This window comes from Streptomyces sp. DF42, assembly GCF_058267695.1.
In genome coordinates this window covers 1879747-1995089 of the sequence record NZ_CM177859.1, presented here as the reverse complement: position 1 = coordinate 1995089, position 115343 = coordinate 1879747, and the positions used below count along the sequence as shown (strand labels likewise).

The 115343-nt window shown below is 70.6% G+C and carries 93 protein-coding genes and 1 tRNA gene (2 of these 94 only partly in view); 66 read left to right on the top strand and 28 right to left on the bottom strand.

What is annotated here, in order from left to right; all coding sequences use genetic code 11:
• Positions 1-598: the 3' portion of a FadR/GntR family transcriptional regulator gene (locus tag ACYUED_RS09030; protein WP_266511354.1), read on the top strand. The gene continues 104 nt to the left of window position 1, outside the view; only the last 598 of its 702 coding nucleotides appear in the window; the start codon falls outside the window, past its left edge; the stop codon is at positions 596-598.
• On the opposite strand, the gene ACYUED_RS09025 is transcribed toward ACYUED_RS09030, so the two are convergent.
• Positions 595-1035: a YchJ family protein gene (locus ACYUED_RS09025; RefSeq protein WP_491291752.1), complete on the bottom strand. Its 441-nt coding sequence runs from the start codon at positions 1033-1035 to the stop codon at positions 595-597. The two genes, ACYUED_RS09030 and ACYUED_RS09025, sit on opposite strands and share 4 nt — an antisense overlap.
• Positions 1036-1408: 373 nt before the next feature.
• Between ACYUED_RS09025 and ACYUED_RS09020 the strand changes: the two genes are divergently transcribed.
• Genes ACYUED_RS09020 through ACYUED_RS08925 form a run of 20 tightly spaced genes read left to right on the top strand, consistent with a single transcriptional unit; the run spans position 1409 to position 31017 of the window.
• A complete protein-coding gene (locus tag ACYUED_RS09020) occupies positions 1409-3274 on the top strand; it encodes a phage tail sheath subtilisin-like domain-containing protein (RefSeq protein WP_491291751.1) in 1866 nt (621 codons plus the stop codon).
• A 34-nt stretch (positions 3275-3308) separates the two neighbouring features.
• On the top strand, positions 3309-3833 hold the full coding sequence (locus tag ACYUED_RS09015) for a phage tail protein (protein ID WP_004003113.1): 525 nt from the start codon (positions 3309-3311) through the stop codon (positions 3831-3833).
• A gap of 32 nt (positions 3834-3865) precedes the next feature.
• Positions 3866-4594, top strand: a complete 729-nt coding sequence (locus ACYUED_RS09010; protein WP_491291750.1) for a T4 family baseplate hub assembly chaperone — start codon at positions 3866-3868, stop codon at positions 4592-4594.
• Positions 4587-5324: a hypothetical protein gene (locus ACYUED_RS09005; protein ID WP_491291749.1), complete on the top strand. Its 738-nt coding sequence runs from the start codon at positions 4587-4589 to the stop codon at positions 5322-5324. The genes ACYUED_RS09010 and ACYUED_RS09005 overlap by 8 nt, the downstream gene beginning before the upstream one ends.
• A 46-nt stretch (positions 5325-5370) precedes the next feature.
• Positions 5371-6273: a Pvc16 family protein gene (locus tag ACYUED_RS09000; protein ID WP_491291748.1), complete on the top strand. Its 903-nt coding sequence runs from the start codon at positions 5371-5373 to the stop codon at positions 6271-6273.
• A 6-nt stretch (positions 6274-6279) separates the two neighbouring features.
• Positions 6280-8259, top strand: a complete 1980-nt coding sequence (locus tag ACYUED_RS08995; protein ID WP_491291747.1) for an ATP-binding protein — start codon at positions 6280-6282, stop codon at positions 8257-8259.
• Positions 8250-8546 (top strand): hypothetical protein, encoded by a 297-nt coding sequence (locus tag ACYUED_RS08990; protein ID WP_491291746.1) that lies wholly within the window; start codon positions 8250-8252, stop codon positions 8544-8546. The genes ACYUED_RS08995 and ACYUED_RS08990 overlap by 10 nt, the downstream gene beginning before the upstream one ends.
• A complete protein-coding gene (locus ACYUED_RS08985) occupies positions 8543-14992 on the top strand; it encodes an eCIS core domain-containing protein (protein WP_491291745.1) in 6450 nt (2149 codons plus the stop codon). Before ACYUED_RS08990 ends, ACYUED_RS08985 begins: the two co-directional genes overlap by 4 nt.
• A 22-nt stretch (positions 14993-15014) precedes the next feature.
• Positions 15015-15797, top strand: coding sequence for a hypothetical protein (locus ACYUED_RS08980; protein WP_491291744.1), 783 nt, complete (start codon positions 15015-15017; stop codon positions 15795-15797).
• On the top strand, positions 15794-16480 hold the full coding sequence (locus tag ACYUED_RS08975; protein WP_491291743.1) for a hypothetical protein: 687 nt from the start codon (positions 15794-15796) through the stop codon (positions 16478-16480). Before ACYUED_RS08980 ends, ACYUED_RS08975 begins: the two co-directional genes overlap by 4 nt.
• Before the next feature lie 10 nt (positions 16481-16490).
• On the top strand, positions 16491-16844 hold the full coding sequence (locus ACYUED_RS08970; protein ID WP_491291742.1) for a hypothetical protein: 354 nt from the start codon (positions 16491-16493) through the stop codon (positions 16842-16844).
• Entirely contained in the window at positions 16837-17976 is a 1140-nt protein-coding gene (locus tag ACYUED_RS08965; RefSeq protein ID WP_491291741.1) for a hypothetical protein, read from the top strand. Before ACYUED_RS08970 ends, ACYUED_RS08965 begins: the two co-directional genes overlap by 8 nt.
• Positions 17977-18025: 49 nt before the next feature.
• The gene (locus ACYUED_RS08960) at positions 18026-18562 is read left to right on the top strand and encodes a phage baseplate assembly protein V (protein ID WP_491291740.1); all 537 of its coding nucleotides are present in this window, start codon (positions 18026-18028) and stop codon (positions 18560-18562) included.
• A gap of 20 nt (positions 18563-18582) precedes the next feature.
• The gene (locus ACYUED_RS08955; protein ID WP_491291739.1) at positions 18583-18918 is read left to right on the top strand and encodes a hypothetical protein; all 336 of its coding nucleotides are present in this window, start codon (positions 18583-18585) and stop codon (positions 18916-18918) included.
• Entirely contained in the window at positions 18915-19304 is a 390-nt protein-coding gene (locus tag ACYUED_RS08950; RefSeq protein ID WP_491291738.1) for a GPW/gp25 family protein, read from the top strand. Before ACYUED_RS08955 ends, ACYUED_RS08950 begins: the two co-directional genes overlap by 4 nt.
• Complete coding sequence (locus ACYUED_RS08945) at positions 19301-22414, top strand: putative baseplate assembly protein (protein WP_491291737.1); 3114 nt, start codon at positions 19301-19303, stop codon at positions 22412-22414. Before ACYUED_RS08950 ends, ACYUED_RS08945 begins: the two co-directional genes overlap by 4 nt.
• Complete coding sequence (locus tag ACYUED_RS08940) at positions 22411-26337, top strand: putative baseplate assembly protein (RefSeq protein ID WP_491291736.1); 3927 nt, start codon at positions 22411-22413, stop codon at positions 26335-26337. The genes ACYUED_RS08945 and ACYUED_RS08940 overlap by 4 nt, the downstream gene beginning before the upstream one ends.
• Positions 26337-28499, top strand: a complete 2163-nt coding sequence (locus ACYUED_RS08935) for a hypothetical protein (RefSeq protein ID WP_491291735.1) — start codon at positions 26337-26339, stop codon at positions 28497-28499. The genes ACYUED_RS08940 and ACYUED_RS08935 overlap by 1 nt, the downstream gene beginning before the upstream one ends.
• A 56-nt stretch (positions 28500-28555) precedes the next feature.
• Entirely contained in the window at positions 28556-30124 is a 1569-nt protein-coding gene (locus tag ACYUED_RS08930) for a DUF6519 domain-containing protein (protein WP_491291734.1), read from the top strand.
• A complete protein-coding gene (locus ACYUED_RS08925) occupies positions 30124-31017 on the top strand; it encodes a peptidoglycan-binding protein (RefSeq protein WP_491291733.1) in 894 nt (297 codons plus the stop codon). The genes ACYUED_RS08930 and ACYUED_RS08925 overlap by 1 nt, the downstream gene beginning before the upstream one ends.
• Positions 31018-31038: 21 nt before the next feature.
• Here ACYUED_RS08925 and ACYUED_RS08920 read toward each other — a convergent pair whose 3' ends face one another.
• The 3 genes from ACYUED_RS08920 to ACYUED_RS08910 form a co-directional block, all read right to left on the bottom strand.
• Complete coding sequence (locus ACYUED_RS08920) at positions 31039-32409, bottom strand: M1 family metallopeptidase (RefSeq protein ID WP_491291732.1); 1371 nt, start codon at positions 32407-32409, stop codon at positions 31039-31041.
• Between the two features lie 77 nt (positions 32410-32486).
• Positions 32487-36353, bottom strand: a complete 3867-nt coding sequence (locus ACYUED_RS08915; protein ID WP_491291731.1) for a Pls/PosA family non-ribosomal peptide synthetase — start codon at positions 36351-36353, stop codon at positions 32487-32489.
• Positions 36354-36671: 318 nt separating this feature from the next.
• Positions 36672-36759, bottom strand: a tRNA-Leu gene (locus ACYUED_RS08910).
• Positions 36760-36944: 185 nt separating this feature from the next.
• On the opposite strand from ACYUED_RS08910, the gene ACYUED_RS08905 reads away from it, so the two are divergent.
• The 3 genes from ACYUED_RS08905 (at position 36945) to ACYUED_RS08895 (ending at position 39627) form a co-directional block, all read left to right on the top strand.
• A complete protein-coding gene (locus tag ACYUED_RS08905; RefSeq protein WP_491291730.1) occupies positions 36945-38270 on the top strand; it encodes a M20/M25/M40 family metallo-hydrolase in 1326 nt (441 codons plus the stop codon).
• 174 nt (positions 38271-38444) lie between these two features.
• Positions 38445-38678 carry a chaplin ChpH gene (chpH, locus tag ACYUED_RS08900; protein WP_061921333.1) on the top strand — a complete coding sequence of 78 codons (234 nt, stop codon included), beginning with the start codon at positions 38445-38447 and terminating at the stop codon, positions 38676-38678.
• 142 nt (positions 38679-38820) lie between these two features.
• The gene (locus ACYUED_RS08895; protein WP_491291729.1) at positions 38821-39627 is read left to right on the top strand and encodes a chaplin; all 807 of its coding nucleotides are present in this window, start codon (positions 38821-38823) and stop codon (positions 39625-39627) included.
• 110 nt (positions 39628-39737) lie between these two features.
• Here the strand turns inward: ACYUED_RS08895 and ACYUED_RS08890 are convergent, their stop codons facing one another.
• Positions 39738-39926, bottom strand: coding sequence for a DUF5703 family protein (locus ACYUED_RS08890; RefSeq protein ID WP_007380901.1), 189 nt, complete (start codon positions 39924-39926; stop codon positions 39738-39740).
• Between the two features lie 47 nt (positions 39927-39973).
• On the opposite strand from ACYUED_RS08890, the gene ACYUED_RS08885 reads away from it, so the two are divergent.
• On the top strand, positions 39974-40675 hold the full coding sequence (locus ACYUED_RS08885) for a hypothetical protein (RefSeq protein WP_491291728.1): 702 nt from the start codon (positions 39974-39976) through the stop codon (positions 40673-40675).
• A 109-nt stretch (positions 40676-40784) separates the two neighbouring features.
• Here the strand turns inward: ACYUED_RS08885 and ACYUED_RS08880 are convergent, their stop codons facing one another.
• Positions 40785-42983: a helix-hairpin-helix domain-containing protein gene (locus ACYUED_RS08880; protein WP_491291727.1), complete on the bottom strand. Its 2199-nt coding sequence runs from the start codon at positions 42981-42983 to the stop codon at positions 40785-40787.
• On the bottom strand, positions 42980-43966 hold the full coding sequence (locus ACYUED_RS08875) for an aldo/keto reductase (protein ID WP_491291726.1): 987 nt from the start codon (positions 43964-43966) through the stop codon (positions 42980-42982). Before ACYUED_RS08875 ends, ACYUED_RS08880 begins: the two co-directional genes overlap by 4 nt.
• Positions 43967-44077: 111 nt before the next feature.
• Here ACYUED_RS08875 and ACYUED_RS08870 point away from each other — a divergent pair, with 111 nt between their 5' ends.
• Together ACYUED_RS08870 and ACYUED_RS08865 are read left to right on the top strand one after the other, a co-directional pair.
• Positions 44078-45133 (top strand): LLM class F420-dependent oxidoreductase, encoded by a 1056-nt coding sequence (locus ACYUED_RS08870; RefSeq protein ID WP_491291725.1) that lies wholly within the window; start codon positions 44078-44080, stop codon positions 45131-45133.
• A 255-nt stretch (positions 45134-45388) separates the two neighbouring features.
• A complete protein-coding gene (locus tag ACYUED_RS08865) occupies positions 45389-46177 on the top strand; it encodes a ferritin-like domain-containing protein (protein ID WP_491291724.1) in 789 nt (262 codons plus the stop codon).
• Between the two features lies 1 nt (position 46178).
• Here the strand turns inward: ACYUED_RS08865 and corA are convergent, their stop codons facing one another.
• Positions 46179-47177, bottom strand: a complete 999-nt coding sequence (gene corA / locus ACYUED_RS08860) for a magnesium/cobalt transporter CorA (RefSeq protein WP_491291723.1) — start codon at positions 47175-47177, stop codon at positions 46179-46181.
• A gap of 62 nt (positions 47178-47239) precedes the next feature.
• Between corA and ACYUED_RS08855 the strand changes: the two genes are divergently transcribed.
• The 4 genes from ACYUED_RS08855 to mshC all read left to right on the top strand — a co-directional run bounded on the left by ACYUED_RS08855 (position 47240) and on the right by mshC (position 50724).
• Positions 47240-47926 (top strand): histidine phosphatase family protein, encoded by a 687-nt coding sequence (locus ACYUED_RS08855; RefSeq protein WP_491291722.1) that lies wholly within the window; start codon positions 47240-47242, stop codon positions 47924-47926.
• A 69-nt stretch (positions 47927-47995) separates the two neighbouring features.
• On the top strand, positions 47996-48586 hold the full coding sequence (locus ACYUED_RS08850; protein ID WP_491291721.1) for a DUF3090 domain-containing protein: 591 nt from the start codon (positions 47996-47998) through the stop codon (positions 48584-48586).
• The gene (locus ACYUED_RS08845; protein WP_491291720.1) at positions 48550-49377 is read left to right on the top strand and encodes an SCO1664 family protein; all 828 of its coding nucleotides are present in this window, start codon (positions 48550-48552) and stop codon (positions 49375-49377) included. The genes ACYUED_RS08850 and ACYUED_RS08845 overlap by 37 nt, the downstream gene beginning before the upstream one ends.
• Before the next feature lie 117 nt (positions 49378-49494).
• Positions 49495-50724, top strand: a complete 1230-nt coding sequence (gene mshC / locus ACYUED_RS08840; protein ID WP_491291719.1) for a cysteine--1-D-myo-inosityl 2-amino-2-deoxy-alpha-D-glucopyranoside ligase — start codon at positions 49495-49497, stop codon at positions 50722-50724.
• Positions 50725-50809: 85 nt separating this feature from the next.
• Here the strand turns inward: mshC and ACYUED_RS08835 are convergent, their stop codons facing one another.
• The 8 genes from ACYUED_RS08835 to ACYUED_RS08800 all read right to left on the bottom strand — a co-directional run bounded on the left by ACYUED_RS08835 (position 50810) and on the right by ACYUED_RS08800 (position 60747).
• Positions 50810-51385 carry a hypothetical protein gene (locus ACYUED_RS08835; protein WP_491291718.1) on the bottom strand — a complete coding sequence of 192 codons (576 nt, stop codon included), beginning with the start codon at positions 51383-51385 and terminating at the stop codon, positions 50810-50812.
• A gap of 34 nt (positions 51386-51419) precedes the next feature.
• Positions 51420-53144, bottom strand: a complete 1725-nt coding sequence (locus ACYUED_RS08830) for a S8 family peptidase (RefSeq protein WP_491291717.1) — start codon at positions 53142-53144, stop codon at positions 51420-51422.
• 272 nt (positions 53145-53416) lie between these two features.
• Positions 53417-54397, bottom strand: a complete 981-nt coding sequence (locus ACYUED_RS08825; RefSeq protein WP_266678319.1) for a PAC2 family protein — start codon at positions 54395-54397, stop codon at positions 53417-53419.
• A 162-nt stretch (positions 54398-54559) separates the two neighbouring features.
• Positions 54560-55231, bottom strand: a complete 672-nt coding sequence (locus tag ACYUED_RS08820; protein WP_491291716.1) for a FadR/GntR family transcriptional regulator — start codon at positions 55229-55231, stop codon at positions 54560-54562.
• A 302-nt stretch (positions 55232-55533) separates the two neighbouring features.
• Positions 55534-57150, bottom strand: coding sequence for a glycerol-3-phosphate dehydrogenase/oxidase (locus tag ACYUED_RS08815; protein WP_491291715.1), 1617 nt, complete (start codon positions 57148-57150; stop codon positions 55534-55536).
• Positions 57151-57201: 51 nt separating this feature from the next.
• Positions 57202-58743, bottom strand: a complete 1542-nt coding sequence (gene glpK / locus ACYUED_RS08810; protein WP_491291714.1) for a glycerol kinase GlpK — start codon at positions 58741-58743, stop codon at positions 57202-57204.
• Between the two features lie 79 nt (positions 58744-58822).
• Positions 58823-59617 (bottom strand): MIP/aquaporin family protein, encoded by a 795-nt coding sequence (locus tag ACYUED_RS08805; RefSeq protein WP_491291713.1) that lies wholly within the window; start codon positions 59615-59617, stop codon positions 58823-58825.
• Between the two features lie 365 nt (positions 59618-59982).
• On the bottom strand, positions 59983-60747 hold the full coding sequence (locus ACYUED_RS08800; protein WP_491291712.1) for an IclR family transcriptional regulator: 765 nt from the start codon (positions 60745-60747) through the stop codon (positions 59983-59985).
• 294 nt (positions 60748-61041) lie between these two features.
• Between ACYUED_RS08800 and metH the strand changes: the two genes are divergently transcribed.
• The 4 genes from metH to ACYUED_RS08780 all read left to right on the top strand — a co-directional run bounded on the left by metH (position 61042) and on the right by ACYUED_RS08780 (position 69155).
• Positions 61042-64557 (top strand): methionine synthase, encoded by a 3516-nt coding sequence (gene metH, locus ACYUED_RS08795; RefSeq protein ID WP_491291711.1) that lies wholly within the window; start codon positions 61042-61044, stop codon positions 64555-64557.
• A 209-nt stretch (positions 64558-64766) separates the two neighbouring features.
• A complete protein-coding gene (locus tag ACYUED_RS08790) occupies positions 64767-65462 on the top strand; it encodes an HAD family hydrolase (protein WP_491291710.1) in 696 nt (231 codons plus the stop codon).
• Positions 65463-65901: 439 nt separating this feature from the next.
• Positions 65902-67506 carry an ABC transporter substrate-binding protein gene (locus ACYUED_RS08785; RefSeq protein ID WP_491291709.1) on the top strand — a complete coding sequence of 535 codons (1605 nt, stop codon included), beginning with the start codon at positions 65902-65904 and terminating at the stop codon, positions 67504-67506.
• A 68-nt stretch (positions 67507-67574) separates the two neighbouring features.
• Entirely contained in the window at positions 67575-69155 is a 1581-nt protein-coding gene (locus tag ACYUED_RS08780; RefSeq protein ID WP_491291708.1) for an ABC transporter substrate-binding protein, read from the top strand.
• 83 nt (positions 69156-69238) lie between these two features.
• On the opposite strand, the gene ACYUED_RS08775 is transcribed toward ACYUED_RS08780, so the two are convergent.
• Both ACYUED_RS08775 and ACYUED_RS08770 read right to left on the bottom strand, forming a co-directional pair.
• Complete coding sequence (locus ACYUED_RS08775) at positions 69239-69910, bottom strand: response regulator (RefSeq protein ID WP_266511184.1); 672 nt, start codon at positions 69908-69910, stop codon at positions 69239-69241.
• A 14-nt stretch (positions 69911-69924) separates the two neighbouring features.
• Positions 69925-71028 carry a RecB family exonuclease gene (locus tag ACYUED_RS08770; RefSeq protein ID WP_491291707.1) on the bottom strand — a complete coding sequence of 368 codons (1104 nt, stop codon included), beginning with the start codon at positions 71026-71028 and terminating at the stop codon, positions 69925-69927.
• A 174-nt stretch (positions 71029-71202) separates the two neighbouring features.
• On the opposite strand from ACYUED_RS08770, the gene ACYUED_RS08765 reads away from it, so the two are divergent.
• The 3 genes from ACYUED_RS08765 (at position 71203) to ACYUED_RS08755 (ending at position 74499) form a co-directional block, all read left to right on the top strand.
• Positions 71203-72765, top strand: a complete 1563-nt coding sequence (locus ACYUED_RS08765; RefSeq protein WP_491291706.1) for a site-2 protease family protein — start codon at positions 71203-71205, stop codon at positions 72763-72765.
• Positions 72766-72803: 38 nt separating this feature from the next.
• Positions 72804-73703, top strand: a complete 900-nt coding sequence (locus ACYUED_RS08760; protein WP_491291705.1) for a tRNA (adenine-N1)-methyltransferase — start codon at positions 72804-72806, stop codon at positions 73701-73703.
• Positions 73704-73923: 220 nt separating this feature from the next.
• Positions 73924-74499 carry a hypothetical protein gene (locus ACYUED_RS08755; protein ID WP_491291704.1) on the top strand — a complete coding sequence of 192 codons (576 nt, stop codon included), beginning with the start codon at positions 73924-73926 and terminating at the stop codon, positions 74497-74499.
• Positions 74500-74557: 58 nt separating this feature from the next.
• On the opposite strand, the gene ACYUED_RS08750 is transcribed toward ACYUED_RS08755, so the two are convergent.
• Complete coding sequence (locus ACYUED_RS08750; RefSeq protein WP_491291703.1) at positions 74558-74863, bottom strand: ferredoxin; 306 nt, start codon at positions 74861-74863, stop codon at positions 74558-74560.
• A 245-nt stretch (positions 74864-75108) separates the two neighbouring features.
• Between ACYUED_RS08750 and arc the strand changes: the two genes are divergently transcribed.
• The 6 genes from arc to prcA all read left to right on the top strand — a co-directional run bounded on the left by arc (position 75109) and on the right by prcA (position 81249).
• Positions 75109-76875 carry a proteasome ATPase gene (gene arc, locus ACYUED_RS08745; protein ID WP_491291702.1) on the top strand — a complete coding sequence of 589 codons (1767 nt, stop codon included), beginning with the start codon at positions 75109-75111 and terminating at the stop codon, positions 76873-76875.
• Positions 76876-77109: 234 nt separating this feature from the next.
• Entirely contained in the window at positions 77110-78621 is a 1512-nt protein-coding gene (gene dop, locus ACYUED_RS08740; RefSeq protein ID WP_491291701.1) for a depupylase/deamidase Dop, read from the top strand.
• A gap of 154 nt (positions 78622-78775) precedes the next feature.
• Positions 78776-78994: a ubiquitin-like protein Pup gene (locus ACYUED_RS08735; protein ID WP_127181041.1), complete on the top strand. Its 219-nt coding sequence runs from the start codon at positions 78776-78778 to the stop codon at positions 78992-78994.
• Between the two features lie 32 nt (positions 78995-79026).
• Positions 79027-79629, top strand: coding sequence for an endonuclease VII domain-containing protein (locus ACYUED_RS08730; protein WP_491291700.1), 603 nt, complete (start codon positions 79027-79029; stop codon positions 79627-79629).
• Positions 79581-80426: a proteasome subunit beta gene (gene prcB / locus ACYUED_RS08725; protein WP_491291699.1), complete on the top strand. Its 846-nt coding sequence runs from the start codon at positions 79581-79583 to the stop codon at positions 80424-80426. Before ACYUED_RS08730 ends, prcB begins: the two co-directional genes overlap by 49 nt.
• Before the next feature lie 73 nt (positions 80427-80499).
• Positions 80500-81249 carry a proteasome subunit alpha gene (gene prcA, locus ACYUED_RS08720; RefSeq protein ID WP_491291698.1) on the top strand — a complete coding sequence of 250 codons (750 nt, stop codon included), beginning with the start codon at positions 80500-80502 and terminating at the stop codon, positions 81247-81249.
• Between the two features lie 60 nt (positions 81250-81309).
• Here prcA and ACYUED_RS08715 read toward each other — a convergent pair whose 3' ends face one another.
• Positions 81310-82326 (bottom strand): LacI family DNA-binding transcriptional regulator, encoded by a 1017-nt coding sequence (locus tag ACYUED_RS08715; RefSeq protein ID WP_491291697.1) that lies wholly within the window; start codon positions 82324-82326, stop codon positions 81310-81312.
• A gap of 117 nt (positions 82327-82443) precedes the next feature.
• Here ACYUED_RS08715 and ACYUED_RS08710 point away from each other — a divergent pair, with 117 nt between their 5' ends.
• The 11 genes from ACYUED_RS08710 (at position 82444) to ACYUED_RS08660 (ending at position 93867) form a co-directional block, all read left to right on the top strand.
• Positions 82444-83703, top strand: coding sequence for an MFS transporter (locus ACYUED_RS08710; protein ID WP_491291696.1), 1260 nt, complete (start codon positions 82444-82446; stop codon positions 83701-83703).
• A 9-nt stretch (positions 83704-83712) separates the two neighbouring features.
• Complete coding sequence (gene pafA, locus ACYUED_RS08705) at positions 83713-85074, top strand: Pup--protein ligase (protein WP_093909061.1); 1362 nt, start codon at positions 83713-83715, stop codon at positions 85072-85074.
• A 135-nt stretch (positions 85075-85209) separates the two neighbouring features.
• Complete coding sequence (locus ACYUED_RS08700) at positions 85210-86217, top strand: FKBP-type peptidyl-prolyl cis-trans isomerase (protein WP_491291695.1); 1008 nt, start codon at positions 85210-85212, stop codon at positions 86215-86217.
• Positions 86218-86277: 60 nt separating this feature from the next.
• Positions 86278-86649, top strand: a complete 372-nt coding sequence (locus ACYUED_RS08695) for an FKBP-type peptidyl-prolyl cis-trans isomerase (RefSeq protein WP_124002700.1) — start codon at positions 86278-86280, stop codon at positions 86647-86649.
• Positions 86650-86778: 129 nt separating this feature from the next.
• A complete protein-coding gene (locus tag ACYUED_RS08690) occupies positions 86779-87732 on the top strand; it encodes a helix-turn-helix transcriptional regulator (RefSeq protein WP_491291694.1) in 954 nt (317 codons plus the stop codon).
• Between the two features lie 19 nt (positions 87733-87751).
• Positions 87752-88795: a helix-turn-helix transcriptional regulator gene (locus ACYUED_RS08685; protein ID WP_491291693.1), complete on the top strand. Its 1044-nt coding sequence runs from the start codon at positions 87752-87754 to the stop codon at positions 88793-88795.
• On the top strand, positions 88792-89085 hold the full coding sequence (locus tag ACYUED_RS08680; protein ID WP_491291692.1) for a hypothetical protein: 294 nt from the start codon (positions 88792-88794) through the stop codon (positions 89083-89085). Before ACYUED_RS08685 ends, ACYUED_RS08680 begins: the two co-directional genes overlap by 4 nt.
• 95 nt (positions 89086-89180) lie before the next feature.
• Positions 89181-89375: a hypothetical protein gene (locus ACYUED_RS08675; RefSeq protein WP_491291691.1), complete on the top strand. Its 195-nt coding sequence runs from the start codon at positions 89181-89183 to the stop codon at positions 89373-89375.
• Positions 89376-89635: 260 nt separating this feature from the next.
• A complete protein-coding gene (gene tatA / locus ACYUED_RS08670) occupies positions 89636-89923 on the top strand; it encodes a Sec-independent protein translocase subunit TatA (protein WP_266511118.1) in 288 nt (95 codons plus the stop codon).
• 47 nt (positions 89924-89970) lie between these two features.
• Positions 89971-90918: a twin-arginine translocase subunit TatC gene (gene tatC, locus ACYUED_RS08665; protein WP_491291690.1), complete on the top strand. Its 948-nt coding sequence runs from the start codon at positions 89971-89973 to the stop codon at positions 90916-90918.
• An 87-nt stretch (positions 90919-91005) separates the two neighbouring features.
• Complete coding sequence (locus ACYUED_RS08660) at positions 91006-93867, top strand: DEAD/DEAH box helicase (RefSeq protein ID WP_491291689.1); 2862 nt, start codon at positions 91006-91008, stop codon at positions 93865-93867.
• On the opposite strand, the gene atzF is transcribed toward ACYUED_RS08660, so the two are convergent.
• From atzF to ACYUED_RS08640, 4 genes are read right to left on the bottom strand one after another with little or no spacing between them, the layout of a single operon-like run.
• Entirely contained in the window at positions 93849-95546 is a 1698-nt protein-coding gene (atzF, locus tag ACYUED_RS08655; protein WP_491291688.1) for an allophanate hydrolase, read from the bottom strand. The genes ACYUED_RS08660 and atzF overlap by 19 nt on opposite strands.
• Before the next feature lie 20 nt (positions 95547-95566).
• Positions 95567-99079, bottom strand: a complete 3513-nt coding sequence (uca, locus tag ACYUED_RS08650; protein WP_491291687.1) for an urea carboxylase — start codon at positions 99077-99079, stop codon at positions 95567-95569.
• A complete protein-coding gene (locus ACYUED_RS08645; protein WP_491291686.1) occupies positions 99076-99714 on the bottom strand; it encodes an urea amidolyase associated protein UAAP2 in 639 nt (212 codons plus the stop codon). Before ACYUED_RS08645 ends, uca begins: the two co-directional genes overlap by 4 nt.
• Positions 99711-100535, bottom strand: coding sequence for an urea amidolyase associated protein UAAP1 (locus ACYUED_RS08640; RefSeq protein WP_491291685.1), 825 nt, complete (start codon positions 100533-100535; stop codon positions 99711-99713). Before ACYUED_RS08640 ends, ACYUED_RS08645 begins: the two co-directional genes overlap by 4 nt.
• A gap of 229 nt (positions 100536-100764) precedes the next feature.
• Here ACYUED_RS08640 and ACYUED_RS08635 point away from each other — a divergent pair, with 229 nt between their 5' ends.
• The 6 genes from ACYUED_RS08635 (at position 100765) to ACYUED_RS08610 (ending at position 106339) form a co-directional block, all read left to right on the top strand.
• Positions 100765-101400 (top strand): TetR/AcrR family transcriptional regulator, encoded by a 636-nt coding sequence (locus tag ACYUED_RS08635; RefSeq protein ID WP_491291684.1) that lies wholly within the window; start codon positions 100765-100767, stop codon positions 101398-101400.
• Between the two features lie 328 nt (positions 101401-101728).
• The gene (locus tag ACYUED_RS08630) at positions 101729-103327 is read left to right on the top strand and encodes a sensor histidine kinase (protein WP_491291683.1); all 1599 of its coding nucleotides are present in this window, start codon (positions 101729-101731) and stop codon (positions 103325-103327) included.
• The gene (locus ACYUED_RS08625) at positions 103324-103731 is read left to right on the top strand and encodes a roadblock/LC7 domain-containing protein (RefSeq protein WP_016434374.1); all 408 of its coding nucleotides are present in this window, start codon (positions 103324-103326) and stop codon (positions 103729-103731) included. The genes ACYUED_RS08630 and ACYUED_RS08625 overlap by 4 nt, the downstream gene beginning before the upstream one ends.
• Positions 103728-104123, top strand: coding sequence for a DUF742 domain-containing protein (locus ACYUED_RS08620; protein WP_491291682.1), 396 nt, complete (start codon positions 103728-103730; stop codon positions 104121-104123). The genes ACYUED_RS08625 and ACYUED_RS08620 overlap by 4 nt, the downstream gene beginning before the upstream one ends.
• Positions 104104-104724: a GTP-binding protein gene (locus ACYUED_RS08615; protein WP_266511086.1), complete on the top strand. Its 621-nt coding sequence runs from the start codon at positions 104104-104106 to the stop codon at positions 104722-104724. The genes ACYUED_RS08620 and ACYUED_RS08615 overlap by 20 nt, the downstream gene beginning before the upstream one ends.
• 130 nt (positions 104725-104854) lie before the next feature.
• A complete protein-coding gene (locus tag ACYUED_RS08610) occupies positions 104855-106339 on the top strand; it encodes a cytochrome P450 (protein WP_491291681.1) in 1485 nt (494 codons plus the stop codon).
• Here the strand turns inward: ACYUED_RS08610 and ACYUED_RS08605 are convergent.
• A complete protein-coding gene (locus tag ACYUED_RS08605; protein ID WP_491291680.1) occupies positions 106333-107283 on the bottom strand; it encodes an RluA family pseudouridine synthase in 951 nt (316 codons plus the stop codon). The genes ACYUED_RS08610 and ACYUED_RS08605 overlap by 7 nt on opposite strands.
• Before the next feature lie 68 nt (positions 107284-107351).
• Between ACYUED_RS08605 and ACYUED_RS08600 the strand changes: the two genes are divergently transcribed.
• Positions 107352-107954, top strand: coding sequence for a GNAT family N-acetyltransferase (locus tag ACYUED_RS08600; RefSeq protein WP_491291679.1), 603 nt, complete (start codon positions 107352-107354; stop codon positions 107952-107954).
• Here ACYUED_RS08600 and ACYUED_RS08595 read toward each other — a convergent pair.
• Positions 107935-109494 (bottom strand): amino acid permease, encoded by a 1560-nt coding sequence (locus ACYUED_RS08595; protein ID WP_491291678.1) that lies wholly within the window; start codon positions 109492-109494, stop codon positions 107935-107937. The two genes, ACYUED_RS08600 and ACYUED_RS08595, sit on opposite strands and share 20 nt — an antisense overlap.
• Positions 109495-109727: 233 nt before the next feature.
• On the opposite strand from ACYUED_RS08595, the gene ACYUED_RS08590 reads away from it, so the two are divergent.
• The 3 genes from ACYUED_RS08590 to ACYUED_RS08580 all read left to right on the top strand — a co-directional run bounded on the left by ACYUED_RS08590 (position 109728) and on the right by ACYUED_RS08580 (position 112312).
• Entirely contained in the window at positions 109728-110348 is a 621-nt protein-coding gene (locus ACYUED_RS08590) for a PadR family transcriptional regulator (protein WP_491291677.1), read from the top strand.
• A gap of 171 nt (positions 110349-110519) precedes the next feature.
• Positions 110520-111539: an ATP-binding cassette domain-containing protein gene (locus ACYUED_RS08585; RefSeq protein ID WP_491291676.1), complete on the top strand. Its 1020-nt coding sequence runs from the start codon at positions 110520-110522 to the stop codon at positions 111537-111539.
• Positions 111536-112312 carry an ABC transporter permease gene (locus ACYUED_RS08580; RefSeq protein WP_491291675.1) on the top strand — a complete coding sequence of 259 codons (777 nt, stop codon included), beginning with the start codon at positions 111536-111538 and terminating at the stop codon, positions 112310-112312. Before ACYUED_RS08585 ends, ACYUED_RS08580 begins: the two co-directional genes overlap by 4 nt.
• Positions 112313-112375: 63 nt before the next feature.
• Here the strand turns inward: ACYUED_RS08580 and ACYUED_RS08575 are convergent, their stop codons facing one another.
• Together ACYUED_RS08575 and ACYUED_RS08570 are read right to left on the bottom strand one after the other, a co-directional pair.
• Positions 112376-113224 (bottom strand): siderophore-interacting protein, encoded by an 849-nt coding sequence (locus tag ACYUED_RS08575; RefSeq protein WP_491291674.1) that lies wholly within the window; start codon positions 113222-113224, stop codon positions 112376-112378.
• Positions 113225-113342: 118 nt separating this feature from the next.
• Positions 113343-114272, bottom strand: coding sequence for a 5'-3' exonuclease (locus ACYUED_RS08570; RefSeq protein ID WP_491294187.1), 930 nt, complete (start codon positions 114270-114272; stop codon positions 113343-113345).
• Positions 114273-114467: 195 nt separating this feature from the next.
• Here ACYUED_RS08570 and ACYUED_RS08565 point away from each other — a divergent pair, with 195 nt between their 5' ends.
• Positions 114468-115343, top strand: partial view of a quaternary amine ABC transporter ATP-binding protein gene (locus ACYUED_RS08565; protein WP_491291673.1) — the 5' portion only. 177 nt of this gene lie beyond the right edge of the window; only the first 876 of its 1053 coding nucleotides appear in the window; the start codon lies at positions 114468-114470; its stop codon lies beyond the right edge, outside the window.

Below are 115343 nucleotides of genomic sequence, written 5' to 3'. Positions count from 1 at the left end.
GCTGGCCCAGCGCTTCGACGTGTCACGCTCGGTGATGCGCGAGGCGGTACGCGTGCTCGAATCCATGCACCTGGTCGAGTCACGCCGACGGGTGGGCGTGACCGTGCGCCCGAAGTCCGAGTGGAACGTCTACGACCCGCAGGTCATCCGCTGGCGCCTGGCCGGCGCGGACCGCCCCCACCAGCTGCGCTCACTGACCGTCCTGCGCTCGGCCGTCGAGCCGGTCGCCGCGGGCCTGGCCGCCCGGCACGCGTCCGCCGAGCAGTGCGCCGAACTCACCGCGTGCACGCTCGGCATGGTCGCCAACTCCCGCGGCCACCGGCTGGAGGAGTACCTCGTCCACGACATGGCCTTCCACCGGGTCGTCCTCGTCGCGTCCGGGAACGAGATGTTCGCGCGGCTCGGTGACGTCGTCGCCGAGGTCCTCGCGGGCCGTACCCACCACGAGGTCATGTTCGAGGACCCCGACCCGGCCGCCGTCACCCTGCACGTCCAGGTCGCCGAGGCGATCCGGGAGGGCGACGCGGCGCGTGCGGAGCAGCTGACCCGGGAGATCACGGTCGGGGCCCTTCAGGAGCTCGACATCCTCGCTCCCTAGCGTCGGGACACTGGCTGGTCGAGGAACTCCCCGTCGACATACACCCAGGCGCCGTCGACCCGTTCGAACCGGCTGCGCTCGTGCAGCGCGCCGCCCCGGTACGAGGCGCGGAAGGTCACCGTGCCGGTGCTGTGGAACGCCGAGCCGTCGCCGGTGCCGAGGATCTCCAGGCCGCTCCACCGCATCCCCGGATCGAACTCGACCTGCCCCGGCCGTGTACGCGGATGCCAAGTCCTCAGCAGGTACTGCTCGTTGAGTTTCACGAATGCGCTGTAGCGCGATCGCATCAGCGTCTCGGCGGTCGGTGCCGCGGCCTCACCCCGGTGGAATCGGCCACAGCACTTTTCGTACGTCTCCGCAAGACCGCAAGGGCAGGAGGGGTTGTCAACAGGGGCGGAGCCGTGCTTCCGCCCAGGATGCGAGGTACGTCGGGACATGCGCCCCATTCTCCTGCACCACTCGCTGTGTGAGATCCGTGAAGCACCTGATCCGACACGCGCACATCGTGTGCGGGTCATGCACCACACCCTTCATCGAACCTCCCTTCGAACTGGCGCGAACGCGCCTTGCTCCTGCACCTGCCAACTCACAGGGTGGGCAGTGCACTTGAGCATCAGGAGTCACAAGCGTGCGTGCTTGACCCGGGCGGCCGTCCGTCCGGGCACTGACGGGGGAAAACTGATACGGGGTGTGCGGACCGGCGCGACAGGGCGTGTCGGAAGACTTCCGCGCGCCGCCGTGCCGAAACCTCTCCCTCTGCCGCCTCTTGGTGCCTTTCACCGGTGCCTGAGATCAGGGATAGGAGGGGGAATGCCGACGAATGCCGTGAGCGCCGCGAGGCCGACGTATCCGGGCGTCTATGTCGAAGAGCTTCCCAGCAGCACCCGCGCCATCTCCGCCGTGACCACTTCGGTGACCGCGTTCGTGGGACACACCCGGCGCGGTCCGCTGAACGAGCCGGTGCGCGTCACCGGCTTCGCCGACTTCGAGCGCCGCTTCGGCGGGCTGAGCGCGCAGAGCCCGCTCGCGTACGCGGTGCACCAGTTCTTCGGCAACGGCGGCTCCGTCGCCGTGATCGTCCGGGTCGCCAAGGCGGGCAGCGGCAAGGCCGCGTGTGTCGTCCTGGAGTCCACCGAGGGCCACAGCGAGAGCCGCGTCCTGGAGGTCCACGCCAAGGAACCCGGCGTCTGGGGCAACGGTCTGCGCGTCGCCGTCGACTACGACACCCCGGACTGCGAAGAGACCTTCAACCTGCGGGTCTACGACGCCAAGGGCGACGCCCGCGAGAGCTTCGCCGGCCTGTCCATGGACGCCGGCAGCGGGCGGCACGCGCCGACCGTGATCAACGCCGGCTCCCGGCTGATCCGGGTCGAGGCCGTCGGCGAGGGGCGCCCCGACCCGTCCGGCACCGTCTCCAAGCCGTTCGGGCACGAACTGCCCGACCTGGCCGTCGACCTGACGGTGAAGATCGGTGACGTGGAGCGCGAGTTCAAGCTCTACGACCCCGACTGCGACGGCGAAGCCCCGTCCTCCGTGGCCGAGTTGGCGCTGCTCCTGGAACGCAAGCTGCGGGCACTGCCCGACGCGCCCGGCAAGCACGCCTTCGCCGGCGTCGAGGTCACCGCCTTCGGCCGCCGTGTTCAGGTGGTCGCCGGTTCCACCGACCCCGGCGACGTCGTCCGCTTCCTCGGCGAGTGCGCCAACGACCTGGGCCTGGAGGCCTCGGTCAACCCGCCGGTGTTCCCGCTGGAGGGCGGCGAGGACGGCGAGGCCCCCGGCCCGCGCGACCTCATCGGCTCCGAGGCCGCCAAGACCGGCATCCAGGCACTGCGCCAGGTGGCCGACGTCAACCTGCTGTCGCTCCCGGAGCTGGCCTCGTACGAGAAGACCGAGGACGCGCTCACCGTCGTGTCCGCCGCCCAGCGGCTGTGCGAGGAGCGGCGGATCTTCCTGCTCGTCGACGCGCCCAGCACCTGGGTGAGCGTGGACTCGGCACGGGCCGGCCTGTCGGCCTTCGACCCGGTGCGCGGCAACCACGCCGGCCTGTACTTCCCGCACATCCAGCTCACCGACCCGCTCACCGGCCGGCTGCGCGCCTTCCCGCCGTCCGGCGCGGTCGCCGGCGTCATCGCGCGCACCGACTCCGAGCGCGGTGTCTGGAAGGCACCGGCCGGCACGGAGGCGCAGCTCGTCGGAGTGCACTCGCTCACCGTCGACCTGACGGACCGTGAGACCGGGCTGCTCAACCCGCTCGGCGTCAACTGCCTGCGCACGTTCCCGCTCACCGGCCCGCTGGTGTGGGGCGCGCGCACGCTGGAGGGCTCCGACGCCCTCGACAGCGCATGGAAGTACGTGCCCGTGCGGCGGCTCGCGCTGCATGTGGAGGAAAGTCTCCAACGCGGCCTGCAGTGGGTCGTGTTCGAGCCCAACGACGAGAGCCTGTGGCAGCAGATCCGCCTCGGCGCCTCCTCGTACCTGCACACGCTCTTCCGCCAGGGCGCCTTCAAGGGCAGCACCCCGCGCGAGGCGTACTTCGTCAAGTGCGACAGCGAGACCACGACGGACGAGGACGTGGCCAACGGCATCGTCAACGTGCTCGTCGGCATCGCGCCGGTGAGGCCGGCCGAGTTCGTGGTCGTCAAGTTCCAGCAGACCTCCGGTCAGTTCGCGCTCTAGCGGCCCCGGAATCTTGGAGAGCTGAAGGAATCGGATGGCTGAGTTCACGGTCAACGCGCATCGCTTCGACCCCTACAAGAACTTCAAGTTCCTTGTGCTGTGGGACGGTCGGACGGTCGCCGGCATCAGCAAGATCAGTCCGCTGAAGCGGACCACGGAGGTCGTCAAGCACCGTCACGGCGGCGACCCCTCCTCCCCGCGCAAGTCGCCGGGCCGCTCCGAGTTCGAGGGCATCACCCTCGAACGCGGGGTGACCCACGACCCCGAGTTCGACCGCTGGGCCAACAAGGTCTGGCAGGTCGGGGCGGGCCTCGGCTCCGAGGTGTCCCTCGCGGACTTCCGCAAGGACATCGTGATCCAGGTCCTCAACGAGGCCGGTCAGGTGGCCGTCTCGCACAAGCTCTACCGGACCTGGCCCAGCGAGTACCAGGTCCTCGGCGAGCTGGACGCCAACGCCAACGCGGTGGCCATCCAGTCGCTGAAGCTCGAGTGCGAGGGCTGGGAGCGGGACTACGAGGTGCCCGAGCCGGAGGAACCCTCGTTCCTCAACCCGGCCTGAGCGAACGGTAGTTCAGGGAAACGGGGAGGGACATGGCGATCACCGGGGCGGCCGAACTGCTGGCCGCCTGGGAGGCCGGGCTCGGCGAGCCGCCCGTCGGGCGGGCGCTGCTGCTGCACCGGGCGGCGCGTCCCGACGTCGACACCGGGAGGCTGCCGCAGCTGCCGGTCGGCGAGCGCGAGGCTGACCTGTTCGCCCTGCGCCGGGCGCTGTTCGGCGAGCGGATGCAGGTACGCCTCGGGTGCGCCGCGTGCGGTCAGGACATGGAGTTCGACCTGGACGCCGGTGAGCTCGCGGGGTCGCTCGGCGGACGCGGCGACACGGTCGTACGGGTCCGACAGGACGGCTGGGACGTCGAGTTCAGGCTGCCCGGCGTCGCCGACCTGACGGCGGCGGCCCGGGCGGCCGACCCGCGTACGGCGCTCCTCGACCGGTGCCTCGTCTCGGCGGTGCACGAGGGGACCGCCGTGGCCGGCCCGGCGCTGCCCGCCGGCGTGCAGCGCCGGATCGCCGAGGCGGTCGAGGCCGCCGACCCGGGCGCCGACCTGGCGCTCAACGTCGCCTGCCCCGAGTGCGGTACGGCCACCCGGGCCGAACTGGACATCGCCTCCTACCTGTGGACCGAACTGGACGCCTGGGCACGGGACGTACTGCTCGACGTCCATCTGCTCGCGACCGCCTACGGCTGGAGCGAGCCCGACATCCTGGCGCTCAGCCCGACGCGGCGCCGCTACTACCTGGAGCTGTGTGCGGATGTCTGACACCCCGCCCGGCGGCAGCTCGGAGCCGGACTTCCTGGACCGGCTGATCGCCCGGCACACCGCCCCGCGACCGGCCACGTCACGGGTACGGCCCCGGCTGCCCGGCCCGTTCGAACGGGTCGAGGCGGTACGGGCCGCCGCGCCCGCGCCGGACGAGGACGTACTGCTGTGGCCCACGGCCACACCCTCGCCCGTTCCCCCGGCCGAGAAGCCGGGCCCCGCGGCCGCGCAGGCGCGCACGCACACGGAACGCGAGTGGACCGTCGTACGCACCGAACGCGACCCCTTCGACCCGGCCCCGCCTCCCTCGGCGCCGCTGCGCGCCGAGGCGCCATCGCTGCGTCCCGCCGCGCCGGTCGCCCCCGGGCGGCCGCGCTCGCTGCCCGATGCGGGGCGGCGGACGGGGGGACGGGGGCGTGCGGAGCCGGGCCGGGCGCAGACCTCGGCCTTCGTGCCCATCCCCCCGGGCCCGGAGGCTGCTCCCCGAGCCGTGTCGGCGGCGCTGCGACCCGGCGCCGCCGACACGGCGGCAGCACGTGACGCCGTGCGGCAGGCCGCGGCCCGACGGCCGGCGCGGGCCGCCGAGCAGGTGGTGCAGGTACAGATCGGGCGGCTCGAAGTGACCGCCGGCGGGGCGCAGTCCGGCGGCGGGCGGCAGCGCACGCCCGCCAAGGAGCGGACCGGGGCGGCCCTGAGCCTCGCGGACTACCTGGAACGGGGGCGCGAGTGAACGGCACGCACCCGGCGGGACGAGAGAGGAACGAGGAACCGGCGTCATGAGCAACGCACTGGCCATCGCCCATGTCACCCAGGCTCTCGCCCTGCTGATCGAGAACAACGTGGGTCCGGAGTTCGGCGAGGCCGTCAAGGTCGAGCCGCGCAAGCCGCCCGCCGATCCGCAGCTGGAGCAGCCCACCATCTCCGTGTTCCTCTACCAGGTCACGCCCAACACCTCGCAGCGGAACAACGACCTGCCGACCCGCGCGGCCGACGGCACCCTGGTCAAGCGGCCGGCCGCGGCTCTCGACCTGCACTATCTGATCAGTGCGTACGGCGACGAGAGGGAACTGGTCGGCCAGCGGCTGATCGGCTCCGTCGTCCGCACGCTGCACGAGATCCCGGTCCTGCCGAAGGACGTCATCGACCAGGCGGGCGAACGGCCCTACCTGGTGGGCAGCGACCTCGCCGAGGCGGCCCAGCGGGTGCGGTTCACGCCCACGGTGATGGACGTCGACGAGACGTCCAAGCTCTGGGGAATGCTCTACCAGACGCCCTACACCCTGTCGGTGGCCTACCAGGCGACGCTCGTCCTCATCGACGGACGGCAGACGCCGGTGCCCGGGAAACCGGTGGAGCGGCCCACGGTCCGAGTCCTGCCGTTCGGAGCGCCGGGCGCGCCGGTCCCTCCGGGCCCGCCGGTCCCTCCGGGCGCGGAGCCGAAGGGCGACGCCCCGTCGACTGAGGCCGCAGGTACGGATGTTGCGCAGGACGGACCCGAGCAGGCCGGCCCGGCGAACGCCAGAAAGGCCGCGAAAACGCCCGCGAAGGCCGTGGCGAAGACCGCCGCGAAAGCTCCCGCCCGGGCTCGCAGGTCCACGCCCCGCACGGGCGGCTCGACGCAGCCGGAACCCCGTAGGAACGCTCCCCGCAGGTCGGGCGACGACGGCACCGAGGACTGAGGCGGCATGGAGACGACGGGGGCAGGTGAGGGCATGGAGACGCACGAGCACGAAGCACGGGCGACCGGGACGACGCTGACCGCCGAGATCCGGCGCGTCCTGGCCCGCGTCGACGCACACGCGGCACGCGGCCCGGAGAGGGGCGGCACCGCACCAGGGGCCGAACTCGCTCCCGTCCCCGGCCCCGGCACCGCCCCCCTCGACGCCCTCGTCTCCTGCTTCAGCTTCACGCCCTTCGAGCGGGACGTCCTGCTCCTCGCCGCCGCCCACGAGTTGGAGCCCACGGCCGCCGCCCGGTGTGCCGCCGCCTGCGGTGACCCCGAGCGGGCGTACCCCACCTTCTCGCTCGCGCTGGCCGCGCTCGCCGAGCCGCACTGGAGTGCGCTGACGCCCGTGGCACCGCTGAGGCGCTGGCGGATCGTCGAGCTGGACGACGAGTCACGGCTGACGGCCTCCCGGCTGCGGCTCGACGAGCGCATCCTGCACTTCCTGCTGGGCTCGCCCTATCTGGACGCGCGACTGCACGGCCAGTTGCGCCGCACCCCGGTGCCCGGGGCACTCACGCCGTCGTACGACCTGGCGGCGACCCGGCTCGCCGAGGGCTGGACGACGGGAGGGGCCTGCGACGCCCCGCTCGTCGAGGTGACCGGCGGGGATCTGCGCAGCAGGGCCGACATCTCCGCCGCGGCGGCCGCCCGCTCCGGGCTCGGGCTCTACTCGATGAGCGCCGAGGACGTTCCGTCCGACCCCGTCGAACGCGACCGGCTCGCCCGGCTGTGGCAGCGCGAGGCGATCCTGCTGCCCTCGGCGCTGCTCGTCGAGGTGGCCGAACTGGACCGCGACCAGCGGGCGGCGACCGAGTCGTTCCTCGCCGGGGCCGCCGTACCCGTGGTGGTGTCGAGCGAGGACCCGCTGCGCTCGGAACAGTCCTACCGGGCGCGGGTGAGTGTGCCGCGCCTGGACGACGAGGAGCAGTTCGGGCTCTGGGGCGAGTCGTTCCGGGACGTCGTCGAACTCGACGACGGCGAACTGCGGTCGCTGGTCGCCCAGTTCCAGCTGCCGCCGCACGTGGTGCGCTCCGCGGCCGCCGCCGTACGCCGCAGGCTGCCGCACGAGGACGAGCTGGACGCCGTCGAACTCGCCTGGCGGGCCGGACTCGACGAGGCGCGGATCGGCATGGACGAGCTGGGGCGGCGGATCGCGCCGCAGGCCGGCTGGGGCGACCTGGTGCTGCACGAACGGCAGACGAGCGTGCTGCGGGAGATCGTGGCGCATGTACGGCAGCGGGCAACCGTCCACCAGGAATGGGGATTCGGTGCCACCCTGCGCCGAGGACTGGGCGTCACCGCGATGTTCGCGGGCGGCTCCGGCACCGGAAAGACGCTGGCCGCCGAGGTCATGGCGAAGGAACTCGGCCTCGACCTGTTCGTCATCGACCTCTCGCAGGTCGTCAGCAAGTACATCGGCGAGACGGAGAAGAACCTCCGCCGGGTCTTCGACGCCGCCGAACGCGGCGGCGCGCTGCTCCTGTTCGACGAGGCCGACGCCCTGTTCGGCAAGCGCAGCGAGGTCAAGGACAGCCACGACCGGTACGCCAACCTCGAGGTGAGCTACCTGCTGATGCGGATGGAGGCCTACCGGGGCCTCGCGATCCTCACCACCAACATGAAGAACGCCCTCGACACGGCCTTCCTGCGCCGCATCCGCTTCGTCGTCGACTTCCCCTTCCCGGCCGAGCACGAGCGCGCCGAGATCTGGCGGCGCGTGCTGCCGCCGCAGGCGCCGGTGAAGGACATCGACCCCGCGCTGCTCGCCCGGCTCACCGTCGCCGGCGGCTCGATCCGCAACATCGCCCTGTCCGGGGCCTTCCTCGCCGCCGAGGAGGGCGACCGGCTGCAGATGCGGCACATGCTCGCCGCCGCCCGCACCGAGTACCTGAAGCTGGAGCGCTCACTGACGCCCACGGAGGTCCGCGGATGGGTGTGAACCCCGGGCCCGGGAAGGAGCCTTCGGCGATCCGCGTCGAGATCGGAGAGCTGGTCCTCGACGGCTTCCGGGCCGACCCGGAGCGCGTCTCGGCTGCCTTCGAGCATGAACTGACCCGTCTGGTACGGCTGCACGGTGTGCCGCTGGCCGCGGACGGGCCGCTGGCCGTCGACGCGCTGTCCGGGCTGCCGACGCTGCCCGCCGGGCTGTCCGCGCGGCGGCTCGGACAGGAGCTGGCGCGTGCCGTGCACGAGGGACTGAGCGGACACGGGGAGGCGGACCGGTGAGCTCTCAGACCCAGGACTCCCGCGCGGAGCAGGCCGCCGAACAGCGCCGCAAGAAGCGCAAGGAGAAGGCCGCGGGGTCCCGCACTCCCGAGCCGAAGAACATCGTCAGCGGCGCCGGACAGCCCCTCGACCCAGGCCTCAGACGGGAGCTGGAGGAGCAGCTCGGCCACGACCTCGGGCGGGTACGGCTGCACACCGGCCGCGACGCCGGGCAGCTGACCGAACTGCTCGGTGCCGACGCCGTCGCCGTCGGCCAGGACGTCTTCTTCCGCGAGGGCGCCTTCCGGCCCGGCACGGACGAGGGCCGCCGGCTGCTCACCCACGAACTGCAGCACACGGTGCAGAACCCGCACGGCCTCGGCGCACTGCGGGCCGGCCGCGAGCTCGGCGCGGTGAGCCTGCCGCAGCAGGCCATCGAACGGGAGGCGGAAGAGGCCGCGCAGGCGGTCGTACGGCCGGGTTCCCTTCAGCCGTCGGAGGCTGCCCCGCAGGTCGAGGAGGGGCAGGACACCCCCGGCTGGCTGCGCTACGCCACCGTCGACGCCGACCGGATGCGTGCCGAGGCCGTCGACCCGGCGACCCTCGTGGACCGGCTCGCGGGCAATGTGCAGCGCTCCCTGCGCGGCGACCCGACCGACGCCTCCGGGCGCGTACGCCTCCAACTGGCCCGGATGTCCGAGGAGTTGGAGGACGCGGTCGTCGAGCGGCTGGAGAACCGGCTGCTCACACCCGAGTACGACCGGCTTCTGGAGATCGCCGACCAGGCCCGCCCCGGACCCGTCGAACTCCAGCCGGCCGAAACGCCGTTGCCCGAGATCGACCTCTTCGAAGAGCTCGGTGTCGAGCGCACCCAGTGGCAGAAGAAGCAGGAGTCCGGCCGCCGGTCCGCCGACCGGCGTGCCGCCGACTCCCGCGAGGAACAGCAGGACGCCAGGTCTCGCGACCAGAAGAGCAGCAGTGACCGCAGCCGGGCCACCGCGGATGCCGCCACCGAGGAGCAGGACTCCGCTCGGCGCACCGAGCAGGAGGACGAGCGCAACGCCTCCCGGCAGCAGGCCAAGGAGGAGGAACAGCAGGGCGAGGAGCAGGCGGCCGGCGACCGTGAGCGCACCGACCAGGCCGCCGACCAGCGCACTCAGGGGCAGCAGAAGGGCACCGAGCAGGCCAAGGAGGAGCGCAAGGAGCAGCGCGAGCGCGAGGAGGCCGACCCGCAGCAGGCGAGCGCGCCGGGCGCCGACAAGCGCAAGCAGCGCGACGACCAGACGCAGCCGGGCGCCGGTTCCAAGCGCGAGGAACCCGACCCGAAGCAGAAGGCCCAGCCCGGTCCCGTACGCCCCGAGAAGGTCGACGAGCGCGCCGAGCAGCCCGACTCCGCGCTGTCCGAGCACGGTCTGAACGAGAAGGACGAGGACGGGGGCCCCGAGGCCGAACCGCGCGAGGAGGAGCGGCCGCTCGGCCTCGAAGCGGGCGCCGACCAGGACGTCGCCGGCGGCGAGGACGAGGGCGGCGGGGCAACGGGTGAGCAGGACGAACCCTCGCTCAAGCCAGAGGACTACCTGCCGGACGCCGACCTCGACCTGTCCGCCGTACCGACCGCGGACAAGCTCGGCCCGGGCGCCGCCGAACCGTCGCTGCCCTCCTTCCCCACTCCGCCGCCGACGAAGGCGGAGAAGACCGAGCAGGAGCGGGAGAAGCGGGAAGGCGAACAGGACGAGGACGACGCCGGGCCCGAGCAGAAGGCCCCCGGCCAGGACGAGGGTCCCGTCGAGGGCGAGGCCCCGCAGCCCGAGAACGGGCCCGCCGCACAGGCCCAGGACCGCGGCACCAGGGACCTCCAGGAGACCGAGAAGCCGCTCGACCAGGAGGTCGGCCAGGACCCGGCGACCCAGGACAAGGAACAGCCCGAGGCCGAGGCCGAGAAGCCCGACCCGGAGCAGCAGCAGGAGAAGGAGCAGAACAAGGACCCGGAGTCCGCCGACGGTGACCGGGCGGACGACGACGAGAAGCCGGACGCCGAGGACGCGGAGGCGGAGAAGAGCGAGCAGCGGGATCGTACGGCTGCGGAGTCCCGTACGGGTGCCGGGTCCCCGTCGGTCGCAGGCGGCCCCGGGGCAGCGCCCGCTGTCGCGACTCCCGTGGCGGCCGCCGTGGCCAGGCCCGCCGGTGCACAGACCCCCAGGACGCCGGTCGAGGACCGCGATCCCTCGCCCGCCACCCGGCGCGGTGCCGAACCGCCCCGCTCCGAGCGCGAGGCACCGCAGGCCAAGAGCCAGGTGCCCAAGGAGACCGGGCCCGGTGCCATGCCGCGCGGACCGGTGGGTGCCGCCGAGAAGACCGGGCCGACGACCGCTGCCGGACCCGGTGCGGCGCCGTCCGTCGCCCAGGCGGCGGTGAGCCCGGCCGCCGAGCAGACCGACGGGCCTGGACAGACCGCGCAGACGGACGCGCCCCGGCCCGAGGCTTCCCTGGAGAAGGACGGCGGCGGCTGCGCGCCACCCGCGCCCGCGCCCGAGAAGGACGAGGGCGGGCAGGGCAGTTGCGGAGGGGGCGGCGGCGAGGCCGCGCCCGAGGAGAAGCAGCAGGACCCGCCGGACGTCTCGGGGCAGGACCCCAAGGCCGCCGTACAGACCGTGAGCAAGCTGGCGCCCGACCAGGCCGCCGCCGCGATGCCCGGGGTCGACAAGGCCGCGGACAAGAAGATCGGCGAGGAGCAGAAGCGGCTCGACGCGGCCCCGCCGTCGCGGGAACGTCCTTCGGGGGCGCCGCAGACGCGTTCGGCGCCCCCCGAGGCCGCGCCCGAGGCCGCGCAGGTCACCGGCAAGGTGGAGCGGATCGGCCCGGAGGACCAGGGCGACAAGCAGAAGGCCAAGGGCGGCGACAAGGCCGAGGGCAAGGAGGCCACCGCCGACGTGCCGCCGCCGGCGGCTCCCGCCGTGCCCGACAAGGGGCTCAGCGAGGCCGAGGCGAAGAACGTCGAGGCGGCGGCCGACGCGGTCCCGACGACCGACCCGGAGCTGGAGAACAAGACGGTGGGCCCGGCGCCCAAGATCCGTCTCGAAGGCGCCAGCGACCCCACCCGCACCGACGATCAGGCCAAGGCGCTCAAGGACAAGCAGTCCGATCTGCAGACGACGGGCCGCGACGACGCGGCCAAGCCCCTCGGCGAGGACCAGATCTTCCCGAACGCTCCCCGCGAAGAGCTCAGGGGCAAGGCCTCCGGCGGTGCGGGCGGCAAGGCGGGCGCGCTGGAGGCAACTCCCGCGCCGAAGGCCGGCGTCGGCGCGGTCGCCAAGCAGGAGAAGGGCACCGAGATCACCGCCGGCGCGGGCAAGGCGCAGGGCGACCTCGATGCCAAGGACAAGGAACGCCAGCAGAGCGAGCAGCAGGCCAAGCAGGACAAGCAGACCGAGATCGACAGCGAGGTCGAGCGCAACACCGCGCAGCAGACGGCCGAGCGGGGCCGGGTCGCCCAGGAGACGCAGAAGCAGCGCGAGGACTGGCGGGGCGAGCAGGACAAGAAGATCGAGGACGCGGACAAACAGTCCGACGACGAACACGGCAAGAAGAACAAGGAGATCGTCAAGGCCCGCGACGACAAGGACAAGGAGGTCGGCGAGCGCAAGGACAAGGACAACGCCTCGATCGACACCGAGCGCGAGAACGCCGAGAAGGAGGCCCAGAAGAAGAAGGAGGAGAAGAAGCCTTCCGGAGGCCTGTTCGGCTGGATCGCGGACAAGGTCGCCGACTTCTTCAAGGGCCTGCTCGCGGCGGTCACGGCGGTCTTCGACGCCGCCCGCAAGGCCGTCAACGGCATCATCGACCAGTTCAAGGAGTGGGCCAACCAGGCGATCGACTTCGTACGGGACCTGGCGGTCAAGGCGATCAACGCGCTGGCCGATGTCCTGATCGCCATCGGGGACACGCTCCTGGCGGCCTTCCCGGAGTTGAGGGACAAGTTCCGCAAGGCGATCGAGGGCTTGCGGGACGCGGCGATAGCGACGGTCAACAAGCTGGCGGACGGCCTGAAGAAGGCGGTCAACACGCTGCTGGACGCGCTGGCGGCGGGCCTGAACAAACTCCTGGACGTGCTCGAAGCCGGCGTAAAGGCGGTGATCAAGGCCTACCAGGCGATCATCGAGGGCGCGATCAAGTTCGCGCAGGCGGCGATCGAGGCGCTGGGCAAGTTCGCGGCGCTGGTGGCGGACATCGCGCCGGACCCGGGCGGCTGGATCTCCAAGGCGGGCAGCGCGGCCAAGACCGGCATCACGGACCACCTGTGGGGCGCCATCAAGGTGGCGGTCAAGGGCTGGTTCGACACGAAGGTCGAGGGCATCCTCGGCCTCGGCAAGGCGGTCATCGACGTCCTGGTGAAGGGCTGCGTGTCGATCAAACAGATCGGCAAGATGGCCTGGGACGCGATCATCGCGTCGCTGCCGATGATGATCGCAACTTTGGTCATCGAAAAGGTCGTCTCGATGATCGTCCCGGCGGCGGGCGCGATCCTCACGATCATCCAGGGCCTGATGGCGGCGTGGTCGACGGTGAGCTCGATCCTGTCGGCGTTCGGGAAGTTCTGGGCCTACCTGAAGGCGGTCAAGGCGGGCCCGGCGGCGTGCCTGTTCGCGGAGGCGGTCGCCGCGGGTGTCGTGGCCCTGCTCGACTTCATCACCAACTTCCTCCTCCAGAAGCTGTCTTCGGCGACCAAGGGCGTCGGCAAGCGCCTCAAGGGCATGGCCCAGAAGATCATGGACGGCCTGAAGAAGGTCGGGGGCGGGGCGAAGAAGGCGGCGGGTTCGGCGGTCAACTCGGCGCGGGGGGCGATGCGGAAGGCCAGGCAGGCCCTGTCCAGGGACGGCGCCGAGCCTAGGCCGAAGGGCCGGCCCTCACCGGAAGAGAAGTCCCCGGTGAAGCCGAAGGACCACGCTACGCCGAAGGGGCCGGCGAAGAAGCCGGACCCGGCGGAGGCTGGGCCGAAGGACAAGAAGCCGGAGACAGAGCGGCCGAACAGAGACGGGACCACCGACCGGACTCAGAGCGCCAGGAAGGACGCCGCTCCGGAGAAACCGACCAAGAACAAAGAGGTCGAGGGTCCCAAGCCAGCAAAGCCGAAAAAGCCCAAGTCCCCTGTAGGCAAGGCCCTTTCGAAGGCCAAGGGCGCTGTCAAGTCTGCCCTGAAGAAGGTTGGCAACGCAGCCAAGACCCTCGGCCGGAAGCTGAAGAAGTCGAAGCTGGGCAAGGCTCTCAAGAGTGGTGCGTCGAAGCTGCGAAACGCGTACAAGAACAAGCGCGACCGCTTGCGGGAGAACAAGAGGAGGCAGGCAGAGCACAAGAGGCAGAGCCGCAAGGACCACAAGAATAAGAAGAATTCGAGAGAGTCCAAGGACGCCCGCCTCAGGCAGATCGTGGCCCGCATCCGACGTACGCTCACTCCGCTGCTCAAACGAGGGATCCAGGGCCCCGTGTACTACGCCCTGCTCCAAGGGCTGAAGACCTGGTATCGCCTGACCGGGCTCAGCTCGGCGGGACGTCCCAATTTCCGCATTCTCGCCACACTCAATCCGAGCGAGCCGGTCCTGCCGGGAGAGTGGGAGGAGGAGACCGCCTACTTCGACACCTTCGACGTGGACGACCGGCATCGGAAGTCCAACAAGAAGGACAAGGAAAAGAAGGAGGACGATCCGAACGTTGCGGCATTCCGCGCGGCGGTGCGGACACACCTCGGCGGCCTGAAAGAGAACGCCTCAATCGAAGACGTGATGGAACTCTGTAGTGAGGTCGCTGACCGTACGAAGGGGATCAACCGCGGGCAGCTGGACTGGAAGCAGATGCCCTCGTATTGGCTACTTTCACTACACCATCAAGGCGCCGCCATAAAACCCGTCGGAATGTTCCGCGAGCCGAACATGTACCAAATGGTCGCCATGGGCAAGGCGCAGCCGATTTACAAGGACGTCAACGACAAGGAACTTGTTCGCGACGCGAAAAACCAGTACGTCCCTCGCTTTGTCACCAGGAACATAGCGGCCGAGGACAAGGTGACTCACAAGCGAGGTCAGGGGATCATCCCTCGGGGGTACAGGGACGACAAACTCAAACCGAAACCGGACAAACAGCGGGCGGACAACGAGGCCTGGGAGCATGTGACAGGCACGGAGGCATCGCAGTTCATTTCGACCACCAAGCTGGAGAGTCAAAAAATTGTCGATCCTCAGGGCCTTCCGTGGAGCACGGCCAAGGGGCAGAAATTCCACGGCATGGCTCGAATCGACCTCTCCTATGTCAACCCGAAGAACATCTTCGACCTCACAACCACTGTCGGGCAGCGCGAATGGAAGCTGGACTCACCGGGCACCGCCGTCTTGCAGCAGGCCCTGCGAGACGTCATACGAACGCAGGAAGTGCTGATCAGGGGAGTCATCCCGCAAGGTGCCATCAAGATGCTCTAGCAGGCATGGAAGGAGGACCGCGATGAGCCGGTTCGGAACGTATCACTGGCAAGGGGTGACGCTCGGTGACCCCTCTCTCGACGCCGCGCGGTCCGAGCTCGCGAACCCATCCGATGAGGATGCAGCCCTGCGGGCCTTCGTCGACCTTCTGCGGAGCGGGGACACGGCAGCCGTGGGGATCGCTCTCGATCACTATCACTACGCGATCTCCATGGAGCGGCACGGCTTTGGCAGTGTGCTCAAGTCCTACGGCGACGAGGTATTGCAGAGCGCGCGACAGATCCTTCGTGGGGCGCCTTCTCGTAGTTCGGAAACGGGTGCGTCGATGGATGGCGCGGATTACGCGAGCGCACTCCTTATCATGATCAACAGGGCGGAGGAGGGAGACGCGGATCTGATCGCCGGTGCACTGGGCGCACCGCCCAACTACGACGCCGAGTCGGCGGCGTTCAGGTCGGCGGGCAGAATTCTCCAGTTGTCGACCGGTGCGGACGAAAGGCTGGTGACGGCGTTGGCGCGAGTGGTTTTCGATGACGGCAGGGACGTCGACGACCGCCTTGAAGCACTTCAAGCGCTCTCCAAGAGTTCGGTCCCGCAGGCTCTCGCCAATTTCAAGAGGGCCATGGGGCTGGATGATCTCGAACTGCAGGCAGCTGCGGCACGTGCACTCGCCCGGCATGACCTCGCGACCCACCGGACCCTCATCGAGACAAAGGCCGCCACGTGGCCCGAGGACGCTCCGTATCCGGCCTCCGACGTGAGAGATCTCCTGGCCGAAAGCGACGATTCCGCGGAGGACGAGTGACCCGCTACGCAGACATCCCCAAACCCATCCGCTCCGGCATAGTCGTCGTGGACCCCGACCGCGGCACTCCCCAGCGCGTCATCGTGCTGCAGTTCAACCCGGACACCCTGGAACGCAGCATCGCGCCCCAGTCAGCCGGAGACAGCGGAGACGGCGGCGGAGGAGGCAGTGGCGGCGGGGACAGAAACGAGGCGCTCCGGCTCAAGGGCCCCGCCCAGGAGACCTGGAAGTTCACCGCCGAGATCGACGCGACCGACCAGTTGGAGATCGCGGCTCCCGACGGGATCCACCCCCAACTCGCCACCCTCGAAATGCTCGTGCAGCCCACCACCGCGCAACTCCGCGCCGCCAGTCGGCTCGCGCAGAACGGGACCATCGAGATCAGTCCCATCGAGATGCCGTTGACCCTCTTCACCTGGGGCAGCAAGCGGGTCATGCCCGTTCGGCTGACGGAGCTTTCCGTCAACGAGTCCGCCTTTGACGTGAATCTCAATCCGATACGGGCCTCGCTGAGCATCGGCATGAAGATCCTCACCGTCAGCGATCTGCCTGCCGGGCACCGCGGTGCCGATCTCTACATGGCCCACCTCGCGCAGAAGGAGCGGCTCGCCGCTGCCGCGCGCGGCGGGAGTCTCGGGGCCCTCGGGCTGCCGGGTGCCGACGTACTGAGTGGAAGGGGTTGAGCCCGAACTCATGGCTGACATCGAGTCCTACGAGAGTGCCCTCAGCGCGATACCCGGGGCCCATCCCTATCCGCGCAGCAGTCGGTATCACGACGTCGAGATCGGTATTCACCGGCTGCCTGACGGGACCGAAGTGCGGTACGCCAAGCGCCGGTTGCTGCCCCCTCTGGACGTCCAGGAGACCCAGGAGCATGTCGTGGGGGCAGGGGAGCGGCCCGACCTGCTCGCCCAGCGCTTCTTCGGCGACCCCGGTCAGTGGTGGCGGATCGCCGACGCCAACCCCGTACTCGATCCACGGGAGTTGACGGACGAGGCCGGACGTGTCATCGACGTTCCCGAGCCCGGGGGACATCGGCGTGTCTGAACAGCCCGTCGGGCAGGGGCCCGTTCATATAACGCTCCTCATGGGGCCCAAGCTCGCCCGCCCCGTGCCGGCCGAGGTCACCGAGGCACTGCTGTCCGCCCAGATCACCGCCACCGCCGGTGAACGCAGCGGGTTCCAGCTCGCCTTCGACCTCACCAAGACCGGGGTCATCAACAGGCAGCTGCTGCCCGAAGGGTTCTTCGATCCCAAGACGCGGCTCATCGTCACCGTCAGCGTCCGGGGCACGCCGGATGTCCTCTTCGACGGGCTGATCGTCCGGCAGGAAGTGGGTGCCAGCAACCAGCCCGGGCACTCCACCCTCACCGTCACCGGCGAGGATCTGACCCTGCTCATGGACCTGGAGGAGCGGACCGCCCGTTACCCCAATCTCCCCCCTTCCGAGCGGGTGTTGAACATCCTTCGGCGGTACTCCGACTACGGCATCCGGCCCGACGTCTACGCCGAGAAGATCGCGCAGCCCCCGCACCAGGACCTCCGCGTCCACTACCAGACAGGCACCGACCTCCAGTACGTCACCGACCTCGCCCGCGCAAACGGCTACACCTTCTACCTCGACCCCGGTCCCAACCCCGGCCAGTCCTCCGCCCGTTGGGGCCCCGAGGTCCGCCTCGGCATCCGTCAGCACGCCCTCAACGTCAACATGGACGCCAACACGACCGTGGACCAACTCACCTTCGCCTACGACGGGACTGCGCGCGAAGAGCCGCAGGCCCGGTGGCAGGATCCGGGAACCCGCGTGTCCACCCTCCTGCCCCAGCCGCCCATCAGTCCGCTGCGACCGCCCCTCGGCCTGCGCCCCACCCCCGCCCTCAAGCGCAAGACCCTCTCCGGTACCGCCAAGCAGCAGCGCGAGCAGGCCGAGGCCGAACTCCTCGCCCGGGCCGCCGTGTCCGCCGATGTCGTGTCCGGGTCCGGGTCGCTCGACGTCAACCGGCACGGATACATCCTGCAGCCCCGTCAGCTGGTCGGCGTGCGCGGCTCGGGACGGGCGTACGACGGCGACTACTACGTCAAGTCCGTCACGCACAACCTGCGGCCGGGCTCCTTCCAGCAGAACTTCACCCTCTCCAGGGAGGGCCTGGAGGCGCGCAGCGACTACGTCCGGCCGTAACGCCATCACGCGGTGACCCCAACCGCCCACCCACCAGGAGCAGTTCAGCATGGCGGCACCCAACAATCGCTACCTCGGCAAGTTCCGCGGCCGCGTCGTGAACAACAACGACCCGCTGCGTATCGGCCGTATCACCGTCGAGGTACCCGACGTCCTCGGTGACGAGCCGTCCACCTGGGCGCTGCCCTGCCTGCCGTTCACCGGGCCCGAGGCGGGACAGTTCGTGGTGCCGCCGCCGGGCGCCGGCGTGTGGGTGGAGTTCGAACAGGGGGACCCCAGTTTCCCCGTGTGGACCGGGTGTTGGTACGGGGCCGCCGAGGAGCTGCCGCCCGACGCGCGCCGCGCGCTGCAGGCGGACTCGCCGAGCAAGCCGGTCGTGGTGCAGACGCCGGGCGCCCACAAGATCGTCATGAACGACACCGCCGGTGCCGAGCAGGGGATTCTGCTCCAGGCGCAGGGCGGCGCGTACATCCGCATCACCAAGGAGGCCGTGGTCATCGCGACCGGCGCAGGCGCCGAGATCGTGCTCCGCGGCAGAGAAGTAACCATCAACGAGGGCCAGTTGACCGTGCTCTCGAAGCGATAGAAGACGGGGGACGCACCAAGTTGTCCGGGAGTCTGCTCGACGCCGGCGCCGTGATCGGCTGCCCGCACGGCGGCCGGGTCACCGCCGCCACCACACCCTCCGGTGGCGTACGCATCGGGGGAGCCGCCGTCGTGACGGCCTCGCACGCGTACGTCGTCACCGGCTGCCCGCACACCGTCGGCGGTGTGCCCACGCCCTGCGTCTCGGTCCGCTGGACCGCCGACGGCAGCGGCGTCACGGTCGACGGCGCCCCCGTGCTGCTCGACACCTCCGCGGCCCAGTGCCTGACCGCGGCCTTCGTGCCGCAGGGGCCACCCGTCGTCCAGGCCGCACCGCGAAAGGTGACCGTCCGATGAGCCCACGCACCCACCCCCCGCGCAGCGACATCGCGTTCCCCTTCCGCGCCGACCGCCGGGGGCGCTCCGCCCACGCGGCCCACGCCGCGCACGTCCACGACCTGATCGAGCAACTGCTGTTCACCAGCCCCGGGGAGCGCGTGATGCGCCCCGACTTCGGCTGCGGACTTCTCGATCTCGTCTTCGCCCCGAACAGCCCAGAGCTGGTCAGCACGCTCGAACTCTCCGTGCAGGCCTCGCTGCAGCGCTGGCTCGGCGACCTCATCGACGTGATCGCCCTCGACGTGGTGAGCGACGAGAACGCCGTACGTGTCTATCTGTCGTACGTCCTGAGGGCCACCGGGACCCGGGCCGACGACGTCTTCGAGGGGAGGGCCGCCGCATGACCGCCGGCACCACCATGTCCCGCCGCGCCAAGGTAAGAGCCGCTCAACTCAACGGAGTCGACGCGGTCGAGGTCGGGGACGACGGGCTGCTGCTCACCGTCACCTTCCTCGGCAAGGCCCCGCACGGCCTCGGCCCCGAGAACGTCCGCATCGACGGCGGCCGCCGCGTCACCGGCATCACCGCCGTCGACGTCAGCGTCGAGCGCGAGGACGACCCGGAGCTCGACGACCGGCTCTACGTGACCCTCGACCGGGCCGGCGACACCTCGCGGTACGTGTTCGCCCTCGTCGAGACCGACCCGTACGGCCGGCCCGGCACCGAGCCCTTCCGCGGCTTCGACCAGCGCTACCACCGCGCCTCCTTCTCCTTCCGGCCCGACTGCCCGACCCCCTTCGACTGCAAGGAGGAAGAGCAGTACGAGCCGGACTTCCCGGCCGCGCCCGTCGTCGACTACACCGCACGCGACTACGACACCATCCGCAAGCTGCTCCTGGACCGGCTCGCCCTCACCACCCCCGACTGGGTCGAACGCAACCCCGCCGACCTGGGCGTCACTCTCGTCGAACTGCTCGCGTACACCGGTGACCAGATCAGCTACCAGCAGGACGCGGTGGCCACCGAGGCCTACCTCGACACGGCGCGCCGCCGGGTCTCCGTGCGGCGGCACGTCCGGCTCATCGACTACGCGATGCACGACGGCTGCACGGCGCGCGCCTACGTCACCGTCCGGACCGCGGGCGACACCACGCTCGCCCCGGGCACCTTCCGCTTCGCCTCCGTCGACGTCCGCGCCCTCGACCCGCACGACCGGCCCGAACCGGGCACGGTCATCGACGAGAACGACCTCGGCGACCTGGACGAGCGCGGCTCGGTGGAGGTCTTCGAACCGGTCGTCGCCGCCGACCCGTTGGAGCTGAAGGCCGCGCACAACGCGATCCGCCTGTGGACCTGGGGCGGCGAGGTGTGCACCCTGCCCAAGGGCGCCACGTCCGCCACCCTGCGCGACGAGTGGGACGACCCGGAGACCTGCCAGGACCGTCAACTGGCCCTCCGCCCCGGCGACCTGCTGGTCCTGGAGGAGGTGAAGGGCCCGCGCACCGGCACCCCCGGAGACCAGGACCCGAGCCACCGCCAGGCCGTACGCCTCACCTCCGTCACCCCGGCCGTCGACCGCATCGAGGACCAGCCGGTCCTGGAGGTCACCTGGGCCGCCGAGGACGCGCTGCGCTTCCCGCTCGGCCTCACCACGCGCGGCGGCCGCGACTGCCTGCCCGTCGAGGACGTGACCGTGGCCCGCGGCAACGTCGTCCTCGTCGACCACGGCCGCACCCTCACCGGGCTTCCCGAAACGGCCACCGTGCCGCCCGAGCCGGCCGTCGCCGCCTCCTGCGACCCTCCCGCCTTCGGCTGCTACGACCGCCGGGAGGGCAACGCACCCGCCCGGCTCATCAACTCCCTCACGGACAGGGCGGAGAGCGGCGACGCACTCGTACCCGACGACGTCCGTGAGCTGTTCGGCGTCGTCGGTGAGGCGGCGACCGTACGCGCCGGACTCGGCCTGGAGCGCGCCGGGCAGCGGCATGAGCGCGTCGTGCCCGGCACGGCGTACGCCCAGGCGGCCGCCCTGCGCACCCTGCTCGCACAGTCCGTCTACCCGGGCATCGCACCCCGCTTCCGACCGGTCCTCGGCCGATCCCCGGTCGTCCGGGCGGTGCCCTTCCCGGACGCGCAGGTCGTGGCCGCCGGGCAGGCCGAGCGGATCGCCGCGATTCCCGGCCGGGTGCGGCAGCGGCTCGTCGAGCTGTGGCGCAGCGCCCGCGACCGCGACGGCCTCGCCGACGAGGAGATCGGCGAACTCACCGTGATCTACGGCCTGAAGGTCGTCGAGCGCCTCGAACTCCGTACGCATCCCGTCCGTGCACTGCGCGAACTCCTGTACAGAAACGACGAGTTGCTCGACACCAAGCTGTGCCGGGTGGACATCCTCGTGTCCAGGGCCCGCGCCGGAGCGGTCCTCGACGGGCACATCGCCTGGGAGATCGCGCACAGTTGGGGTCCGGCGTACGCGGCCGGGCTGCACCCGGAGGAGCCGCTGCTGCGGGGTTCGGCGACCGCCGCACTCGGCCAGGACCCGCGCTGCGCGCTGCCCGCCGTACGCGTCGAGGACGGCGACCTGACCTGGCTGCCCCGCCTCGACCTGCTGCGCAGCGGCCCCCGCGACCGGCACTTCGTCGGTGAGCTGGAGGACGACGGCCGGCTCGCCCTGCGCTTCGGCGACGGCCGGCACGGCGCCCGGCCGGCGCCGGGCCACCGGCCGGCCCTGCACTACCGGCTCGGCGGCGGCATCGCGGGCAACGTCGGTGCGGAGGCCATCAACCACCTCGTCATCCAGAGCGACTGCGAGCGGCCACCGGTCGCAGTGGTTCGCAACCCGCTGCCCGCCACCGGCGGCGTCGAGCCCGAACCCGTCGAGCAGGCACGCCAGTTGGCCCCCCTCGACCTGCGCCGCACCCGACTGCGCGCGGTCACCGCCGAGGACTACGCCGCCCTCGCCGCGCAACTGCCCGGCGTACAGCGTGCCGCCGCGGAGATCCGCTGGACCGGCAGCGTCCAGGAGGCCCACGTCGCGATCGACGCGTACGGCAGCGCCCAGCCGTCGGCGGAACTGCTCGCCCGGGTCGAGCAGGCCCTGGAGGCGTACCGGCGCATCGGCCACGACCTCGTGGTCGGCCCCGCCCGCCCGACACCGCTCGACGTCGCGCTGAGCGTGTGCGCCGCACCCGGCCACCAGCACGGGCAGATCCTGGCCGAGCTGTACCGCGTCCTCGGCAACGGCCGCCTCGCGGACGGCCGGCTCGGGTTCTTCCACCCGGACGCGCTGACCTTCGGCGAGCCCGTACGGCTCAGCCGTCTGGTCGCCGTCGCCGCCGCCGTACCGGGCGTGCGGAGCGTCGAAGTCACCAGGCTGCGGCGGCTGTTCGAGCAGGACCGAGGAGAGAGGGAGGACGGCGTGCTGCGGCTCGGCCCGCTGGAGATCGCCACCTGCGACAACGACCCGGACAGGCCGGAGAACGGCCTGCTGGCGATATCCCTGGGAGGTGCCCGATGACCGTGACCGACTCCCTGACCGACGAGTGCGGGTGCGGCGGCGCCTGCCGCGGCGGCCACGACGAGCGCCTCGCGCCCGCCCCGCCGCACAACCCGCCCGGCCGCACCGCCCTCGACTACCGCGTCGGCGAGTACGGCTCCTTCCTGGCCGCGCTCCTCGACCGGCTCGCCTCACCGGCGTACCCGGCGCTGAGCGAAGCGAAATGGGGGTCCCCCCGGCCGAAGGCTGGGGGAGGCCTGACCGTCCGCACCCCCGACGACCCGGCGATCGGCCTCCTCGACGCCGCAGCCGTCCTCGGTGACCTGCTCACCTTCCACTCGGAGCGGATCGCCGACGAGGCCTACATCCGTACGGCCGACGAGCACCGCTCGCTGGTGCTGCTCGGGCGGCTCGTCGGCCACCGGCCGCGGCCCGGAGTCGCGGCCGCGACGCATCTGGCGTACACCCTCGAACGCGACCCGCGGGCCGACACGCTGCCCGTCGTGATCCCGCGCGGCGCGCGTACCCACAGCGTGCCCGCCTCCGCCGAGGAGGAGTCCGTGACCTTCGAGACCAGCCGGGACCTCACGGCCCGCTGGGACTGGAACGAGCTGACGGTGCGCAGGCGCCGGCCGTCCCTGGTGACCCCACAGGACCTGGAGCGCCGTTCCGAACTCTTCGTCGAAGGCACCACCAACTCCCTCCGGACCGGCGACCAGTTGCTCTTCGTCTTCGGTGAACAGGCGGGCGGGAAACGGACGTTGCTGCCCGTCGGGGACGTCCGCATCGACCGGGACGACGACATCACGGCGATCACCCTGCCGCACTCGGCGCCGCCGACGCTGAAGGAACTGGTCGACGAGGTGCGGCGGTGGACCGCGGAGCCCGCGGCGCCGGGCGAGCCGGGGGACGAGCCGCCGACCCCGGAGGTCCCGAACCCGCGGCCGGTGAGCCGGCTGATCGAGGACTTCGAGGACCAGGTGCTCGCGCCGCTGCGGGCCGCCCTGGACGGGGTGAAGACCCCGGAGCAGCTCGCGTCCTGCCTCGCGGAGCCCGCCGCACGCCTCGGCGAGGCGCAGGTGCTGGCCGAGCCGTGGGAGGACGTGTCGGACTGGTTCGAGCAGCTGCAGGCCGTTCTTGCCGAACTGGCCGAGCGCGCACTGGAGTTGGCGCCTGCACAGAGCTCTGACGAGAGTGCCGCGGCGGGTGGTCTGTTGACCGCGGCGCCGTCGGCGCTGGTCGCGCCCACGCGGCCGAGCCGCACATCGAAACGGCCCGCGCCCCCTGCGGGGGATGCGCGTACCGCCGCTTTCCAGGCCCTGGCCGCCGTCCTCCCCGCCTTGCGTGGCCAGACTCCCGTCGCCTCCGCAGCCACCGGCGCCCAGCTTCCCGGGACGGACACGGCCCGTCTGCTCGCGGCACTCAACCCCGGCCTCGGCGCCCTCTACCCCGCCTGGCGCAAGGCGGCCGCCCCCACCACCGCGCCGCTGCTGCGCGCGCTGCTCGCCATGCGGGTCACCGCCGCCCCCTTCGGCGCCACCGCCCCGCTCAAGCCCGTCCAGGACGACAAGGGCCGGGTCATCCGCAGCGCGGACTGGCCGCTCACCGGGGCCGTGCTCACCGGTATGCGGGTCGTCTACGACACCGCGGGCAAGGCGCCGGTCCGGGCGGAGTTCCAGTACGTGGAGGGCAACAGCTCCGACCAGCGGGCCGTGACCCTGCCCCTCACCCAGCAGGTCGGCTTCGCTCTCGGACCCGGTCAGGTCGACCTGTCGACCCGCACCGCCCAGGACCACGACCTCAGCTGGTTCACCCTCCCGCACTCCCGGACGGCCTCCAGCGGGGGGACCGCCGTCCCCGCCGGCTCCCAGGGGCCGGGCGTCACCGTCCGCCTCCGCGACGGCCTGCCCGAACGCACCCTGTTCGTGTCCCGTCCCGACGACGACGGTCTGATCCACGTCGGCATCAACAACGGCACGGCGCAGCAGATCTCCCTGCGGCCGGGCTCCACCGAGCAGTTCACCCACGGCGAGTACGAGGTGAGCCTGCGCTACACGGTGGGCAGCACCGAGCCCAACGTCGAGGCCGTCATCGCCAGCAAGCCCGCGCCCCTCAACCGCCGTGTGCTGCAGCTCGACAGCGTGCACACCGGGATCACGGTCGGCAGCTGGGTCGCGATCCAGCGCCCCGCCAAGGGCGCCCAGGACGGCATCCCCGGCGACCCCGGGCTCGCGTTCGTCACCACCCAGGTCGTGTCGGTGCGCACGGCGGCGTACACCAACTACGGCATCACCGGCCGCGGCACCGAACTCACCCTCGCCGACCCCTGGCTGGACGAGTTCGACGTACTGCTGTCGCACATCCGCGACACCACCGTGTACGCGGCCGGCGAGCCGCTGCGCCTGGCCGACGAACCGCTCGGCGAGGACGTGCACGGCAACGAGATCGAACTCGGCGAGCTGTACGACGGGTTGGGCGCGGGCCGGCTCCTCGTCGTCACCGGCGAGCGCAGCGACATCCCCGGCACGACCGGCGTCCCGGCCACCGAGGTCGTCACGATCGCCGCCGCCGACGCGACCGTGGACCCGCAGCTGCCCGGCGACCGCGTCCACACCAGCCTGACCCTGACCACCGATCTCGCCCACCGCTACCGCCGTGAGACGGTCCGCATCCTGGGCAACGTCGTCGAGGCCACCCACGGCGAGAGCCGGCAGGAGGCCATCGGCAGCGGCGACTCGGACCGCACGAACCAGACCTTCGCGCTCTGGCAGTCCCCGCTGACCTGGCTCGCCGACGACAACCCCCTCGGCGCCACACCGGTGCTCGAGATCCGGGTCGACGGCGTGCTCTGGCACGAGGTCGACAGCCTCGCGGGACGCGGCCCGCGCGAACGCGTCTACATCTCCGGCACCGCCTCCGACGGCCGCACGACGGTCACCTTCGGCGACGGCGTGCACGGTGCCCGCCTGCCCACCGGTCACGAGAACGTCCACGCCCGCTACCGCTTCGGCACCGGCAAGGCCGCCAACGTGCCCGCCGACCGTCTCACCCAGCCCCTCACCCGCCCGCTCGGCGTCACCGCCGTCACCAACCCCCGCCCGGCGAGGGGCGGCGCCGACGCGGACGGTCCGGGCCTGACCCGCCGTACGATCCCGCTGGCCGTCTCGGCCCTCGACCGGCTCGTCTCACCGGCCGACTACGAGGACTTCGCCCGCTCCCGGGCCGGCATCGGCCGGGCCGCCGCACGCGAACTCTTCGACGGACGCCGGCGCGTGCTGCACGTGACGGTCGCCGGCACCGACGACGTCCCCCTCGCCGGGGACAGTCAGGAATCAGACACCCTGCGGGCCCTGCGCGGCGCGCTCACCGAGTACGGCGACGGCAGCCTCACCGTCCGCGTGGACGTACGGGAAACCGTTCTGCTGCTGGTCGCCGCCCGGGTGAAGGTCACCCCCGACCACGCCTGGGAGTTCGTCGAGCCGAGGCTGCGACAGACGCTGCTCGCCCGACTCGGCTACGAGGGGAGGGAGTTGGGACAGCCCGCCCGCCTCTCCGACCTCCTCGCCGCGGCCCACACCGTGCCCGGGGTCGACTACGTCGACGTCGACGTCTTCACCGGCGTACCCGCCTCCGCCACCGCGGAGGAACTCGCCGCTCTGCTCACCGATCCCGGCGCCCCGAAGGCCTCGGTACCGGCCCACCCGGCGACGTACGACGAGAAGATCCACACCGTCCGGGCCGCGAACGGCGAGACGCTGTCGGAGATCTGCGCGAGCCAGGGCATCCCGCTCGCCGAACTCCTGCGCCTCAACCCCGACATCACCGACACCCGGCGCCTGGCGAAGGGCCGCTCGGTGTTCGTCTTCCGCGGCATCCGCCCCGCCCAGCTGGCCCTGCTGTCCCCGCGGGCCGCGGACACCCTCATTCTCACGGAGGTGAAGTGATGTCTGCGAACCCGGCGGATGTCCAGTTCGACACCGAAGCCCCGGCGACATCCCGCCAGCCGGACGGCCTCGCCGCCCTGCTGCCCCGCTGGCACCTCCTGCGCGACGCCGAGGAGGGCGAGCCGCTGCGCGCGCTGCTCGCCGTCATCGCCGAGCAGCTCGACCGCGTCCGCGACGGCGTCGAGCAGGGGTATGAGGACCTGTTCGTGGAGACGGCGGCGCCCTGGGCGCTGCCGTACCTCGGCGACCTGGTCGGCTACCGCACGCTCCCCGGCTACGAGCGCGTCCTGACCACCGGCCTGCACGAGGGAGGGCGCGATGCCCTCGCCGAGGCCATCGCACCGCGCGCGGACGTGGCGGCGACGGTCGCGAGCCGCCGCCGCAAGGGCACCCTGCACCTCCTGGAGGAGATCTCCGAGCAGGTCGCCGGCTATCCCGCGCGGGCCGTCGAGCTGTCCCGGCTGGTCGCCGGGAACCAGTCGGTGAAGCTGTACCGCGACACCGGCAGGGGCCGTACCGTCGACCTCCGCGACGGCTCGGCGCAGGCCCTCCAGGGCGGCCCCTTCGACACCACGGCCCGCACGGTCGACGTCCGCCGCGCCGACTCCGTGCGCAGGCAGGGCGGTTGGACCCCGGCCGGAGTCGCCCTCTTCGTCTGGCGGCTCAAGGCGTACCCGCTGACGTCCTCCCCGGCGTACTGCATCGACCGCGCCCGCAACCTGTACACCTTCTCCATCCTCGGCAACGACAGCCCCCTGGTGACCAAGCCGGTCCCGGAGCCGTCGCCCACGCACATCGCCACCGTCGACAACGTCCCGGCCCTCATCACCCGCCGCCTGCTCCACGACCGACTGCTGGACTACTACGGCCCCGGCAAGAGCTTCGTCATCCGGCGCGACGGCGAGGACAGGCCCGTACCGCCGTCCGACATCGTGGTCGCCGACCTGTCCGACTGGCGCTACCGGCCGGGGCGCGGTCAGGTCGCCGTCGACCCCGAGCTGGGGCGGATCGCGTTCGGCGCCCGGTCGGCGCCCCGGCAGGGCGTGTGGGTGGACCACCACTACGCGTTCGGCGCGGACATGGGCGGCGGAGAGTACGAGCGCCCCGACCGCGTGGACCGGCCCGATGCCGCCTTCTACCGGGTCGGCCCAGGTCAGCCGCACCGACAGATCATGGACGCCTACCGGGCCTGGCAGCACGACCGCCGGGCCGGCCGCACGGGCCCGGACGGCATCATCGAGATCACCCACAGCGGCGCCTACCAGGAGCAGCTGGACTTCGACCTCGACCCCGGCGACCGCCTGGAACTGCGCGCGGCCGAGGGCACCCGCCCGGTGATCCGCCTGCTCGACTGGTACAGCAACCGCCCCGACGCCCTCAACATCCGTGCCGTGCACGACGACTGCGCCCCGCACGAGCGGCCCCGCATCGTTCTCGACGGGCTGCTGGTCGCCGGACGCGGCATCAACGTCACCGGACCGATGGGCGCCGTCGTCGTACGGCACACCACCCTCGTACCCGGCTGGTCCCTGGAACCCGAGTGCGAGCCGCACTCGCCCGACGAACCCAGCATCGTCCTGGACCGCACCACCGCCTGCCTGCAGATCGAGCACAGCATCCTCGGCACCATCGAGGTCATCGGCGACGAGGTGAGCGAGGACCCCCTCGACATCCACCTCCGCGACAGCGTCCTGGACGCCACCGGCCATGACCGCGAGGCCCTGTCCGCCCCGGACTGCCGCCACGCCCACGCCGTGCTCCACGTGCACCGCACGACCGTCATCGGCGAGATCCACACGCACGCCGTGGAGATCGCCGAGAACTCGGTCTTCACGGGGAAGCTGCACGTGGCCCGGCGAGGCATCGGCTGCCTGCGGTACTCGTACGTCCCCGCCGGCTCGCGCACGCCACGACGGCACCGCTGCCGGCCCGATCTCACGCCGGGCGTACGGCCGTTGTTCGCCGCCGTGCGCTACGGGACGCCCTGGTACGCGCAGTTGGCCGACGGCTGCCCCGAAGTGATCCGGCGCGGCGCGGACGACGGCGCCGAGATGGGCGCCTTCCACGACCTGTACCGGCCGCAGCGCGAGGACGGTCTGCGGGCGCGGCTCGCGGAGTACACGCCCGCGGGCGCCGACGCCGGGATCTTCTTCGTGACGTGAGCCGCATCCACCGACTTCGCGTACCCGCACTTTCCTGAACCAGGGGGACCCCCTTCATGCACGCTGATCTCTCCCGTCTCACCTTCCGCCCGGAGCGGCACTACTCCGCGGTCGTGGCCCAGCAGGGCCGCGTCCAGCTCGACGCCGACGCCAACGAGCAGACCGCGATCCACCTCCACCAGGCCCGCACCCTCGCCGCCGACCTGATAGGCCGCTACGGCGGTCCGCGCGACGTTGCGGGCCGCGTCGTGCCGGGCTTCCGCATCGAGTACGTGGGCGGCAGGCACGACATCGACACCCTCTACATCCACGGCGGCCGCTACTACGTCGACGGCATCCTGGTCGACGCGGACCGCCCGGCGCCCGGTGTGCCCGTACCGGACGAGGACGCCGAGGACGCCGAGCAGGACACCGCGGCGCCGCCGTCGTACTGGACCTACTGGGACCAGCCCGACGCCTACCGCGACCCGGAGAAGCCCGGCGACCGGCTGCCCTCTCCCGCGGGGGCGCCCTTCGTGGTCTACCTGAACGTGTGGGAGCGCTCGGTGAACGCGGCCGAGGACCCGGCGCTGCGGGAGGTCGCGCTGGGCGCGACGATGCCCGACACCGCCGCCCGCGTGAAGGTGGTCTGGCAGGTACTGCCGCTCTCCCTCGCGGAGTTGGCGATCGAGGACGCCGACCCGTCGAAGGAGGTCGTCCGCGCCGCCTTCGACAAGTGGGCGCAGCGCCAGGCGGCGGCCACCGGCCGGCTGGCCGCCCGCAGCGAGCGGCCCGACCACGCCGACGAGGACCCGTGCCTGGTCAGGCCCGACGCCCGCTACCGCGGACCGGAGAACCAGCTGTACCGGGTCGAGGTGCACGCCGGCGGCGAGGCGAAGGACGCCACCTTCAAGTGGTCCCGCGAGAACGGCTCCGTCGTCTTCGCCGTCGACGAACTCGACGGAACCTGGGTGCAGTTGGCGTCCCTCGGCCACGACGACAAGCTGGACCTGGACGTCGGCGACCACGTGGAGTTCACCGACACCGCGTACGCCTCCCGGCTGGAAGCCCTTCCCCTGCTGCGAGTCGAGGAACTGGACCTGCCGGGCCGTCGCGTGCGGCTGTCCGCCGAGCCCGAGCCGGGCGTCGGCCGGCTGCCGCACCTCAACCCGTTCCTGCGCCGCTGGGACCACCAGGAGGGCCCCCGGCGCAAGGGCCGCACGGCGGCCCTGAAGGGCGGCGCCGTCCCCGTCACGGAGGGGGAGTGGCTGCCCCTGGAGGACGGCGTCGAGGTCTACTTCGCCAAGGGCGGCGGCTACCGCACCGGCGACCACTGGCTGATCCCGGCCCGCACCGCCACCGGCAGCGTCGAATGGCCGGCCGACCCGGCACGCCGCCCCCTGCTGCAGGGACCCGCCGGCATCGCCCGCCACCTCGCCCCGCTCGCCCTGGTCAAGGGCGAGGAGAGCGCCGTCGACCTGCGCCTCGCCTTCGGCCCGCTGGCCGGCAGCATCCCGGCCGCGGACGCGGCGACGCTCGCGGCCGAGGAGCAGGCGCGCCGCGAGGAGCTGGCGGCCGAGGATCCCTCCCACGGGAGGTCGCAGACGACGGTGGAAGCGGAGGCCGCGGTGGAAGGAGACAACTGATGGCCACACCCCTGAGCGCGTCCAAGCTGGTGGAGATCCTGCGAGCGGAGGGCCTGACGGTTGTGGAGGTGCGCAACTGGCGTACCCACAACCGCAATACGAAGGGACCGTGGGGCCCGGTGAACGGAGTGATGATCCACCACACCGTCACCTCGGGCACGGACGCCTCCGTGAACATCTGCTACAACGGCTACTCGGGCCTGCCGGGGCCGCTGTGCCACGGCGTCATCGACAAGAAGGGCCACATCCACCTCGTCGGCAACGGCCGTGCGAATCATGCCGGGCTGGGCGACAGTGACGTACTGCGCGCCGTCGTCAACGAGTCGAGACTGCCGCACGACAACGAGGCGGACACCGACGGCAACCGGCACTTCTACGGCTTCGAGTGCATCAACCTCGGCGACGGCAGGGACCCCTGGCCCGAGGTACAGAAGGAGGCCATCGAGAAGGTGTCCGCCGCGATCTGCCGCCACCACGGCTGGAGCGAGCGGTCGGTCATCGGGCACAAGGAGTGGCAGCCCGGCAAACAGGACCCGCGCGGCTTCACCATGGACGGCATGCGCAGACGCATCGCCGACCGGCTGGCCGGCAAGGGGTCCGGCGGCGGCAAGGACCCCGATCCCAGGCCCACGCCGTCCAAGCCCTCGTACGCGCCCTTCCCGGGCTCCGGCTTCTTCCACGTCGGACAGAAGTCGGCGCTCGTCACCGCCATGGGCAAGCGCCTGGTCGCCGAGGGCTGCGGCCACTACGAGGAGGGGCCGAGCCCCGAGTGGACCGAGGCCGACCGCAAGTCGTACCAGGCCTGGCAGCACAAGCTCGGCTTCAAGGGCAAGGACGCCGACGGCATCCCGGGCAAGGTCACCTGGGACAGGCTGAAAGTGCCCGCGAGCTGACGCCGGGCGGCGCCCGCCCGCCTACGCCGAGTCGGCGTTGGTGGGCGGGTGCGCGGGACGCGCCGGAATCAGCGTGGGCATCGACGGCAGCGCCGCGCCGTACACCCAGGCCTGGAACAGGCCCTCCAGCGGCTCGTCCGCGAACCGGGCCGCATGCGCCGTGAACGTCGCGGTCGTCACCGCGCCGCCGCGGTGCAGCCCCGCCCAGGCCCGCAGCATGCGGAAGAAGGCGTCGTCGCCCATCGCGCAGCGCACCGCGTGCACGGTCAGCCCGCCGCGCTCGTAGAGACGGTCGTCGAACATCGACTTGCGCCCCGGATCGGCCAGCCGCAGATCCTGCGGCTGGGAGGACAGCAACCGGTGTGCGGCCGCCGCGAGTTGATGCGCGCTACGGCCGCCCGAGCGCTCCGACCACAGCCACTCGGCGTACTTGGCGAACCCCTCGTTCAGCCAGATGTGCCGCCAGTTGGCGATGGAGACGCTGTTGCCGAACCACTGGTGCGCCAGCTCGTGCGCCACCAGCCGCTCCGAACCCCGCGCCCCGTCCACGTGGTTGGCGCCGAACAGCGACAACCCCTGGGCCTCCACGGGGACATCGAGCTCCTCCTCGGTCACCACGACCGCGTACTCGCCGAACGGATAGGGGCCGAACAGCTCCTGGAACAGGTCCATCATCTGCGGCTGCCGGGCGAAGTCCCGTGAGAACTCCGGCAGCAGCTGCGCCGGGATGTGCCCGTGCTGCGGCACCCCGCCCGGCCCCGGGTCACCCAGCAGCACCGTCTCGTACTTGCCGATCGCCAGGCCCACCAGATAGCTCGACGTGGGCGCCGACTGCTCGTACACCCACGTGGTCGTCGACGCGCGCGTGGTACGGGTCAGCAGCCTGCCGCCCGCCACCACCGCGTACGCGGACGGCGTGGTGATCGAGATCTGGTACGCCGCCTTGTCGGCGGGCCGGTCGTTGCACGGGTACCAGGACGGCGCCCCGATCGGCTGGCTCGCCACCAGCGCCCCGTCCTCCAGCTCCTCCCAGCCGAGCCCGCCCCAGGGACTGGTGACCGGCTTGGGGTTGCCCGCCCAGTGCACCTCCACGGTGAAGGCGGCACCGGGCCGGACGGGCTTGGCGGGGCGGATGCGCAGCCGGCCGCCGCGATGCGTGTAGTGCGGCTGCCGGCCGTCGACCCGGACCCGCCCGATCTTGAAGTCGGAGAGGTTCAGGGTGAATTCGCCCAGCGGTGAACGGCCCGCGATCGCGTTGATCCGAGCCGTCCCGGCCAGCCGGTTGGGGCCCGGCCGGTAATCGAGCGCGAGCTCGTACCGGTGCACCCGGTAACCGGAGTCACCGTGATCCGGGAAGTACGGGTCCGAACCCGCCGACGTCTGAACTGCCACTGCTGCTTCTGCTCCCTGCGCTGCGCTGCCACTCTTCGCCGCCGATGCGACGCCCACCGACTCCGAGTGGCCCGCGTTCAGGGCCGCCATGCCTCGATCGGGTTGCCGAGCCAGCGGGTGTCGTCCGGGACGGACTCCGCAGCCATGACGAGCGACGCGGGACCCAGTGTGGTGCGGGCCCCGATCATGCTGCCGGGCAGCACGATCCCGCCAGGGCCCAGCGTGGCGCCCTCACGGAGAACAACAGTATCCGTCCGCAAGATCCGGTCGTGGAAGAGGTGGGTCTGCAGCACGCAGCCACGGTTCACGGTGGCCGCGTCCTCCAGGGTCACCAGGTCCGTCTCGGGCAGCCAGTAGCTCTCCACCCACACGCCCTTGCCGATCTTGGCGCCCAGACCGCGCAGCCACGCGGTCATCACCGGCGTTCCGGGCACCGAACCGGCAAGCCACGGCACGGCCACGACCTCGACGAAGGTGTCCGCGAGTTCGTTGCGCCACACGAAGCTGCTCCACAGCGGGTGCTCACCGGTGCGGTGCCGCCCGACGAGCAGCCACTTGGCGACGAACGAGACGACAGCGGCTGCCGCGCCGGTGCCCAGCAGCACCAGACCGGACAGCAGGGGAGCCCAGGGGCCCAGCAGACACAGCGCCGCCACCGTCAGCACCGCGAGGCCGGCCGAGCAGAACACCGGCACGATCCGGAACAGCTCCACCAGCCCGCGCGCCCACAGCAGTCGCGTCGGCGGGTCGTACGTCAGACTCTGGTCGCCCGTCTCGGCGCTGCGCGGCAGCTTCACCGGCGGCAGCCCCAGGTACGAGCTGCCCTTCTTCGCCTTCTTCGGCGTCGCCGACAGCACGCCGACGAGTCCGCCGTCGGGCACGCTGCGCCCCGGCGCGGTCATCCCCGAGTTCCCGAGGAACGCCCGCCGCCCGATCTCCGCGCGCCCGATCCGCATCCAGCCACCACCGAGCTCGTACGGCGCCGTCAGTGTGTCGTCGGCCAGGAACGCGCCCTCGCCGACCGTGGTCAGGCTCGGCAGCGCGAGCACCGTGGACACCTCGGCGCCCCGCCCGATCCGCATGCCGAGCAGCCGCAGCCACACCGGCGTGACCAGCCCCGCGTACAGCGGGAACAGGGTCTCGCGCGAGCGGTCCATCAGCTGCGTGACCGTCCAGGCCTGCCAGCCGATCCGGCTGTGCGTGGGATGCGTGCCCTCACGCAGGCCGAGGCTCAGCAGCCGTACGGCGACGAGGATCAGCAGCGCGTACACCGCCCCGAACGCCAGCGTGGCCGGGACGAGGGCGAGCGCGGCACCCCGCAGGGGCGCGTCCGCGCCGATGAAGGCGTGCGCCACGAGGAACGCGGCCCCGCCCGCCAGCAGCGGCAGCGCGGTCAGCGCGAGGCCCGTCAGGCCGTACATCACACGCCAGTACGTGCCGCGCTGCGGACGATCCTTGGGCCAGTTGCGCTTGGCCTTGCCGAGCTTCACCGCGGGGGCGCCGGCCCAGCGCTGACCGGTCGGGATCTGACCGGTGACCGCCGAACCCGGCGCCACCTCGGCCCGCTTGCCCACGCGGGCGCCCGGGAAGAGGATGCTGCGGGTGCCGACGGTGGCGTGCGCACCGACCTTGACCGCGCCGATCTCCAGCCGGTCGCCGTCCAGCCACCAGCCGGACAGGTCGACCTCGGACTCCACGGCGGCGCCCCGGCCGAGCTTCAGCAGCCCGGTGACCGGCGGCAGCGAGTGCAGGTCGACGTCCTGGCCGATCTTGGCGCCCAGCGCCCGCGCGTACCGCTCCAGCCACGAGCCGGTCAGCGAGGTCGCCCCGCTGAACTCGGCCAGCCGCTCGGCGGTCCACAACCGCAGATGGATGCTGCCACCGCGCGCGTACCGGCCGGGCTCGACGCCCCGCAGCAGCAGCCGCGCCCCGCCCGCGGCGATCGCGAGCCGTCCGGGCGGGCTGAACAGCACCACGGCGCCGGCCGCGACCAGCCACCAGGGAGCGGACGGCAGCCAGGAGTAGGCGGGCAGCAGGTTCCCGAGCGCGGCCAGCGCGACCGTCCAGCGCAGCCCGAGCAGCGTGAACAGCGGGACGAGGAGCAGCAGCTGGATCACCTTGGCGCGGGTCGGCACCGGCGCGATCGTGCGCTGGGCGCCGTCGTCCTGGACCGACGCCTCCAGCCGGCGGGCCAGCTTGCGCAGGGTGGGCTGCTGGTAGATGTCGACGACGGCGGCGCTGGGGTAGCGGGTGCGCAGCTTCGTCGTCAGCTGGGCGGCGGCCAGGCTGCTGCCGCCGATCGCGAAGAAGTCGTCACGGGCACTGGAGACCGGGATGCCGAGGACTTCCGTCCACTGCTCGGCCAGCCAGGCCTCGGTGCCGTAGAGCTGCTCGGCACGGCCGCCGGTCTCCAGGCCCTCCAGGGGCCAGGGCAGAGCGTTGCGGTCGACCTTGCCGGACGTGCGGGTCGGGAGGTCCTCGACCGGCGCGAGCAGCGGGACGAGCGCGGCGGGCAACTCGGCGCGCAGCTTCTCGACCGCGGCCGCGTGGTCCCAGCCCTCCTGGGTGACGACGTAGCCGACGAGGAGCTGGTTGCCGCTGCGGGCGGTGCGTACGGCGGCAGCGGCGCCCTGGACGCCGGGCAGCGCCTGCAGGGCCGCGTCCACCTCACCGAGCTCGATCCGGCGCCCGCCGAGCTTGATCTGCTCGTCGGCCCGCCCGAGGAACACCAGCCCCTCCGGCTCGGCCTTCACGAGGTCACCGCTGCGGTACGCACGCTCCCAGCCCAGGGACTCCAGCGGCGCGTACTTCTCCGCGTCCTTCTCGGCGTCGAGGTACCGGGCGAGACCGACCCCGCCGATCACCAGCTGGCCGCTCTCGCCCATCGGCACGGGCTCCCCGGCCTCGTCGACGACGGCCAGCTCGTAGCCGTCGAGCGGCAGCCCGATCCGAATGGGCTCCTCGCCGGACATGAGCGAGGCACAGGCCACGACGGTCGCCTCCGTCGGCCCGTACGTGTTCCAGACCTCGCGCCCCTCCGTCACCAGCCGCTGCACCAGCTCCGGCGGGCAGGCCTCGCCGCCGAAGATCAGCAGGCGTACGTCGTTGAGGGTCTCCGGCTCCCACAGGGCCGCCAGCGTGGGCACCGTCGAGACGACGGTGATCTCCTGCTCGACCAGCCAGGGACCGAGGTCGGCCCCGCTGCGGACCTGCGACCGGGGCACGGGCACCAGACAGGCCCCGTAGCGCCACGCCAGCCACATCTCCTCGCAGGACGCGTCGAAGGCGACGGACAGACCCGCCATGACCCTGTCAGCGGGACCGATGGGGTCCTCGGTCAGGAACAGCGCGGCCTCGGCATCCACGAACGCGGCGGCGCTGCGGTGGCTGACGGCGACACCCTTGGGCTTCCCGGTGGAGCCGGACGTGAAGATGATCCACGCGTCCTGCTCGACGCCGGGACGGGCGGCGGGAACGTCGCTGCGCCCGTTGACCGTGAGCGCGTGCCCCGCGCCGACGGCCGCGCGGACATCAGCCTCGCCGAAGACCAGCTCGGCCCGCTCGTCCGGGTCCTCCGCGTCCACGGGAACATAGGCGGCACCGGCGGCCAGCACGGCGAGGATGGCGACGTAGAGGTCGTTGGTGCCGGAGGGAACCCGGACCCCCACCCGGTCGCCCAGGCCGACCCCGGCGGCGGCGAGCTCGCGCCGCAGCCGCTCGACCTCGCCGGCCAGCGCACGGTAGGTGAGCCGCGTCGTACCGTCATCGAGAGCGAGCTCGTCCGGGTACGACCTGACGGATGCGTCGAAGATGTCGACGAGCGTGCGCGGGGAGGCCGCCTGACCTCCGGAAAAGCGCGCCGTGTCGCCGAACTGCTGGTGGATCTCTGCGCTGAGCTCTTCGTCGAGCAGGCCGAGAGCACTGCTCTCGTCTATCGCTGCCATCCGGTCCTCGCGTCTCGATCCCGGAAAACTCCGGGGTGCTGGCGGGCCCGCAGGTCTGCCTGGGGTTGTCCTCCTCCAGCTCCGTTCCGTAACAAGCCGGAAATTTTAGTACGAAGCTAGGTTCCGGACGGCTGATCGGCCACTCGGGAGGACCGTTCGGGGTGGATCAAGGACCGGCCAACCGTCTGTGACCTGGGGCTTTCACTCGGGGGAGAGATGGCCCACACGGTGAGTGAGGAGCGCCTTCCCGGGGCGGAAAAGGACTGGTGGGGCGGAAACGACGAAGTCCCCGGCCGCTGAGCGGCCGGGGACTTCGGCTGGTGTCCGAGGGGGGACTTGAACCCCCACGCCCGATAAAGGGCACTAGCACCTCAAGCTAGCGCGTCTGCCATTCCGCCACCCGGACAAGGTGTCTGTCGTGCGGGGTTGCCCCGCGGCGACGAGGGAAACATTACCAGCTTTCGAGGGCGCCCTGGTCACCCCCTGTCCGGCGTGAACGGCGTGTGACGGGCGGGGTCAGGTCTTGGGGTGCGCCCGGGGTCGGAGGGAGGATGAGGGGAACCACCAGCAGTGACAGCGGGAGGAAGCAGCGTGAGCGAGACGGACACGGCCAGGGGCGTCACCGGCGAGGACGAGGTCGTGGACCTCTGTCGCGAGCTGATCCAGATCGACACCAGCAACTACGGCGACCACTCGGGTCCGGGTGAGCGGGGGGCGGCCGAGTACGTCGCCGCGAAGCTCGCCGAGGTGGGTCTCGAACCGGAGATCTTCGAGTCGCACCCGGGCCGGGCCTCCACGGTGGCCCGCATCGAGGGCGAGGACCCGTCGCGGCCCGCGCTCCTCATCCACGGCCACCTCGACGTCGTACCGGCCAACGCCGACGACTGGACCCACCACCCCTTCTCCGGCGAGGTCGCCGACGGGTGCGTGTGGGGGCGCGGGGCCGTCGACATGAAGGACATGGACGCGATGACCCTCGCGGTCGTACGCGACCGGCTGCGCAGCGGGCGCAGGCCCCCGCGCGACATCGTCCTCGCCTTCCTCGCCGACGAGGAGGCCGGCGGTACGTACGGCGCCCGGCACCTGGTCGACAAGCACCCCGGTCTCTTCGAGGGCGTCACCGAGGCGATCAGCGAGGTCGGCGGCTTCTCGTTCACGGTCAGCGAGCAGCGGCGGCTGTATCTGATCCAGACGGCCGAGAAGGGCATGCACTGGATGAAGCTGACGGTGGCCGGCACGGCCGGGCACGGGTCGATGATCCACCGGGACAACGCGATCACCGAGCTGTCGGAGGCCGTCGCGCGGCTCGGACGGCACCGGTTCCCGGTACGGGTGACCAAGACCACCCGGGCCTTCCTCGACGAACTCGGCGACGCGCTCGGCACCGAGCTGGACCCGGAGGACATGGAGGGGACGCTGGCCAGGCTCGGCGGCATCGCCAAGCTCATCGGCGCGACCCTGAGCAACACCGCCAACCCGACGCAGCTGGGCGCCGGCTACAAGGTCAACGTCATCCCCGGCGAGGCCACGGCGCACGTCGACGGGCGCTTCCTGCCCGGGTTCGAGGAGGAGTTCCTCGCCGACCTGGACAAGATCCTCGGCCCCACGGTCAGGCGTGAGGACGTGCACTCCGACAAGGCCGTGGAGACGACCTTCGACGGGGCGCTGGTGGACGCGATGCAGTCCGCGCTGGTGGCCGAGGACCCGGCCGCCAAGGCGATCCCGTACATGCTCTCCGGCGGCACGGACGCCAAGTCCTTCGACGACCTGGGTATCCGCGGCTTCGGCTTCGCCCCGCTCAAGCTGCCCCCGGATCTGGACTTCGCCGGGATGTTCCACGGTGTCGACGAGCGGGTGCCGGTCGACGGCCTGAAGTTCGGCGTGCGCGTGCTCGACCGCTTCATCGACGCCTCCTGATCGCTTTTGGCGTCCGGTTTTCGTCAGTGAAACGAGACTTCAATAATCGTGCGCCCGTGCGGTAGTGACTGAGAAGAGTGAATGCGACCATAAGCTCGTAGCTCGATTACTCCCTCCTCGTTACAGCTCATGTGATCCGCTACTTGGGATCGCATTTGCCAACAAGGAGGAATAATGATCAAGAAGGTCGTCGCCGCTGCGGCTGCCACTGGTGGTCTGGTTCTCGCGGGTGCGGGCCTGGCCGTCGCCGACTCGGGTGCTCAGGGTGCCGCGGTGCACTCCCCGGGCATCGTTTCCGGCAACGTCGTTCAGGTGCCGGTTCACGTCCCGGTGAACGTCTGCGGCAACACGGTCTCCGTGATCGGGCTGCTGAACCCCGCCTTCGGCAACACCTGCATCAACAAGTGACGTCGACCCGCTGAGGGTCGTTCACGCCCGTCGGCTCCGGAGCGCGTCCCATGCGCTCCGGGGCCGACCGGCCTTTGTCGCGGATTTCTTCGTGGGATCCGCGGTATTCCAGGTCAGGATAGAAGGCAGGGAGAATTCAGCAATGCGACAGGTCACCCGCAAGGGCCTGATGACCGTGGCGGCCGCGACCGGCGTGCTCGCGGCAGCGGGCGGCTACGCCCACGCCGACTCGGGCGCGAGCGGTTCCAGTTCGGGCTCGCCCGGCGTGCTGTCCGGCAACACCGTGCAGGCTCCGGTGGATGTGCCGGTGAACGTCTGCGGCAACACGGTCAACGTCATCGGGATCCTCAACCCGGCGATCGGCAACGACTGTGCCAACAAGGGCGGAGGCGCGTCCGGCGGACACGGCTCGGGCCATGGCTCGGGCCATGGCGGTTCCGGCGGGTCCCAGGCAGGCGGGCACGCCGGCGACTCACCCGGTGTCGGCTCGGGCAACCACGTCCAGGTGCCGGTCGACGTGCCGGTGAACGTCTGCGGCAACAGCGTCAATGTCGTGGGCATCGGCAATGCCGCCAAGGGCAACGACTGCGCCAACGGCGGAGGTTCGGGCAGCGGACACACCACGCCTCCGGGCGGAGGTCACGAGACGACGCCGCCCGGCAACCCCGGGCACCCGGGCAATCCGGGCCACCCGAGCCACCCGGGCAACCCCACGGAGCCCGGTCACCCCGGCACCCCGAGCACGCCGCCCAGCACGGGCGGCAAGACGCCGGGCGGCTCCTCGCACGCCAACCACCCGGGCGCCCAGTCGGCGGTCACTCAGCCCCAGGGCACCGCACAGCTCGCGCACACCGGCAGTGACATGCCGCTGGGTGTCGTGCTCCCGGTGGGCGCGGGTGCGCTGCTCGCGGGAGCGGTCATGTACCGCAAGGCGCGCGCTTCGGTCTGAACCGGCGCATTGCCATGAACACCGCGTACCTCTGCGCCGGTGCGCAGAACGGAGCGGGCCCCGCCTGGTGGGGCCCGCTCCGTTTCGGTCGTTTCCGTCCTCGCCTCAGCTCACCACGTGGCGCGAACCTGGCGGATGATCCGCCGACGCAGCCGCACCCTGCGGCTGCCGTCGCGCATCAGGCTCAGACGGTCCAACTCCCAGTGTCCGTACTCGGCATGGTCCGTCAGCAGACGAGTGGCGTCCTTGCGGGAGACCCCGCGCGGCACATACACGTCGACAAATTCGTATTCCGGCATCGCATCTATTCTGCGGGCTGGGGCCCGGTACGGATAGCGTCTGCACTATGTCTGATGCTGCGCAGCCCACCGCTGCCGAGGTACGAGCCGCCGCCGAGGCGGTCAAGACCGCGCTCGACCGCCACCTGGCCGCGGTCGAACGCAGGTCCGGGGAGGACGACCCGGCCGTCTACGAAGCGTTCAACGAGCTGGCCGCGGCCGCCGAGACCTACGACGAGCTGCTCTACGACCGCTACGACGAGGTCACGCCCTTCGAGATCCCCGGTGCGGAAGACTCGCTCCCGCCGTACACGGGCCCCGAGGAACCGAACGCACTGAGCGTGCTCATCCGCCGTGACTACGCCGTGGCGGAGCCGCACCGGCTGCTGGCACAGGCCCAGCGGGTGGAAGCCGTGGACGACGACGGGCGCGGGGCGGAGGCCTCCGCGACGGTGCACGGGGCGCTGGGCATCCTGTTCGGCGAGTTCGAACCGGACGAGATCGCCTCGCGGCACAAGGAGTTCGGGCTGGAGGAGGGCGACTCCACGCTCTGGGTGACGGCCACGGACGAACCGGCCGAGCCCGGCGAGTGGCTGGAGACGCCGTTCGACCAGATCGATCCGCAGCGGGTGGTCTGCCGCTTCGACGTCAGCGCGGTCTTCGACGACGAGATCGACGACGTCCGTCTCTCCGGCCTGGACGACGACCTGGACCCGGACCTGGACGGCGAGGAGGACCTGGAGCCGCTGGACGCCGATCGCAGACGCTGAGTGCCGGCGTACGTCGGCCGAGACGGGCCAGGACGTACGTACGGCCGAGACGGCGGCGGTCCCGGGGCGAGAAGCCCGGGGCCGCCGCCGTCGCCGTTCGGTGGTGGAATCAGCCGACGGCAGGCACCTGGGTCGCCAGCAGGAGCGGCAGGCGGGTGGTGCGCGGCTTCGCCGGGACCTCGGCCACGGCCCGGGGGAGTGCCTGCTCCACGCCGTGCACCACGGACAGATGGCGGTCCGCCCGGCCGAACGAGGTGTAGATCCACGGCCGGCTCAGGGACTGCGCCGCGTCCCCGGGCAGCACCACGACCACCGCGGGCCACCGGCCGCCCACCGCCTGGTGCGCGGTCAGCGCCCACCCGTGCCGCACGGACTGCTCCACCCGCTCCTTCGGTACGACGACGGGATCGCCGGAGCACGACAGGTGCAGTCCGTCGGCGTCGGCGTTCACCACGCTGCCCGGCACTGTGCGGCCCGGAGCGGGGGAGTAGGCGATCCGGTCGCCGGGGTCGAAGCCGCCGAAGCGGCCGGGGCCGGGGTTGAGGCGTTCCTTGAGCGCCGCGTTGAGCGCGCGGGTGCCCGCAGCGCCGCCGTGGCCCGGGGTGATCACCACGGTCTCCTCGGGCGGGATGCCGATCGCCCGTGGCACCGAGTCCGCGACGAGCTGCACGGTCCGGTGCACGGCCTCGCCCGCGTCCCGCACGGGGACGATGACGACTTCCTTGCCGGGCGCCTCGACCTGGGTGAGTTCTCCGATTCCGATCCCGGACACCAGCTCACCCAGCGGACCCGGGTCCGGCCGCCGGGAGGCGACCCGGGGACAGACCTGTGCGCCCAGCAGATCGGCGAACACCCGGCCCGGCCCGGCCGACCACAGCACCGCCGGGTCACCGGCCAGCACCAGCCGGGCCCCGTCGGGGAGCGACTCGATGAGCAGCGCGCCCGTCTCGACGTCCAGCTGAGGCGCGTCGAGCACGACGAGCAGGTCGAGATCCAGCGCACCGTCGACCTCCCGCCCAGGACCCTCGGCACCCGAGAGCAGACCGGCGACGGTGACGACCGACAGGGCACTCGCCTCGGTGTCCGGTCCGGCCCCCGACGCCGCGAACCGGTCCCGGCCGGTGGGGGTGTGCGTGGCGGCCCAGGTGCGCAGGCCGAGGGCGGCCGCCGCCCGGAGCAGTGCCGCCGGTTCGGCCCGGGACGCCTCGCCTCCGGTGTGCAGCACCAGGCCGTGGCCCGCGACCGCGCGGACGAGTTCGGCGGTGGAGCCCTGTGCGGAGGCGGCGGCGCGCTCCCAGGCCTCGGCCGAACCGTCGTCCTTCGGCACCGAGTTGACCAGGCGGGCCAGGCCGTCCGCCAGGCTCTCCTCGGCGAGTGCATACCGCTCCAGGCCGACCAGGACCCGCACCGGGAGTTCCTCGGCCTCCTCGCCCTCATCGGCCTGCGCGTTCGCCTCCGGGGCCGGCGCGGTCGGGTCGAGTGCGTCCTGGAAGACCAGCGCCTCGCCCTCGGCGACGGCACTCTGTACGGCCGCGTCGGCATCGGGCACACCGCGCTGGGCCAGCGCCGCGGTGAGAGCCGGCATCTCCAGGGCCGTGTGTCCGGCGAGGGCCGCCTGCTCCAGTAGCCACCCGGTCAGCGCCCGCCCCCGCCGCTCGTCGTCCGGCCCGCACTCCGCACCGAGCAGCGCCCGCGCGAAGCCGTCGGCCTGCTCGGGCCGTACGCCGCCGACCCGCAGCAACGACCAGGGATCCGCCCGCAGGACGTCGTCCGCACCTTCGCCGAGGGCGGCGGCGGCCTGCGGGGCCAGCGTGTCCGGTGCGCCGCCGTCGGCCAGCGCCCGCCGTACCGCGTCGACCGCCTCCGGCGCGGGTGCCCCGGCTGTCGCGGCCGTCAGCGGTGTCCGTGGTGTCTGCGGCTGCCGCGCAGGCTCGGGCGCGGCGCGCCGAGGAGTGGGCTCGGGATCGCTGAAGACGGTGGCCACGGGCTGCTCGCCGCTCTCCACCGCACGTACGGCGGCGAGCAGATCGGCGGCCTTCCCGCTGAGCTTCGTCCCGGCGTCGATCGGTCCCGCCTTCTCGGACTTGCGCCGCTCGATCCGCTCCCGCTCCAACCGCTGGGCGGCCAACTCGGCCTCGGCCTCGGACAACTGACCGCCGGACCCGCCGTCACCGCCCGCGACGGCAGCCGCGGCCTCCCCCTCGCCGCCGACACCGTCTCCCGTGCCCACGGTGCCGGGTTCCGCCGCGGCCGGGTGGGTAGTGTCGTCCGGTTCGCCGCTCTCCGTGGTCTCGGGGTCCGTGCTCACAGCGTGCTCCAGTCGTGATCGGGATAGCGGTGCACGGGCGCCGACACGTCGTCGAGAGCCCGGCAGATCTCGTCAGGAAGACTAAGGGCCTCCACTGACAATGCCGCCGTGAGCTGCTGCGAGTTGCGCGCGCCGACGATCGGGGCGGCCACACCCGGTCGGTCGCGGAGCCAGGCGAGGGCGACCTGGAGCGGCGTCACCGCGAGTCCGTCCGCCGCGGTCTGCACCGCCTCCACGATGTGGCCGGCCGTGTCGTCGAGGTACGGCGCGACGAAGGGCGCCAGATGGTCCGAGGCGCCGCGCGAGTCGGGGGGCATGGCGTCGGCACGGTACTTGCCCGTCAGGACTCCTCGGCCCAGCGGCGAGGACGGCAGCAGGCCGATGCCGAGGTCCAGTGCGGCCGGCAGCACCTCGCGCTCCACGCCGCGCTGCAGCAGCGAGTACTCCACCTGCGTGCCCGCCAGCCGGGTCCGGGTGCCGGGTGCCGCGAGCTGCCAGGTCGCCGCCTTGGCGAGCTGCCAGCCACAGAAGTTGGAGACGCCGGCATAGCGGGCGCGACCGCTGCTGACCGCCATGTCGAGGGCCTGGAGTGTCTCCTCCAGCGGGGTGTACGGGTCGAAGGCGTGGATGTGCCAGATGTCGACGTGGTCCGTGCCCAGCCGGGTGAGTGAGGCGTCCAGCGCGGAGAGCAGGTGCCCGCGCGAGCCGTCGACGCGGCGGTCCGGGTCCGGGATGCTGCCTGCCTTGGTCGAGATCACCAGGTCCCGGCGCGGGACCAGGCCTTCTATGAGGCGTCCCAGCAGATACTCGGCCTCGCCGTCGCCGTACACGTCCGCGGTGTCGACGAGGCTTCCTCCGGCCTCCCAGAACGTCTTCAAGAGGTCCGCGGCGTCGTGCTCGTCGGTGTCCCTGCCCCAGGTGAGGGTGCCGAGTCCGATACGGGACACGCGAAGGCCGGTGCGGCCGAGATACCTCTGCTCCATGAACGCCGACACTACTGGCCTGCACCAGTGGCGTGGGGGCCTGTGGACAACCAGTTTCCACACGCTAGGGTCTCCCGAACAGGGACGTTACTGATCGGTAAGGGGATCGGCATGCAGCTCGGGATCAACCTCGGCTACTGGGGTGCCGGAATGGACGGGGACAACCTCGCCGTCGCCAAGGAGGCCGACCGGCTCGGGTACGCGGTGTGCTGGGCCGCCGAGGCCTACGGATCGGACGCGGCCACCGTGCTCAGCTGGGTCGCGGCCCAGACCGAACGCATCGACGTCGGCTCCGCCATCTTCCAGATCCCGGCCCGCCAGCCGGCAATGACCGCGATGACCGCAGCCACCCTCGACTCGCTCTCCGGCGGCCGCTTCCGCCTCGGCCTCGGTGTCTCCGGGCCCCAGGTCTCCGAGGGCTGGTACGGCGTCAAGTTCGACAAGCCGCTGGCCCGCACGCGTGAGTACGTCGAGATCGTGCGCAGGGCGATGACGCGCGAGCGGCTGTCGTACGACGGCGAGCACTGGACGCTGCCGCTGCCCGGCGGCCCCGGCAAGCCGATCAAGCTGACCGTGCACCCGCAGCGCGAGCACATCCCGCTGTACATCGCCGCGATCGGCCCGAAGAACCTCGAACAGACCGGTGAGATCGCCGACGGCGCCCTGCTGATCTTCCCCTCCGCCGAGCACCTGGAGGACACCACGATCAAGTACCTGCGCGCCGGGCGCGAGAAGGCGGGCAAGACCCTCGACGGCTTCGACGTCTGCCCGACGCTCCCGCTTGCCCTGGGCGAGGACAAGGACGTGTCCACGCTCGCCGACGCCTTCCGTCCCTACACCGCGCTGTACGTCGGTGGCATGGGCAGTGCCAAGCAGAACTTCTACAACCAGCTTGCCCAGCGCATGGGGTTCGAGGCCGCGGCCGCCGAGGTCCAGGAGAAGTACCTGTCCGGCGACAAGCAGGGCGCCGCGGCCGCCGTTCCGCGCGACCTGATCGACAAGACGACGCTGCTCGGCTCCGTGGACCGCATCGCGGACCGGATGAAGGAGTACGCGGCGGCCGGAGTCACCACCCTGAGCCTCAACCCCGCCGGATTCACGCTCGACGAGCGGATCGCCTCGCTCCGCGCCGGCACCGAGGCCCTGGAGCGCGCCGGACTGGCCTGACACAGGTCACGTACGCGGGCTGGAATGTCTGCGGCCGTGGTGGGGGCTCGGGGGTCTTCCCCGCCACGGCCGTCACGGGGAACAACGCGCCCGAGCCCGTGCGGTTACGCCCCCGATGTGACCCCGTGGGTCCTCCTTTTGGCGGAGTTGTCGGACACAGCTGTTGCAACACCTCCAAAGCCGCATTTGACTCGTTCTTTGCGGATCCGGCGGAATCCGGCGGAAATCTGCGAGTCTTGCAGAGAGGTGCCCACGATGATTTCGGCAAAGAGCCTGTTCCAGGAGATCCTCGACGACGACGACTCCTTCGCGCTGTTCTGCTCCATCGCGGCCAGCGGGGAGTCACAGGGCGGGTGGGAGAACGCCCGCATCGCCACGCTCGTACCGGAGGGCGAACGCGCGCTCGCTCCCAAGATCACCCGGCACGGCGCGGACGAGGACAAACACGGCCGGATCTTCAACGCCCTGATGAGGAAGCGTGGGCTCGATCCCGTTCCCGTACCGCCCGAGACGGACTACACGATGCTCCTGGAGAAGCACGGCATCGGCCTCGCCCACGAGAAGCTCAGGAGCGAAGAGGCGCTCACCGTGCAGGACATCGTCACCTACCTCGCACACAGCCGGGTCACCGAACAGCGCGCCTGCGAGCAGATGGAACTCCTGCGCAGGTACTTCGCCGACCACCCCGACATCGGGCGCGCGGTGAAGATGATCTCGAAGGACGAGGACAACCACCTGGCCTACTGCCACGAGGAGTTGCTGCGCTTCGCGTACGCAGGACACGGCCGGGCGATCCAGCAGACGCTGCGCGAGTGCGCGCTCGCCGAGATCCGCGTCTACCGGGACGTCAGCCTCGCCGTCATGGACCACATGGGACGCATCCTCGGCTGGCCGAGGGCCAAGTCGGCGGTGCTCGCCGCCGGTATCCACGCCGTCTACGCCTACGAGCGGGCCGCGGGCTGGCGGCGGATGGTGAGCCTGCGGATGCCCGAGCGCCGCGACGCACTCGGCGGATCCGCCACGGCCGCGCCCGAGTTCGCCTGACCTACAGCCATCCCCGGCGCTTGAGCAGCCTGAAGAGCAGCACTTCGAGAACGGCCATCGCCAGGACCACCGCCGGGTAGGACACGGTCCAGTGCAGCTCGGGCATGTGGTCGAAGTTCATGCCGTAGATCCCCGCGATCATCGTGGGCACCGCGGCCATGGCCGCCCACGCGGAGATCTTCCGCATATCGTCGTTCTGCCGGACGCTCATCTGCGCGAGATGCGCCGACAGCACGTCCGAGACCAGCCGGTCCAGGCCCTCCACGGACTCGTTCACGCGCGTGAGGTGGTCGCTGACGTCCCGGAAGAAGGGCCGTGCCTTCTCGTGCACGAAGGGCACCCGCCCGCTGAGGAAACCGCCGCCCCCGAGGCGGTCCAGCGGCTGTGCCAGCGGGCCCGTGGCCCTGCGGAACTCCAGGATCTGACGCTTGAAGGAGTAGATGCGGGACGCCGTGTGCCGCGAGCCCCCGCCGGTCGGCGAGAACACCTCCGCCTCCAGTTCCTCCAGGTCGGTGCTCAGCTCGGCCGCCACCTCCAGGTAGTGGTCGACCACGGCGTCGGCGATCGAGTACAGCACCGCCGTGGGCCCGTGCCGGAGCATCTCGGGCTCCTCCTCGAGCCGTTGCCGCACGGCCGCGAGCGGCGCCTCCTCTCCGTGCCGCACGGTCACCACGAACGAGTCGCCGATGAAGACCATGACCTCGCCGGAGGTGACGATGTCGCTCTCCCTCTCGTACCCGACCGGCTTGAGGACCATGAACAGCGAGTCGTCGTACACCTCGAGCTTGGGGCGTTGATGCGCGGTGAGGGCGTCCTCGACGGCCAGCGAGTGCAGCCCGAACTCCTCGGTGACCCGCTCGAACTCCTTCTCCGTCGGCTCGTACAGGCCGATCCAGACGAAGGCGTCCCGTCCCCGACGGCACTGCTCCAGGGCATCGGAGAAGTCCTCGGGCCCCTCCGTGCGGCGCCCGTTCCGGTAGATGGCACAGTCGACGATCACGGAGCGTATTCTCCCGCCGTCCGCCCGTGGACGCACCCGGGCGTGCGCCTACCCTTGGCCGCATGCCCACGCTGATCCTGGTCCGGCACGGACGTTCCACCGCCAACACCGAGGGCGTGCTCGCCGGCTGGACGCCCGGTGTCGCGCTCGACGAGCGCGGCGCCGCGCAGGCCGCCGCGCTGCCCGGACGGCTCGCCGGGCTGCCGATCCGCGAGGTCGTCAGCAGCCCGCTGCAGCGCTGCCAGGAGACGGTGCGACCGCTCCTGGACGCCCGTCCCGAGCTGACCGCCCACAGCGACGAACGGATCGGCGAGGCCCACTACGGCGACTGGTCCGGCCGCAAGCTCGCCGAGCTCGCGGACGAGCCGCTGATGCAGGTCGTTCAGGCGCACCCCTCCGCCGCCGCGTTCCCCGGCGGCGAGTCGATGCGCGCGATGCAGACCCGCGCCGCCGAAGCCGTACGTGAGTGGAACGCGCGCGTGGAGCGCGACCACGGCGCCGACGCCGTGTACCTCATGTGCTCGCACGGCGACGTCATCAAGTCTCTTGTCGCGGACGCACTTGGACTTCATCTCGACCTCTTCCAGAGGATTTCCGTAGAACCGTGTTCCATCACCGCCATCCGTTACACACGCCTGAGGCCGTTCCTCGTGCGTCTCGGTGACACCGGCGATTTCACGTCCCTGGTGCCGCGCGAGGAGCCCCCGGCCGAGGACGCCACGGTCGGGGGCGGTGCGGGCGCACCGTGATCGTCGGGCGCAGTAGGGTGAAGCGGTCGCAGTAGCCCCGCACCCATCCACGAATCCAGGAGACAGGACGTGTCCCGTCAGGTGTTCCTCTTCGACCCCCCGGACCGCTTCGTGGCCGGTACGGTCGGTATGCCCGGACGCCGTACGTTCTTCCTCCAGGCCATCGCAGGCCCCCGTGTGACCAGCGTGGCCCTGGAGAAGACACAGGTCGCCGCCCTTGCCGAGCGCATGGACGAACTGCTCGACGAGGTCGTACGGCGCAGTGGCGGCAGCGCCGCCGTCCCGGCCGTGGCCTCCACCGAGATCTCCGACACGGACCCGCTGGACACCCCCGTCGAGGAGGAGTTCCGGGTCGGCACCATGGCCCTCGCCTGGGACGGCGAGGAACAGCGCATGATCGTCGAGGCGCAGGCCCTCGTGGAGCTGGAGGCCGACTCCGAGGAGGACCTCGCCGAGGCCGAGGAACGCCTCCTCCAGGACGAGGAGAACGGGCCCCCGATGCTGCGGGTCCGGCTGACCGGCGTGCAGGCGAGAGCCTTCGCCAAGCGCGCCCTCGACGTCGTCAACGCCGGGCGGCCGCCGTGCCCGCTGTGCAGCCTCCCGCTCGACCCGGAAGGACACGTATGTCCGCGCCAGAACGGATACCGCCGCGGAGCGTGACGCCCGTCGAACTGCTCACCAGCGGCGAGCTCACCGTGCGCGGCCGTATCCGCGAGGCGTCCAACGCCGCGCTGTACTGCACGATCTCCCATGAGGGCCGGGAGGTTGCCTGCATCTACAAGCCAGTCGCCGGAGAGCGGCCCCTGTGGGACTTCCCCGACGGCAACCTCGCCCGGCGCGAGGTGGCCGCCCACGAGGTCTCCGAGGCGACCGGCTGGGGGCTCGTCCCGCCCACCGTGCTGCGGGAGGGGCCGTACGGCGAGGGGATGGTCCAGCTGTGGATCGAGGTGTCCGCCGAAGGGGACGCGCCGGAGCTGCTCGCCCTGGTGGACGGTGAGGAGCCCGAGCCGGGCTGGAAGGCGATCGGCCTCGCGGAGGTCGGGGAGGGGCGGACGGCGCTGCTGGTGCACGCCGACGACGAGCGGCTGCGCCGGCTCGCCGTGCTCGACGCCGTGATCAACAACGCGGACCGCAAGGGCGGCCACCTGCTGCCGACGGCCGAGGGCCGGCTCTACGCGATCGACCACGGGGTGACCTTCAACACCGAGAACAAGCTCAGGACGCTGCTGTGGGGGTGGGCGGGGGAGCCGCTGACGCCCGAGGCGGTCGACGTCCTCAAGGGCCTCCAGGAAGCCCTGGGGGAGCAGGGAGCGCTGGCCGGCCGGCTCTCCGCGCTGATCACCGACACCGAACTCGACGCCACGCGCGCACGTGTCGCCGTACTCCTTCGGACCGGCAGGCACCCGGAGCCGAGCGGGGAGTGGCCGGCCATTCCGTGGCCGCCCGTTTAGCAGCACGCTGTCCGGTACCGCACCAGCACACCGGCCGGGAACACACAAGACCGCCTTACCGGCCATCCGGCCCGGTCCGGTTCGTATACGGAACATCCGTCCGGTTAGGCTCATGACATGCATGCCTGGCCCGCTTCCGAGGTCCCCGCCCTGCCTGGTCAGGGCCGCGACCTGAGGATCCACGACACCGCGACCGGCGGTTCGGTCCCCCTGGACCCCGGTCCCGTCGCCCGTATCTACGTCTGCGGCATCACGCCGTACGACGCGACCCACATCGGTCACGCGGCGACCTACAACGCGTTCGACCTCGTTCAGCGCGTGTGGCTCGACACCAAGCGGCAGGTTCACTACGTCCAGAACGTGACCGACGTCGACGATCCGCTGCTGGAGCGGGCGCACCGTGACGGCATCGACTGGGTCGCCCTCGCCGAGCAGCAGACGGCCCTGTTCCGCGAGGACATGACCGCCCTGCGGATGCTGCCCCCGCAGCAGTACATCGGCGCGGTCGAGGCGATACCCGGCATCGTGCCGCTCGTCGAACGGCTGCGTGACGCCGGTGCCGCCTACGAACTCGAGGGCGACATCTACTTCTCCGTCGAGTCCGACCCCGACTTCGGCAAGGTCTCGGGCCTCGACGCGGCCGCCATGCGGCTGCTGTCCGCCGAGCGCGGCGGCGACCCCGAGCGTCCGGGCAAGAAGAACCCCCTCGACCCGATGCTGTGGATGGCCGCCCGCGAGGGCGAGCCCAGCTGGGACGGCGGCTCGCTCGGCCGTGGCCGGCCCGGCTGGCACATCGAGTGCGTCGCCATTGCCCTGGACCACCTCGGCATGGGCTTCGACGTGCAGGGCGGCGGCTCCGACCTCGTCTTCCCGCATCACGAGATGGGCGCTTCGCACGCCCAGGTGCTGACCGGCGAGTTCCCCATGGCCAAGGCGTACGTCCACGCCGGCATGGTCGCCCTCGACGGCGAGAAGATGTCCAAGTCCAAGGGCAACCTGGTCTTCGTGTCGAAGCTGCGGCGCGACGGCGTGGACCCGGCCGCGATACGGCTGGCACTGCTCGCCCACCACTACCGGTCGGACTGGGAGTGGACGGACCAGGTCCTCCAGGACGCCGTGGCCCGCCTCGGCCGCTGGCGCGCCGCCGTGTCCCGGCCCGACGGGCCGCCCGCCGATGCCCTCGTCGACGAGGTCCGCGAGGCCCTCGCCGACGACCTGGACGCCCCGGCCGCGCTCGCCGCGGTCGACCGCTGGGTCGCGCGGCAGGACGCCGAGGGCGGCAGCGACATCGGCGCGCCCGGTGTCGTATCGCGGGCTGTGGACGCGCTGTTGGGCGTCGCCCTGTAGTCACTGCCGTCGCAGGCACGGAAAGGGGCGCTTCCTTTGCCGAGGAAGCGCCCCTTCGTGGTGCGCGCCGTCATTCAGGCAGCGGTCAGACCCGCTGGATGCGGACGCTGCGCAGGACGTTCGGCGAGTTGGAGTCCCAGACGCCGATCACCTGGTGGCCGAAGGCGAAGGCCTCCTGGATCTGCTGGTGGATCTGCGGGGTCGGGTTGTTGAGGATCCGGAACTGGTTGTTGATGCGCAGGAAGATCTGCTGCGGCTGGCCCGGGAGCGGCTGGACGATGTCGACGAAGCCGTTCGCCACACCGGCGGCGAGCGCCTGCTGCTGTGCCTGCTGAACGACCTGCTGGATCACGGCCTGCGCGAGCTGCTGAAGCTGCTGCTGGGTCTGCTGCTCCTGTTGCTGTGCCTGCTGGTCCAGCTGCTGCTGACCGTGAGGTTGCTGCTGGCCCTGACCGAGCTGGTGCAGCAGCTGCTGGAACGGCTGCTGCTGGCCGAGCTGCTGCAGCTGCTCCATCGAACCGCCCATCCCCACGGGCTGCTGCTGTCCGAAGCCCTGCTGCTGCCCGAACGGCTGCTGCTGGTACTGCTGGTAGGGCGACGTGCTCGGGAACTGCTGGCCTTGCTGCTGTCCCAGTTGGCTCATCTGCGGGGTGGTGCTCATGCGTGTGCCACCTTCCCTTGATGGTTGGGATGCGTCAGCCCGTGACGACCAGGCCGACGATCTCGTCGTCCGAGAACCACACTCGGACGTCGGGCCGTCCCCCCGCGAAGGCGGAGTGCACCGCCTGGCGGATCTCGGGGGACGGATGGTTCAGGTTCCGCCAGGCGCCCGCCACGAACAGCCGGAGCCTCGGCGGGAGTTCGCGCGGATACGGCAACAGCTCGTCCCAGTACCGTTCGGCCTGGCCCGAGCCGACCGCCTGCGGCAGCAGATGGGTGACCGCCGCCTTGATGTCGGGCCGGTTGCCGATCCGCTGCGAGGCGGGCCGGCCCGGCGCGTCCTGCTGCGGGGAACCCGTGGCCCGCAGCACCGCGCGGGCACGCTCCGGGGACATCGGTTGCTGGGCTGCCGCCTTGAGCATGCCCTGCAGCGCGGCCACCGCGCCGACCACCACGGGGGAGGCCGAGGAGGTCCCGGAGAACGTGTCCGTGTACCAGGCGATCTCCTCGGGCCCGCCCTGCAGATCGCCGGGCTTGTCCCAGAAGCCGCCGGTGGTCGTGACCTCGCGTCCCCAGCCCTGCGCGTCCACGCGGGCACCGTAGTTGGAGAACGCCAGCCTCGACCGGTCCGGGCCGTGGTCGCGGCCGTGCGTGCCGGGCGGCGGTGCGCCCGCGCCGACCAGGACGGCTCCGGATGACTGGTTGGAGGGATTGAACGGGTTGCGCCACGACTGGGGGAATTCGTCGGGGCGGCGCTCGTAGGCCGCGTCGTCCAGCGATTCGCCGCCGTTGCCGGCCGCCTCGACGACGAGGACGCCCTTGGCGGTGGCGTACCGGATGGCCGCGAAGTCGTCCGGCCACCACTCGACCGCGACATAGCCGCGCTGGTCGTCGCGCTCGGCGTACTCGAACCGCGGTCCGGGGCGGTGGAGTTCGATCAGTACGACGTCGCCGGGGCCGAGCCGGTCGGCCGCCGCGTGGATCGCGGCCGCCGTGCCGATGCCCTGGAAGGACGCGGCGGCGGTCACCGCCTCGGGCACGATGCCGTTGACGCCGTACTCGCCCCGGTCGCCGCCGATCACGCCGATCACGGCGGTGCCGTGGTTGCGCCAGGCGAGGTCGGTCAGCGGGGTGCCGACCACGACGCCGGCCAGCTTGGCGGCCAGGTCCTCATGGCCCAACTGCCAGGCGCCCTCGACGTCGATGACCGTCACCCCCTGACCGGACCCGCCGGGCCGCTGCCACGCCCAGTGGGCGTCGATCCCCTCGGGCGCCGGGGCCAGATAGCCCTGGCGGCTGCTGAAGTCGGGGGTGACCGGGGCGCCTTCCTTCAGGCGGCGGTCGTCGTCGGCCACCGTCGCGGGAACGGCGCCCGGTTTCACGTACGCCGTGTCGATCCCCGGCAGGGCGGCGATCCGCGACCGCAGCTCCTGGGCGCGGCTCTCCCCGCCCCGCACCCGGTAGAACAGCGCGAGGTCGGGCACGTTCTGGTCGCTCGGCGTGGCGGAGGTCTGCTGGAGCCGGTCCTCGCTGCCGAACAGCGGCTGCAGTACGAGCTGTTCGTCGCTGAGGAACATGGTGAGTGCGGAGACATCGGCACCGGCCGCCGAACGGACGCCCTCGGTGCGGGCGCGCAGCCGGGTCTCGGCACTGGCGACGACGATCAGTTCCTGCTCGGCTCCTCGATAGGTGAATCCCGCTCCGTCGGGTCCGGGACCACCGGCCCCGGGGCCCTGTGCCGGCTGTACCTGGTCGCTCATCGGTACCGCTCCCTTCGGTTCGGTCCGTGCGGGTGCGCCGTCGCTGCACAACCAAGCACGCGCGCGCCGAGGCGTCCAGAGTGTTTTCACCAACTCGGTTTGATACAAGTTGAATTGGGTAACGTGTGCAATCCGGCCGGAAGTAGATGTCACGCCGCAATCCGGCCAAAGGTGCCGATCTTCAAGCGCGTCGGCGCGGCCGTGCGGGCAGCACACGCCGGCCTCCGGGCAGCAAGAAGGGCGGTGCGCCCGGCGCACCGCCCTTCACTCGCTCACTCCTCCGGGGACTCGTCGTCCTCCGGATCCGGTTTGGGTGGCTTCGGTGGTTTCGTACGGCCGCCGGGGTTGTCCCGCCGGTACGACGGGCCGTCACTGCCGTCCGCGGTCGCGTGCCCGCCGCTCGACGGACCCGACCCGTCCCGGCGCCGCAGATACCGCTCGAACTCGCGGGCGATCGCCTCGCCCGTCGCCTCCGGCAGCTCCGCCGTGTCCCGGGCCTCCTCCAGCGTCTGGACGTACTCGGCGACCTCGCTGTCCTCGGCGGCCAGCTGGTCCACGCCCACCTGCCAGGCGCGCGCGTCCTCGGGCAGCTCGCCCAGCGGGATGCGCACGTCGATCAGGTCCTCCAGGCGGTTGAGCAGGGCCAGCGTCGCCTTCGGGTTCGGCGGCTGCGACACGTAGTGCGGCACCGCTGCCCACAGAGAGACGGCCGGGACGCCCGCGTGCGTGCAGGCCTCCTGCAGGACGCCGACGATGCCCGTCGGGCCCTCGTACTTGGTCTCCTCCAGGTCCATGCGCTGCGCCAGGTCCGCGTCGGACGTGGTGCCGCTGATCGGGACCGGACGCGTGTGCGGGGTGTCGCCCAGCAGGGCGCCCAGCACCACCACCAGCTCCACGCCCAGCTCGTGCGCGAAGCCCAGCAGCTCGTTGCAGAACGAGCGCCACCGCATCGACGGCTCGATACCCCGGACGAGGACGAGATCGCGCGGCTTCTCACCGCCGACGCGGACCACCGACAACCTTGTCGTCGGCCACGTGATCTTGCGCACGCCGCCGTCCATCCACACCGTGGGGCGGTTCACCTGGAAGTCGTAGTAGTCCTCGGCGTCCAGCGCCGCGAACACCTCGCCCTTCCACTCCCTGTCCAGGTGCGCGACCGCGGTGGAGGCGGCGTCGCCGGCATCGTTCCAGCCCTCGAACGCGGCCACCATGACCGGGTCGATCAGCTCGGGAACCCCCTCGAGCTCGATCACCCAGGCCTCCTTCCGACGTGCCCTCGCTTGACCACCCAACCTTACGGCGTGCGGCGGGGGCGCCCGCAGCCCCCTTGCACGGGGGAGTGAACGCATCACTGCCCCGTTCGCCACCTCTGAACACCCTTGGCCGTCCGAGCCGTACCCCGGGTGCCCGGGCCCTCAGAGCGTGGAGCGAAGCCACTGCTCCACGCTCGCGATGTGCACCGTCGCCCAGGACCGGGCGGCCTCCGCGTCCCGGTCGCGCAGTGCGGCCAGGATCGCCCGGTGCTCGTGCAGGGTGCGGCTGACCGCGTCCTCCTGGGTCAGGCCGCGCCAGATACGGGCCCGGGTGGTCGGCCCCGACAGGCCGTCCATGAGCGAGCAGAGCACCGAGTTGCCGGAGCTCTGCACGATGCCCCGGTGGAAGTCGAGGTCGCAGGCGACGAGTTCCTCCACCGACGGTGCGTCCCCCAGCTTGTCCAACTGGGCCGAGAGCGCGCCCAGTTGCTGCTCACTGATCCGGGAGGCCGCCATCGCCGTGGCGGCCGGCTCCAGGATGCGCCGCACCGCCAGGAACTCAAGGACCGTGTCGTCGCGGTGGAAGTCCACGACGAAGCTCATCGCCTCCAGCAGCAACTGCGGGTCGAGGCTGGTCACATACGTGCCGTCGCCCTGCCGTACGTCCAGGATCCGGATCAGCGACAGGGCGCGCACGGCCTCCCGCAGGGAGTTGCGGGAGAGGCCGAGTTCGGCGGCCAGCTCGCTCTCCTTGGGCAGCCGGTCGCCGGGGCGCAGCGCGCCGGAGACGATCATTCCCTTGATTTTCTCGATCGCCTCGTCGGTGACTGCCATGGCCGGCCTCCCTGCCGTTCAGACCTGTCGTTCAGACATCCGATGTCTCAGGCCATTATGGAGGTTCCCAGCGGTTCGGTGGGCTGAACGGGGCACCGAATGCTCAGCTCAGGGCGAGAATCTCCAGGTCGGAGAATACGGCGGCCTGAGGGGTAAGGGTCTGTATCCCCGATACACCGGCATGCGGAAAGGGGCGGCTCCGTCGGCATGGAGGCGCCCCTCTCCGCGGATCCGGTCCCCAGGGGAGAGGGGCCGTTCACCGGTCGTGCCGGCCCTGGTCAGGGAGGGGGCCGGCGCGAGGTCTACTTCTTGTCGAGCAGGTCCTGGACCTTCGCGCGGACGTCGTCCGTCGCCAGACCCCGGATGGTCAGCGTCGTACGGCGGCGCAGCACGTCGTCAGGCGTCTCGGCCCACTCGTTGTCCCGGGCGTAGACGACCTGCGCCCAGATCTCCGGGGCGTCGGGGTGGACGCGCTCGGCCAGCTCCGGGTTGTCGTTGGCCAGACGGGCGATGTCGAAGGCCAGCGAACCGTAGTGCGTGGCAAGGTGCTTGGCGGTGTCGGCGGCCATGCGCGGACCCGGCGCGGGGTGGTCGACCAGCAGCCGGTGCGCGACCGCGCGCGGGTTGGCGACGCCGGGAAGCGGCAGCTTCTTCGGCAGCGACGAGACCGGCTCGAAGTCGTCACCCAGCGGAGCGCCCGGCAGCGCCTCCAGCTTCTGCATGACCGTACGGCCGATGTGCCGGAAGGTCGTCCACTTGCCTCCCGCGACGGACAGCATCCCGGCACGGCCCTCCGTCACCACGGTCTCGCGCTTGGCCTTCGCCGTGTCGCCGGGGCCGCCCGGCAGCACGCGCAGACCCGCGAAGGAGTACGTGATGAGGTCACGCGACAGCTGCTGGTCGCGGACCGAGAACGCGGCCTCGTCCAGGATCTGGGATATGTCCTTCTCGTTGACCGCGACGTCCGCCGGGTCACCCTCGAACTCCTCGTCGGTCGTGCCGAGCAGCAGCATGTCCTCCCAGGGGAGGGCGAAGGTGATGCGGTACTTGTCGATCGGGGTCGCGAGCGCGGCCTTCCACGGCGACGTCCGCTTCAGGACCAGATGCGCGCCCTTCGACAGCCGGATCGACGGGGCGGCGTTCGGGTCCTCCATGCGACGCAGGTGGTCGACCCACGGGCCGGTCGCGTTGAGCACCAGCCGGGCGTTGACGCCGAACTCGTCGCCGCTGGTGCGGTCGCGCAGGTCGGCACCGGTCACCCGGCCCTTGGTGAACCGGAGCCCGGTCACCTCGGCGTGGTTCAGGACGACCGCGCCCGACTCGACGGCCGCACGGACCGTCATCAGCGCCATGCGCGCGTCGTTCATCTGGTCGTCGCCGTACACGGCGACGGCCTTGAGGTTCTCGGTGCGCAGCTCGGGCACGTCCTGCGCCGCCTTGGCGGGGGAGAGGAGGTGGCCGACACCGTCACCGAACGCGGAGAGCGCGGAGTAGGCGAAGACGCCCGCCCCGAGCTTCGCAGCGCCGTGCGGCCCGCCCTTGTACACGGGGAGGTAGAACGTGAGCGGGTTCGCCAGGTGGGGGGCCACCTGACGAGACACCGCACGGCGCTCGAAGTGGTTCTCCGCCACCAGCTTCACCGCGCCGGTCTGCAGGTAGCGCAGACCGCCGTGGAGCAGCTTGGAGGAGGCGGAAGAGGTGGCGCCGGCGAAGTCGCCGGCGTCGACCAGAGCCACCCTGAGGCCGGACTGCGCGGCGTGCCAGGCGGTGGAGATGCCCAGGATGCCGCCGCCGATCACGAGAAGGTCGAACGACGCCTTGGAGAGCTGCTCCCGGGTCTCGGCTCGGCTCGGGTTCGAGGCGGAGGCCGGGTGCGTACCCAGGGCAGGCACGGACTGCAGGGTGGACTGGCTGGTCATTTCGGGTTCTTACTCCTCATCAGAGCGTGCGAGAGCCGTCAGGAGCTCTCGTCAGCTCTCGTCGTCCTCGAGCCAGCCCATGGTCCGCTCGACGGCCTTGAGCCAGCTCTTGTACTCACGGTCGCGCTTCTCCGCGGCCATGTTGGGGGTCCACTCGGCGGCCCGGCGCCAGTTGGCACGCAGGTCGTCGGTGCTGGTCCAGAAGCCGACGGCGAGACCGGCGGCGTAAGCGGCACCGAGGCAGGTGGTCTCGGCGACCATCGGACGCACCACGGGCGCGTCCACGAAGTCCGAGAGCGTCTGCATCAGCAGGTTGTTGGAGGTCATACCGCCGTCGACCTTGATCGCCGCGAGCTCGACGCCGGAGTCCTTCGTCATGGCGTCGGTGATCTCACGGGTCTGCCAGGCCGTGGCCTCCAGGACGGCGCGCGCGAGGTGCGCCTTGGTGACGTACCGGGTGAGGCCGGCGATCACACCGCGGGCGTCGGAGCGCCAGTACGGGGCGAACAGACCGGAGAAGGCCGGCACGAAGTAGGCGCCGCCGTTGTCCTCGACCGTGAGCGCGAGGGTCTCGATCTCGGCGGCGGTGGAGATCAGGCCCATCTGGTCCCGCATCCACTGCACCAGCGAACCGGTGACGGCGATCGAGCCCTCCAGGGCGTAGACCGCCTTCTCCTCACCGATGCGGTAGCCGACCGTGGTCAGCAGGCCGTTGTACGAGTTGACCGGCTTGTGACCGGTGTTCATCAGCAGGAAGGTGCCGGTGCCGTACGTCGACTTGGCCTCGCCCTCCGCGAAACAGGTCTGGCCGAACAGGGCCGCCTGCTGGTCGCCGAGCGCGGAGGCGACCGGGATGCCACCGAGCAGGTCGCCCAGCTTGCCGCCGCTGATCTCGCCGTACACCTCGGCGGAGGAGCGGATCTCCGGCAGCATCGCCAGCGGGACGCCGATGGACTCGGCGATCTTGTCGTCCCACTCCATGGTGTGCAGGTTCATCAGCATGGTGCGGGAGGCGTTGGTGACGTCGGTGACGTGCCGGCCGCCGTTGACACCGCCGGTCAGGTTCCAGATGACCCAGCTGTCCATGGTGCCGAAGAGGATGTCGCCCGCCTCGGCGCGCTCGCGCAGCCCCTCGACGTTGTCGAGCAGCCAGCGGGCCTTGGGGCCCGCGAAGTACGAGGCCAGCGGGAGGCCGGTCTCGCGGCGGAAGCGGTCCTGGCCGACGTTGCGGCCGAGCTCCTTGCACAGGGCGTCGGTGCGGGTGTCCTGCCAGACGATGGCGTTGTGGACGGGCTCACCGGTGTTCTTGTCCCAGAGCAGCGTGGTCTCACGCTGGTTGGTGATGCCGATGGCCTTGATGTCGTCACGGGTGATGCCGGCCTTCTGGACGGCTCCGGCGACGACCTCCTGGACGTTCGTCCAGATCTCGTTGGCGTCGTGCTCGACCCAGCCCGGCTTCGGGAAGATCTGCTCGTGCTCCTTCTGGTCGACGGAGACGATACGGCCGTCCCGGTCGAAGACGATGCAGCGGCTGGAGGTGGTGCCCTGGTCGATCGCGGCGATGAAGGGGCCGGCGGTGTGCGCGTCGGTCACTGTGTGCTCCTGGAGTTCCGTGGATGTGTGGCTGTCTGTACGGCGCGGTGCTGTTTAAGTGCGGTGAAGCCCGGTGCTCTTAAGCAAAAGCGACGTTGTAGATGCCTGCGGCGATGGCCCCGCCGATCAGCGGACCGACCACCGGGATCCAGGCGTAGCTCCAGTCGGACCTGCCCTTGTTGGGCAGGGGGAGCAGGGCGTGCACGATGCGCGGGCCGAGGTCACGGGCCGGGTTGATCGCGTAGCCGGTCGGGCCGCCGAGGGACAGACCGATCGAGACGACCACGAGTGCGGTGATCAGGGCGCCCAGGGTGCCGAGGCCCTTGCCGCTGTCGTTCAGGCCCTGCGTGAGGACGGCGAGCACCAGCACGATCGTGCCGATGATCTCCGTGGCGAGGTTCTGCCACACGACGCGGATCTCCGGGCCGGTGGAGAAGATGCCCAGCACCGGGCCTGCGCCCGCCTCCTGGGCTTCGACGGCCTTGACCTTCGTGGCCTGCGCGCCCGGGCCGCCGACGATCTCCTTGTCGGTGAGGTGCGCGTGGAACTGCCCGTAGTAGGCGACCCAGACCAGGCTCGCGCCGATCGCGGCGCCGAGCAGCTGTCCGGCCCAGTACACCGGGACGTTGCCCCAGTCGCCGTTCTTGATCGCGAGTGCGAGCGTCACGGCCGGGTTCAGGTGGGCGCCGGAGAGCGGCGCCGACGTGTAGACCGCCGTGAGTACCGCGAAGCCCCACCCGAAGGTGATGGCCAGCCAGCCGGCGTTACGGGCCTTGGAGGCCTTCAGCGTCACGGCGGCGCAGACGCCGCCGCCGAGCAGGATGAGTATGGCGGTACCGATGGTCTCGCCGATGAAGATGTCGGAGCTGGACACCCGCGACTCCTTTGTCCTTCGTCCAGGGGACCGAACCCCGGGTCCCTCCGGGAGTTCGAGCTGCCCTCGGGGGTGAGAGCGATGCCGGCCCTTGGCGTTGTCACACTCTAGCGCGTATTGCCGGTAGGTGTTCGACAATGCCGACCGATGGACGGGAGTCTTGCCCCGGCGTCGCATGCGAGTCAAGAGCTCTGTTGTCGAAAGTGCGATCGTTACTGAACGCTGTGAGCTCTCGATCTTGCAGGTCAGCTGCGTACGGCGGGGTAACAAGCACGGTGCGTACCGGCTGGACGGTTCGCCGTGCTACGTCCAGGTACGACGGATGCCGGAACGCCGTTCGGCGTTCCGGCATCCGTCCATGCCTCTCAGAACCGCCCGCCACCCAGGTCCCGCGACACGGCACGGGCACAGTCCCGCACCGCCGCGATCAGCTCGGGGCGCAGCTCGCCGTCGCGGCAGAGCCGCTCCACGGCGCCGGTGATGCCCACCGCGCCCACCGGCATCCGCCGCCGGTCGTGGATGGGCGCGGCGGCGGACGCCACGCCCTCCCAGGTCTCCTCGACGTCGGCCGCGTAACCGCGCGCGCGCGACATGTCGAGGATGTGCTCGAAGTCCTCCAGCCCGCACACGGTCCTGTCGGTGAAGGGCTTGCGGTCGGCCTCGACGGCCTCGCTGTGCGCGACCGGGTCGTAGGCCGACAGGACCTTGCCCAGGGCCGTGGAGTGCAGGGGCTGCATGGCCCCGATCTCCAGCACCTGACGGCTGTCGTCGGGCCGGAAGACGTGATGCACGATCAGCACACCCTGCTGGTGCAGGACGCCGAGATACACGCTCTCCCCGCTGGACCTGGCCAGGTCGTCCGTCCACACCAGGGCCCGCGCCCGCAGCTCGTGCACGTCGAGGTAGGTGGTGCCCAGGCGCAGCAGCTCGGCGCCCAGCTGATAGCGCCCGGAGGCATCGTCCTGCTCGACGAAGCCCTCCTGCTGGAGGGTGCGGAGAATCCCGTGGGCGGTGCCCTTGGCGAGGCCCAGTGACGAGGCGATGTCCGAGAGGCCGAGCCGTCGCTCGCCGCCCGCGAGCAGCCGCAGCATCGCGGCCGCCCGTTCGAGCGACTGGATGTTCCGTGCCATCGCCGTGCTGCCTCCGTCCCCTTCGGCCGTCGACGTGCGACGCCGCTGCCGCCGTTCGGCAATGTCGAACACTACCGGTCGATGTCGACCTCCCGCTAATGGTTGGTCGTCATCCGTCGTGATCTGTTGTGTCACTCGTATCCCCTGAGTGACCCGCCCGTCACACGGGTCCGCCCCGTGGACGCCCTGACCATCCCGGTGCGGACCCGGTTACCCTGGCGAGGTGTGCCCGCCGCGGGAGATCCACGGAGGGGTGCAAAGCCGACAGCCGTCGCACTCAAGGGAGCCCCTTAAATGGCCTCGTCGCCACTGACCCCTTCCGCCGACAGCCGGACCCGTGCGTCCGCGCTCCGTGAGGCGCTGGCCACCCGAGTGGTGGTCGCCGACGGAGCGATGGGCACCATGCTGCAGGCGCAGGACCCCACGCTGGACGACTTCCAGCAGCTGGAGGGCTGCAACGAGGTCCTCAACGTGACCCGCCCGGACATCGTCCGCTCGGTGCACTCCGAGTACTTCGACGCGGGCGTCGACTGCGTGGAGACCAACACCTTCGGCGCGAACCTCACCGCCCTGGGCGAATACGACATCCCCGAGCGCGTCGCCGAACTGTCCGAGGCCGGTGCCCGCATCGCCCGCGAGACGGCGGACGAGTTCGCCGCGCGCGACGGCCGCCAGCGCTGGGTGCTGGGCTCGATGGGTCCCGGCACCAAGCTGCCCACCCTCGGCCACACCACCTTCAACGTCATCCGCGACGCGTACCAGCAGAACGCCGAGGGCCTGCTCGCCGGCGGCGCCGACGCGCTGCTGGTGGAGACCACCCAGGACCTGCTGCAGACCAAGGCCTCCGTCCTGGCCGCCCGCCGGGCCATGGAGACGGCCGGGTACGAGGTCCCGCTCATCGTGTCGGTGACGGTCGAGACGACCGGCACCATGCTGCTCGGCTCGGAGATCGGCGCCGCGCTGACCGCGCTGGAACCGCTCGGCATCGACATGATCGGGCTGAACTGCGCCACCGGCCCGGCCGAGATGAGCGAGCACCTGCGCTACCTGGCCCGCCACTCGCGCGTTCAGCTGTCCTGCATGCCCAACGCGGGCCTGCCGGTCCTCGGCCGCGACGGCGCCCACTACCCGCTCACGGCGCCGGAGCTCGCCGACGCCCAGGAGACCTTCGTACGCGAGTACGGCCTCTCCCTCATCGGCGGTTGCTGCGGCACCACCCCCGAGCATCTGCGCCAGGTCGTCGAGCGGGTCCGCGGCACCGCCCCGACCGAGCGGCACCCTCACCCCGAGCCGGGCGCCGCCTCCCTCTACCAGACCGTGCCCTTCCGCCAGGACACCTCGTACCTGGCCATCGGCGAGCGCACGAACGCCAACGGCTCGAAGAAGTTCCGCGAGGCGATGCTGGAGGCCCGCTGGGACGACTGTGTGGAGATGGCCCGCGACCAGATCCGCGAGGGCGCCCACATGCTGGACCTCTGCGTGGACTACGTCGGCCGCGACGGCGTCGCCGACATGGAGGAGCTGGCCGGCCGCTTCGCCACCGCCTCCACCCTGCCGATCGTGCTGGACTCCACCGAAGTGGAGGTGCTCCGGGCGGGGCTGGAGAAGCTGGGCGGCCGCGCTGTCATCAACTCCGTCAACTACGAGGACGGCGACGGCCCGGAGTCCCGCTTCGCGAAGGTCACCAAGCTCGCGCAGGAGCACGGGGCCGCGCTGATCGCCCTGACCATCGACGAGGTGGGACAGGCCCGCACTCCCGAGAAGAAGGTCGAGATCGCCGAACGGCTCATCGACGACCTGACCGGCAACTGGGGCATCCACGAGTCGGACATCCTCATCGACACGCTGACCTTCACCATCTGTACCGGTCAGGAGGAGTCCCGCAAGGACGGCATCGCCACGATCGAGGCGATCCGTGAACTCAAGCGCCGTCACCCGGACGTACAGACCACGCTGGGCCTGTCGAACATCTCCTTCGGCCTCAACCCGGCCGCCCGCATCCTGCTCAACTCCATCTTCCTGGACGAGTGCGTCAAGGCGGGCCTCGACTCCGCGATCGTCCACGCGTCGAAGATCCTGCCGATCGCCCGGTTCAGCGAGGAGGAGGTGCAGACGGCTCTCGACCTGATCCACGACCGTCGCGCCGAGGGGTATGACCCCCTCCAGAAGCTGATGGCGCTGTTCGAGGGTGCCACCGCCAAGTCGCTGAAGGCGGGCAAGGCCGAGGAACTGGCCGCCCTCCCGCTGGAGGAGCGCCTCAAGCGCCGCATCATCGACGGCGAGAAGAACGGCCTGGAGGCCGACCTCGACGAGGCGCTGACCACCCGCCCCGCCCTCGACATCGTCAACGAGACCCTCCTGGACGGCATGAAGGTCGTCGGCGAGCTGTTCGGCTCCGGCCAGATGCAGCTGCCGTTCGTGCTCCAGTCCGCGGAGGTCATGAAGGCCGCGGTCGCCCACCTCGAACCGCACATGGAGAAGTCCGACTCCGAGGGCAAGGGCACCATCGTCCTGGCCACCGTGCGCGGCGACGTGCACGACATCGGCAAGAACCTCGTCGACATCATCCTGTCCAACAACGGCTACAACGTCGTCAACCTCGGCATCAAGCAGCCGGTCTCCGCGATCCTCGACGCCGCCGCGGAGCACCGGGCCGACGTCATCGGCATGTCCGGGCTCCTGGTCAAGTCCACGGTGATCATGAAGGAGAACCTGGAGGAGCTCAACCAGCGCGGCCTCGCGCCGGACTTCCCGGTCATCCTGGGCGGTGCGGCCCTCACCCGCGCGTACGTCGAGCAGGACCTGCACGAGATCTACGAGGGCGAAGTCCGCTACGCCCGCGACGCGTTCGAGGGCCTGCGCCTGATGGACGCGCTGATCGGCGTCAAACGGGGCGTGCCCGGCGCCAAGCTGCCCGAGCTCAAGCAGCGCCGGGTGCGGGCGACTTCGGCCGTCGAGGTGGAGGAACACCCGGAGGAGGGCCACGTCCGCTCGGACGTCGCCACCGACAACCCCATCCCCACCCCGCCGTTCTGGGACACCCGCGTCATCAAGGGCATCCAGCTCAAGGAGTACGCGAGCTGGCTGGACGAGGGCGCGCTGTTCAAGGGCCAGTGGGGCCTCAAGCAGGCCCGTACCGGCGAGGGACCGACGTACGAGGAACTCGTCGAGACCGACGGCCGGCCCCGGCTGCGCGGCCTGCTGGACCGGCTGCAGACCGACAACCTGCTGGAAGCGGCCGTCGTCTACGGCTACTTCCCGTGCGTCTCCAAGGACGACGACCTGATCATCCTGGACGAGCACGGCAACGAACGCACCCGCTTCACCTTCCCGCGCCAGCGCCGCGGCCGCCGGCTGTGCCTCGCGGACTTCTTCCGCCCTCAGGAGGCGGGGGAGACCGACGTCGTCGGCCTCCAGGTCGTCACCGTCGGCTCGCGGATCGGCGAGGAGACGGCGCGGATGTTCGAGGCGAACGCCTACCGCGACTACCTCGAACTGCACGGCCTGTCGGTGCAGTTGGCCGAGGCGCTCGCCGAGTACTGGCACGCGCGCGTGCGGTCGGAGCTCGGCTTCTCCGGTGAGGACCCGAGTCAGATGGAGGACATGTTCGCCCTGAAGTACCGGGGCGCCCGCTTCTCCCTCGGCTACGGAGCCTGCCCGAACCTGGAGGACCGCGCCAAGATCGCCGACCTGCTCCAGCCGGAGCGCATCGGCGTCCACCTCTCCGAGGAGTTCCAGCTGCACCCCGAGCAGTCCACGGACGCGATCGTGATCCACCACCCGGAGGCGAAGTACTTCAACGCCCGCTGACGTAGGCCCGTCCGGGACACGTACGAGGGCACATTCGGGGACACATCGGCGCACGTCAGGACGCCCCCCGGCGGTATGCGCGGAGTGCCCAGGACAGGCTCCGGTCAAACGAGGCACTTCCCTCGCGGGAGACGTACACTGGTCGGTCCACTGCAGGCCGGTTCCCCCAGCGGGAACCGGCCTGGTCGTCCCCAAGGAGGTGCGCCAGGATGACCAGTACGGTCCCCGCGCTCGGAACCCGTACGGCCGAAGGCTCAGCGCTGCAGGCCGTGCTCCTCGACATGGACGGAACCCTGGTGGACACCGAGGGCTTCTGGTGGGACGTGGAGGTCGAGATCTTCGCGGGCCTCGGCCACGTCCTCGACGACTCGTGGCGCCATGTCGTGGTCGGTGGCCCCATGACCCGCAGCGCGGGGTTCCTCATCGAGGTCACCGGCGCCGACATCGCCATGGCCGAGCTCACGGTCCTGCTCAATCAGGGTTTCGAGGACCGCATCGACCAGGCCCTGCCACTGATGCCGGGCGCCGCCAGACTGCTCGCAGAGCTCTCCGAGTACGAGATCCCCACCGCCCTGGTCTCCGCCTCGCACCGGCGCGTCATCGACCGGGTGATCGGCTCGCTCGGAGCCCACCACTTCGCCCTGTCGGTCGCCGGCGACGAGGTGCCGCGGACCAAGCCGCACCCCGACCCCTACCTGCTCGCGGCCGCGGGACTCGGCGCGGATCCGGCCAGATGCGCGGTCATCGAGGACACCGCGACCGGCGTCGCCTCGGCCGAGGCCGCCGGCTGCCACGTGGTCGCGGTCCCCTCGGTGGCCCCCATCGCCCCCGCCGTCCGGCGCACCGTCGTCACCTCCCTCGAAGACGTCGACCTGGCATTCCTGCGCGGACTGATCGCCGCCTGATGACGGAAATGCGCCGAGCGTTCACCCAGCGTGCAGCACCGATAGGACTTGAATTCCAGAGCTGGTGTGCGAGGGAATTCGATTCACGGCGGATGGCCGAATTCCGGTACCCATCCCCGCCGTTGGGAATGTGAGGTTCCCCACTTATCCGAGCCTCGACAGGTCGCGCGCGATGTGCTGTTCGCCCCCTTACGGGGTGCGTCGGCATGCCCTTGTGTCCCGATTCATGGAACGCTGCACTAATCCTTCCGCTGTCGGGTTTTCGGTCTGTCCACGGCCGGTTTCACTGCGTGATGGGGCCCCAAGTCCGGTGACTTCGAACCGCCGTGCAGGTGCGGACTAATCTCGTGCGGGAACCTTCGCCCCTACCCCCGTGATCCGCTGCGACACCCCTGCATGCCGGGTACACGGACCTGAACAGCTCTGGAGAAACACCCGCATGAACCGCAAGACTTTGGTGCTGCCGGCCGTCGTCGGCCTGCTCGCACCCGTGCTCGCCGCGTGTGGGGGTTCCGGCAGTGGCAGCAGCGGTGGGGACGCGATCACCGTCGGTACCACCGACGCCTCCACCGCCACCAAGGACGCACCGGCGCCGCTCGATCCGGCGTACGCGTACGACGTCGGCACCTGGAACATCCTGCGCCAGACCGTGCAGACCCTGATGATCCAGCCGAAGGGCGAGGGAGACCCCGTGCCCGAGGCCGCTCAGAGCTGCGGCTTCACCGACTCGGGCAGCGAGCGCTACGCCTGCAAGCTGCGGGACGGCCTGAAGTTCTCCAACGGCGACAAGGTCACCGCGGCCGACGTGAAGTACTCCATCGACCGCGCGCGCGCCATCAAGGCCGACTCCGGCGTGTTCGCCCTGCTGTCCACCATCGACACTGTCGAGACGCAGGGTGACAACGAGGTCATCTTCCACCTCAAGACCGCGGACGCCACGTTCCCGTACAAGCTGTCGACTCCGGTCGCGGGCATCGTCAACCCCGACGACTACGAGAAGAACAAGCTGCGTGACGGCTTCGACGTGGACGGCTCCGGCCCGTACTCCCTCTCGACCGAGGTCAAGGGCGACGCGATCGTCAAGGCCACCTTCACCAAGAACCCCAACTACCAGGGGACGCTGAAGGTGAACAACTCCAAGGTCGACATGATCTCGTACGCGGACGCCGAGAAGATGGGCACCGCGCTCGCCAAGGGTGACATCGACGTCATGACCCGCACCATGACGCCCGAGCAGATCCAGAAGCTGTCCGACGACTCGGACCCGAGCGTCGACCTGGTCGAGCTGGCCGGCCTCGAGATCCGCTACCTCGCCTTCAACACCAACGCCCCGAGCGTGAAGACCAAGGCCGTCCGCCAGGCGATGGCCCAGCTGATCAACCGCGGCGAACTGGTCTCCAAGGTGTACGGCACCCAGGCCGAGCCGCTGTACTCCCTCGTCCCGGCGAGCATCACCGGCCACTCCAACTCGTTCTTCAACAAGTACGGCGACCCGAGCACAGCCAAGGCCAAGGCCCTGCTGGCGGGCGCCAACATCACCAGCCCGGTCAAGCTGACGCTGCACTACACGACCGACCACTACGGCTCGGCCACCAAGCAGGAATTCGAGATCCTTCAGAAGCAGCTCAACAGCAGCGGCCTGTTCGACGTCAGCGTCCAGGGCGCGCCCTGGACGACGTTCGTCCCGGCCGAGCGCAAGGGTCAGTACGACGTCTGGGGCATGGGCTGGTTCCCGGACTTCCCGGACGCGGACAACTACCTTGCGCCGTTCCTCGACAAGGACAACTTCCTCAAGTCGCCATACCGGAACAGCAAGATCATCAACAGTCTGATCCCGGCGTCCCGCCGCGAGGCCGACCGCCTCGCGGCGTCCTCCAACCTCACGGAGATCCAGGACATCGTTGCCGACGACGTCCCGATACTCCCGCTGTGGCAGGGCAAGCAGTACGTCGCCGCACGCGACGACGTGACGGGGACCGCCTATGCTCTCAACTCCTCCTCGACCCTTCAGTTGTGGGAGCTCGGCCGTGGAGTGAGCGGCTGATCTGTCTCGCGTTCGGGGCCAAGGGACGGCGGCCCCGGGGGTCCCGATCCCGACGAGAAGGCATTGCAGTGAATATGCGCAACCAGTGGCCGGTCCTGCCCGTAGTGGCAGGGCTGGCCTCCGGCCTTTTGACCGGCTGTGGAACGGGCAGCGGCGATTCCCGGGGGCCCGGTTCCTCCGTGGTCATGGGAATGTCCGACGACGTCCTGGCCACCGACCCCGCCTCCGGCTACGACCCCGGCTCCTGGCTGTTGTTCAACAACGTCTTCCAGTCGCTGCTCAGCTTCCCCAACGGAGGCACGGAGCCCCAGCCGGAGGCGGCCAAGGCGTGCGGCTTCACGGACACGTCGACCACGGTCTACAAGTGCACGCTGAAGGACGGCCTCCAGTTCAGCAACGGTGACGCGCTCACCTCCGAGGACGTCAAGTTCTCCTTCGACCGCACACTCAAGATCAACGACGCCGCCGGTCCGGCGATCATGTTCCCCATGCTGGACAAGGTGGAGGCGCCGGACGAGAAGACGGTCGTCTTCCGCCTGAAGGTGCCCGACGCCACCTTCCCCAGCAAGATCGCCTCCGGCGCCGGCTCCATCGTCGACCACAAGCAGTACGACGCCGGCAGGCTGCGCAAGGACGGCGAGGCGGTCGGCTCGGGCCCATACAAGCTGGACTCGTTCGGCGACGACAAGGCCGTCTTCTCCGTCAACGACAGCTACAAGGGCACCGCGAAGGTGAAGAACTCCGGCGTCACGCTGAAGTTCTTCCACGGAGACCAGTCAGCCCTGAAGAAGGACCTGCTGGACAACAAGATCGACATCGCGTACCGAGGCCTCAGCGCGGGCGACATCGCCGACATCCAGAACGCCGACAACAGCTCGAAGGTCGAGGTCGTCGAGGGCAGTAGCGCCGAGGTCCAGCACCTGGTCTTCAACATGCACGACCCGGTCGCCGGAAAACTCGGCGTACGCAAGGCCATCGCCTACCTGATCGACCGCGACGCCCTGATCAAGGACGTCTACGAGGGCACCGCCACCCCGCTCTACTCGATCATCCCGGCCGGCATCGCGGGCCACAACACGGCCTTCTTCGACACCTACGGCGCCAGCCCCTCCCCGGCCAAGGCCGCCGCCGCCCTGAAGGACACGGGCATCACCGGCAAGGTGAAACTGACCCTGTGGTCCACCCCGTCCCGCTACGGCCCGGCCACCGACCAGGAACTCAAGGCGATAGCGAAGCAGCTCAACGCCAGCGGTCTCTTCGAGGCCGACGTGAAGTCCGTGGCCTTCGGCCAGTACGAGAAGGACATCGCCAAGGGCAGGTACGGCGTGTACGTGAAGGGCTGGGTGCCGGACTACCCGGACGCCGACAACTTCACGGCCCCCTTCTTCGGTCACGGCAACGTGCTGAGCAACAACTACAGCAACAACACCATCACCGGCACGCTCATCCCGCGCACCGCCGCCGAGGTCGACCGCGCCGCGACCGACAACGACTACGGCAGGCTGCAGGACATCGTCGCCGACCAGCTGCCCGTTCTCCCGGTCTGGCAGGCCAAGCAGTACGCGGTCTCCCGCGAGAACGTCTACGGCCTCGAGTACTGCCTCGACGCCTCGACGGTCTTCCGCTTCTGGGAACTCAGCAAGGACTGAACGACTGAGAGAAGCACTCACAGACCGGTGCACGAGAAAGGGCGCCCCCCTCCCGAGGGGGGCGCCCTTGTTCGCCACGACGCCTACTGCGCGCCGGGGCGCACCAGCCCGCTCTCGTACGCGTACACCGCGGCCTGCACCCGGTCGCGCAGCCCCAGCTTGGTCAGCACATGGCCGACGTGCGTCTTGACGGTGGTCTCACTGACGAAGAGATCAGCCGCGATCTCGGCGTTGGACAGCCCACGGGCCACCAGCTTCAGCACCTCCACCTCACGGTCGGTGAGCGTGTGGAGCGTGTCCGGCACGGGCTCGTCGCCGGAGGGCAGATGCGTGGCGTACTTGTCGAGCAGCCGCCGGGTGATGCTCGGTGCGAGCATGGCCTCGCCGCCGGCCACCACCCGGATCGCCTGCACCAGCTCATTGGCCGGCGCGTCCTTCAGCAGGAAGCCGCTGGCACCCGCCCGCAGCGCCTCCACCACGTACTCGTCGAGGTCGAAGGTGGTCAGCACCAGCACCTTCGCCGGGCCGTCCCGCTCGGGACCGGTGATCTGCCGGGTCGCCTCCACCCCGTCCATGCGGGGCATACGGATGTCCATCAGAACCACGTCGGGCTGCAGGGCCCGCACCTGGTCGAGAGCCTGGAGGCCGTCTCCGGCCTCGCCGACGACCGCAAGGTCCTGCTCGGCCTCCAGAATCATCCGGAAGCCGGTACGCAGCAGCGGCTGGTCATCGACCAGTAGGACGCGGATGGCCACGTAAGTCTCCTTCGCTAGTCCGGCCCCATTCTGCCCTGCGTGACGTCTGTCGACTCGGCCGCCCTCACCGGCAGCGGATAGGGCGGAGGAGTGCCGCCGAATTCCGGGCAGTGCGCCTGGTGGTCGCACCAGCCGCAGAGCTTGGTGGGCCGCGGTCGCCAGTCCCCCGACTCCGTCGCCTGCCGGATCGCCTCCCACAGTGCGAGCAGCTTGCGCTCGACGCGCTCCAGGTCGGCGAGGACCGGATCGTAGGTCAGGACGTCACCGCTGCCGAGATACACCAGCTGCAGACGCCTGGGGACGACGTTCTTCAGGCGCCACACCACCAGGGCGTAGAACTTCATCTGGAACAGCGCGCCCTCGGCATACTCGGGCCGGGGCGCCTTGCCCGTCTTGTAGTCGACGATCCGCACCTCGCCCGTGGGCGCCACGTCGACCCGGTCGATGATCCCGCGCAGCGTCAGCCCGGACTCCAGCTCGGCCTCGACCCACAACTCCCGTTCGGCGGGCTCGAGCCGGGTCGGATCCTCCAGGGTGAACCAGCGCTCGACGAGTTGCTCCGCCTCGCCCAGCCAGCGCGCCAGCCGCTCGCCCTCCGGATCGTCCTCGAACAGCTCCACCACTTCCGGCCTCGTCTCGCGCAGCCGGTCCCACTGGGCGGGGATCAGGGACTTGGCACGCGGCGCGGTCCGCTCCACGGCCGGCGCGTCGAACAGCCGCTCCAGAACCGCGTGCACCAACGTGCCCCGCGTCGCCGCCTCGCTCGGCTTCTCGGGCAGCCGGTCGATGACGCGGAACCGGTAAAGCAAGGGGCACTGCATGAAGTCACTGGCCCGCGAGGGCGACAGACTGGCGGGCGCTATGGCCGAACGCGGGGTCGCACCGACCGCGTCGACCGCCGTCGGGTCGGCCTCGACGACCGCTGCCGTCGGGCCGGCCTCGATCACGACTGCTGCCGGGTCCGCCTCGACCGCGACCGCCGTCGAGTCGGCCTCGACGACCGCTGCTGTCGGGTCCGCCTCGACCACCACTGCCGCCGATTCCGCCGGCACCGGCGCAGCCGCCTGCGCCGTACCGCTGCTGTGGGCCTCCGCCGCGCCCTCCGCGCTCGTCTCCATGTCCCAGACCATACGGCCCGCCACTGACAGTGACCCAGCCGCGGCCGCGACGGGTGCGACGCCTGTGGAAACACAGGGGGTGCCGGGGCGGAACGCGTCGCCACGGCCGCATACCATCGACCCGAGACCCTTCCGCCCGGCAGGCGCGGAAGACGCTTCGAACGAGGGGACATCGTGGACGAGAGCGGCGGGAGCGGGCAGCCGCGGTCCGGCACGGACGAGCCGGCCGAGCACCACGCGGGGTCCGAGACCCCGGCCGCCCCCACACCCACCCCGGCCGACGACCAGCCCACGAAAGCCACCGAGGGCGACGACGGCGGCCCCACCGACGGCGACGCCGCCGACCGGGCCGGGCCCCACGGCGCAGCCCCGGAAACGAACCCCACGGACAACCCCGGGCACGGCCCGACGGACAAGCCCCCCGCGGACAACGCCTCCGCGAGCCACCAGTCGGCGGGGAACAGCTCCACGGACGACCCCACCATCGGCACCGACGGCCACCCGGGCACCCACACCCCCGCCCACGGCGACCGCACCCTCGCCCACTCCAGCACCTCCAAGAACCCCCCGCCCCAGCGCCCCGAATCCCCCCGGGGCGGCCTGCTCATGGGCCGGCCCTTCGGCGTGCCCGTGTACGTGGCGCCCAGCTGGTTTCTCGTCGCCGCACTGATCACCTGGGTCTTCGGCGGCCAGCTCGACCGCGTGCTGCCCGAACTCGGCGCCGCCCGCTACCTCGTCTCCCTCTTCTTCGCGGTGGCCTTCTACGCCTCCGTCCTCATCCACGAACTGGCCCACACCGTCGCCGCCCTGCGCTTCAAGCTCCCGGTCCGCCGCATCCAGCTCCAGTTCTTCGGCGGCGTCTCCGAGATCGAGAAGGAGGCCGAGACCCCCGGCCGCGAGTTCGTCCTGGCCTTCGTCGGCCCCCTGCTCTCCCTCGTCCTCGCAGGCCTCTTCTACGTCGCCCTGCAGCCCGTCGAGCCCGGCACCGTTCCCGGCGTCCTGCTGGCCGGCCTGATGATCTCCAACCTCATCGTGGCCGTCTTCAACCTCCTGCCCGGCCTGCCCCTCGACGGCGGCCGCATGCTCCGCGCAGTCGTCTGGAAGATCACCGGACGGCCGATGAGCGGCACCATCGCCGCCGCCTGGGTCGGCCGCGCCCTCGCCGTCTCCGTCCTCATCGGCCTCCCGCTGCTCACCCAGTCCGGCGCGCTCGGCTCCACCGCCGAGGACAGCGTCGGCATGGACACCGTCACCGACGCCCTGCTCGCCGCGATCCTCGCCGCGATCATCTGGACCGGCGCCGGCAACAGCCTCCGTATGGCCCGGCTCCGGGAACACCTGCCGGAACTGCGCGCGCGCAACCTCACCCGCCGCGCCGTCCCCGTGGAGACGAACACCCCGCTCTCCGAGGCGCTGCGCCGCGCCAACGCCGCCGGGGCCCGAGCGCTGGTCATCGTCGACCCCGAGGGCAACCCCCTCTCCCTCGTCCGCGAGGCCGCCATCGTCGGCGTACCCGAACACCGCCGCCCCTGGGTCGCCGTCAGCGGCCTCGCCCAGGACCTCACCGACGGCATGCGCGTCTCCGCGGAACTCGCGGGGGAGGACCTCCTCGACGTCCTGCGCGCGACCCCGGCCACCGAGTACCTGGTGGTCGAGGAGACCGGCGAGATCTACGGCGTCCTGTCCGCCGCCGACGTCGAGCGCGCCTTCGTGAAGGCCATGGCCAGGCCGTCCTAGTGGTCGGCGGCCCCGCCAAACCCCGGTAGGCTGTTCACATGTCCGAACCGACCGGTGCCGCCCGCAGGCGCGGGCCCTTCAAGGTCGGGGACCAGGTTCAGCTGACCGACCCCAAGGGCCGCCACTACACGTTCACGCTCGAGGACGGGAAGAACTTCCACACCCACAAGGGTTCCTTCCCGCACGACGAACTGATCGGCGCACCCGAGGGCAGCGTTGTCCGCACCACCGGGAACGTCGCCTACCTCGCGCTGCGCCCCCTGCTCCCCGACTACGTCCTGTCCATGCCCCGCGGCGCTGCCGTCGTCTACCCCAAGGACGCCGGGCAGATCCTCGCCTTCGCCGACATCTTCCCCGGCGCCCGTGTCGTCGAGGCCGGCGTCGGCTCCGGCTCACTCAGCAGCTTCCTGCTGCGCGCCATCGGCGACCAGGGCATGCTGCACAGCTACGAGCGCCGCGAGGACTTCGCCGAGATCGCCCAGCAGAACGTCGAGCGCTACTTCGGCGGCCCGCACCCCGCCTGGCAGCTCACCGTCGGCGACCTCCAGGACAACCTCTCCGACACCGACGTCGACCGAGTCATCCTCGACATGCTCGCCCCCTGGGAATGCCTTGAGGCCGTCTCCAAGGCGCTCGTCCCCGGCGGCATCGTGTGCTGCTACGTCGCCACCACCACCCAGCTCGCCCGGACCGTCGAGTCCATCCGCGAGATCGGCTGCTTCAACGAGCCGACCGCCTGGGAGACGATGATCCGCAACTGGCACATCGAGGGCCTGGCCGTCCGCCCCGACCACCGGATGATCGGCCACACCGGCTTCCTGCTCACCGCCCGCCGCCTCGCGGACGGCGTCGAGCCCCCCATGCGCCGCCGCCGCCCCGCCAAGGGCGCCTACGGCGAGGACTACGACGGCCCGAACGCCGACGGGGGCGGCCGCTGACGCGACCGCGTACCGCAGCCAACGCATCGGCGCTGCGGTCGAGTTCCCGGAAACCAACCGGAACTCGACCGCAGCGCCTTTCTGTTGACACCCCACCACAAACCACCCAATTCAGGCGGCCCGTGTTCGGCACCTCGGACCCCACCGTTCCGACGCGCTGTGACGTGTGGCACGATGCAGGCCACCCCCACCGGCACAGCCCTCACAGGAGACGCTCCTAGTGCAGCAATCCGCCGTTCCGGAACTGGCACACACGGACACCCGCCCGATCCACTGGGTCGCCACCGCCACGGCCGTCACGGGCGTGATGGCCCTCTCCTCGTTGCTGCAGCCCAACCCGGCGACGGCCGCCCAGCCGGCCGACACCCGCCCCAGGACCGCCCACGCAGCCACCGCACCCGGCACCACGGGCGTCGACTTCCCGATCACCTGCGGCCCGGTGAAAGCCGTCGTCCAGAAGAAGGCCAGCGGAGACCTTGACGGCGACGGCACCCCCGAGACCGTGGCCGTGGTGCACTGCGACGCCCCGATGGGCACCCCGCCCGACGGCGTCTACGTCATCACGCGCGCGCGTGCCGGCGACGAGCCCCACGTAGTGGCCACCCTGGTCGACCCCAAGGTCGGCGACACGGTCGGCGACTTCACCGTCCGCGACGGCACCGTCCTCGCCACGCTCCTCGGCTACTCGTCGAACGACGTGCCCCGCTGCTGCCCCGACGTCACGGACAGTGCGAAGTGGCAGTGGAAGAACGGCGCGTTCGTGCGCTCGACACCCGCCGGCGCACACAGCGTCTGAACCACGCAAGCTCGGCGTGTGAGATATCAGACAGCGGTAACAGGACGCACCCGGCAGGTCACTCGGCGTCCGGACCGTAGACCTCGACCCCGTCCGAAACCCGCCGCACATGGATGCAGTCGCCCGGACACTCCTTGGCCGAGTCCACCACGTCCATGAGAAGCGGCAGCGGCACAGCCGTTGTGGCCCCCTCGGCCTGCAACAGCTCGTCGTCCGCCCCCTTCACGTACGCCAGCCCGTCGATGTCCAGCTCGAACACCTCGGGTGCGTACTGGGCACAGATGCCGTCGCCGGTACACAGCGACTGATCGATCCAGACCTCCAGCGCCTCACCGTCGGCCCCGGCCTCCTGCTGCACGCTCATGTCTCCTGCCGTTCAGATGTCGGGCCAAACCGGGAATCCGGCCAGCTCTGACGGGTGTTGAACACTTCGACCCTACCTCCGGCGGCTTCCCAATCATGTTCGGTGGGTATTCCCCTGGCGTGAGGGAGAGCGCAAGGGTGAAGATCGGACACACCTCGACAGTCTTTGTGATCTAGGGGTTTCAATCGACACCCACCCAGGTAGGGTCTGGAAGCGTCCAGCTCCCCTTGGAGGAGGTGAGGACCGTGGCAGCCCACGACGACGACATGAACCGCGGCATCCGCCCGGGACGCGGGTCCGACGACCCGGCCGGGCAGATTGCCTACCTTGAGCAGGAGATCGCCGTCCTGCGACGTAAGCTCGCCGACTCTCCGCGACACACGAGGATTCTCGAAGAGCGGATCGTCGAGCTGCAGACCAACCTGGCCGGCGTGTCCGCACAGAACGAGCGACTCGCCAACACGCTCCGTGAGGCCCGCGACCAGATCGTGGCCCTCAAGGAGGAAGTCGACCGGCTCGCACAGCCACCGGCCGGCTTCGGAGTCTTCCTCACGGCGAACGAGGACGGCACGGCCGACATCTTCACCGGCGGCCGCAAGCTCCGGGTGAACGTCAGCCCGAGCGTCGAGCTCGAAGAGCTCCGACGCGGCCAGGAAGTGATGCTCAACGAAGCGCTCAACGTGGTCGAGGCCATGAAGTACGAGCGCGTCGGAGACATCGTCACCCTCAAGGAGATCCTCGAGGACGGCGAGCGCGCCCTGGTCCTCGGGCACACCGACGAGGAGCGGGTGGTACGGCTCGCCGAGCCACTGCTCGACGTCAACATCCGTCCCGGCGACGCCCTGCTTCTCGAGCCCCGTTCCGGCTACGTCTACGAGATCGTTCCCAAGAGCGAGGTCGAGGAACTCGTCCTCGAGGAAGTGCCCGACATCGGCTACGAGCAGATCGGCGGCCTGGGCGGCCAGATCGAAGCCATCCGCGACGCGGTCGAGCTGCCGTACCTCTACCCGGACCTGTTCAAGGAGCACGAACTGCGCCCGCCGAAGGGCGTCCTGCTCTACGGACCCCCCGGATGCGGAAAGACGCTCATCGCCAAGGCCGTCGCCAACTCGCTGGCCAAGAAGGTCGCCGAGGTCACCGGCCAGGCCGCCGGCAAGAGCTTCTTCCTCAACATCAAGGGCCCCGAGCTCCTGAACAAGTACGTCGGTGAGACGGAGCGCCAGATCCGCCTCGTCTTCCAGCGAGCCCGGGAAAAGGCCAGCGAGGGCACACCCGTCATCGTCTTCTTCGACGAGATGGAATCCCTCTTCCGCACCCGTGGCTCCGGTGTCAGCTCGGACGTGGAGAACACCATCGTCCCGCAGCTGCTCGCCGAGATCGACGGTGTCGAAGGCCTGCAGAACGTGGTCGTGATCGGCGCCTCCAACCGCGAGGACATGATCGACCCCGCCATCCTGCGCCCCGGCCGCCTGGACGTGAAGATCAAGATCGAGCGTCCCGACGCCGAGGCCGCCAAGGACATCTTCGGCAAGTACCTCACCGAACGCCTCCCGCTGCACCCCGAGGACCTCGGTGAGCACGGCGGCAGCAAGACGACCACCGTCGAAAGCATGATCCAGACGGCCGTCGAGCACATGTACACGGAATCCGAGGAGAACCGCTTCCTGGAGGTCACCTACGCAAACGGTGACAAGGAAGTCCTCTACTTCAAGGACTTCAACTCCGGCGCCATGATCGAGAACATCGTGGGCCGCGCCAAGAAGATGGCCATCAAGGACTTCCTCGACGACAAGCAGAAGGGCATCCGCGTCTCGCACCTCCTCCAGGCCTGCGTGGACGAGTTCAAGGAGAACGAGGACCTGCCCAACACCACCAACCCGGACGACTGGGCCCGAATCTCCGGCAAGAAGGGCGAACGGATCGTCTACATCCGTACGCTCATCACCGGAAAGCAGGGCGCCGACACCGGACGCTCCATCGACACGGTGGCGAACACCGGGCAGTACCTGTAAAAGACAGGGCGGCTGCGGGTGCCCTCGCCGGGTACCCGCAGCCGACTGTTTTTCAGGCCACGGCTGGAGCAAGGCAATGACGCAAATGATCTCCCCACCAGCGCAAAGCCGTTCTAGGCTCTTCGGTACCGCCGAGTCGCGCAGTGCGGGGACGGGCACCGCACACGCACCGGAGCGCCAGCGGTACTTGAGCGCCGCCCCCGACCGAGGGCAGCGCCGGGCAAGGAGGGCCGCATGACCGTACGGCGAGTAATGGGCATCGAGACGGAGTACGGCATCTCCGTCCCCGGCCACCCCAACGCCAATGCCATGCTCACCTCATCCCAGATCGTCAACGCCTACGCGGCGGCGATGCACAGGGCCCGCCGGGCCCGCTGGGACTTCGAGGAGGAGAATCCGCTGCGCGACGCGCGGGGCTTCGACCTCGCCCGCGAGGCCGCCGACTCCAGCCAGCTCACCGACGAGGACATCGGCCTCGCCAACGTGATCCTCACCAACGGCGCGCGACTCTACGTCGACCACGCGCACCCCGAATACAGCGCACCCGAAGTCACCAACCCCCGCGACGCCGTCCTCTGGGACAAGGCCGGCGAACGCATCATGGCCGAGGCCGCCGAGCGCGCCGCCGCACTCCCCGGCGCCCAGCCGATCCACCTCTACAAGAACAACACCGACAACAAAGGCGCCTCCTACGGCACGCACGAGAACTACCTGATGAAGCGGGAGACCCCCTTCTCGGACATCGTGCGCCACCTCACGCCCTTCTTCGTCTCCCGCCAGGTCGTCACCGGAGCCGGCCGCGTCGGCATCGGCCAGGACGGACACGAGCACGGCTTCCAGCTCAGCCAGCGCGCGGACTACTTCGAGGTCGAGGTAGGCCTCGAGACGACCCTGAAGCGCCCGATCATCAACACCCGCGACGAGCCGCACGCCGACGCCGAGAAATACCGCCGCCTGCACGTGATCATCGGCGACGCGAACCTCTCCGAGATCTCGACCTACCTCAAGCTCGGCACGACCGCGCTCGTCCTGTCCATGATCGAGGACGGCTTCATCGCCGTCGACCTGGCCGTGGACCAGCCCGTCCGCACCCTCCACCAGGTCTCCCACGATCCGACGCTGCAGCGCCTGGTCACGCTCCGCAGCGGCCGCACACTCACCGCGGTCCAACTCCAGATGGAGTACTTCGAACTGTCACGCAAGTACGTGGAGGAGCGCTTCGGCTCCGACGCGGACGAGCAGACCAAGGACGTCCTGGCCCGCTGGGAGGACACCCTCAACCGCCTCGAGAACGACCCCATGAGCCTGGCCGGCGAGCTGGACTGGGTCGCCAAGCGCGAGCTCATGGAGGGCTACCGACGCCGCGACGACCTCGACTGGGACGCCGCCCGCCTGCACCTCGTGGACCTCCAGTACGCCGACGTACGCCCCGAGAAGGGCCTCTACAACCGTCTGGCGGCCCGGGGCCGGATGAAGCGCCTGCTGGACGAGAACGAAGTCGAGCGGGCCCGTACGAAGCCGCCGGAGGACACGCGCGCGTACTTCCGCGGGCGCTGCCTGGAGCAGTACGCGGACGACGTCGCGGCGGCCTCCTGGGACTCCGTGATCTTCGACCTCCCGGGCCGGGACTCGCTCCAGCGTGTCCCAACCCTCGAACCGCTTCGCGGAACGCGAAATCACGTCAAGGAACTCCTGGACCGATGCCGCACGGCAGAAGACCTGGTCAAGGTGCTGTCGGGCGGCTGAGCGGGCAGCCGGGCCGGACGGCCGGACAGGGTGGAAAACCCGGCGGCAGGGAATCATCGAGTTGGTCCCCGTACGTTGTAGGAACTGCGGGGCCGATGTCGGACCCTGCTTGTAGGGTCTGATCAAGAACGTCGAACCGAGCGGGGTGAGGGTTATGGCGACCAAGGACACCGGCGGCGGCCAGCAGAAGGCCACGCGCTCTACCGAGGAAGTCGAGGAGCAGGCGCAGGACGCGCAGGCGACCGACGACCTCAAGGAGCGCCAGGAGAAGCTGAGCGACGACGTGGACTCGGTGCTGGACGAAATCGATGATGTGCTCGAAGAGAACGCAGAGGATTTCGTGAGGTCCTTCGTTCAGAAGGGTGGAGAGTGATTTCGCCTTCGATCTGAGGGTGAAATCGGGGGATGCTCGGAGTGAACGAAGGGTCGGGGTCGAGGTGCTGTTCGCGGTGCAAGCAGTCCATGCCGCGGGCAGCGTTCGCGAGGAACAAGTCCATGCCCGATGGCCTCCAGGCGTATTGCCGGGAGTGTGCGGCCGAGTATTACCGGCAGCGCCAGGAGGCCAAGGGGAAGAAAGTCCGGGATAAGGTTCCGGTCCAGCCGGGACGCAAGCGGTGTCCACGGTGCGAAGAGGTGAAGCCGCACTCTGAATGGGAGCGCAACAAGTCCTCGTCGGACGGCTGGGCGAGCTATTGCCGTGAGTGCCGGGCGGAGCGGAACCGAGTCAGCTACTTCAAGCGCAAGTACGGCCTCACGCCGGCGGAGTTGGATACGCTGACGGCTGAGCAGCAGGGCGTCTGCTGTATATGTCTTGCCGCCCCGGCCGTACATGTGGATCACTGCCACAAGACGGGTAGGGTCCGAGGCGTACTGTGCTTCAGCTGCAATGCCGCGCTGGGGCAGTTCAAGGATCGGCCCGATGCCATAAGGCGGGCTGCTGCTTACGTGGAAGGAATCGCGTGGAAGCCAACACTCGTAGCACCGGGCGTCTACCAGCTGCCTTCCTGACGCCTGGGTCGTCGTCCTTCATGGACTTCCTGTCGGAGCACCAGCCGGAGATGCTTCCGGGGAAGCGGCAACTGCCGCCCACTCAGGGTGTCATCGAGGCGCCGCACGGCACGACCATCGTGGCCGTGACCTTCCCGGGCGGTGTCGTGCTCGCCGGTGACCGTCGGGCCACCATGGGCAATGTCATCGCGCAGCGGGACATCGAGAAGGTCTTTCCGGCGGACGAGTACTCGGCTGTCGGCATCGCGGGAACGGCCGGTCTGGCTGTCGAGATGGTCAAGCTGTTCCAGCTGGAGCTGGAGCACTTCGAGAAGGTCGAGGGGGCGCAGCTCTCGTTGGAGGGCAAGGCGAACCGGCTGTCGACCATGATCCGTTCCAACCTGGGCATGGCCATGCAGGGTCTGGCCGTGGTTCCTCTGTTCGCGGGGTACGACGTGGACCGCGGGCGGGGTCGCATCTTCTCGTACGACGTGACGGGTGGCCGCTCCGAGGAGCACAATTTCTCGGCCACGGGCTCGGGCTCGGTCTTCGCGCGCGGTGCGATGAAGAAGCTCTTCCGTGGCGACCTGACCGAGGAGCAGGCCACGACTCTCGTGGTGCAGGCCCTCTACGACGCGGCTGACGACGATTCGGCGACCGGTGGTCCCGATGTCGCCCGCCGGATCTATCCGATCGTCACCGTGATCACCGAGGACGGCTTCCGTCGGCTCACTGATGACGAGTCCTCCGGGATCGCCCGTTCCGTGCTGGAGCGGCGGCTGGAGCAGCCCGACGGTCCGCGGGCCGCGCTGCTCTAGGCCGGCGTCCGGTTGTTAACAAGGTGATCGCGTGAATTCGACGGAACTCCCGGAAGAAAGGGACGGATAACCGGTGTCGACGCCGTTCTATGTCTCCCCCCAGCAGGCGATGGCCGACCGGGCGGAGTACGCCCGCAAGGGCATCGCTCGTGGTCGCAGCCTGGTCGTGCTGCAGTATGCCGACGGCATTGTCTTCGTCGGCGAGAACCCGTCCCGTGCGCTGCACAAGTTCAGTGAGATCTACGACCGGATCGGTTTCGCGGCCGCCGGCAAGTACAACGAGTACGAGAATCTGCGAATCGGCGGTGTGCGGTATGCCGATCTTCGTGGGTACACCTACGACCGTGACGATGTGACCGCCCGTGGTCTCGCCAACGTCTATGCGCAGACGCTGGGCACGATCTTCTCCAGTGCGGCGGAGAAGCCGTACGAGGTGGAGTTGGTGGTCGCCGAGGTGGGGGAGACCCCCGAGGGTGACCAGATCTACCGGCTGCCGCACGACGGTTCCATCGTGGACGAGCACGGTTCGGTCGCGGTGGGTGGCAATGCCGAGCAGATCAGCAGCTATCTGGACCAGCGTCACCAGGACGGCATGACCCTGGCGGAGGCCCTCAGGCTGGCCGTCCAGGCGCTGTCGCGCGACACGAACGGCAGTGAGCGGGAGATCCCCGCCGAGCGCCTGGAGGTCGCGGTGCTGGACCGTATGCGTCCGCAGGCGCGCAAGTTCAGGCGGATCGTGGGCCCTCAGCTCTCCCGGCTTCTGGAGGGCGAGGGAGCGGCCGCCGAGGCGGAGAACGGCTCCGAGGGGTCGGACGACGAGTAGTCGGCCCCTGATTTGTCCTCGCCTGTGCCCCGGCCGTCGCTACGGCCGGGGCACAGGCGTTCAGGACGCGTTCGGCGGTGCCGTGGAGCCTCGTACGACGAGTTCGACGGGGATGTCGCCCGCGTCGGGCGTACGGCTCTCCAGGACGGCCAGGAGTGCCCGCATGCCCTGTTCGCCGAAGAGTTCTGCGTCGAGGCGTACGGTCGTCAGTTCGGGGTCGAGGGCGGTGGCCAGGGCCAGGTCGTCCAGGCCGGTGACGGAGAGGTCGTCGGGGATGCGCAGGCCGAGGCGGCGGGCGGCTTTGTAGGCGCCGGCCGCCAGCTGGTCGTCGTCGCACACGAGCGCCGTGGGTCGGGGTCCGGGCGCCGACAGGGCTGCTTCGGCGGCGGTGAGGGCGCCCTCGATGGAGATCGGCGCGCGGGTCGTGCGTACGGACGTGCCCGGGACGGTGCCGATCCGGGCGGCCAGTTCGCGCGCGCGTACCTCGAAGGTCCAGGACGCCACGTCCGCCGCGAGGTGCAGGAAACGCCGGTGTCCCAGGCCCAGGAGGTGTTCGGCGACCTGTTGGACGCCGCCCGCGATGTCCAGGTTCACCGTCGCGGCGCCCAGGCTGCCCTCTGGGTCGCTGTCGAGCATCACGAGGGGCAGTTGGTCGCCGCGGATCGTGGTGAGGGCGTCGGCGGCCATGGAGGAGGCGATGACGCCGTCCAGGGCGGCCTGGGCGGAGGCGAAGGGGTCGCGGGCCGGGCCGATGCCTTCGGGGGAGGGGTAGAGGACCACGCCGAAGCCGTGTTCGGCGGCGACTCGGGCGGCGCCGGTGTAGACGCCGGCGAAGAACTCCGTGGTGAGGGCGGGGACGACGAGGAGGACGGTGCGGGTGCGGCCGAGTCGCAGGTTGCGGGCGGCGAGGTTGGGCCGGTAGCCGAGGTCGCGTGCGGCTTCCCGGACGCGTTGGGCGGTGGCTTCCGAGACGCGGCCGCGCCACTTGTCGCCGAGGACCAGGGAGACCGCGGCCTGGGAGACGCCGGCGGCCTGGGCGACGTCACGGCTGGTGGGGCGGGTGCTGCCTGGTGCCACCGTCGGCCTGCTCCTTCGTCTGGACTGGTGAACAGCGCACATGGTACGTATGAGAGGCGACGTTATACGTAAAACTTCCGCGGGCGACGCGGGCGACGCGGGCGAGAGGAAGCGGACATGGCTGCGGGATACGTGGAGATCCTCAGGACCAGGCATGCCGCGCGGCTGCTCGCGGGCACGCTCGTGGGACGGCTGCCGTGCGCCGTGGCCGCGATCGCCATCGTGCTGTTCGTCCGTGCGGAGGGCGGCACGTACAGCCTCGCCGGCGGGCTCGCGGCCGTGTTCGGGGTCGCCAACGCGGTGGGCCAGCCGCTGCTGGGGCGGCTCGTGGACCTGTATGGGCAGCCGCGCGTCCAGTTGCCTGCCGCGCTCGCCTCGGCGCTCGCCATGTCCGCCTTCGCCTTGGTGGGCACGGGTCCGCTGGCGTCGGCGTACGCGTGCGTGGCGCTCTCCGGACTGTTCACGCCGCCCCTGGAGGGCGGTCTGCGGGCGCTGTGGTCCTCGGTGCTGCGCAGCGAGGGGCAGGTGCAGACGGCGTACGCGATGGACGCGGTGGCCCAGGAAGTGCTGTTCACCGTCGGCCCGTTGCTGGTGACCCTGTGCGTGTCGCTGTGGTCGGCGCAGGCGGCGCTGGTGCTCATCAACGTCGTCGGCGTGCTGGGTGCCCTGTCGGTGGCCCTGTCGCCGCCCTCGCGCGGGTGGCGTTCGGCGCCGCGTGAGGCGCACTGGCTGGGCGCGCTGCGCTCGCCCGGACTGCTCGTCCTGCTCGGCGCGTTCCTTGCCGTGGGGATCGCGCTCGGCTCCATCGCGGTCGCCGCGGTGGCGTACGCGGACGACCATGGCGGGGACGCGGTGTACGGGTGGCTGATGTCGGCCATCGGCCTGGGGGCGCTCGTGGGGGGCACGGCGTACGGCGCGCGGCAGTGGGGTGGTGCGCCGGAGCGTCGACTGCGGGTGCTCGTGGCGCTTCTGGCGGTGTGTTACCTGCCGCTCGTCCTGACGCCGGGTCCGGTGGCCATGACGGCGCTGGCGGCCGTCGCCGGTCTCTTCCTCGCGCCGTGTCTCGCCTGCGCGTTCGTCCTCGTCGACCGGCATGCGCCGCGCGGGACGGTCACCGAGGCGTTCTCCTGGATCGTGACGACGTTCACGGTGGGTTCATCGGTGGGAACGGGCCTGGCGGGCCCGGTCGTCGAGCGGGGCGGTGTGGCGTGGGGCTTCGCCGTGCCGAGTGCCGCGGGGGCCGTGTCGTTGCTGGTTCTGCTGGCCACCGGGCGGGTCCTCGCAGCTCCCGCAGGGGGTGCGGTGGTTGCGGCTTCATCGGAAAATGATCCAAACCGTGCCGTCGAACCCCGTTTCAGCTCAGGGGATCGGGCGTAATGTTCACTCATGGACCGCCGCATTTTCGGGCTGGAGAACGAGTACGGCGTCACGTGTACGTTCAGGGGACAGCGGCGCCTGTCTCCCGACGAGGTGGCGCGGTACCTCTTCCGCCGTGTCGTGTCATGGGGCCGCAGCAGTAACGTCTTTCTGCGAAACGGCGCACGCCTCTATCTCGACGTGGGCTCACATCCGGAATACGCGACACCCGAATGTGACAACGTGACCGAACTGGTCACCCACGACAAAGCAGGCGAGCGCATTCTCGAAGGACTCCTGGTGGACGCCGAACGACGCCTGCACGAGGAAGGAATCGCGGGCGACGTCTACCTCTTCAAGAACAACACCGACTCGGCCGGAAACTCCTACGGCTGCCACGAGAACTATCTCGTGGCGCGTCACGGGGAGTTCTCCCGGCTCGCGGACATCCTCATTCCGTTCCTCGTCACGAGGCAGCTTCTGTGTGGCGCCGGCAAGGTGCTGCAGACCCCGCGGGGCGCGGTGTACTGCGTCAGCCAGCGGGCCGAGCACATCTGGGAGGGCGTCTCCTCGGCGACGACCCGCTCCAGGCCGATCATCAACACCCGCGACGAACCGCACGCGGACGCCGAGCGCTACCGCCGCCTGCACGTCATCGTGGGCGACTCGAACATGTCCGAGACGACCATGCTGCTCAAGGTCGGCGCGACCGACCTGGTGCTGCGCATGATCGAGGCGGGCACGGTGATGCGGGACCTGACCCTGGAGAACCCGATCCGGGCGATCCGTGAGGTCAGCCATGACATCACCGGCCGGCGCAAGGTGCGCCTGGCCAGCGGACGTGAGGCCTCCGCACTGGAGGTGCAGCGCGAGTACTACGAGAAGGCCGTGGACTTCTGCGAGCGCCGCGGCATCCGCACCGGCACCGTGGAGCAGGTCCTGGAGCTGTGGGGCCGCACGCTGGACTCGATCGAGGCCGAGGACCTCGACCGGATCGGCACGGAGATCGACTGGGTCATGAAGTACAAGCTCATCGAGCGGTACCGGGCCAAGCACAACATGACCATGTCGCATCCCAGGGTCGCGCAGATAGACCTCGCCTACCACGACATTCACCGCCGTCGTGGCCTGTACTACCTGCTCGAGAAGAGGGGTCAAGCAGCCCGGATCTGCAATGACTTGAAGATCTTCGAGGGCAAGTCCGTTCCCCCGCAGACCACTAGGGCCCGGCTGCGCGGTGACTTCATCCGAAGGGCCCAGGAACAGCGCCGGGACTTCACCGTCGACTGGGTCCACCTCAAGCTCAATGACCAGGCGCAGCGCACGGTGTTGTGCAAGGACCCGTTCCGTTCCGTGGACGACCGGGTGGAGAAGCTCATCGCGGGAATGTGAGCAATGGGAGGAACGCGTTCCGGTGAAAGGCCGGAACGCAACACGGGCGCCGTACGTTCCCAGTGCGGCGCCCTTCTCACGCCGTAGAGTTGCGCGCACGCCATCAACAAGATCGACCGATACGAGGCCCCCACCGTGCGCCGACGCTCCCTACTCATCGCTGTACCCGCAGGACTTGTCACGATCGCCGGATGCGGCGACGACAAGTCCGACTCGAGCAAGGCCAAGGAGAGCCAGAGCCCGTCGCCCTCGGCGTCGGCCACGTCCGCCGCGCCGCCGCCGAAGATCGTCGACGGTCCGCTGCCGGCCATCACCGCGGGTACGAAGTTCGGTGAGAAGCCGACCGTCGCCAAGGGCACCGGCGACCCGTCGAAGAACCTCGCGGTGAAGACGGTCATCGCGGGAGCCGGCAAGACGGTCGCGGAGAACGACTACATCCAGGCCCACTACCTCGGCCAGGTCTGGGACACGGCGAAGGTCTTCGACAACTCCTACGACCGCAAGACCCCGCTGCTCATCCAGCTCTCCCAGGGCAGCATCATCGACGGCTGGCGGTACGCCCTGGCGGGTAAGAAGGCCGGCAGCCGGGTCCTGTTCTCCGTGCCCCCCACCTGGGGCTACGGCAAGCAGGGCAACGCGCAGGCGGGCATCAAGGGCACTGACACGCTGGTGTTCGTCGCCGACATCCAGGCCACGTTCAACGCGAGCAGCTCCGCCAAGGGAACCGACGTCGCACAGAACGACGCGAACCTGCCGAAGGTCGGTACCAACACCGACGGCAAGGCCCCCACCATCGACATCCCGAAGGCGGACGCGCCCACCAAACTGGTGGCCGAATACGTCATCGAGGGCGACGGCGACGTGGTCGAGGCGAAGGACAGCGTGCTCGTCCAGTACAAGGGAGTGTTCTGGGACGGCGGCAAGGAGTTCGACTCGACGTACAGCCGCAAGGCGCTGACGTCGTTCGGGCTCCAGCAGGTCGTCAAGGGCTGGGCACAGGGCCTGACCGGCAAGAAGGTCGGCAGCCGGGTCCTCATCGTCATCCCGCCGAAGCTGGGTTACGGCGACAAGCCGCCGGCCGGCAGCGGCATCAAGAAGGACTCCGTCCTGGTCTTCTCGGTCGACATCCTCGCGAAGATCTGACGTCGTCGAGGTGTAAGACTGTGCGTGTTGCCTTTCCGCAGACAAGCAGGAGCTAGAGACGTGAGCATCGAGAAGCCCGAGATCGACTTCCCGGGCGGCGAGCCCCCGGCGGACCTCGAGATCAAGGACATCTGGGAGGGCGACGGCGCGGTGGCGCAGGCGGGCCAGACCGTCACCGTCCACTACGTCGGCGTTGCCTTCAGCACCGGCGAGGAGTTCGACGCCAGCTGGAACCGCGGCACGCCCTTCCGCTTCCCGCTCGGCGGCGGCCGGGTCATCAAGGGCTGGGACCAGGGCGTGCAGGGCATGAAGGTCGGCGGCCGTCGTCAGCTGACCATCCCCGCGCACCTCGCCTACGGCAATCAGAGCCCGACGCCGGCGATCAAGCCGGGCGAGACCCTGATCTTCGTGGTCGACCTCGTCGGGGTCTGATCGCCGCAGCGACCGGACCCGATCACCTGGGGCCCATGCCTGTCTGGCATGGGCCCTCGGCTTTTGTCCCGCCACTTCGGGGCGGTACGGTCATCGTCGTAAAGCACCATAGGGAGGCGAAGGGCGTCGATGGCCATTGCCAAGGCCGAGCGGCTGATGAACCTGGCGCTGTGTCTGCTCGGGACGCGGCGGCCGCTCAGCAAGCGCGAGCTGCGTGAGTCCATCGAGGCCTACCTCGAAGCGGGATCCGACGACTCCTTCAGCCGCATGTTCGAGCGGGACAAGGACGATCTGCGCGAACTCGGCCTGGTCATCGAGACGGTCGAGAACCTCGACGGTGAGGTGGGCTACCTCGCCCGCCGCGACAGCAACCGGCTGCCGCCCATCACCCTCGACGCCGAGGAGGCCGCGGCCCTCGGTCTCGCCGCCAAGGTGTGGCAGCAGGCCCGGCTCGCGGGCGCGGCCAGTGGCGCCCTGCAGAAGCTGCGCGCGGCAGGCCTCCCCGAGGACGTGGATCCGTACGAGGCGCACGGCGCGCTGGAGCCCCGGATCCCTGTGCACGAGGCCGCGTTCGAGCCGCTGATGCTGGCCTGCCGCGACCGCCGCCCGGTCGTCTTCGACTACCGCAAGGCCACCGCCGCACGTCCCGAGCCCCGGCATGTGGAGCCGTGGGCGCTGGAGTGCTGGCGTGGCCACTGGTACCTGGCAGGCTGGGACCGGGACCGCGGAGCCGAGCGGGTCTTCAGGCTGTCCCGCATCACCGGCAAGGTGCGCAGTCGCAGCGGGCAGTTCACCGCCGAGATCCCCGATGTGGTGACGGTCCGTGAGACCGTCGCGAGCTGGGCGGGGGAGACCGCCGACCGCTCCGCGCTGATCCGGCTGCGTTCGGAGGCGGGGTACCCCCTTCGGGCGAAGGCCACCGCGGTGCGGGAACTCGCCGACGGCTGGGACGAGTTGGAGATTCCGTACGGGCACGGGCTGGATGCCTGGCTGGTGGAGTTCGGGCCGGACGTGGTGGTGCTGGAGCCGGCCGAGCTGCGTGCGGACGTGGTCGACCGGCTGCGTGCCGTGGCCAAGGGCTGAGGGGGAGCGGAGCAAGACAGTGGCAGGCAAACCGGTCAGGCCCGTGAACGCCATCGACCAGACCCGGCGGTTGCTCTCGCTGGTGACGTATCTGAAGGAGCGCCCCGGAGCCCGGGTCGAGGACGTCGCCCGTGCCTTCGGTATCACCGAGGACGAGCTGGTCTCCGACCTCGACGTGCTGCCCATGTGCGGCACCAGCTTCCGCGGTGGCGACCTGCTGGACATCGACACCGACGGCGAGCGCATCTGGTGGCACAACCCCGCCGCACTCGGCGAGGAGACGGCGGAGCCGCTGCGGCTGGCCGCCGACGAGGCGACGGCGCTGCTGGTGGCCGCCCGCGCGGTGTCCACCCTGCCCGGCCTGCGGGAGAGCGACCGGCAGGCGCTGCTGCGGGCCACCGCCAAGGTGGAGACCGCGGCCGGCGAGGCGGCGGGCGCCAGCTCCCGGCTGTCCGTGACCTTCGAGTCCGAGGGCGGCGTCTTCGCCGACGTCGACCGTGCGATCTCGGAGCGCCGCCGTCTGTGGATCCGCTACTACTCGCCCGCGCGCGACGAGCTCACCGAGCGCGAGATCGACCCCATCCGGCTCGTCAGCGTCGGGCACACGTACGTGGAGGCCTGGTGCCGCCGCTCCGAGGCGCGCCGTACCTTCCGGCTCGACCGGGTCGCCGAGATCAAGATCCTGGACGAGCCGTCGGCGCCGCCCGAGATCGAGCTGAGGGATCTGTCGGAGGCGTTGGTGCAGCCCGCCGCCGAGGACCCGGAGGTCGTCGTCGAGGTCGGTCCGGGTGGTCGCTGGGTCGCGGAGTACTACCCGCACGACAGTGCGGATGAGCTTGCGGACGGCGGGCTGCGTATCACCTTGCGCACGCCCGACCCGACCTCGCTCAGGCGGCTGGCGCTGCGGCTCGGGCGCGACGGCCGGATCGTCGCCCCGCGCGACCTTGCCGACAGCGCTCGGCAGGCGGCCCGTGAGGCGTTGTCGGCGTACGACGGGGTCGAGGCGCAGGGGGCGCAGGCCGTTCAGGACGGGCAGCACGACAGGCAGGAGCAGGGCCTTTGAGCGAGTCGTCGATGTCTGATGTGCAGGGCATGTCGGTGGCAGCAGCCTTCGGCGGGATGCGAAGCGTGTCGCCGGTGACGTTCAGGGCGGGCTGCCCGGACTGCCGCGGCAGCTTCGAGCTCGCCGCCGCTGCCCTGCGCCTCGCGATCGGCGCCACGAGCCGCACCACCTTCTACTCCTTCATCTGCCCCGACTGCGGCGCCTCGGTACGCAAGCCGGCGGGGGAGCGGATCGTGGAGCTGCTGACCGGCGGCGGCGTCAGGACACTGCGACTGCACGGCACGGCTTAGCGCGCGAACTGGGCGGGTTACGCGTGCCTGTGTCTGCTCGGGTCCTCGGCCCCCGCGGGAGGACGAAGCCTCTCGGAACCGTCTAGGCTCGGCTCATGTTCTGGGCGATGTTCGCGGTAGCTGTGGGTTTTCTGGGTCTCTCGGTGCTCGGGATCCTCGCGGTCCGGGTGTTCCTGGAGGCACAGCGTCTGGGCAGGCAGGTCACGGACTCCGCGCGCCGTATCAACAGGGCCGCCGAGGATCTGGAGCGGGCCGCCGCGAGTACCGCCCGCGCGGTGGACTCCCTCTAGGCATGCCTGCGGCGCGGGTGAGTCCTGCGCCTGAGGCGGTTTGGGTCACTTCGACCTGTCACCGGGGCACCCCTGCCAGGTACGCTGCTGGTCGCGGCCCGGAGAACGAGGCCCGGACCGCGAATCGGGAGTACGCACGGGGATTGCCTGACGTTTACCCCTGAGCGTTACGATCGCTGTCAACACGGTCAGTCGGACATATGTCCGACCGGTCGGACAGGACCGCACCCCCAGTCGCCTCGGTGAGAAGGTAAAGACTTATGTTCGGAAGGCTCGGCGCCCCCGAGATCATTCTCATCCTCGTCGTCGTCATCCTGCTGTTCGGCGCGAAGAAGCTTCCCGACATGGCGCGCTCGCTCGGCAAGTCCGCCCGCATCCTCAAGAGTGAGGCCAAGGCGATGAAGGACGAGGGCAACAGCACGGCCACCCCGGCCGGCCCGCCCAACACCGACGAGCAGCCTCCGGCTCAGCGCACCATCCAGGCCTCTCCCGGCGACGTGACCAGCTCGCGCCCGGTCACCGAGCCGACGGATTCGACCAAGCGCTGACGCAGGGCCGGACCCTGTGGGTCCGCCGCACGAGATGAGGACGTGGGTTGCTGAAGCCTGCCCCCAACAAGGAGAAGGATCCCGAGGGGAGGATGCCCCTCGCGGATCACCTTCGTGAGCTCCGCAACCGGCTCGCGAAGGCCATGCTGGCCATCATCGTCGTCACGACGGTGGCCGCCTTCTTCTACAACGACATCATCAATCTGCTCACCAAGCCGATCCTCGACTCGGTCGGCTGTGATCAGACGTTTGCGCAGCTGGCGAAGTCGAGGTCCGGTCACCCCTGCGCGCAGATCACCATCAACGGTCTGCTGGCGCCCTTCACGCTGGCGCTGAAGGTGTCACTGATGGCGGGTGTCGTGCTGGCCTCGCCGGTCTGGCTGTACCAGCTGTGGGCCTTCGTCGCGCCCGGTCTGCACAGGCACGAGAAGAAGTACGCCTACGCGTTCGTCGGCACCGGCGCCCCGCTCTTCATGATGGGCGCCTACTTCTCCTACTCGGTGCTGCCCACCACCGCGAAGGTCCTGCTCGGTTTCACGCCGCAGGGCACGTCGAACCTGCTGCCCCTGGACGACCTGCTCGACCTGGTGCTGCGGATGGTGCTGGTCTTCGGTCTCTCCTTCGAGCTGCCCCTGCTGCTGGTCTTCCTCAATCTCACCGGGTTGATCACCGGCAAGCGGATGCTCGGCTGGTGGCGTGGAATGATCATGGCGATCACGGTGTTCGCGGCCGTCGCCACTCCGAGCACCGACCCGCTGACCATGCTGGCCCTCGCCGGACCGATCTGGGTGCTGTACTTCGGCGCGGTGATCTTCTCCCTGCTCAACGACAAGCGCAGGCGGCGGCGCGAGGCCGAGGGCCCCGACGACGACGAGGCCTCGGACCTGGACCTCACCCCCGAGGACGTCGGCGAGGTCGAGGCCGTCTCCGCCAGCCGGGCGCTGCCCGAGCAGGCGAGTTCGGACCGGGTCAACGGCTATGACGACGTGACCTGAGCCCCCGATCAGACCGCACACCGAGAGGTGCCCACGTCCCTGGTGACGAGGGCACCTCTCGGTGTTTGGCGGCCCATGTTCCGGATAATGATCGTCCTGTTGTCAGTGGGGCCCGGTACGCTCGAAAGCACGATGACAGAGGACCTCTCCCCGGCTGAGCGGTACGCGGCTGCCCGCAGGCGCGCTGCCGACCAGGCCACCGCTCTCGCCTCGTTCCGCGAGATGTACGACTTCGGCCTCGACCCCTTCCAGATCGAGGCCTGCCAGGCACTCGAGGCGGGCAAGGGCGTGCTGGTCGCCGCGCCCACCGGCTCCGGCAAGACGATCGTGGGCGAGTTCGCCGTCCACCTCGCCCTCCAGCAGGGCAAGAAGTGCTTCTACACGACCCCCATCAAGGCACTGTCGAACCAGAAGTACGCCGACCTGTGCCGCCGTTACGGCGCGGACAAGGTCGGCCTGCTCACCGGCGACAACAGCGTCAACTCCGATGCACCGGTCGTCGTGATGACCACCGAGGTGCTGCGGAACATGCTCTACGCGGGCTCGCAGACCCTCCTCGGCCTCGGACACGTGGTCATGGACGAGGTGCACTACCTCTCCGACCGCTTCCGTGGTGCCGTATGGGAAGAGGTGATCATCCACCTGCCCGAGTCGGTCACGCTCGTCTCGCTCTCGGCGACCGTCTCCAACGCCGAGGAGTTCGGCGACTGGCTCGACACCGTACGCGGCCACACCGAGGTGATCGTCTCCGAGCACCGTCCCGTGCCGCTGTTCCAGCACGTACTCGCCGGGCGGCGGATGTACGACCTGTTCGAGGAGGGTGAGGGCAACAAGAAGGCCGTCAACCCCGACCTCACGCGGCTGGCCCGGATGGAGGCGCAGCGCCCGTCGTACCAGGACCGCCGACGCGGCCGCGCCATGCGCGAGGCGGACCGCGAGCGGGAGCGCAGACAGCGGTCGCGGGTCTGGACCCCGGGGCGCCCGGAGGTCATCGAGCGGCTCGATGCCGAGGGCCTGCTGCCCGCCATCACGTTCATCTTCAGCCGCGCCGCCTGCGAGGCGGCCGTACAGCAGTGCCTGTACGCGGGACTGCGGCTCAACGACGACGAGGCGCGGGAGAAGGTGCGCGGCCTCGTCGAGGAGCGCACCGCCTCGATTCCGACCGAGGACCTGCATGTCCTCGGGTACTACGAGTGGTTGGAGGGCCTGGAGCGCGGTATAGCGGCCCACCACGCGGGCATGCTGCCGACGTTCAAGGAAGTCGTCGAGGAGCTCTTCGTCCGTGGCCTGGTGAAGGCGGTGTTCGCGACCGAGACGCTGGCGCTCGGCATCAACATGCCCGCCCGCTCGGTGGTGCTGGAGAAGCTCGTCAAGTGGAACGGCGAGCAGCATGCCGACATCACACCCGGCGAGTACACACAGCTGACGGGGCGCGCGGGGCGCAGGGGCATCGACGTCGAGGGCCATGCCGTGGTGCTGTGGCAGCGCGGGATAAGTCCCGAGCATCTGGCGGGGCTTGCCGGCACGCGTACGTATCCGCTGCGGTCCAGCTTCAAGCCGTCGTACAACATGGCGGTCAACCTCGTCGAGCAGTTCGGCCGGCACCGCTCGCGTGAGCTGCTGGAGACGTCCTTCGCGCAGTTCCAGGCCGACAAGTCGGTCGTCGGTATCTCCCGGCAGGTGCAGCGCAACGAAGAGGGCCTGGAGGGCTACAAGGCCTCCATGACCTGCCACCTGGGCGACTTCGAGGACTATGCGCGACTGCGCCGTGAACTCAAGGACCGGGAGACCGAGCTGGCGCGGCAGGGTGCGGTCGAGCGGCGTGCCGAGGCGGCCGTCGCGCTGGAGAAGCTCAAGCCGGGCGACGTCATTCACGTACCCGCGGGCAAGTACGCCGGTCTGGCACTGGTGCTGGACCCGGGCCTGCCCGCCGGGCGGTCCAACGGCCACCGCGGCTTCGAACACCACGACGGGCCGCGTCCGCTGGTGCTCACCGCCGAGCGCCAGGTCAAGCGGCTGGCCTCGATGGACTTCCCGGTGCCGGTCGAGGCGATGGAGCGGATGCGCATCCCGAAGTCCTTCAATCCGCGCTCACCGCAGTCCCGTCGGGACCTCGCCTCCGCGCTGCGCACCAAGGCCGGCCACATCCCGCCGGAGCGGGCCCGCAAGAAGCGGTCCCAGGCGGCCGACGACCGCGAGATCGCACGGCTGCGGACCGCCATCCGGGCGCATCCCTGCCATGGGTGCAACGACCGGGAGGACCATGCGCGTTGGGCCGAGCGGTATCACCGCCTGATGCGGGACACCTCGCAGCTGGAGCGGCGTATCGAGGGCCGGACGAACACGATCGCGCGGACCTTCGACCGGATCGTGGCGCTGCTGACCGAGCTTGACTACCTGCGGGCCGACGAGGTCACCGAGCACGGCAAGCGGCTGGCCCGGCTGTACGGCGAGCTCGATCTGCTGGCGAGTGAGTGTTTGCGGGCGGGGGTCTGGGAGGGGCTCTCACCTGCCGAACTGGCCGCCTGCGTCTCGGCGTTGGTGTACGAGTCGAGGGCCGGCGACGATGCGATGGCGCCGAAGCTGCCGTCCGGCAGTGCGAAGGCCGCGCTCGGTGAGATGGTCCGGATCTGGGGGCGGCTGGATGCCCTGGAGGAGGACTTCCGGATCACGCAGACCGAGGGTGTGGGCCAGCGTGAGCCGGATCTCGGGTTCGCCTGGGCCGCGTACATGTGGGCCGGCGGGAAGGGGCTCGACGAGGTCCTGCGGGAGGCCGAGATGCCCGCGGGGGACTTCGTGCGGTGGTGCAAGCAGGTGATCGACGTGCTGGGGCAGATCTCGGCGGCGGCTCCTGTCTCCGGTGGTGGGGCGTCCACGGTCGCGAAGAACGCGCGCAAGGCCGTGGAGCTGCTGCTGCGGGGGGTCGTGGCCTACTCGTCGGTGGGGTGACGGCTCGGATCGCCGGGGAGCTGCTCGTCCAGGCGATCGCGGTACGAACGCCAGCCACCGTACGACGTGATGTCCTCGGCGTCCGCGAGGGCGGATGGCTCGCACAGGAAGCCGGGGACCTGGCTGCTGTCCGCCAGTTCGACGCTCCCCAGCGTCATCGGGCGGGGGAGGGTGGCCAGGAGACGGCCCAGGCCCTCCGCCGGAAGGCGCCACACCTCCGTCTCGATCTCCGCGCCTCCCTCGCCGATGTGGACCAGACCCGGCTTGGGAGGGGCTGTGCGCAGGGCGTGCAGGCGGTACACCGGCGCCGTCGTGGTCGTCCGGTCCAGGCGGGCGCCCAGTGCGAGGAGCTGGGCGTTGAGAGGCTGGCCGGTCAGGTGGGCGCCCACCACCGCCACCCGGGTCTCCGGCTGGAGCAGGCCCGCGATCCGGGCCAGCCGGTCGTCCGTGAACGCCGGGCCGATCAGCATCACGCCGAAGGGGAGGCCGTTCACCTCGCCGGCCGGGACGGCGACCGCCGCCAGGTCGAAGAGGTTCGTGGAGTTGGTGAAGCGGCCCAGGCGGGCGTTGGCGCCCAGGGGGTCGGCGGCCACCTCGGCGAGGGTCGGATGACCGGGCGTGGTGGGGAGCAGCAGCGCGTCCGCGTCGGACAGCTCGGTCAGGGCGCGGCTGCGGAGGGCGGCCAGGCGGTCGGTGTCGGCGTAGAGCCGGTGGGCGGGAATGTCGCGGGCGCGGGTGATGATGCCGGCGACCGTGGGGTCCAGGCCCTCGACCCCGTCGGCCATCGCCTTGTCGACAAAACTCCCCACCGCCGTGTAGCGCTCGGCGACGAACGCGCCCTCGTAGAGCATGGCGGCTGCCTCGGTGAAGGGGGCGAGGTCCAGGGGGCGGATGTCGGCGCCGGCCGCTTCGAGCCGCCGTACCGCCGCCTCGTACGCCTCGGCCCAGTGCTCGTCGAGTTCGCCGAGCCGGCCGGGCGCCGGGACGGCGACACGCCAGGGGCCCGGGGTGCGCTGGGGGAGGGGTGGCAGGGCGCGGTCCGGCGGGGAGGTCATGAAGGAGAGTGCCTGTTCGGCCTCCGGGAGGGTGCGGGCGAACACCGTCACGCAGTCGAGGGAGGCGCAGGCCGGGACCACTCCCGCCGTCGGGACCAGGCCGCGGGTCGGCTTGAGGCCGACGATGCCGTTGAAGGCGGCCGGCACCCGGCCCGAGCCCGCGGTGTCCGTGCCCAGGGCGAGGTCGACGATGCCGAGAGCCACGGCGACCGCCGAGCCTGAGCTGGAGCCGCCGCTGATGCGTGAGGGGTCGTGGGCGTTGCGCACCGCCCCGTGCGGCGAGCGCGTGCCCACCAGGCCCGTCGCGAACTGGTCCAGGTTCGTGGTGCCCAGCACGATCGCGCCGGCGGCGCGCAGCCGGGCGACCACCGGTGCGTCGGTCTCGGGCCGGTAGGCGTACGCCGGGCAGCCCGCGGTGGTGGGCAGGCCGGCCACGTCGATGTTGCCCTTCGCCGCGAACAGGCGCCCGGCGAGCGGGAGTCGCTCACCCGCCGCCACGCGTGCGTCGATCGCCCGGGCCTCCGCCTCGACCTCGGCCCGCGGGCGCAGGTCGATCCAGATCTCGGGGCGGTCCACGGCCTCGATACGGGCGTAGGCGGCGCGGACACGGGTCACAACGGACATCTCATACTCCTCGGTGTGTGTCAGTGCGCCGCCGGGGCCAGGACGATCAGTGCCGTCCCCGCCTCCACCTGGTCGCCCGCCCTGGTCAGGATCTCCGCCACCACGCCGTCCATCGGCGCGTGCACCCTGGACTCCATCTTCATCGCCTCCAGGGCGAGGAGGGGCTGCCCGGCGGAGACCAGGTCGCCGGGCTCGACGTTCAACTGCCAGACGGAGGCGGCGAATTCGGCCTCGACCAGTCGGCCGCCCGGCGGGATCGTCACCTCGGCCGAAGCAGCCGGTGGCGCGGTCACCGCCTCGGCCCGGGCGAACTCGCCCGCGGCCTCCCAGGCGTCCCGCTCCGCCGAGAACGCCGCCTGCTGCCGGGCCCTGAACTCCCCGATGGATACGGCGTTCCCGGCGAGGAAGCCCTGGTACTCGGCCAGCGAGAACGTGCCCTCCTCGATCCGCGGCACGAAGCGGCCGGACGTGATGTCGGCCCGCAGCTCCAGGAGTTCGTCCGCATCGACCGGATACCACTTGATGCGGTCGAAGAACCGGAGCAGCCAGGGCGAGCCCGGCTCGAACGCGCCGCGCTGCTGCCACCCCGACCACACCTGCGTCGTACGGCCCACGAACTGGTAGCCGCCGGGGCCCTCCATGCCGTAGACGCACAGGTACGCCCCGCCGATGCCGACCGAGTTCTCGGCCGTCCACGTGCGTGCCGGGTTGTACTTCGTGGTCACCAGGCGGTGGCGGGGATCGAGTGGGGTGGCCACCGGGGCGCCCAGGTACACGTCACCCAGGCCCAGCACGAGGTATTCGGCGTCGAAGACGGTGTCGTACACGTCGTTCACCGACTCCAGGCCGTTGACCCGGCGGATGAACTCGATGTTCCACGGACACCAGGGCGCGTCGTCGCGGACGCCCGCCATGTAGCGGGCGATCGCCTCGCGGGTCGCCGGGTCGTCCCAGGAGAGGGGGAGGTGGACGGTGCGGGAGGGGACCACGAGTGCGTCGGTGGGCGGGAGTGCCGCAGTGATCTCCCGTACCACGGTGAGGAGTTCGTGTTGCGCCAGGCGACCGGGGTCCGTCTGGATCTGCAGGGAGCGGATGCCGGGTGTGAGGTCCGTGATGCCGGCGGGCCCCTGTTCGGCGACCGCTTCCATCAGGGCGTGGACGCGCATGCGCAGGGCCAGGTCGAGCTGCATGGGCCCGAATTCGACGAGCAGGTTGTCGTCGCCGCTGCGGCGGTAGGTGATGTCGCCGTCCCGGGCCAGCACACCGCCGTCCACGATGTCCGCGCGAGGCGAACCGTCGACGGCCACCGGCGCGAAGCGCACCGTGTCGCCCGGCCGCAGCTGGCCCAGCTTCCACCGCTCGCCGCTCAGCACCGTCGCCGGGCAGACGAACCCGCCCAGCGAGGGACCGTCCGGGCCGAGCAGCACCGGCATGTCGCCGGTGTAGTCGACGGCGCCGACGGAGTACGGGGTGTCGTGGATGTTGGACGGGTGCAGGCCCGCCTCGCCACCGTCGGTGCGCGCCCAGCGCGGCTTGGGTCCGACCAGCCGTACGCCGGTGCGGGCCGAGTTGAAGTGGACCTTCCAGTCGGCGGCGTAGAAGTCGCGGATGTCGTCCTCGGTGAAGAACTCCGGTGCGGCGTGCGGGCCTTCGACGGCGCCCACCCGCCATACGGCGGTGAAGGAGGGGCGGTTCTCCTCGGGCACGAGGACGCCTTCGGTGGCCGTACCGCCGTGCAGTACGTCGCCTGTGCGCAGCACCCGGCCGCCGTGTCCGCCGAACCGGCCCAGCGTGAAGGTGCTGGCGCTGCCCAGGAAGGCCGGCACGTCGAGACCGCCGGCGAACAGGACGTAGGTGCGCAGGCCGTGCCGGGTCGGCGCGCCGATCTCCAGTACGGCGCCCGCGGGCACCGTCACCGGCTCCCATTGCGCGACGGGGGTGCCGTCGAGGGTGACGTTGGCCGGAGCGCCCGTCACGCACACGGTGGTGGGGTGTGTGAACCTCAGCGCCGGTCCCTGGAGGGTGCATTCGAGGCCGGGCGCGCCCTCGCCGTTGCCGAGCGCCCGGTTGCCGAGCCGGAAGGACAGGTCGTCCATCGGGCCACACGGGGGCACGCCGACCTGCCAGTGGCCGATGCGGCCCGGCCAGTCCTGCACGGTGGTGAGGGTGCCGCCGGCGACGACCTCGATACGGGGCGTCGGGTCGCTCACGGAGGCCAGCGTCGCCGTGGAGTGCGAGGCGCCGGCGAAGTCCTGGTCGGCGAGCGCCGCGCGCACCAGGCCGAGGTTGGTCTCGATGCCGTCGACACGGGTGCGGGCCAGCGCGTCGTCGAGCCTGCGGAGCGCGCGCTCGCGGTCGGGGCCGTACGCGATGACCTTGGCGAGCAGGGGATCGTACGACGTCGTCACCTCGGTGCCGGTCTCCACCCAGCCGTCGACCCGGACGCCCGGCGGGAACTCGACCCGCGTCAACAGGCCCGCGCTGGGCCGGTGTTCACGCGAGGGGTCCTCGGCGTAGAGGCGGGCCTCGACGGCGTGGCCCCGTGGCTCGCCGGGATCGCGTACGACGTCCGCCTCGCCGCGGGCCAGGCGCAGCATCCAGGCGACGAGGTCGACACCGTAGATCTCCTCGGTGACCGGATGCTCCACCTGGAGACGGGTGTTGACCTCCAGGAAGTACGCCTCCTCGCGGACGGCGTCGTAGACGAACTCGACGGTGCCGGCGGAGCGGTAGCCGACGGACGCACACAAGTCACGTGCGGACACGGTGAGTTGTTCCCGGACGTGGGCCGGCAGGCCCGGCGCCGGGGCCTCCTCCACGACCTTCTGGTTGCGGCGCTGGAGGGAGCAGTCGCGGTCGCCGAAGGTGACGACCCCGCCCTCCCCGTCGCCGAAGACCTGCACCTCCACATGCCGGGCGTCCTCGACGAGCCGCTCCAAGAAGACCCCGGCCGAGGAGAAGGAGGCGGCGGCCACGCGCTGCACCCGCTCCCAGGCGTCGGTCAGTTCACCGGCGGAGCGACATGCCGACATGCCGATACCGCCGCCGCCGCCGGTCGCCTTGAGCATCACCGGGTAGCCGATCACCGCGGCCTGCGCGAGGGCCTCGGCCGACGACCCCAGCAGCCCGGTGCCCGGCGCCAGCGGCACCCCCGCCGCCTCGGCCGCCGCCCGCGCCGTGTGCTTGGCCCCGAACAGCTCCAGCTGCCGAGGCGTCGGGCCGACGAACACGATTCCGGCGTCCTCGCAGCGGCGCGCGAACGCCGCGTCCTCCGACAGGAAGCCGTAACCGGGATGGATCGCGCCCGCACCGGTGTCCTTGGCGGCCTTCAGCACCAGGTCGGCATCGAGATACGACTCCTTCGCGGGCGCCGGGCCGAGCCGGACCGCCTCGTCGGCGAGCCGGACATGGGGGGCCGAGCGGTCCGGGTCGGCGTACACGGCGACCGTGCGCAGTCCCAGTTCGCGGGCGGTGCGGATGATCCGGACCGCGATCTCGCCCCGGTTGGCGACCAGCAGCGTGTCGAAGGTCATGCGCCTTCCCCTTCGACGGCGTCCGCCGCGGTGATCGTCATCTCCACGGCCGTCGGTTCGAAGCCGTTGCAGGGGTTGTTGATCTGGGGGCAGTTGGACACCAGCACGAGGACCTCGCGCTCGGCGCGCAGGCTGACCTTGCGGCCCGGTGCCGAGAGGCCGTCGACGATGCCGAGGGTGCCGTCCTTCTCGACGGGCACGTTCATGTACCAGTTGATGTTGGAGACGAGGTCGCGCTTGCCGAGACCGTGCCGCGCGCCCTCGGCGAGGAAGTTGTCCACGCACGCGTGCTGGGACCAGGTGTGGTGCCCGTACCGGAGGGTGTTCGACTCCTTGGAGCAGGCCCCGCCGACCGTGTCGTGGCGGCCCACCTCGTCGGCGGCCACGGACATCAGCGGGGTGTGCTCGTTGGACATCAGCACGCTGCCCGTGGTCAGGAAGATGGTGCCCTGCGCGTGGATGGTGTCGGGGGCGCTGTAGCGGACCGACGTGTCCTGGGCGTCGTACACGAGGAAGTCGACGGCCTGGTTGCCGTGCAGGTCGGTGATGGTCAGCGTCTCCCCCGTGCGGACGACGGACGACCAGGCGGCGCGGGCCGGAACGACGGTCGAGGACACGGTCGTCGGCGTGCTCATGCGAGCCCCCTCGTGGCAAGGAATTCGGCGGTGTTCAGGAAGGCGCGGCGGCCCTCGGGCGTTGCCTCCCACAGCGCGTCGCCCGGTGCGGTCGGCGCGGCGCGCCAGGCGAGGACCTCCAGCGGGGTGCTGACGTAGTCGGGGCGCGGGTCGGCGGGGTGCGGCACGTTGACGATCAGGACGGTGAGGTCCTGCTCGGCGCGGAGCGTGACGCTGCCGCCGGGGCCGGCGGAGCCGGTGAAGTCCAGGGTGCCGTCCTCGCGCACCTCGACGCCCTGGAAGAACGACAGCGACGGCGGCAGGTCGCGCGGCTGAAGGCCGTTCTTCGCGGCTGCCAGTTTCAGCAGCTCGCGGCCCGCCGGGGAGGCGGACTGGGGGGTGCCGTCGCCGTACCGCTCGGTGTTGCGTACGAGGCTGGAGGTGCCGCACAGCGCGTCGTGCCGCCCGGAGGTGTCGGCGACGACCGACGCCAGGACCCGGCCCTGGTCGGACAGCAGCAGCCGGCCCTCACCGAGGTAGGCGTTCCACTGGACCTTCACCGTGTCGGCGACGTTCAGCCGCTCCCAGGGCCGGTCGGCCACGAACAGCACGAGGTGGGCGCAGGCGTCGCCGCGCAGGTCGGTCAGGCGCAGCTCCGTGCCGCGGGCCAGCACCCGGTGGGTGTAGTTGCCGCCCGCCACCGTCTCGGCCCAGACCAGGTGGCCCGCCTCGCAGGGCGGGTCGGGCCAGTCGGCGGACGGGACGACGGGCATGGCCTCGGCGCGTGCGCCCTCCTGGGCGCGAGCGTGGTCGCGGGCTCCGTGTGTGGTCGCTGTCGCCATGGCGGGACCTCCGGCTCCGGTGTTGTCTCTTCCGGCGTTGATGGGCTGCGGTATTTCTGTCGCCCGACAGAAATTAGGAGGCGGGCGGGTCGCGGGCATTGCCCGTGTGTTGCCGCTCGGTTACCGAGCCCTCACGGAGATCGTCCGGAGCCCTCGCGGAGGTCGTCCCGCGGGCGCCCGGCGGTCGCCCGGAGATCGTCCCGACCGGCCGTGTGCGAGGATCGAGCGCATGGGAACGCCGGGTGGAGGAGTCGGCCGCCGAGTCGGCAGGCCACGGGCCGCGCAGCGGCCGGACAGCGGTCTGCAGCCGCGCGAGGAACTGCTCGCGGCCGCCGCCGAGTTGTTCACCACCCATGGCTACGCGGCCACCACCACCCGTGCGGTCGCCGAGCGCGCGGGCATGCGCCAGGCCTCGATGTACCACTACGTCTCCGGCAAGGAGGAGCTGCTCGCAGAGCTCCTGGAGTCCACGGTCACGCCCTCGCTGACGTACGCCAGGCAGCTCCTCGCCGACGACGCGACCCCGCCCGAGGACCGGCTGTGGGAGCTGTGCCGGACCGACGTGGAGCTGCTGTGCGGCGGCCCGCACAACCTCGGCGGGCTCTATCTGCTGCCCGAGGTGCGCGCCGAGCGGTTCGCCGGCTTCCATGCGGTGCGCGCCGAACTCAAGGACGCCTACCGGCAGTTGCTCGCCGCCACGGCCGCCGGGGGTGTGCTCGCCAAGGGCGGGCTCGAACTCCGTACGGATCTGTTGTTCGGCTTGATCGAGGGCGTGATCCTGGTGCACCGCTCCGACCCCGAGCGCTCGGTGTCGGTCTTCGCGGAGGCCACGGCGGACGCGGCCCTGCGGATCGCGGGCGTCTGACCGACCGGAGTTGAAGCCGGTCCCCGCCGGCCTCATCACTCGTCACGGTGAGTGTTTTCGTATGTCTGTACGCCGTGACGTGCCGTGTTCGAACGAATCCGAGGCGTGCAAATGGAGCCGAGGGTACTCCTTGGACCCGCCCCGTTTCAGGTGCTTGCTGAATATGACACGGCGATGATCCGGTCGGACTAAGCTCGCCCGCAGCGCACCGAGTTGAGGTGTATTCGTGCGCTTGTTCCCAAAAAATACCGAAGATTCAGTGCAGTCCTATGCGTACCCCACTTGCAAGCTCCCCAGACACCCAGCCGATCTCTTTCAGAGGGCCTACATGGTGAGTGTTCAATCCCCTCCCCAGCGCCGTGAACTTCCTTACGCGCGCGTGCTGTTGCTGCCCGCCATACTGATGGCCGGGGCCACCGGAGCAGCGGTCGCCATGGTGGCCGTGCCGGCCCGGGCGGCCGTCGTCTGGTGCGGCGCCGTCGCCACGCTCCTGGTGATCGCCACGGCGGCCGAAGCGGTACGACGAGGCCGCGCCCTGCGGATCCTGCGCGAGACGAGCGCCCGTCACAGTGCGTATCTGGAACGGCGCCTCGCCGGACACGAGCAGGAGTTGTACCGCCTGGGGCACGAGATCACGCCGACCGCCATCTACTACCTTCGCGGCGGCAATTCCCCCACAGAGGTGATTCGCCAACTCGGCAACATCGACCCCTCCTACGGCGAACTGTCCGAAGCCCAGGTGGCGTTGCTCAAGCGGACGCTCGACATCGTCGACACCGAGGACGCCATGCGGGACTCCTCGCAGCGCTCCTTCGTCAGCATCGCCCGCCGCGTCCAGGCGATCGTGCACCAACAGGCCAACGAACTCCGGGAGATGGAGGAGGACCACGGCCGTAACCCCGAGGTCTTCGACGACCTGCTGCGCATCGACCACGGCACCGCGCTGATCGGCCGCCTCGCCGACTCGATCTCCGTGCTCGGCGGCGGCCGCCCGGGCCGTCAGTGGCCGGCGCCCGTCCCGCTGTACAGCGTGCTGCGCGGCGCCATGTCCCGCATCCTCGAATACCGGCGCATCTCGCTGGACTCGATCGCCAAGGTCAACATCGGTGGCACCTCCGTCGAGCCGATCATCCACGCCTGCGCCGAACTCCTCGACAACGCCACGCGCTACTCGCCCCCGCAGACCAAGGTCCACGTCACCGCGACCGAGGTGCAGACCGGCATCGCCATCGAGATCGAGGACGCCGGCGTCAGCCTCAGCGAGGAGGCCCGCGCCAAGACCGAGAACATGCTGGAGCGCGCCAAGGCCGGTGTCGACCTCCAGGACCTCGGCGAGTCCCCGCGCCTGGGCCTGGCCGTCGTCGGCCGCCTGTGCAAGACGTACGACATGCAGATCTCGCTGCGCTCCTCGGCGTACGGCGGTGTCCGCGCCGTCCTGGTCGTGCCGCGCGTGATGATGACGAACGACCCGGCGCCCGGCCTCGCCCACGGCGTCGGCGCCACCGCCGCGCCCAAGCTCGACCTCGGCGACATCGAAGGTCCCAAGCGCGCCCCGAAGCGGCGTCGTCCCACCAGCCCGCGCATCCCGGCCGGCGTGTCCATGGAGGACGAGGTCCCCGAGGTCACCGAGTGGACCGCCGGCGGGCTGCCGCAGCGGCGCAGCCGCGTCAAGATCCCGCTCAGCCAGCGGCTCGCCGAACAGGCCGCCGCCGAACGGGCCGAGCGGGAGGTCCGTGCGACCCGGCCCGCCTGGGCGACGCCGGTGCCCGACCCGGAGCCCGAGCCGGAGACGAAGGAACCCGAACCGGGGCTCTGGGTCGAGGCGTTCTGGGAGGGACTCAGGGGCGACATGGACCCGACCGCACTCAGTCAGCCGACCACCGAGCCGGCCCGTATCGAGGCCGACGACGAGAGGGACCACAAGTGATCCAGCAGCGAGCCAATTTCGACTGGATGCTCAAGGATCTCGCCGACGGAGTACCGGGCATCGAGATGATCGTGGTGCTCTCCGCCGACGGCCTGCGCATCGCTCGCTACGGGGGCGATCCGGACGCCGCCGACCGTGTCGCCGCGGCCTGCGCGGGGCTGCAGAGCCTGGCGGGCGCCGTCGCCCACGAGATCCCGGGCAGCGACGGCCGGATGAAGCTGGTCATCATCGAGATCAACGGCGGCTACTTCTATCTGATGGCCGCGGGAGCCAACGCCTACCTCGCGGTGCTCTCCGACGTGGTCGCCGAACCCGGACTGATGAGCAACCGCATGCGCGACCTCGTCGTACGCATCGGGGCCCATCTCACCAGCCCGCCCCGGCGCAACGGGCAGACCGTATGACTCCTCCGCAACGCCGGCGGCGACATCCCAAGGAAGAAGCACCACCACCCCCACCACCCGCCAAAGAGGGCAAGGCCCCGGAGCGGCTCTATGTCGTGGCCGGGCCCGACGGGGAGCGCGCCGACATCGACCTCGTCACGTTAATCGTGGCGCGCGCCGACCCTCCGCCCTCGGCCACCCCGGAGCAGACGGCGATGCTCCGGCTCTGCACGGCACCCCTCTCGGTGGCCGAACTCTCGGCCTATCTGAGCCTGCCGTTCAGCGTGGTGACCGTGCTGCTCACCGAGATGCTGACGGCAGAACTGGTACAGGCACGCGCCCCGATCGTCCGTCAGGCGCTCCCAGACCGTTCCCTCCTCGAAGCGGTGATGCATGGACTTCAAAGGCTCTGACACCATCCCCGGACCACGTTCGGAAGATCATCTGCCGCACTCGGCGCAGGCCGCGGTGAAGATCGTGATCGTGGGCGGCTTCGGAGTCGGCAAGACGACGATGGTCGGTTCGGTCAGCGAGATCAGGCCGCTGACCACCGAGGAGACCATGACGCAGGCCGGCGTCGGCGTCGACGACAACTACGGCTCCGACACCAAGACGGCCACCACCGTGGCCATGGACTTCGGCCGCATCAGCATCACCGAACAGCTGGTGCTCTACCTCTTCGGCACCCCCGGCCAGGAACGCTTCTGGTTCCTGTGGAACGGGCTGTTCGAGGGTGCGCTCGGGGCCGTCGTACTGATCGACACCCGTCGGCTCGAAGTCAGCTTCGACGTCATAGGGCGTCTGGAGGAGCGCGGCGTGCCCTTCGTGGTCGCCGTCAACTCCTTCCCGGACGGGCCCCGTTACCCCATCGACGACCTTCGCAGCGCGCTCGACCTGGCGGACGAGATCCCGATCATCGAGTGCGACGCGCGCCGCCGCGCCTCCAGCCGGGACGTCCTGATGACCCTGATGCGCTTCCTGCACTCGCTCGCCCTGACCGGCGCGCTCACCTGAGGCCCTGGTGCCCCGACCGGCAATGCTCGCCCCGTCGCGCAGACATCGCCTGCCGGGGCACCAGCACCCGCACCCGGCACCCGCATCCGTCCAACTCCCCAGACACCGGATCCACTTCGGAGCGACCACCGTGACGCCTGAACACCAATCCCTGACCGGCATGGACCCCACGCTCGGCCCGCCGCCCGGCTGCCCCGCCCACGGCCGTGGCCCCGGCGGGCTGCGCCGGCTCTACGGTCCCGAGGCGGAGGACCTGGCCTCCCTGTACGAGCAACTCCGCGAGGAGCACGGCCCCGTGGCGCCCGTGCTGCTCCACGACGACGTGCCCATGTGGGTGGTGCTCGGCCACACCGAGAACCTGCACATGGTGCGCTCACCCTCGCAGTACTGCCGGGACAGCCGTATCTGGAACCCGCTGGGCGAGGGCATGGTCAAGCCCGACCACCCTCTGATGCCGCACATCGCCTGGCAGCCGATCTGCTCCCACGCCGAGGGCGACGAGCACCTGCGCCTGCGGGCCGCGGTCACCGGCGCCATGTCGACCATCGACCACCGCGGCGTCCGCCGTCACATCAACCGCCACACCCAGGGCCTCGTCAACCGCTTCTGCAAGGAGGGGTCGGCCGACCTGGTCGGACAGTTCGCCGAGCACCTGCCGATGGGCGTGATGTGCGAGATCCTCGGCATGCCCGACGAGTACAACGACCGGCTCGTGCAGGCGGCCCGTGACGCGCTCAAGGGCACCGAGACCGCGATCGCCAGCCACACCTACGTGATGGACGCGCTGAGCCGGCTCACCGCCAAGCGGCGCGCCCGGCCCGAGGAGGACTTCACCAGCCACCTCATCACCCACCCGGCGGGACTGACCGACGACGAGGTCCGCGAGCACCTGCGCCTCGTGCTCTTCGCCGCCTACGAGGCCACGGTCAACCTCCTGTCCAACGTGCTGCGCATGATCCTCACCGACCCGCGCTTCAGGGCCCAGCTCAACGGCGGCCAGATGACGGTGCCGGAAGCGGTCGAGCAGTCCCTGTGGGACGAACCGCCCTTCAGCTCGGTCTTTGCCTACTTCGCCAAGCAGGACACGGAGTTGGGCGGCCAGCACGTCCGCAGGGGCGACGGGCTGCTGCTCGGGATCGCGCCGGGCAACGTCGACCCGCGGGTCCGTCCCGACCTCGCCGCGAACATGCAGGGCAACCGCTCGCACCTCGCCTTCGGCGGCGGTCCGCACGAGTGCCCCGGTCAGGACATCGGCCGTGCCATCGCCGACACCGGTGTCGACGCACTGCTCATGCGGCTGCCCGACGTCCAACTCGACTGTGACGAGGACGAGCTGGAGTGGCGGCAGTCGATCTCCTCACGGCATCTGGTGGAGCTTCCGGTCCGCTTCGAGCCGAAGCCGGAGCAGGACGTGAAGGCCAAGCCGGGCCACGCCCCCGTCCCGCCGCAGCGCGCCACCTGGCAGGTCGGCTCCACGCAGCCAGAGCCCGCCGCCGCTGCCGCCCCGGCGCCCCAGCCGGCCGCACCGTCCCAGCAGCCGGCTCTGGCGCCCGAGGAACCGGCTCGCCCCAAGGGTGCCTGGCGCCGCTTCCTGCTCTGGTGGCGCGGTTACTGACCGGCCCAGTCGCCGTAGGAGGACCAGGCCAGGAGCGCTCGCGTGCTCAGGAAGCGGTGCTCCGCCCCCGTGACCGGATCGGTGAACTCCAGTGCCCGCGCCAGCAGTTGGAGCGGACGCCGGAAGTCGCCGGCCGGCACGGGGTCGGCCACCACGGGGTAGAGCGGATCGCCGAGAACGGGCGTGCCGAGCGCGTTCATGTGGACGCGGAGCTGGTGGGTCTGCCCGGTGCGGGGCACCAGCCGATAGCGCCCCAGCCCGTCGCCGCGGTGCTCGGCCAGCTCGATGCCGCTGACGGCGTTCGGCTCGCCCGCCACCTCGTAGGCGGCGAGCACACCACGCTCCTTCACGATGCGGCTGCGCACGGTCCGGGGCAGGGCGAGCCCGGGATCGTACGGGGCGATCGCCTCGTACTCCTTGCTCACTCGCCGGTCGCGGAACAGCGACTGGTACGCGCCGCGCTCCTCGGGCCGCACCGTGAACAGCACGAGCCCGGCGGTGAGCCGGTCAAGCCGGTGCGCGGCGCCGAGTGCGGGCAGGTCCAGCTCCCGTCGCAGACGCGCGAGCGCGGTCTCGGTGACATGGCTGCCGCGCGGGGTGGTGGCCAGGAAATGGGGCTTGTCGACGACGACGATGTGCTCGTCGCGGTACACCACCTCCAGCGGGAACGGCACCGGCGTCTCGGCGGGCAGCTCGCGGTGGAACCACACGAACATGCCGGGTTCGTAGGCGGCGTCCGGCGCGACGGCCCGCCCGTCGGCGCCGACGATCCTCCCCGCGTCGAGCATCCCGTCGACGACTCCCGCGCCCGCTCCGCTGAGCCGCTCGACGAGGTGCTCGCGAACGGTGGCCCACGGCCCCTCGACGGGCAGCCGCACCCGCACGGGGTCGACCCCCTGCCGTTGGGGCAGCGGAGCGGGCGGGATCCGTGGCTTGCGACTCATCACGATCAAGCCTACGGCGCCCGGAAAAGCCGTTGGACCGGCCGCCGCCCACGGGCAGGATGCCGGTCATGCCCTACGTCACCAGCCCCGTCCTGCCCGCCGAAACCCTCTCCCGCATCCCGCAGCCCCTGCTCCGCACCGGCGACGGACTGCTTCTGCGCCCGTGGCGGGCCCAGGACGCGCCCGCCGTCCACGAGGCCTTCCAGGATCCGCTCATGCACCAGTGGCACATCCGGCGCAGCGACTCGGAGGCGGAGGCCGCCGGCTGGATCGAGGAGTGGCGGAAGGCGTGGGAGAGCGAGCGGACCGCGCAGTGGGCCGTCACGGACGCGGACGGCGACCGGTTGCTGGGGCGGGTGGCGCTGCGCGAGATCGTGCTCGGGGACGGCGTGGCCGAGGTCGCGTACTGGACCACGGCGGCGGCCCGCGGCCAGGGCACAGCCGCCCGCGCGACGACCGCCCTGTCCCGCTGGGCCTTCGACGAGATCGGCTTCCACCGCCTGGAACTGATGCACGCCACCGCCAACCGGGCCTCCTGCCGGGTCGCCGCCAAGACGGGCTTCGCCCTGGAGGGCACCAAGCGCAGTGCCCTCCTCCACCCGGACGGCTGGCACGACATGCACCTGCACGCGCGCGTACGGGGCGACCGACCTACGCCGCGGCCTCCGTGACAGCCGTCTCCGATACGGCACTTCGGGCGGCGGTCCGCTTCCGGTACGCCCGGTAGGCGCCGCCGGCCAGCAGTGTGACGGCGAGGAACAGCACCGTGAACCACTGGAAGTACCAGTGCCCGCCCGTCGGGTCGTACACCGCTGCTCGTGGCCAGGCCAGGTTGACGGTCATGAGGAGGCCGTAGAGGAGGGCCAGTGCGTTGACGGGGATGCCCCAGCGGCCGAGGGAGAAGAGCTTCGCGCCCTTCTCGTCGGTGCCGCCGGCGGCGAACCGGCCTCGCAGGCGCCGGATCAGGAGCGGGCCGGTGACCATCGCGTAGGCCAGGTACAGCATCACGATGCAGGTGGTGCCGATGGCCAGGAAGGCGTCCGGCGAGGCGAAGTTGAGCAGCAGGAGGGCCGCCGCGAGGACGCCGACGACCAGGGCGGGGGCGCCGGGCATGCCGGTGCGCGGGTTGACGTGCGCCAGGCGCCCGGAGAACGGGAGCCCGCCGTCGCGGGCCATGGAGAACAGCATCCGGCAGGCCGCCGTCTGGATCGCGAGGGTCGCCACGGCGATCGCCACCACCACGTCGGCCAGCAGCACCCTGCCGACCCCGTCACCCAGGCTGCTGGTCAGGACGTAGCTGAGGCCGTCGACGCCGAGGTGGCCGTCGGTCAGGCTGGGCGCTGCGAGCAGCCCGCCGAGGATGACCAGACCGCCGAGCAGGCCGGCGGCGCCGAGCGCGGTGAGGATCGTGCGGGGCGCCGTCCGCCGCGGATCGCGCGTCTCCTCGCTCATCTCGCCCGCGCTGTCGAAGCCGATCATCACGTACGCCGCCGTGAACGAGCCGACGAGCAGTGCCCCCAACAGGCCGGAACCCGCCGCCCCTTCGGTGTGGAAGGTGATGCCGGGAGAGCGCTTGGAGTGGGTGAGCAGGAGGACGACGATCAGGACGGCGCCGATGATCTCCGCGGTGACGCCGACGCGGTTGATCACGGACAGCACGCGGTTGTCCATGATGTTCACCAGCGTGGTGAGCACCAGCAGGATCACGCCCAGGACCGCCGCGTTCGCCGCGCCGTCCGCCGACGTCGGCGCGGAGTCGGTGCCCACCAGCTGGAAGCCGGACCAGATGGCCGGCAGGACCATCTGCAGCGCCAGCGCCGCCGCCGCGACCACCACGATCTGACCGATCACCATGATCCAGCCGGCGAACCAGCCGAAGGTGGGGTTCGAAAGGCGCGAGGACCACTGGTAGATCGCGCCCGAGATCGGATAGCGGGCGGCCAGTTCCGCGAAGCACGCGGCCACCAGCAGCTGCCCGACCAGCACCGCCGGCCAGGCCCAGAAGAAGACGGGGCCGCCGAACGCGTACCCGAAGGCGAAGAACTGGAAGACGGTCGTCAGGACCGAGATGAAGGAGAACCCGGCCGCGAAGGAGGCGTACCGGCCCAGGCTGCGGTGCAGCTCCTGGTGGTAGCCGAACTCGGCGAGGGAGTGGTCGTCGGGGGAGTGGGGCGGGTCGGGGCGTATGTCGGAGGGGGCTGTGGTCGTCACGGCGGCACCTGCCTTCGGCGCGGGAGCGGAGCGGAGTTCCTGTCGGGCGACAGAAATTAGGGGCGGGCTGTTTCGTGGGCGTCACGCCGGCATGTCCGCGGCGGGCCCAAGTCCTCACGCCCTTGCCGCGTCCCTCATTCGCGATACATCGTGTGTATTGACGCTCCGCGCTGGCTCGCGATATGTTCGTGCACGGATATTCGGTAGCGAGGTGTGAAAGTGAGGTGCCGGCCATGGCGATGAAGCGCCGCAAACTCAGCAACCCCCTGGCGCTCGCCGTGCTGGTGACCCTCTGGCAGAAGCCGATGCATCCGTACGAGATCGCCCAGACGTTGCGCCGTCAGGGCAAGGACACCAGCACGAAGATCAACTACGGCTCGCTGTACACGGTCGTCCAGAGCCTCGAAAAGCATGGATTCGTCGAGGTCACCGACGTGGAGCGGCAGGGCAACCGGCCCGAGCGCACGGTGTACGGGCTCACCGAGGCCGGCCGCGAGGAGATGACCGAGTGGTTGTCGGACCTCGTCGCCGTCCCCGCGAAGGAGTACCCGATCTTCGAGACCGCCCTCTCCCTGCTGGGCGCGCTGCCCCCCGACGAGGTGGTGCGGCTGCTGGAGGAGCGGCTGAACTCCCTGGAGGTGCAGGCGGCAGGCGCACGTGGAGCGCTGGCGAAGCTCTACGAGACGCTGCCGCGGCTCTTCCTGATCGAGACCGAGTACCAGTTGCACATGATCGAGGCGCAGGCGGAATGGGTCCGTGGCTTCCTGGAGGAGATCAGGAAGGGCTCACTGCCCGGCGTCGAGGGGTGGCGGAGGTTCCACGAGACCGGGGAGCTGCCACCCGAGTTCAGATAGAAGAAAAAGACCCCGGCCGGGCTGTTGCAGCAGCCCTGCCAGGGTCTCGAACCCCGAGCTGAATCCGCCGTGAGGCAGTCCAGGCGATCGAGGTGCGGCACACCCAGGATAGCCCGGCGCTCCTTGCACGGACGGATCAGCTGTCATCCGCTCATCAGGAGAGCAGTCGTCATGAGTACTACCCGTGCGCCCGCAGTGGAGGCGCGCCAGCTGATCAAGACCTACTCCGGTGATGTCACCGCCCTGTGCGGCATGGACGTCACCGTCGAACCCGGCACCGTCTTCGGGCTCCTCGGGCCCAACGGCGCCGGCAAGTCCACCACCGTCAAGATCCTCACCACCCTGGCGCGCCCCGACTCGGGCTCGGCGACCGTCGCCGGACACGACGTGCTGCGCCACCCCGGCCGGGTGCGCCGCGCGATCGGCGTGGTCGCCCAGAGCTCCGGCGCCGACCCTGTCGCCACGGGCCGCGAGAACCTCCAACTGCAGGGCAGGCTCTACGGGTTGAAGGGTGCCGCGCTCAACACCCGCGTGACCGAGCTGCTCGACCGCTTCAGTCTCGCCGACGCCGGTGGCCGGCAGGTGAAGGGCTACTCCGGCGGGATGCGACGCCGTCTCGACGTCGCCCTCGGTCTGGTGCACCGGCCCGAGGTGCTGTTCCTCGACGAACCCACCACCGGTCTGGACCCCGAGGCGCGCACCGCGATGTGGGACGAGATCGACCGGCTGGCGGGGGAGGAGGGGCTGACGATCCTGCTCACCACCCACTACCTCGAAGAGGCCGACCGGCTCGCCGAGCGCATCGCCATCGTCGACCGCGGCCGGGTGGTCGTCCAGGGCACACCGGACGCGCTCAAGGGTGAACTCCGCGGTGACGCCGTCCACCTGAAGCTGCGGGAGGCTGTCGGCGAGGCCGGCCGCACCCTGCTCATGGGCGCCCTCGGTGCCCTGCCCGGCATGCACGAGGTGCTGGTCGAAGGGCGCCGCGTCAGCGTCCGCGCCGACGACGGAGCGGCCGCCGTACCCGCGCTGCTCGGGGCGCTGGAGCGGGCCGGGGTCGCCGTGGCCGCCGCGACCGTGGCCCGGCCCTCCCTCGACGACGTCTACCTCCGCCATGCGGGCCGCCGTTACTCCGAGGCCGACACCGAAGCCGGCACCGAGAACCTCGTCCTCGCCGGAGGTGCGCGATGAGCACGGCCGTCTCCCAGACCTGGTACATGACGCAGCGTCAACTCATGGTGTTCACACGGCAGCCCGCCTACGCGATCATCACCCTGATCCAGCCGGTGATCTGGCTGTTCCTGTTCGGCAACCTCTTCAAGAAGGTCGTGGAGCTGGGCGGCTTCGGGACGACCACCTACCTCGACTACCTGGTCCCGGGCGTCGTCGTGATGAGTGCGCTCGGCTCCAACATGTGGGCCGGCATGGGCACGTTGGAGGAGATCCAGCGGGGCACGCTCAACCGCTTCCTGACCACCCCGGTCAGCCGCGCCGCGCTGATGAACGGCAACGTCGTCAACAACGGCCTGATCACCGCCTTCCAGTCGGTCGTCATCGTGCTGCTCGCGCTGGCGGGCGGCGCCGACTACCCGGGCGGCATCGGCGGCATCGCGATCCTGGTCCTCGCCGCCGTGCTGCTCGGCACGGTCTTCGGGGCGCTGTCCAACGCGCTGGGCATGCTGGTGCAGGAGCGGGAGTCGATCATCGGCATCAACACCTTCCTGCTGCTGCCGCTGACCTTCCTGTCCTCCGCCTTCATGGCGCCGTCCCAGATGCCCTCCTGGATGCGGCACATCGCCGACTTCAACCCGCTCAACTGGGCGATGGTCGCGGGCCGTTCGGCCCTGTCCGAGCACCCCGACTGGGGCGACGTGCTCAGCCGTGGCGGGGCGCTGGTGGTACTGGCGGTGGCAGCGGTATGGCTGTCGATCCGGACGTTCCGGTCGTACCAGCGGTCGGTGTGAGCCAAGCGTGAAGCGGCGGCGCCTCGGTGAGGTGCCGCCGCTTCGGGCATGTCGTCGGGTGTCTCAGGCGGCGGGGGCCGCGCCCTCCTGCTCCGTCTCGATCCGTGCGTTCCAGTCGCGCTTGGAGGCCTGCCAGCCGTCCTCGTCGTGGCCGAGCCGCCAGTAGCCGGAGATCGACAGGTCCTCGCGCGGGATCTGCAGCTCGACGCGCAGCAGTTGGCGCAGCTCCTTCACGAAGTGCGCCTCGCCGTGCACGAACGCGTGCGGACGGCCCTCGGGGAACTGCAGCGTCCGTACGGCCTCGCACAGCATCTCGCCGACCGGCCGGTCGCCGCGGTGCAGCCAGACGACCTCCACGTCGGAGTCGACCTTCTGCTCTTCCTCAGGCCCATGGACCTCTACGAAGGCGTGCGCGGTGACGCCCTCGGGCAGTGCCTCCAGGGAGCGGGCGATCGCGGGCAGGGCGCTCTCGTCGCCGACGAGCAGATGCCAGTCCGCGCTCACATCGGGGGCGTAGGCGCCACCGGGGCCCATGAAATGCACGGTCTCGCCCGGCTGGACACGCTTCGCCCACGGCCCGGCCAGCCCCTCGTCGCCGTGGATCACGAAGTCCAGCGTCAGCTCACGGGACTCCGGGTCGAAGGCCCGCACGGTGTACGTCCGCGTCACCGGCCACTGCTCGCGCGGGAGCTCCTCGCGGATGCGCTCCACGTCGAAGGGCTCCGGATAGGTCACGCCCTCGGCCGGGGGGAACAGCAGCTTCACATAGTGGTCGGTGCAGGTGTCGGCCGTGAAACCGGCCAGTCCCTCGCCACCGAGGACCACACGCTGCATGTGCGGGGTCAGCCGTTCTGTGCGGACGACCTGCGCGGAATAGGGCTTCCGCGGCCTCCGAGCCGGACGTTCTGCCATGACGGCCTCCCATACTTCCCTGCTTAGGCTTACCTAAGTTAGCACCTCGCTCTCGGACAACGCCCTACAGGCGGCCGTATTCGCGAAACATTGTTCACGTGCCGGTGCGCGCGCCGCTTTACGCGCCGAGCGTGGTGAGCAGCCGCTGCAGCGACCCGCCCAGCCCCCAGCGAGCCGCCAGCTCCTCCAGGGCCGCCGGGTCGCGCGGCGCGTGCGGCAGGGCCGTGTCGACGTCCGGCAGCGGGACGTCGTCGGCGACCTTGACCACCTTCGGCGCCACCGCGACATACGGCCGCGACTCGTCGAGCCGCCTGCGCTGCGACGGCGTGAGCTTGGCCTTCGGGTCCTCGATGGCCGCCATGATCCCTGCCACGTCCCCGAACTCGGCGAGCAGCTTCGAGGCCGTCTTCTCGCCGATGCCGGGCACGCCCGGCAGTCCGTCGCTCGGGTCGCCGCGCAGCAGCGCCAGATCCGCGTACCCCCTGCCGTCGACCCCGTACTTCTCGCGCAGCCACGCCTCGTCGGTGAGCTGCAGCGTGCCGACGCCCTTGAGCGGGTACAGCACGCGCACCCCCCGCTTGTCGTCCACCAGTTGGTACAGGTCGCGGTCGCCGGTGACGATGTCGACCGGGCCCTTCGCCCGAGCGGTGAACGTGCCGATCACGTCGTCCGCCTCGTACTCCGCGACACCGACGCGCGCGATGCCGAGCGCGTCGAGGACCGCCTCGATGACGGGCACCTGCGGGGAGAGCGTGTCCGGCACCTCCTCCTCGTCAGGCCCCGCCTCGCGCACCTCGGCGACGCGGTGCGCCTTGTAGGAGGGGATGAGATCGACCCGCCACTGGGGACGCCAGTCGGCGTCCATGCACGCCACCAGGTGGTCCGGGCGGTGGTCCTTGACGAGGCGGTCGATGAATTCGAGGAGCCCGCGCACGGCGTTCACCGGAGTGCCGTCGGGGGCCTTCACGGACTCCGGCACGCCGAAGTAGGCGCGGAAGTAGAGCGAGGCGGTGTCGAGGAGCATCAGTCGTCCGGTCACGCCTCGCATCATGCCGTACGGCACTGACAGTCACCGTGCGACCGCCGCCGCGTTGCACTTGTAAGCGCCTTGTGAAGTGGACCACTGGCGCGTTTGGCCTGAACCGCTCGGGGCAGGCGCCGCCCCGGAGCGATGGCGATTGCATTTTCAACCGGTTATGGCCTGTCGTCTCCCTTTCCCCGCCGCCGAGACGAGAAGGTACGCGTGTCATCCAGGCTTGAGGCCGAACATCTCTACAAGGTGTTCGGTAGACGACCAGACGACGCAGTCGAGCGGCTCCAGAAGGGAGCCGACCGGGAGGAGCTGCGCGCAGACGGCACCACCGCCGCGGTGATCGACGCCTCCTTCACCGTGGAACCGGGCCAGATCTTCGTCGTCATGGGCCTGTCCGGTTCCGGCAAGTCCACGCTGCTGCGCATGCTCAACGGCCTGCTGGAGCCGACCGCCGGGCACGTCCGCTTCGACGGCGACGACCTGACCGCGCTCGGCGACCGCGAGCTGCGGGCGGTCCGCGCGAGGAAGATCAGCATGGTGTTCCAGCACTTCGCGCTGTTTCCGCACCGCAGCGTTCTGGAGAACGCCGCCTACGGCCTGGCCGTGCAGGGCGTGCCCCGCGGCGAGCGCGAGCAGCGCGCCGCCGAGGCGCTGGCCCTGTGCGGTCTGGCCGGGTGGGAGAAGTCCTGGCCGGACGAGCTCTCCGGCGGTATGCAGCAGCGTGTCGGCCTCGCCCGCGCCCTGGCCACCGACGCCGACCTGCTTCTGATGGACGAGTCGTTCAGCGCCCTTGACCCGCTGATCCGCCGTGACATGCAGGACCAGCTGCTCCAGCTGCAGCAGACCCTGAAGAAGACGATCGTCTTCATCACCCACGACCTCAACGAGGCCATGCGCCTGGGCGACCGCATCGCCGTCATGCGCGACGGCCGCATCGTCCAGATCGGTACGGCGGAGGACATCCTCATCCGGCCGGCCAACGACTACGTGGCCTCCTTCATCCAGGACGTCGACCGCTCCCGGGTCCTGACCGCGTCCGCCGTCATGGACACGGACGTACGGGGTGACGAGGCCGACTGCGGGTGC

Excerpts from the sequence above, each read along its gene's own strand:
- ACYUED_RS09025 (WP_491291752.1), bottom strand. The coding sequence starts at position 1,035 with ATGTCCCGACGTACCTCGCATCCTGGGCGGAAGCACGGCTCCGCCCCT.
- ACYUED_RS09020 (WP_491291751.1), top strand. The coding sequence starts at position 1,409 with ATGCCGACGAATGCCGTGAGCGCCGCGAGGCCGACGTATCCGGGCGTC.
- ACYUED_RS09015 (WP_004003113.1), top strand. The coding sequence starts at position 3,309 with ATGGCTGAGTTCACGGTCAACGCGCATCGCTTCGACCCCTACAAGAAC.
- ACYUED_RS09010 (WP_491291750.1), top strand. The coding sequence starts at position 3,866 with ATGGCGATCACCGGGGCGGCCGAACTGCTGGCCGCCTGGGAGGCCGGG.
- ACYUED_RS09005 (WP_491291749.1), top strand. The coding sequence starts at position 4,587 with ATGTCTGACACCCCGCCCGGCGGCAGCTCGGAGCCGGACTTCCTGGAC.
- ACYUED_RS09000 (WP_491291748.1), top strand. The coding sequence starts at position 5,371 with ATGAGCAACGCACTGGCCATCGCCCATGTCACCCAGGCTCTCGCCCTG.
- ACYUED_RS08995 (WP_491291747.1), top strand. The coding sequence starts at position 6,280 with ATGGAGACGACGGGGGCAGGTGAGGGCATGGAGACGCACGAGCACGAA.
- ACYUED_RS08990 (WP_491291746.1), top strand. The coding sequence starts at position 8,250 with ATGGGTGTGAACCCCGGGCCCGGGAAGGAGCCTTCGGCGATCCGCGTC.
- ACYUED_RS08980 (WP_491291744.1), top strand. The coding sequence starts at position 15,015 with ATGAGCCGGTTCGGAACGTATCACTGGCAAGGGGTGACGCTCGGTGAC.
- ACYUED_RS08970 (WP_491291742.1), top strand. The coding sequence starts at position 16,491 with ATGGCTGACATCGAGTCCTACGAGAGTGCCCTCAGCGCGATACCCGGG.
- ACYUED_RS08960 (WP_491291740.1), top strand. The coding sequence starts at position 18,026 with ATGGCGGCACCCAACAATCGCTACCTCGGCAAGTTCCGCGGCCGCGTC.
- ACYUED_RS08950 (WP_491291738.1), top strand. The coding sequence starts at position 18,915 with ATGAGCCCACGCACCCACCCCCCGCGCAGCGACATCGCGTTCCCCTTC.
- ACYUED_RS08945 (WP_491291737.1), top strand. The coding sequence starts at position 19,301 with ATGACCGCCGGCACCACCATGTCCCGCCGCGCCAAGGTAAGAGCCGCT.
- ACYUED_RS08940 (WP_491291736.1), top strand. The coding sequence starts at position 22,411 with ATGACCGTGACCGACTCCCTGACCGACGAGTGCGGGTGCGGCGGCGCC.
- ACYUED_RS08935 (WP_491291735.1), top strand. The coding sequence starts at position 26,337 with ATGTCTGCGAACCCGGCGGATGTCCAGTTCGACACCGAAGCCCCGGCG.
- ACYUED_RS08930 (WP_491291734.1), top strand. The coding sequence starts at position 28,556 with ATGCACGCTGATCTCTCCCGTCTCACCTTCCGCCCGGAGCGGCACTAC.
- ACYUED_RS08925 (WP_491291733.1), top strand. The coding sequence starts at position 30,124 with ATGGCCACACCCCTGAGCGCGTCCAAGCTGGTGGAGATCCTGCGAGCG.
- ACYUED_RS08915 (WP_491291731.1), bottom strand. The coding sequence starts at position 36,353 with ATGGCAGCGATAGACGAGAGCAGTGCTCTCGGCCTGCTCGACGAAGAG.
- chpH (WP_061921333.1), top strand. The coding sequence starts at position 38,445 with ATGATCAAGAAGGTCGTCGCCGCTGCGGCTGCCACTGGTGGTCTGGTT.
- ACYUED_RS08895 (WP_491291729.1), top strand. The coding sequence starts at position 38,821 with ATGCGACAGGTCACCCGCAAGGGCCTGATGACCGTGGCGGCCGCGACC.
- ACYUED_RS08890 (WP_007380901.1), bottom strand. The coding sequence starts at position 39,926 with ATGCCGGAATACGAATTTGTCGACGTGTATGTGCCGCGCGGGGTCTCC.
- ACYUED_RS08885 (WP_491291728.1), top strand. The coding sequence starts at position 39,974 with ATGTCTGATGCTGCGCAGCCCACCGCTGCCGAGGTACGAGCCGCCGCC.
- ACYUED_RS08875 (WP_491291726.1), bottom strand. The coding sequence starts at position 43,966 with ATGGAGCAGAGGTATCTCGGCCGCACCGGCCTTCGCGTGTCCCGTATC.
- ACYUED_RS08870 (WP_491291725.1), top strand. The coding sequence starts at position 44,078 with ATGCAGCTCGGGATCAACCTCGGCTACTGGGGTGCCGGAATGGACGGG.
- ACYUED_RS08865 (WP_491291724.1), top strand. The coding sequence starts at position 45,389 with ATGATTTCGGCAAAGAGCCTGTTCCAGGAGATCCTCGACGACGACGAC.
- ACYUED_RS08855 (WP_491291722.1), top strand. The coding sequence starts at position 47,240 with ATGCCCACGCTGATCCTGGTCCGGCACGGACGTTCCACCGCCAACACC.
- ACYUED_RS08845 (WP_491291720.1), top strand. The coding sequence starts at position 48,550 with ATGTCCGCGCCAGAACGGATACCGCCGCGGAGCGTGACGCCCGTCGAA.
- mshC (WP_491291719.1), top strand. The coding sequence starts at position 49,495 with ATGCATGCCTGGCCCGCTTCCGAGGTCCCCGCCCTGCCTGGTCAGGGC.
- ACYUED_RS08835 (WP_491291718.1), bottom strand. The coding sequence starts at position 51,385 with ATGAGCACCACCCCGCAGATGAGCCAACTGGGACAGCAGCAAGGCCAG.
- ACYUED_RS08830 (WP_491291717.1), bottom strand. The coding sequence starts at position 53,144 with ATGAGCGACCAGGTACAGCCGGCACAGGGCCCCGGGGCCGGTGGTCCC.
- ACYUED_RS08820 (WP_491291716.1), bottom strand. The coding sequence starts at position 55,231 with ATGGCAGTCACCGACGAGGCGATCGAGAAAATCAAGGGAATGATCGTC.
- ACYUED_RS08815 (WP_491291715.1), bottom strand. The coding sequence starts at position 57,150 with ATGACCAGCCAGTCCACCCTGCAGTCCGTGCCTGCCCTGGGTACGCAC.
- ACYUED_RS08800 (WP_491291712.1), bottom strand. The coding sequence starts at position 60,747 with ATGGCACGGAACATCCAGTCGCTCGAACGGGCGGCCGCGATGCTGCGG.
- metH (WP_491291711.1), top strand. The coding sequence starts at position 61,042 with ATGGCCTCGTCGCCACTGACCCCTTCCGCCGACAGCCGGACCCGTGCG.
- ACYUED_RS08790 (WP_491291710.1), top strand. The coding sequence starts at position 64,767 with ATGACCAGTACGGTCCCCGCGCTCGGAACCCGTACGGCCGAAGGCTCA.
- ACYUED_RS08785 (WP_491291709.1), top strand. The coding sequence starts at position 65,902 with ATGAACCGCAAGACTTTGGTGCTGCCGGCCGTCGTCGGCCTGCTCGCA.
- ACYUED_RS08770 (WP_491291707.1), bottom strand. The coding sequence starts at position 71,028 with ATGGAGACGAGCGCGGAGGGCGCGGCGGAGGCCCACAGCAGCGGTACG.
- ACYUED_RS08760 (WP_491291705.1), top strand. The coding sequence starts at position 72,804 with ATGTCCGAACCGACCGGTGCCGCCCGCAGGCGCGGGCCCTTCAAGGTC.
- ACYUED_RS08750 (WP_491291703.1), bottom strand. The coding sequence starts at position 74,863 with ATGAGCGTGCAGCAGGAGGCCGGGGCCGACGGTGAGGCGCTGGAGGTC.
- dop (WP_491291701.1), top strand. The coding sequence starts at position 77,110 with ATGACCGTACGGCGAGTAATGGGCATCGAGACGGAGTACGGCATCTCC.
- ACYUED_RS08735 (WP_127181041.1), top strand. The coding sequence starts at position 78,776 with ATGGCGACCAAGGACACCGGCGGCGGCCAGCAGAAGGCCACGCGCTCT.
- ACYUED_RS08730 (WP_491291700.1), top strand. The coding sequence starts at position 79,027 with ATGCTCGGAGTGAACGAAGGGTCGGGGTCGAGGTGCTGTTCGCGGTGC.
- ACYUED_RS08710 (WP_491291696.1), top strand. The coding sequence starts at position 82,444 with ATGGCTGCGGGATACGTGGAGATCCTCAGGACCAGGCATGCCGCGCGG.
- pafA (WP_093909061.1), top strand. The coding sequence starts at position 83,713 with ATGGACCGCCGCATTTTCGGGCTGGAGAACGAGTACGGCGTCACGTGT.
- ACYUED_RS08690 (WP_491291694.1), top strand. The coding sequence starts at position 86,779 with ATGGCCATTGCCAAGGCCGAGCGGCTGATGAACCTGGCGCTGTGTCTG.
- ACYUED_RS08675 (WP_491291691.1), top strand. The coding sequence starts at position 89,181 with ATGTTCTGGGCGATGTTCGCGGTAGCTGTGGGTTTTCTGGGTCTCTCG.
- tatA (WP_266511118.1), top strand. The coding sequence starts at position 89,636 with ATGTTCGGAAGGCTCGGCGCCCCCGAGATCATTCTCATCCTCGTCGTC.
- ACYUED_RS08660 (WP_491291689.1), top strand. The coding sequence starts at position 91,006 with ATGATCGTCCTGTTGTCAGTGGGGCCCGGTACGCTCGAAAGCACGATG.
- atzF (WP_491291688.1), bottom strand. The coding sequence starts at position 95,546 with ATGTCCGTTGTGACCCGTGTCCGCGCCGCCTACGCCCGTATCGAGGCC.
- uca (WP_491291687.1), bottom strand. The coding sequence starts at position 99,079 with ATGACCTTCGACACGCTGCTGGTCGCCAACCGGGGCGAGATCGCGGTC.
- ACYUED_RS08645 (WP_491291686.1), bottom strand. The coding sequence starts at position 99,714 with ATGAGCACGCCGACGACCGTGTCCTCGACCGTCGTTCCGGCCCGCGCC.
- ACYUED_RS08640 (WP_491291685.1), bottom strand. The coding sequence starts at position 100,535 with ATGGCGACAGCGACCACACACGGAGCCCGCGACCACGCTCGCGCCCAG.
- ACYUED_RS08635 (WP_491291684.1), top strand. The coding sequence starts at position 100,765 with ATGGGAACGCCGGGTGGAGGAGTCGGCCGCCGAGTCGGCAGGCCACGG.
- ACYUED_RS08630 (WP_491291683.1), top strand. The coding sequence starts at position 101,729 with ATGGTGAGTGTTCAATCCCCTCCCCAGCGCCGTGAACTTCCTTACGCG.
- ACYUED_RS08620 (WP_491291682.1), top strand. The coding sequence starts at position 103,728 with ATGACTCCTCCGCAACGCCGGCGGCGACATCCCAAGGAAGAAGCACCA.
- ACYUED_RS08615 (WP_266511086.1), top strand. The coding sequence starts at position 104,104 with ATGGACTTCAAAGGCTCTGACACCATCCCCGGACCACGTTCGGAAGAT.
- ACYUED_RS08605 (WP_491291680.1), bottom strand. The coding sequence starts at position 107,283 with ATGAGTCGCAAGCCACGGATCCCGCCCGCTCCGCTGCCCCAACGGCAG.
- ACYUED_RS08600 (WP_491291679.1), top strand. The coding sequence starts at position 107,352 with ATGCCCTACGTCACCAGCCCCGTCCTGCCCGCCGAAACCCTCTCCCGC.
- ACYUED_RS08590 (WP_491291677.1), top strand. The coding sequence starts at position 109,728 with ATGGCGATGAAGCGCCGCAAACTCAGCAACCCCCTGGCGCTCGCCGTG.
- ACYUED_RS08585 (WP_491291676.1), top strand. The coding sequence starts at position 110,520 with ATGAGTACTACCCGTGCGCCCGCAGTGGAGGCGCGCCAGCTGATCAAG.
- ACYUED_RS08580 (WP_491291675.1), top strand. The coding sequence starts at position 111,536 with ATGAGCACGGCCGTCTCCCAGACCTGGTACATGACGCAGCGTCAACTC.
- ACYUED_RS08575 (WP_491291674.1), bottom strand. The coding sequence starts at position 113,224 with ATGGCAGAACGTCCGGCTCGGAGGCCGCGGAAGCCCTATTCCGCGCAG.
- ACYUED_RS08570 (WP_491294187.1), bottom strand. The coding sequence starts at position 114,272 with ATGCGAGGCGTGACCGGACGACTGATGCTCCTCGACACCGCCTCGCTC.